General features: G+C 60.8%; 103 protein-coding genes and 1 pseudogene (1 of these 104 running past the window's edge). 58 read left to right on the top strand and 46 right to left on the bottom strand.

Features of this window, described 5'->3' with window-relative positions:
- Positions 1–77: 77 nt before the first annotated feature.
- Complete coding sequence (locus E4631_RS16965; protein WP_133658033.1) at positions 78–2,303, top strand: TonB-dependent receptor; 2,226 nt, start codon at positions 78–80, stop codon at positions 2,301–2,303.
- Positions 2,304–2,323: 20 nt separating this feature from the next.
- On the opposite strand, the gene E4631_RS16960 is transcribed toward E4631_RS16965, so the two are convergent.
- Positions 2,324–3,079 (bottom strand): nucleotidyltransferase domain-containing protein, encoded by a 756-nt coding sequence (locus E4631_RS16960; protein ID WP_133658032.1) that lies wholly within the window; start codon positions 3,077–3,079, stop codon positions 2,324–2,326.
- A gap of 420 nt (positions 3,080–3,499) precedes the next feature.
- On the opposite strand from E4631_RS16960, the gene katG reads away from it, so the two are divergent.
- The 6 genes from katG (at position 3,500) to E4631_RS16930 (ending at position 10,218) form a co-directional block, all read left to right on the top strand.
- Positions 3,500–5,710: a catalase/peroxidase HPI gene (gene katG / locus E4631_RS16955; RefSeq protein ID WP_133658050.1), complete on the top strand. Its 2,211-nt coding sequence runs from the start codon at positions 3,500–3,502 to the stop codon at positions 5,708–5,710.
- Positions 5,711–5,951: 241 nt separating this feature from the next.
- Positions 5,952–6,686, top strand: coding sequence for a hypothetical protein (locus tag E4631_RS16950; RefSeq protein ID WP_133658031.1), 735 nt, complete (start codon positions 5,952–5,954; stop codon positions 6,684–6,686).
- Positions 6,687–6,703: 17 nt separating this feature from the next.
- Complete coding sequence (locus E4631_RS16945) at positions 6,704–7,294, top strand: TMEM175 family protein (protein WP_133658030.1); 591 nt, start codon at positions 6,704–6,706, stop codon at positions 7,292–7,294.
- Between the two features lie 23 nt (positions 7,295–7,317).
- On the top strand, positions 7,318–7,782 hold the full coding sequence (locus E4631_RS16940; RefSeq protein WP_133658029.1) for a hypothetical protein: 465 nt from the start codon (positions 7,318–7,320) through the stop codon (positions 7,780–7,782).
- A gap of 94 nt (positions 7,783–7,876) precedes the next feature.
- Positions 7,877–9,574 (top strand): M28 family metallopeptidase, encoded by a 1,698-nt coding sequence (locus E4631_RS16935; RefSeq protein WP_133658028.1) that lies wholly within the window; start codon positions 7,877–7,879, stop codon positions 9,572–9,574.
- Between the two features lie 188 nt (positions 9,575–9,762).
- Positions 9,763–10,218 carry a VOC family protein gene (locus tag E4631_RS16930; RefSeq protein ID WP_133658027.1) on the top strand — a complete coding sequence of 152 codons (456 nt, stop codon included), beginning with the start codon at positions 9,763–9,765 and terminating at the stop codon, positions 10,216–10,218.
- Positions 10,219–10,258: 40 nt separating this feature from the next.
- Here the strand turns inward: E4631_RS16930 and E4631_RS16925 are convergent, their stop codons facing one another.
- From E4631_RS16925 to E4631_RS16915, 3 genes are all read right to left on the bottom strand, one after another.
- Positions 10,259–11,137 (bottom strand): alpha/beta hydrolase, encoded by an 879-nt coding sequence (locus tag E4631_RS16925; RefSeq protein ID WP_133658026.1) that lies wholly within the window; start codon positions 11,135–11,137, stop codon positions 10,259–10,261.
- A gap of 45 nt (positions 11,138–11,182) precedes the next feature.
- The gene (locus E4631_RS16920; protein ID WP_133658025.1) at positions 11,183–11,971 is read right to left on the bottom strand and encodes an NIPSNAP family protein; all 789 of its coding nucleotides are present in this window, start codon (positions 11,969–11,971) and stop codon (positions 11,183–11,185) included.
- A 218-nt stretch (positions 11,972–12,189) separates the two neighbouring features.
- On the bottom strand, positions 12,190–14,874 hold the full coding sequence (locus E4631_RS16915) for a polynucleotide kinase-phosphatase (RefSeq protein ID WP_133658024.1): 2,685 nt from the start codon (positions 14,872–14,874) through the stop codon (positions 12,190–12,192).
- Positions 14,875–14,901: 27 nt separating this feature from the next.
- Between E4631_RS16915 and E4631_RS16910 the strand changes: the two genes are divergently transcribed.
- Positions 14,902–15,330, top strand: a complete 429-nt coding sequence (locus E4631_RS16910; protein ID WP_133658023.1) for a hypothetical protein — start codon at positions 14,902–14,904, stop codon at positions 15,328–15,330.
- A gap of 472 nt (positions 15,331–15,802) precedes the next feature.
- Here E4631_RS16910 and E4631_RS16905 read toward each other — a convergent pair whose 3' ends face one another.
- On the bottom strand, positions 15,803–17,299 hold the full coding sequence (locus tag E4631_RS16905) for a 3' terminal RNA ribose 2'-O-methyltransferase Hen1 (RefSeq protein ID WP_133658022.1): 1,497 nt from the start codon (positions 17,297–17,299) through the stop codon (positions 15,803–15,805).
- A gap of 119 nt (positions 17,300–17,418) precedes the next feature.
- Between E4631_RS16905 and E4631_RS16900 the strand changes: the two genes are divergently transcribed.
- A complete protein-coding gene (locus tag E4631_RS16900; RefSeq protein WP_133658021.1) occupies positions 17,419–18,045 on the top strand; it encodes a hypothetical protein in 627 nt (208 codons plus the stop codon).
- 14 nt (positions 18,046–18,059) lie between these two features.
- On the opposite strand, the gene E4631_RS16895 is transcribed toward E4631_RS16900, so the two are convergent.
- The 4 genes from E4631_RS16895 to E4631_RS16880 form a co-directional block, all read right to left on the bottom strand.
- Positions 18,060–19,499, bottom strand: a complete 1,440-nt coding sequence (locus E4631_RS16895) for a GH1 family beta-glucosidase (RefSeq protein ID WP_133658020.1) — start codon at positions 19,497–19,499, stop codon at positions 18,060–18,062.
- A gap of 130 nt (positions 19,500–19,629) precedes the next feature.
- Positions 19,630–20,649 (bottom strand): glycosyltransferase family protein, encoded by a 1,020-nt coding sequence (locus E4631_RS16890; protein ID WP_133658019.1) that lies wholly within the window; start codon positions 20,647–20,649, stop codon positions 19,630–19,632.
- A 161-nt stretch (positions 20,650–20,810) separates the two neighbouring features.
- Positions 20,811–21,722, bottom strand: coding sequence for a UDP-2,3-diacylglucosamine diphosphatase (locus E4631_RS16885; RefSeq protein ID WP_240735007.1), 912 nt, complete (start codon positions 21,720–21,722; stop codon positions 20,811–20,813).
- A complete protein-coding gene (locus E4631_RS16880; RefSeq protein ID WP_133658018.1) occupies positions 21,719–21,964 on the bottom strand; it encodes a hypothetical protein in 246 nt (81 codons plus the stop codon). Before E4631_RS16880 ends, E4631_RS16885 begins: the two co-directional genes overlap by 4 nt.
- A 175-nt stretch (positions 21,965–22,139) precedes the next feature.
- Here E4631_RS16880 and E4631_RS16875 point away from each other — a divergent pair, with 175 nt between their 5' ends.
- The gene (locus tag E4631_RS16875) at positions 22,140–22,715 is read left to right on the top strand and encodes a hypothetical protein (protein ID WP_133658017.1); all 576 of its coding nucleotides are present in this window, start codon (positions 22,140–22,142) and stop codon (positions 22,713–22,715) included.
- A 107-nt stretch (positions 22,716–22,822) separates the two neighbouring features.
- Here E4631_RS16875 and E4631_RS16870 read toward each other — a convergent pair whose 3' ends face one another.
- On the bottom strand, positions 22,823–23,338 hold the full coding sequence (locus E4631_RS16870; protein WP_133658016.1) for an NUDIX domain-containing protein: 516 nt from the start codon (positions 23,336–23,338) through the stop codon (positions 22,823–22,825).
- Positions 23,339–23,546: 208 nt separating this feature from the next.
- Between E4631_RS16870 and E4631_RS16865 the strand changes: the two genes are divergently transcribed.
- Both E4631_RS16865 and E4631_RS16860 read left to right on the top strand, forming a co-directional pair.
- On the top strand, positions 23,547–24,995 hold the full coding sequence (locus E4631_RS16865) for a DEAD/DEAH box helicase (protein ID WP_133658015.1): 1,449 nt from the start codon (positions 23,547–23,549) through the stop codon (positions 24,993–24,995).
- 208 nt (positions 24,996–25,203) lie between these two features.
- Positions 25,204–25,683, top strand: coding sequence for a hypothetical protein (locus E4631_RS16860; protein WP_133658014.1), 480 nt, complete (start codon positions 25,204–25,206; stop codon positions 25,681–25,683).
- A 105-nt stretch (positions 25,684–25,788) separates the two neighbouring features.
- Here the strand turns inward: E4631_RS16860 and E4631_RS25970 are convergent, their stop codons facing one another.
- The 3 genes from E4631_RS25970 to E4631_RS16850 all read right to left on the bottom strand — a co-directional run bounded on the left by E4631_RS25970 (position 25,789) and on the right by E4631_RS16850 (position 29,782).
- Positions 25,789–25,965 carry a hypothetical protein gene (locus E4631_RS25970; protein WP_166648117.1) on the bottom strand — a complete coding sequence of 59 codons (177 nt, stop codon included), beginning with the start codon at positions 25,963–25,965 and terminating at the stop codon, positions 25,789–25,791.
- A 964-nt stretch (positions 25,966–26,929) separates the two neighbouring features.
- Positions 26,930–27,712, bottom strand: a complete 783-nt coding sequence (locus tag E4631_RS26820; RefSeq protein WP_133658013.1) for a helix-turn-helix transcriptional regulator — start codon at positions 27,710–27,712, stop codon at positions 26,930–26,932.
- A 315-nt stretch (positions 27,713–28,027) separates the two neighbouring features.
- Entirely contained in the window at positions 28,028–29,782 is a 1,755-nt protein-coding gene (locus E4631_RS16850; RefSeq protein WP_133658012.1) for a murein L,D-transpeptidase, read from the bottom strand.
- Positions 29,783–30,107: 325 nt separating this feature from the next.
- Between E4631_RS16850 and E4631_RS16845 the strand changes: the two genes are divergently transcribed.
- A complete protein-coding gene (locus E4631_RS16845) occupies positions 30,108–31,922 on the top strand; it encodes a M1 family metallopeptidase (protein WP_133658011.1) in 1,815 nt (604 codons plus the stop codon).
- 60 nt (positions 31,923–31,982) lie between these two features.
- Positions 31,983–32,867 (top strand): cyanophycinase, encoded by an 885-nt coding sequence (locus E4631_RS16840; protein ID WP_133658010.1) that lies wholly within the window; start codon positions 31,983–31,985, stop codon positions 32,865–32,867.
- A 115-nt stretch (positions 32,868–32,982) separates the two neighbouring features.
- Here E4631_RS16840 and E4631_RS16835 read toward each other — a convergent pair whose 3' ends face one another.
- Positions 32,983–33,918 carry an isoaspartyl peptidase/L-asparaginase family protein gene (locus E4631_RS16835; protein WP_133658009.1) on the bottom strand — a complete coding sequence of 312 codons (936 nt, stop codon included), beginning with the start codon at positions 33,916–33,918 and terminating at the stop codon, positions 32,983–32,985.
- A gap of 269 nt (positions 33,919–34,187) precedes the next feature.
- Here E4631_RS16835 and E4631_RS16830 point away from each other — a divergent pair, with 269 nt between their 5' ends.
- Positions 34,188–34,616: a DUF3127 domain-containing protein gene (locus E4631_RS16830; RefSeq protein ID WP_133658008.1), complete on the top strand. Its 429-nt coding sequence runs from the start codon at positions 34,188–34,190 to the stop codon at positions 34,614–34,616.
- 166 nt (positions 34,617–34,782) lie between these two features.
- On the top strand, positions 34,783–35,412 hold the full coding sequence (locus tag E4631_RS16825; RefSeq protein WP_133658007.1) for a helix-turn-helix domain-containing protein: 630 nt from the start codon (positions 34,783–34,785) through the stop codon (positions 35,410–35,412).
- A gap of 367 nt (positions 35,413–35,779) precedes the next feature.
- Here the strand turns inward: E4631_RS16825 and E4631_RS26575 are convergent, their stop codons facing one another.
- Entirely contained in the window at positions 35,780–37,303 is a 1,524-nt protein-coding gene (locus E4631_RS26575) for an alpha/beta hydrolase-fold protein (protein ID WP_240735005.1), read from the bottom strand.
- A 114-nt stretch (positions 37,304–37,417) separates the two neighbouring features.
- Here E4631_RS26575 and E4631_RS16810 point away from each other — a divergent pair, with 114 nt between their 5' ends.
- From E4631_RS16810 to E4631_RS16775, 8 genes and pseudogenes are all read left to right on the top strand, one after another.
- The gene (locus tag E4631_RS16810) at positions 37,418–38,125 is read left to right on the top strand and encodes an alpha/beta fold hydrolase (RefSeq protein ID WP_133658006.1); all 708 of its coding nucleotides are present in this window, start codon (positions 37,418–37,420) and stop codon (positions 38,123–38,125) included.
- 84 nt (positions 38,126–38,209) lie between these two features.
- Positions 38,210–39,367, top strand: a complete 1,158-nt coding sequence (locus E4631_RS16805; protein ID WP_240735003.1) for a hypothetical protein — start codon at positions 38,210–38,212, stop codon at positions 39,365–39,367.
- 119 nt (positions 39,368–39,486) lie between these two features.
- The gene (locus E4631_RS16800) at positions 39,487–40,590 is read left to right on the top strand and encodes a carboxylate-amine ligase (RefSeq protein ID WP_133658005.1); all 1,104 of its coding nucleotides are present in this window, start codon (positions 39,487–39,489) and stop codon (positions 40,588–40,590) included.
- Positions 40,591–40,664: 74 nt separating this feature from the next.
- On the top strand, positions 40,665–41,489 hold the full coding sequence (locus E4631_RS16795) for a type 1 glutamine amidotransferase (protein WP_133658004.1): 825 nt from the start codon (positions 40,665–40,667) through the stop codon (positions 41,487–41,489).
- A gap of 80 nt (positions 41,490–41,569) precedes the next feature.
- On the top strand, positions 41,570–42,760 hold the full coding sequence (locus tag E4631_RS16790; RefSeq protein WP_133658003.1) for a hypothetical protein: 1,191 nt from the start codon (positions 41,570–41,572) through the stop codon (positions 42,758–42,760).
- 353 nt (positions 42,761–43,113) lie between these two features.
- Positions 43,114–43,203: pseudogene (locus tag E4631_RS26570) on the top strand (YkvA family protein); the annotation flags it as partial.
- 255 nt (positions 43,204–43,458) lie between these two features.
- Positions 43,459–43,758, top strand: coding sequence for a hypothetical protein (locus E4631_RS16780; protein ID WP_133658001.1), 300 nt, complete (start codon positions 43,459–43,461; stop codon positions 43,756–43,758).
- A gap of 38 nt (positions 43,759–43,796) precedes the next feature.
- Positions 43,797–44,651 (top strand): DUF1571 domain-containing protein, encoded by an 855-nt coding sequence (locus E4631_RS16775; protein WP_133658000.1) that lies wholly within the window; start codon positions 43,797–43,799, stop codon positions 44,649–44,651.
- Positions 44,652–44,819: 168 nt separating this feature from the next.
- On the opposite strand, the gene E4631_RS16770 is transcribed toward E4631_RS16775, so the two are convergent.
- Positions 44,820–45,725: an SDR family oxidoreductase gene (locus E4631_RS16770; RefSeq protein ID WP_240735001.1), complete on the bottom strand. Its 906-nt coding sequence runs from the start codon at positions 45,723–45,725 to the stop codon at positions 44,820–44,822.
- Positions 45,726–45,847: 122 nt separating this feature from the next.
- Here E4631_RS16770 and E4631_RS16765 point away from each other — a divergent pair, with 122 nt between their 5' ends.
- From E4631_RS16765 to E4631_RS16755, 3 genes are all read left to right on the top strand, one after another.
- On the top strand, positions 45,848–46,708 hold the full coding sequence (locus tag E4631_RS16765; protein ID WP_133657999.1) for an NAD(P)-binding domain-containing protein: 861 nt from the start codon (positions 45,848–45,850) through the stop codon (positions 46,706–46,708).
- Between the two features lie 39 nt (positions 46,709–46,747).
- Positions 46,748–48,034, top strand: a complete 1,287-nt coding sequence (locus tag E4631_RS16760; RefSeq protein WP_133657998.1) for an NAD(P)/FAD-dependent oxidoreductase — start codon at positions 46,748–46,750, stop codon at positions 48,032–48,034.
- 306 nt (positions 48,035–48,340) lie between these two features.
- On the top strand, positions 48,341–48,793 hold the full coding sequence (locus E4631_RS16755; protein WP_133657997.1) for a PA2169 family four-helix-bundle protein: 453 nt from the start codon (positions 48,341–48,343) through the stop codon (positions 48,791–48,793).
- A gap of 231 nt (positions 48,794–49,024) precedes the next feature.
- On the opposite strand, the gene E4631_RS16750 is transcribed toward E4631_RS16755, so the two are convergent.
- Together E4631_RS16750 and E4631_RS16745 are read right to left on the bottom strand one after the other, a co-directional pair.
- Positions 49,025–51,013: a DEAD/DEAH box helicase gene (locus E4631_RS16750; RefSeq protein WP_133657996.1), complete on the bottom strand. Its 1,989-nt coding sequence runs from the start codon at positions 51,011–51,013 to the stop codon at positions 49,025–49,027.
- A gap of 522 nt (positions 51,014–51,535) precedes the next feature.
- The gene (locus E4631_RS16745; protein ID WP_068343085.1) at positions 51,536–51,733 is read right to left on the bottom strand and encodes a cold-shock protein; all 198 of its coding nucleotides are present in this window, start codon (positions 51,731–51,733) and stop codon (positions 51,536–51,538) included.
- A 155-nt stretch (positions 51,734–51,888) separates the two neighbouring features.
- Between E4631_RS16745 and E4631_RS16740 the strand changes: the two genes are divergently transcribed.
- Positions 51,889–52,308, top strand: coding sequence for a thioesterase family protein (locus E4631_RS16740; RefSeq protein ID WP_133657995.1), 420 nt, complete (start codon positions 51,889–51,891; stop codon positions 52,306–52,308).
- Here E4631_RS16740 and E4631_RS16735 read toward each other — a convergent pair.
- Positions 52,305–52,952, bottom strand: a complete 648-nt coding sequence (locus E4631_RS16735; RefSeq protein ID WP_133657994.1) for a hypothetical protein — start codon at positions 52,950–52,952, stop codon at positions 52,305–52,307. The genes E4631_RS16740 and E4631_RS16735 overlap by 4 nt on opposite strands.
- Positions 52,953–52,982: 30 nt before the next feature.
- On the opposite strand from E4631_RS16735, the gene E4631_RS16730 reads away from it, so the two are divergent.
- The 5 genes from E4631_RS16730 to E4631_RS16710 all read left to right on the top strand — a co-directional run bounded on the left by E4631_RS16730 (position 52,983) and on the right by E4631_RS16710 (position 61,307).
- Positions 52,983–56,486, top strand: coding sequence for an exodeoxyribonuclease V subunit beta (locus tag E4631_RS16730; RefSeq protein WP_133657993.1), 3,504 nt, complete (start codon positions 52,983–52,985; stop codon positions 56,484–56,486).
- 276 nt (positions 56,487–56,762) lie between these two features.
- Positions 56,763–58,535: a S8 family serine peptidase gene (locus tag E4631_RS16725; protein ID WP_133657992.1), complete on the top strand. Its 1,773-nt coding sequence runs from the start codon at positions 56,763–56,765 to the stop codon at positions 58,533–58,535.
- A 41-nt stretch (positions 58,536–58,576) separates the two neighbouring features.
- The gene (locus tag E4631_RS16720; protein WP_240734997.1) at positions 58,577–59,572 is read left to right on the top strand and encodes a YitT family protein; all 996 of its coding nucleotides are present in this window, start codon (positions 58,577–58,579) and stop codon (positions 59,570–59,572) included.
- A gap of 110 nt (positions 59,573–59,682) precedes the next feature.
- Positions 59,683–60,507, top strand: a complete 825-nt coding sequence (locus E4631_RS16715) for an MOSC domain-containing protein (protein ID WP_133657991.1) — start codon at positions 59,683–59,685, stop codon at positions 60,505–60,507.
- A 128-nt stretch (positions 60,508–60,635) separates the two neighbouring features.
- On the top strand, positions 60,636–61,307 hold the full coding sequence (locus E4631_RS16710; RefSeq protein WP_166648116.1) for a DUF2461 domain-containing protein: 672 nt from the start codon (positions 60,636–60,638) through the stop codon (positions 61,305–61,307).
- A 15-nt stretch (positions 61,308–61,322) separates the two neighbouring features.
- On the opposite strand, the gene E4631_RS16705 is transcribed toward E4631_RS16710, so the two are convergent.
- Positions 61,323–61,946 carry a deoxynucleoside kinase gene (locus E4631_RS16705; RefSeq protein ID WP_133657989.1) on the bottom strand — a complete coding sequence of 208 codons (624 nt, stop codon included), beginning with the start codon at positions 61,944–61,946 and terminating at the stop codon, positions 61,323–61,325.
- A 104-nt stretch (positions 61,947–62,050) separates the two neighbouring features.
- Here E4631_RS16705 and E4631_RS16700 point away from each other — a divergent pair, with 104 nt between their 5' ends.
- Positions 62,051–62,497 carry a hypothetical protein gene (locus tag E4631_RS16700; protein ID WP_133657988.1) on the top strand — a complete coding sequence of 149 codons (447 nt, stop codon included), beginning with the start codon at positions 62,051–62,053 and terminating at the stop codon, positions 62,495–62,497.
- Between the two features lie 60 nt (positions 62,498–62,557).
- Here E4631_RS16700 and E4631_RS16695 read toward each other — a convergent pair whose 3' ends face one another.
- On the bottom strand, positions 62,558–63,052 hold the full coding sequence (locus E4631_RS16695) for a hypothetical protein (RefSeq protein ID WP_133657987.1): 495 nt from the start codon (positions 63,050–63,052) through the stop codon (positions 62,558–62,560).
- Between the two features lie 136 nt (positions 63,053–63,188).
- Between E4631_RS16695 and E4631_RS16690 the strand changes: the two genes are divergently transcribed.
- Positions 63,189–63,713 carry a GNAT family N-acetyltransferase gene (locus tag E4631_RS16690; protein ID WP_133657986.1) on the top strand — a complete coding sequence of 175 codons (525 nt, stop codon included), beginning with the start codon at positions 63,189–63,191 and terminating at the stop codon, positions 63,711–63,713.
- Positions 63,714–63,783: 70 nt separating this feature from the next.
- Positions 63,784–64,014, top strand: coding sequence for a CDGSH iron-sulfur domain-containing protein (locus E4631_RS16685; protein ID WP_133657985.1), 231 nt, complete (start codon positions 63,784–63,786; stop codon positions 64,012–64,014).
- A gap of 64 nt (positions 64,015–64,078) precedes the next feature.
- On the opposite strand, the gene E4631_RS16680 is transcribed toward E4631_RS16685, so the two are convergent.
- The 4 genes from E4631_RS16680 to E4631_RS16665 all read right to left on the bottom strand — a co-directional run bounded on the left by E4631_RS16680 (position 64,079) and on the right by E4631_RS16665 (position 66,872).
- Entirely contained in the window at positions 64,079–64,447 is a 369-nt protein-coding gene (locus E4631_RS16680) for a hypothetical protein (RefSeq protein ID WP_133657984.1), read from the bottom strand.
- 62 nt (positions 64,448–64,509) lie between these two features.
- Positions 64,510–65,556: a hypothetical protein gene (locus E4631_RS16675; protein WP_133657983.1), complete on the bottom strand. Its 1,047-nt coding sequence runs from the start codon at positions 65,554–65,556 to the stop codon at positions 64,510–64,512.
- A 74-nt stretch (positions 65,557–65,630) separates the two neighbouring features.
- Positions 65,631–65,885, bottom strand: coding sequence for an acyl-CoA-binding protein (locus E4631_RS16670; RefSeq protein ID WP_133657982.1), 255 nt, complete (start codon positions 65,883–65,885; stop codon positions 65,631–65,633).
- Between the two features lie 114 nt (positions 65,886–65,999).
- Positions 66,000–66,872 carry a sterol desaturase family protein gene (locus E4631_RS16665; protein ID WP_133657981.1) on the bottom strand — a complete coding sequence of 291 codons (873 nt, stop codon included), beginning with the start codon at positions 66,870–66,872 and terminating at the stop codon, positions 66,000–66,002.
- Between the two features lie 308 nt (positions 66,873–67,180).
- Between E4631_RS16665 and E4631_RS16660 the strand changes: the two genes are divergently transcribed.
- The gene (locus tag E4631_RS16660) at positions 67,181–68,485 is read left to right on the top strand and encodes an amidohydrolase family protein (RefSeq protein WP_133657980.1); all 1,305 of its coding nucleotides are present in this window, start codon (positions 67,181–67,183) and stop codon (positions 68,483–68,485) included.
- Positions 68,486–68,607: 122 nt separating this feature from the next.
- Here the strand turns inward: E4631_RS16660 and E4631_RS16655 are convergent, their stop codons facing one another.
- The 4 genes from E4631_RS16655 to E4631_RS16640 form a co-directional block, all read right to left on the bottom strand.
- On the bottom strand, positions 68,608–69,342 hold the full coding sequence (locus E4631_RS16655) for a peptidylprolyl isomerase (protein ID WP_133657979.1): 735 nt from the start codon (positions 69,340–69,342) through the stop codon (positions 68,608–68,610).
- A 59-nt stretch (positions 69,343–69,401) separates the two neighbouring features.
- Complete coding sequence (locus E4631_RS16650; protein ID WP_166648115.1) at positions 69,402–70,589, bottom strand: zinc dependent phospholipase C family protein; 1,188 nt, start codon at positions 70,587–70,589, stop codon at positions 69,402–69,404.
- A gap of 437 nt (positions 70,590–71,026) precedes the next feature.
- The gene (locus E4631_RS16645; RefSeq protein ID WP_133657977.1) at positions 71,027–73,087 is read right to left on the bottom strand and encodes a M13 family metallopeptidase; all 2,061 of its coding nucleotides are present in this window, start codon (positions 73,085–73,087) and stop codon (positions 71,027–71,029) included.
- A 232-nt stretch (positions 73,088–73,319) separates the two neighbouring features.
- Positions 73,320–75,377, bottom strand: a complete 2,058-nt coding sequence (locus tag E4631_RS16640) for a M13 family metallopeptidase (protein WP_133657976.1) — start codon at positions 75,375–75,377, stop codon at positions 73,320–73,322.
- Positions 75,378–75,645: 268 nt separating this feature from the next.
- Here E4631_RS16640 and xseA point away from each other — a divergent pair, with 268 nt between their 5' ends.
- Positions 75,646–77,019 carry an exodeoxyribonuclease VII large subunit gene (xseA, locus tag E4631_RS16635; protein ID WP_133657975.1) on the top strand — a complete coding sequence of 458 codons (1,374 nt, stop codon included), beginning with the start codon at positions 75,646–75,648 and terminating at the stop codon, positions 77,017–77,019.
- 119 nt (positions 77,020–77,138) lie between these two features.
- On the top strand, positions 77,139–77,441 hold the full coding sequence (gene xseB / locus E4631_RS16630) for an exodeoxyribonuclease VII small subunit (RefSeq protein WP_133657974.1): 303 nt from the start codon (positions 77,139–77,141) through the stop codon (positions 77,439–77,441).
- A gap of 59 nt (positions 77,442–77,500) precedes the next feature.
- Here the strand turns inward: xseB and E4631_RS16625 are convergent, their stop codons facing one another.
- From E4631_RS16625 to E4631_RS16615, 3 genes are all read right to left on the bottom strand, one after another.
- The gene (locus E4631_RS16625; protein WP_133657973.1) at positions 77,501–78,040 is read right to left on the bottom strand and encodes a heme NO-binding domain-containing protein; all 540 of its coding nucleotides are present in this window, start codon (positions 78,038–78,040) and stop codon (positions 77,501–77,503) included.
- A gap of 132 nt (positions 78,041–78,172) precedes the next feature.
- A complete protein-coding gene (locus E4631_RS16620) occupies positions 78,173–79,051 on the bottom strand; it encodes an anti-sigma factor (RefSeq protein WP_166648114.1) in 879 nt (292 codons plus the stop codon).
- 13 nt (positions 79,052–79,064) lie between these two features.
- A complete protein-coding gene (locus E4631_RS16615) occupies positions 79,065–79,625 on the bottom strand; it encodes an RNA polymerase sigma factor (RefSeq protein ID WP_240734995.1) in 561 nt (186 codons plus the stop codon).
- 211 nt (positions 79,626–79,836) lie between these two features.
- Here E4631_RS16615 and E4631_RS16610 point away from each other — a divergent pair, with 211 nt between their 5' ends.
- The gene (locus E4631_RS16610) at positions 79,837–81,234 is read left to right on the top strand and encodes an NAD-dependent succinate-semialdehyde dehydrogenase (RefSeq protein WP_133657971.1); all 1,398 of its coding nucleotides are present in this window, start codon (positions 79,837–79,839) and stop codon (positions 81,232–81,234) included.
- Between the two features lie 13 nt (positions 81,235–81,247).
- On the opposite strand, the gene E4631_RS16605 is transcribed toward E4631_RS16610, so the two are convergent.
- From E4631_RS16605 to E4631_RS16585, 5 genes are all read right to left on the bottom strand, one after another.
- The gene (locus tag E4631_RS16605) at positions 81,248–82,015 is read right to left on the bottom strand and encodes a YdcF family protein (protein ID WP_133657970.1); all 768 of its coding nucleotides are present in this window, start codon (positions 82,013–82,015) and stop codon (positions 81,248–81,250) included.
- Positions 82,016–82,133: 118 nt separating this feature from the next.
- On the bottom strand, positions 82,134–82,490 hold the full coding sequence (locus E4631_RS16600; RefSeq protein ID WP_133657969.1) for a thioredoxin family protein: 357 nt from the start codon (positions 82,488–82,490) through the stop codon (positions 82,134–82,136).
- Between the two features lie 72 nt (positions 82,491–82,562).
- Complete coding sequence (locus E4631_RS16595; protein WP_133657968.1) at positions 82,563–84,332, bottom strand: DUF885 domain-containing protein; 1,770 nt, start codon at positions 84,330–84,332, stop codon at positions 82,563–82,565.
- Between the two features lie 16 nt (positions 84,333–84,348).
- A complete protein-coding gene (locus tag E4631_RS16590; RefSeq protein WP_133657967.1) occupies positions 84,349–84,852 on the bottom strand; it encodes a hypothetical protein in 504 nt (167 codons plus the stop codon).
- Positions 84,853–84,878: 26 nt separating this feature from the next.
- Positions 84,879–86,243, bottom strand: coding sequence for an AAA family ATPase (locus E4631_RS16585; RefSeq protein ID WP_133657966.1), 1,365 nt, complete (start codon positions 86,241–86,243; stop codon positions 84,879–84,881).
- A 180-nt stretch (positions 86,244–86,423) separates the two neighbouring features.
- On the opposite strand from E4631_RS16585, the gene E4631_RS16580 reads away from it, so the two are divergent.
- Together E4631_RS16580 and E4631_RS26565 are read left to right on the top strand one after the other, a co-directional pair.
- The gene (locus tag E4631_RS16580; RefSeq protein WP_133657965.1) at positions 86,424–87,764 is read left to right on the top strand and encodes an NAD(P)/FAD-dependent oxidoreductase; all 1,341 of its coding nucleotides are present in this window, start codon (positions 86,424–86,426) and stop codon (positions 87,762–87,764) included.
- A gap of 60 nt (positions 87,765–87,824) precedes the next feature.
- Positions 87,825–89,264 (top strand): DNA/RNA non-specific endonuclease, encoded by a 1,440-nt coding sequence (locus E4631_RS26565; protein WP_133657964.1) that lies wholly within the window; start codon positions 87,825–87,827, stop codon positions 89,262–89,264.
- On the opposite strand, the gene E4631_RS16570 is transcribed toward E4631_RS26565, so the two are convergent.
- The 8 genes from E4631_RS16570 to E4631_RS16535 form a co-directional block, all read right to left on the bottom strand.
- Positions 89,261–90,103: an alpha/beta hydrolase gene (locus E4631_RS16570; protein WP_133657963.1), complete on the bottom strand. Its 843-nt coding sequence runs from the start codon at positions 90,101–90,103 to the stop codon at positions 89,261–89,263. The two genes, E4631_RS26565 and E4631_RS16570, sit on opposite strands and share 4 nt — an antisense overlap.
- A 96-nt stretch (positions 90,104–90,199) precedes the next feature.
- A complete protein-coding gene (locus tag E4631_RS16565; protein ID WP_133657962.1) occupies positions 90,200–91,837 on the bottom strand; it encodes a M28 family peptidase in 1,638 nt (545 codons plus the stop codon).
- Between the two features lie 163 nt (positions 91,838–92,000).
- Positions 92,001–92,846: a nuclease A inhibitor family protein gene (locus E4631_RS26965; RefSeq protein ID WP_166648113.1), complete on the bottom strand. Its 846-nt coding sequence runs from the start codon at positions 92,844–92,846 to the stop codon at positions 92,001–92,003.
- Positions 92,847–92,977: 131 nt separating this feature from the next.
- A complete protein-coding gene (gene greA, locus E4631_RS16555; RefSeq protein ID WP_133657961.1) occupies positions 92,978–93,451 on the bottom strand; it encodes a transcription elongation factor GreA in 474 nt (157 codons plus the stop codon).
- Positions 93,452–93,698: 247 nt separating this feature from the next.
- The gene (locus E4631_RS16550; RefSeq protein ID WP_133657960.1) at positions 93,699–94,643 is read right to left on the bottom strand and encodes an NAD(P)-dependent oxidoreductase; all 945 of its coding nucleotides are present in this window, start codon (positions 94,641–94,643) and stop codon (positions 93,699–93,701) included.
- 11 nt (positions 94,644–94,654) lie between these two features.
- Complete coding sequence (locus E4631_RS16545) at positions 94,655–95,260, bottom strand: hypothetical protein (protein ID WP_133657959.1); 606 nt, start codon at positions 95,258–95,260, stop codon at positions 94,655–94,657.
- Between the two features lie 20 nt (positions 95,261–95,280).
- The gene (gene rsmA, locus E4631_RS16540) at positions 95,281–96,063 is read right to left on the bottom strand and encodes a 16S rRNA (adenine(1518)-N(6)/adenine(1519)-N(6))-dimethyltransferase RsmA (RefSeq protein WP_133657958.1); all 783 of its coding nucleotides are present in this window, start codon (positions 96,061–96,063) and stop codon (positions 95,281–95,283) included.
- 160 nt (positions 96,064–96,223) lie between these two features.
- Complete coding sequence (locus tag E4631_RS16535; protein ID WP_240734993.1) at positions 96,224–97,885, bottom strand: M1 family metallopeptidase; 1,662 nt, start codon at positions 97,883–97,885, stop codon at positions 96,224–96,226.
- 139 nt (positions 97,886–98,024) lie between these two features.
- Between E4631_RS16535 and E4631_RS16530 the strand changes: the two genes are divergently transcribed.
- From E4631_RS16530 to E4631_RS16475, 12 genes are all read left to right on the top strand, one after another.
- Complete coding sequence (locus E4631_RS16530; RefSeq protein ID WP_133657957.1) at positions 98,025–99,482, top strand: M17 family metallopeptidase; 1,458 nt, start codon at positions 98,025–98,027, stop codon at positions 99,480–99,482.
- A 328-nt stretch (positions 99,483–99,810) separates the two neighbouring features.
- Complete coding sequence (gene pdxA, locus E4631_RS16525) at positions 99,811–100,848, top strand: 4-hydroxythreonine-4-phosphate dehydrogenase PdxA (protein WP_133657956.1); 1,038 nt, start codon at positions 99,811–99,813, stop codon at positions 100,846–100,848.
- Positions 100,849–100,992: 144 nt separating this feature from the next.
- Positions 100,993–102,384: an amidohydrolase family protein gene (locus E4631_RS16520; RefSeq protein WP_133657955.1), complete on the top strand. Its 1,392-nt coding sequence runs from the start codon at positions 100,993–100,995 to the stop codon at positions 102,382–102,384.
- A gap of 158 nt (positions 102,385–102,542) precedes the next feature.
- Entirely contained in the window at positions 102,543–103,532 is a 990-nt protein-coding gene (locus E4631_RS16515; RefSeq protein ID WP_133657954.1) for a Gfo/Idh/MocA family protein, read from the top strand.
- 75 nt (positions 103,533–103,607) lie between these two features.
- Positions 103,608–104,147 (top strand): DUF177 domain-containing protein, encoded by a 540-nt coding sequence (locus E4631_RS16510; protein ID WP_133657953.1) that lies wholly within the window; start codon positions 103,608–103,610, stop codon positions 104,145–104,147.
- A 57-nt stretch (positions 104,148–104,204) separates the two neighbouring features.
- Entirely contained in the window at positions 104,205–104,438 is a 234-nt protein-coding gene (rpmF, locus tag E4631_RS16505) for a 50S ribosomal protein L32 (protein ID WP_133657952.1), read from the top strand.
- Positions 104,439–104,560: 122 nt separating this feature from the next.
- On the top strand, positions 104,561–105,502 hold the full coding sequence (gene plsX, locus E4631_RS16500; RefSeq protein ID WP_133657951.1) for a phosphate acyltransferase PlsX: 942 nt from the start codon (positions 104,561–104,563) through the stop codon (positions 105,500–105,502).
- A gap of 57 nt (positions 105,503–105,559) precedes the next feature.
- Positions 105,560–106,552, top strand: coding sequence for a beta-ketoacyl-ACP synthase III (locus tag E4631_RS16495; RefSeq protein WP_133657950.1), 993 nt, complete (start codon positions 105,560–105,562; stop codon positions 106,550–106,552).
- Between the two features lie 95 nt (positions 106,553–106,647).
- Positions 106,648–107,211, top strand: a complete 564-nt coding sequence (efp, locus tag E4631_RS16490; RefSeq protein WP_133657949.1) for an elongation factor P — start codon at positions 106,648–106,650, stop codon at positions 107,209–107,211.
- A gap of 137 nt (positions 107,212–107,348) precedes the next feature.
- Positions 107,349–107,816, top strand: a complete 468-nt coding sequence (accB, locus tag E4631_RS16485; RefSeq protein ID WP_133658043.1) for an acetyl-CoA carboxylase biotin carboxyl carrier protein — start codon at positions 107,349–107,351, stop codon at positions 107,814–107,816.
- A 184-nt stretch (positions 107,817–108,000) separates the two neighbouring features.
- Entirely contained in the window at positions 108,001–109,344 is a 1,344-nt protein-coding gene (gene accC, locus E4631_RS16480; protein ID WP_133657948.1) for an acetyl-CoA carboxylase biotin carboxylase subunit, read from the top strand.
- 31 nt (positions 109,345–109,375) lie between these two features.
- Positions 109,376–109,720, top strand: a complete 345-nt coding sequence (locus tag E4631_RS16475; RefSeq protein ID WP_133657947.1) for a hypothetical protein — start codon at positions 109,376–109,378, stop codon at positions 109,718–109,720.
- Positions 109,721–109,777: 57 nt separating this feature from the next.
- Here the strand turns inward: E4631_RS16475 and ffh are convergent, their stop codons facing one another.
- Positions 109,778–111,145 carry a signal recognition particle protein gene (ffh, locus tag E4631_RS16470; protein WP_133657946.1) on the bottom strand — a complete coding sequence of 456 codons (1,368 nt, stop codon included), beginning with the start codon at positions 111,143–111,145 and terminating at the stop codon, positions 109,778–109,780.
- Between the two features lie 154 nt (positions 111,146–111,299).
- Here ffh and E4631_RS16465 point away from each other — a divergent pair, with 154 nt between their 5' ends.
- The 4 genes in view from E4631_RS16465 to E4631_RS16450 are tightly spaced (at most 55 nt apart) and all read left to right on the top strand, a layout consistent with a single transcriptional unit that may run on beyond the window.
- The gene (locus tag E4631_RS16465) at positions 111,300–112,631 is read left to right on the top strand and encodes a glycosyltransferase family 4 protein (protein ID WP_240734991.1); all 1,332 of its coding nucleotides are present in this window, start codon (positions 111,300–111,302) and stop codon (positions 112,629–112,631) included.
- A gap of 55 nt (positions 112,632–112,686) precedes the next feature.
- Positions 112,687–113,709: a UDP-N-acetylglucosamine 4,6-dehydratase (inverting) gene (gene pseB / locus E4631_RS16460; RefSeq protein ID WP_133657945.1), complete on the top strand. Its 1,023-nt coding sequence runs from the start codon at positions 112,687–112,689 to the stop codon at positions 113,707–113,709.
- A gap of 40 nt (positions 113,710–113,749) precedes the next feature.
- Positions 113,750–114,931 (top strand): UDP-4-amino-4,6-dideoxy-N-acetyl-beta-L-altrosamine transaminase, encoded by a 1,182-nt coding sequence (pseC, locus tag E4631_RS16455; protein ID WP_133658041.1) that lies wholly within the window; start codon positions 113,750–113,752, stop codon positions 114,929–114,931.
- Positions 114,928–115,048 carry the 5' portion of an aldo/keto reductase gene (locus tag E4631_RS16450; RefSeq protein WP_133657944.1) on the top strand. It continues 785 nt past the right edge of the window, so only the first 121 of its 906 coding nucleotides appear in the window; the start codon lies at positions 114,928–114,930; its stop codon lies off the right edge, out of view. The genes pseC and E4631_RS16450 overlap by 4 nt, the downstream gene beginning before the upstream one ends.

The following is a 115,048-nucleotide window of genomic DNA, read 5'->3' as shown; positions in this document are numbered from 1 at the left end:
GTTCAAAACTACTGAGCCAGCCGCTGCACCTCGCCACTCGCGCGGGCATTACGCGTTGCCGGCCACCAGAACACCCGATGCTACGCCTGCTTTTTCTACTGCTACTAACCTTGCCCGCCGGCCTGCGCGCCCAGAGCCTGACGCTGCTGCTGCGCGACTCGACCAGCCGCCAGCCCCTCATCGGGGCCAGTGTGCACGTGCCCGGCACGGGGGTAGGCGGCACCACCGATGCCAGCGGCCGCCTGATACTCACCCCTACCCCCGCCATCGGCACTCGCCTGCGGGTGGCGGCGCTGGGCTACCGGCCGCGCACGGTGCTGGCCCCGGCGGCGGGCAGCCCAGCGCTGACGCTACTGCTAGTGCCCAGCGCCGCCGCCATGGAAGAAGTAGTGGTGACGGCTACCCGCACCAACTCGCGCATCGAGGACCAGCCCGAGCGCATAGAGGTGCTGGGCGAGGAGGAGATGCGCGAGGAAGGCGGCATCAAGCCCGGCAATATTGCCGGCCTGCTCGGCGACATTGCGGGCACCCAGATTCAGCCTACCTCGCCCACCACCGGCAACGCCGACCTGCGCCTGCAGGGCCTGCCGGGGCAGTACGCGCAGATTTTGCGCGATGGCCTGCCGCTCTACGGCGGCTTTGCGGGCAGCTTCGGGCTGCTGGCCATTCCGCCGCTCGACCTGCGGCAGGTCGAGATTCAAAAGGGCTCCAACTCGACGCTCTACGGCGGCGGGGCCATTGCGGGCCTGGTGAACCTAGTGAGCAAAACGCCCACCCTGGGCACCCCGCAGTACACGGCCACCGTCAACCAGACTACCCTGGCCGAAACCAACCTCACGGGCTTTGCCGCAGCGCGGGGCCGGCGCTGGGGCTACTCGTTTTTTGGTGGCCTCACCCGGCAGCAGGACGTGGACGTGGACGGCGATGGCTTCGCAGATGTGCCGCGCGTGCGCAGCCTCACGGTGCACCCGCGGCTGTTTTACTACCCCTCGGGCCACAGCCAGCTGGCCGCCGGCTACACCGGCACCTTTGAGAACCGGCGCGGCGGTGACCAGCAAGTACTACGCGGCAATCCCGACCCGGCCACCGGCCACGCCTATTTCGTGGACAACACCAGCCGCCGCCACACCCTGGACGCCGTTTATACCAATGACAGCCTGGGCCGGGGCCGCCTCACCCTCAAGGGGGTAGTGGCGAATTTTGGCCGCGATGTGCAGACCAATACGGTAGACTTTACGGCCACCCAAACCACCTACTACACCGAGGCCAGCTACCTGCGCGGCCTCGGCCCGCGGCACACGCTGGTGCTGGGCCTGAACGCCAACGGCGAGCAACTCACCGCCGCCGACCGCCCTACCCCCCTGCTGAGCCCCTACCGCTACGGCACGCTCGGTGCCTTTGCCCAGGATGATTGGCACCCTACCCCCCGCCTCGACGTGCAGGCCGGCCTGCGCCTCGACCACCACAACCAGTACGGCACCTTTCCGCTGCCCCGCCTGGCCGTGCTTTATAAGCTGACCGATGCGCTCACGGCACGCCTCAACGGCGGCCTGGGCTACCGCGTGCCGGTGCCCTACGTGAACAGCCTCGACGAGCGCGACTACCCCCAGATTCAGCCGCTGCGGGGCCTCACGGCCGAAACTTCGCAGGGCCTGACGGGCGACTTGAACTACCAGCGCAGATTTCTGGATTTTGACGATGAAGGCGAACCGCTGGTTATCAGCCTCAACCAGTCGTTTTTCTACACCCAGCTGCAAAACCCGCTGGTGCTGCCCGACGGCACGGGCGGCAGCGGCCCCTACCTGCCCGGCAGTGGCCCGGCGAGCTGGCAAAACGCCGCCGCGCCCATCGTTACCCAAGGCCTGGAAACCTACCTGCGCCTGCGCCTCGACGAAACGGAGCTGTACCTGGGCTACGTTTTCACCGATGCCCGGCGGCAGTACGATGCCGTCAATCCGCACGTGCCGCTGGCGGCCCGCCACAAGTTCGCGGCCGTGGCCATGGCCGAAATCACCGACAACTTCGGCGGCGGCCTGGAAGCTAGCTACACCGGCCAGCAGTATTTATCGGATGGCTCGACCACGCCCGGCTACCCCATCTTCGCGGCGCTGCTACGCTACCGCCTCGGCCCCTGGACGCTGGTACTCAACGCCGAAAACCTGCTCGACTACCGCCAGACGCGCCGCGAGCGGGTCGTCCTACCCCCCTTCGGCAACCCGGTTTTCCGCGAGCTGTGGGCGCCGGTCGAGGGCCGGGTAGTGAACCTGTCGTTGAACTGGCGCTTCGGGGCCACGGGTTTTTAGGGGCAAACTTTACTCCCGCTTTACAGCCACCCGCGCAGCAGCCCATCCAGCTCCCGCGTCAGCCCCTCCCCGACCCGCGCCCCCGGCAGCGCCTCCCGCGCCGCCTGCCCGGCCGCGTATTCCTCAGTCAGCCACACGACCAGCGCCGCCGGGCGGGCCACCGTGGTTTTCTCGTTTGAAACGGCTTTCTGCGCCAGCAACTCACTCACTACCCCCTCTAAACCGGCCGGAAGCAGCGCGCGCAGCGGGGCAAACTCCATGGGCGGCAGCGCGTGGCGCTCGCGTATCCAGCGGGCGGCCAGCGCCGAGCGCAGGGCATAGAACAGGCGCTTGAGGCGCACTTCATCGCCAAGTAAGTCTTCTTCTACACCGCGCCGCAGCTGGCCCAGGTAGTGGTGCAGGCCGGCCTTCAGGTTGAAAGCGAGGGGTAGCAACGGCGCGAGCGACGCCCGAAAACCTGGCACCTCGTGGTACACGATGGGCGATTGCAACCACTCAAACAGGGCCGCGTTGGAGCCGCGCAGTAGGCGCAGGGCCTTGCGCAACTCCCAGCCGGCGAGGTCCAGCTCCTCATCAACGGGGAAGTTGAGCGTGTCGGGGCCGTCGTCGAGGCGCAGGTACCAGGCCGCCGGGTGGCAGTAGAGAAAGCGCACGTCGTAATCGGAGTCGGGCGAGGGAAAGCCCCACGCCCGGCTACCCGACTCGCAGGCGTATAAAATGTGGATGCCGTGCTCGGCTTCGAGCGCGGCCAGAGCGGTGGCAATGCGGGTCGTCATGGAATAAAAAGCGCCGAATTAGTGTTAGTAAAGGCCCTGTGCTAGAGCAGCAAGCTGCCAGGCAGGTTAAACAGAAGTAAGCAAAAAAACGCTCAGCATGCAGTTTGTTGAGAAAATTTACTACTTTTGTTAAACAAAATAGCACCTACCTTTCTTACTTACCACCCCATCGGCAAGCTGAACGGTGGCTGGAAAAAGTGGGCTGGATGGCCTTTCATAAAAATGCCAAAATCTTTTACCAGTAGTCTACAAACCTATGTAGCACTTACCGGTATTTTGCCCACTCTACGCAGTCTTTCCGGCAACCTGCCCCCAGCAGCTTACCATTCCTAAAATCGCATTTACCTTAATCCAACCCTTCAACTAATGGCTACAGAACACAACGAGCACGCGCCCGCCTCCAACACTACGGAGTTTTTCATGAACGACCCCTCGGCGGCCAAGTGTCCGTTTTTGGCGGGGCAGGCACAACAGGCCGCCGGCGGTGGCACCCGCGACCGCGATTGGTGGCCCAACATGCTACGGCTCAACATCCTGCGCCAGCACTCGGCCCTGTCGAACCCGATGGGCGCGGACTTCAACTACGCGGAGGAGTTCAAGAAGCTGGACCTAAATGCTGTAAAGCAGGACCTGTTTGAGCTGATGACCACCTCGCAGGACTGGTGGCCCGCCGACTACGGCCACTACGGCCCGTTCTTTATTCGCATGGCCTGGCACAGCGCCGGCACCTACCGCATTGCCGATGGCCGTGGGGGCGCGGGCGCTGGTATGCAGCGTTTTGCGCCGCTCAACAGCTGGCCCGATAATGCCAACCTCGACAAAGCCCGGCTGCTGCTGTGGCCCATCAAGCAGAAGTACGGCGAGCAGATTTCGTGGGCCGACCTCATGATTCTGGCCGGCAACTGCGCCTTGGAGTCGATGGGCCTGAAGCCGTTTGGCTATTCGGGCGGCCGCGCCGACGTGTGGGAGCCGATGGATGAAGTGTACTGGGGCTCGGAAAAAGAGTGGCTGGGCGACAAGCGCTACACCGGCGACCGCCAGCTGGAAAACCCGCTGGCCGCCGTGCAGATGGGCCTGATTTACGTGAACCCGGAGGGCCCCAACGGCAACCCTAACCCGCTGGGCTCGGCCCGCGACATTCGCGAAACCTTTGGCCGCATGGCCATGAACGATGAGGAGACGGTAGCCCTGATTGCGGGCGGCCACACCTTCGGCAAAACCCACGGCGCGGCCGACCCTGCGCAGTACATCGCGCACGAGCCCGCCGCGGCGGGCATTGCGCAGCAGGGCAAGGGCTGGCTGAACTCATATGGCACCGGCAACGCCGGCGACACCATCACCAGCGGCCTCGAAGGCGCCTGGACCGCTACCCCCGCCAAGTGGGGCAACGGCTACTTCAACAACCTGTTCGGCTTTGAGTGGGAGCTGACCAAGAGCCCCGCCGGTGCCCACCAGTGGAAGCCTAAAGGCGATGCCGGCGCGGGCATGATTCCCGATGCCCACGACCCCAACAAGTCGCACCAGCCGTTTATGCTCACTTCGGACATCGCCCTGCGCGAAGACCCGATTTACGAGAAAATCTCGCGGCGCTTCCACGAAAACCCCGAGGAGTTTGCCGATGCGTTTAGCCGCGCTTGGTTCAAGCTCACGCACCGCGACATGGGTCCCCTTTCGCGCTACTCAGGCCCCGAGGTGCCCAGCGAAGTGCTCATCTGGCAAGACCCGCTGCCCGCTGCTACGTATGAGCAGGTTGCCGAGCAGGATATTAACACCCTGAAAGACCGGCTGCTGGCCTCGGGCCTCACGGGCTCGCAGCTCATTCGCACGGCCTGGGCGTCGGCTTCCACGTTCCGCGGCTCCGACAAGCGCGGTGGTGCCAACGGTGCCCGCCTCCGCCTGGCTCCCCAGAAATACTGGGATGCCAACAACCCGGCCGAGCTAAGCAAAGTACTCGACGTGCTGGAAGGCATTAAGAACGAGTTCAATGCCGCACAAACCGGCGGCAAGCAAGTATCGCTGGCCGACCTGATTGTGCTGGGCGGCGCCGCTGCCATTGAGCAGGCTGCTAAAGAAGCTGGCTACGATGTGCAGGTGCCCTTCCACCCCGGCCGCACCGATGCCTCGCACGAGCAAACCGACGTGCAGTCGTTTGCCGCGCTGGAGCCGCACGCTGATGGCTTCCGCAACTACCTCAACGCCAATCACGAGGCCGCGGCCGAAGCGATGCTTATCGACCGGGCGCAGCTCTTGACCCTCACGGCCCCCGAAATGACGGTGCTGATTGGCGGCCTGCGCGTGCTGGATACCAACTTCGACCACTCGAACTACGGCGTCTTCACCGACCGCCCCGGCGTGCTCACCAACGATTACTTCGTGAACCTGCTCGACCTGGGCACGACCTGGAAAGCCACTTCGGAGGCCGACCAGTTGTTTGAGGGCCGCGACCGCAAAACCAACCTGGTGAAGTGGACCGGCAACCGTGTAGACCTGATTTTCGGCTCAAACTCGGAGTTGCGTGCCATCTCCGAAGTGTACGGCACGAATAACGCCGGGCCGAAGTTCGTGCGCGACTTCGTAGCTGCCTGGGCCAAGGTAATGGACGCCGACCGCTTCGATTTGGCTAAAAAGTAAGGGGTAGGCCGGCGAGGTATTCCTGGCTGGTTATCTTGAGGAAACGCCGCCCTGGCAACAGGGCGGCGTTTTTTGTGGGCCGCTGACTCGCTAGCTGTTACTAGCATATACTTTTATGCCCTGCCTCCAAGTCAGCAAGCACGTCATGTCCTTTTCTGCCACACTGAAAATACTACCCCTAGCCCTGCTCCTGGCTTGCGGAAGCCAACCCGAAACGCACACAGTGCCTGCTGCGGCTACTGTGCGCGCCCTGCCTGCGCCTACGCCGCACCAAACCGTAGCCGCGCGCAAAGACCCGCAGACTTTTACCTGGCAGGATGATGTGTGTGAGAATACCGGTACTTTTCCGGCCGGCGCCTACACGCGGCGGCAGTTGCAGGACACTTATCAGCTGGTAACCGGGTTTATGCTCACCACGACGGTCGTGCCATTTCAACTGCGGCATTATAACGACGCGTTCTTTTTTCAGGCGGCGCGGCACCTCACCCATGAGCACGACTCGCTGGCGGCGCTACTGCACGGTTTAAAAGTGGTGCCTACCCCCTTTTGGCAGAAGATAAAGCGGCTGCGCGAACTGGAATTAGCCGAGAGCTATGCCTTCAGTCATGCTACCTTGGAAGGCTATTTTCATCCTGATTCTTGGCTCAGCAATGCCTATTACGCGCACTGTGCCGAGTATGCCACCGCCCTTGCTTCGACTGATTCGACCATAGTGATGCAAGCCTGGCGAAAATTAGTTGATGCGGAAAAGGCCGATAACGGGATTCCCGAAAGCCTGGAGGCGGCTTTCGCGGCGCAATTAGCTTCGCCCGAGCGCATGCGGTATGCCAAGGTCGCGCTCATGACGTTTGGCTGGAGCAACTGCGCGAATGCCCAACGGAAATACAACGACCTGTCTGGTCAATATCCGCTGCCAGACGAATTTGCGAAGCTTTTTACGCACGTTGAGCAGTCGAATTGCGTCGACGTCGATTAATTCTCTCCCCTACCCCCATGCAGAAAGGCCGCCTCGAAGCATTCAGCGACGGTGTACTCGCGATTATCCTCACCATTATGGTGCTGGAATTGAAGGTGCCGCACGGCGACAACCTGGCGGCGCTGCGGCCGCTGCTGCCCGTGTTTCTGAGCTACGTGCTGAGCTTTATCTACGTAGGCATTTATTGGAATAATCACCACCACTTGCTCAGCGGCACCCGGCAGGTGAGCGGCGGCGTGCTGTGGGCCAATCTGCACCTGCTGTTCTGGCTCTCGCTCACGCCGTTTGCCACGGGCTGGATGGGCGAAAACCACTTTGCGCCGGCCACGCTGGCCGTGTACGGCGGCATTCTGATGGGCGCGGCGATGGCGTATTTTATCCTGCAAAACTGTATCATTGCCGTGAATGGTGGCCCCGACTCGCCGCTGGCCCACGCCGTGGGGCACGACTGGAAGGGCAAGCTGTCGCCGATATTGTACCTAGCGGGCATTATGAGTAGCTTTTGGCTGCCCTGGCTGGCGGGAGCCTGCTATGTTTTCGTAGCTTTCATGTGGCTGGTGCCTGACCGCCGTATCGAGCGCACGCTACACACCCAGCCCGAAGCCTAACCCAACGCTACTTTTCCTGCAGTATGAAGCAACACCATTTGGCTGTTATCGCCGCTAGCCTGAGCCTACTTGCGCTCTCGGCCTGCCACGAGCAACCCACCCAGGCCACCCAGGAGCCGACCGCTCCTACCCCCCCCACCGGCCCGCAGTGCTACGCCTACCGCACCGAAACCGACACGGTGCGCCTGACGCTGCAAACCACGCAGCCCGCCGTGACGGGCCAGCTAACCTACCGCTACTTCGAGAAGGACCGCAACCAGGGCACTATTCGCGGCACGATGCACGGCGATACGCTGCTGGCCGACTACACGTTTCAGTCGGAAGGCACGACGTCGGTGCGGCAGGTGGCCTTTTTGCGCCGCGACACTGGCTTTATCGAAGGCTTTGGACCCGTGGCGGAGCGCCAGGACAAGATGGTGTTTACCCAGCCCCGCACGCTGCACTTTGATGCGAAGTACACGCTGCTGCCCGTGGCCTGCCCGCGCTAAAGGCCGCCGGGACTGCTCGGCAACCTGGGCCATATCGGGCTAGCGTGTACCTTGGGTGTCCTTAGCTTCGGCTTTTCGTTTTCGTACTTCGCTCATGATTTTTGCTTCTCTCCGGACTACCCGGCTGCCGCTGGCGGGCCTGCTGGGCCTGGCGTTGGCCGGCTGCCAATCGCAATCCACCACCGACACTACTACCCAGGCCACTACCGCCACGGCTCCTACCCCCCCGGCGGCGGCCGGTGCCATCACGGCGGCCGAAATCGGCGGTTATCTACGAGCCGTGTCGTCGGATTCGATGCTGGGGCGCAAGCCGTTTACGGTGGGCGAAACGCGCATTACCGACTATCTGGCGGGCCAGTTTAAAAGTTTGGGGCTGAAGCCGGCGGGGCCCAATGACAGCTATTTTCAGCCGGTGCCGATGGTGGAAATCAGCGTAACGCCCGCCCCTACCCTCCAGATTGCGGGCAAAGGCCAGAAGCTGAGTTTGGAGTACAAGACTGATTACGTGGTATTTAGCCAGCGCGAGCAGCCCACGGTGGCGGTCAGCAACTCGCCGCTGGTATTTGCCGGCTACGGCGTGGTGGCCCCCGAATACGGCTGGGACGACTACGCTGGCCTCGACGTGAAAGGCAAAACCGTGGTGGTGCTCGTGAACGACCCCGGCAACGCGGGCCAGGATACCACCCTGTTTAAGGGCCGGGCCATGACCTACTACGGCCGCTGGACCTATAAATACGAGGAGGCCGCCCGCCACGGCGCCGCCGGCCTGCTCATCGTGCACGACACCCAGCCCGCCGCCTACCCCTGGAGCGTGGTGCTGAGCGGCGCCGTCGGCCCCAAGCTACGCCCCCAAACCGCCGACCACGGCGCCAGCAAGTGCGCCCTCGAAGGCTGGCTGACGCTCGACGCGGCCAAGCGCCTCTTCACGGCCGCCGGCCAGAGCTACGATGCCCTCTACGCCGCCGCCAACCAGCGCGGCTTCCGCGCCCGGCCGCTGGGCCTGACTATTAGCACCAGCATCCAGCAGAAGCTGCGGCGCCAGACCTCGAAAAACGTGCTGGCCGTGCTGCCCGGCACCACCAATGCCGGCGAGTACGTCATCTACTCGGCCCACTGGGACCACTTTGGCGTGGGTAAAGTCATTGCCGGCGACTCGATTTATAACGGGGCCGTGGATGATGGCACCGGCCTGGCGGCCCTGCTCAGCATTGCGAAGGAATTTCAGCAGGCGAAAGAAAAGCCGGCCCGCAGCATTGTGTTTCTGGCCGTGACGGGCGAAGAGCAGGGCCTGCTCGGCTCGGCCTACTACGCGCAGCACCCGCCGTTTCCGCTGGCCAAGACGGTGGCCGACCTCAACATGGACATGCTCTGGCCCTACGGCCCGATGAAGGACCTGACCGTTATTGGCTACGGGCAATCGGAGCTGGAGGACTACGCCCGCGCGGCGGCCAAGGAGCAGGACCGCTACCTGCTGCCTGACCAGACGCCTGAAACCGGCATGTTTTACCGCTCCGACCACTTCAGCTTTGCCCACGTGGGCGTGCCCTCGCTCTACGCCAGCGGAGGCTTCGAGAGCCGCGCCCAGGGCAAGGCCTATATTGCCGATAAGCGTAAAGCCTACACTACCAACATGTACCACAAGCCCGCCGACCAGGTTGACCCCGCCTGGGACCTCAGCGGCGTGGCCCAGGATGCGCAGCTCTACTACCGCGTGGGCCAGCGCCTGGCCGGCGAAACCACGTTTCCGCAGTGGCGCGCCGGCTCGGAGTTTCGGGCGGCGCGGGTGAAGTAGGTAGCTGAGTTGTTCGCTAGCTAGTTACATAACCAGAAAGAACGTCATTCCGAGCTTGCCGAGGAATCTCGCCCGCGTCGTTCGGGTGTCGTGCAACGACACGGGCGAGATTCCTCGGCAAGCTCGGAATGACGTTCAAACCAGTTCATAAATAACTTCCAAACCGCCTACCCCCTCCATTCCCACCCATGAAAAAACTACTGGCCTTCTGCCTGCTCGCCTTTACGATAATCGTTACTACCCCCAAAACTGCCGCGGCCCAGGCCCCGGCCGTGCTCAACCACATTGCGTTGTATGTGGTTGACGTGCAGAAAACCGCTGATTTTTACAAGAATGCGCTGCTGCTGCCCCAGTTGTCCGAGCCGTTTAAGGATGGCAAGCACGTGTGGCTGCGCATCGGGCCGCACAGCCAACTACATATTATCCAAGGCAATAAGGCGCAGGAACACGACATCAATACGCACCTGGCCTTCAGCGTGAAAGACCTGGACAAATTCATGGCGCACCTCGACAAGCTCGGCGTGCGCTATGGCAACTGGAAGAGCGAGCCGCACAAGACTACCCCCCGCCCCGACGGCGTAAACCAGATTTACCTGCAAGACCCCGACGGCTTCTGGGTTGAAGTGAACGACGACAAGTTTTGAGGCCCACTTGGCCCACCAGTACCAGCCGTAGCGTACCTGCTTACTCCTGGTGATGGTGGGCCGGGTTGGTATCCAGAAAGTTGTTGTCGGCCAGCCAGTCGGCCATGCGCTGCGGCCACGCCTGCAAGGAAGCCAGCTTGGAGCGGTGGCCCATATTGAACCCGTGGCTGCCTTGCGCATAGAGGTGCACCTCTACGGGCACGTGCGCCAGGCGGTAGGCTTGCAGCAGCTTCACGATGGGTGGCGAGCAGCAAACATCATTATTGGCCGCCAGCAGAAAGGCGGGCGGGGCCGAGGAATCCACCGCGTCGGGGATGCCCAGCGGGCCGGGGTAGATGAGCAGCTGAAAATTAGGCTTGCCGTTGAGGCGGTCGATGGGGTCGGGGGCCTGGGCATCGCCCTTGCCATCGGCGTAGGCCACCGTGGCCACCACTTCGCCGCCGGCCGAAAAGCCCAGCATTCCCAGGCGGTTGGGGTCGATGCCCCACTCCGCGGCGTGGCTGCGCACCAGGCGCATGGCGCGGTAAGCATCCTGCCGGGGGTGCTTATCGAGCGAGTAAGGCGAGTTTTCTTCGCGGCTCAGCCGATACTTGAGCACGATGGCCGCCACGCCGATACTAGTCAAAAACTGGGCGGGCTCCACGCCTTCGGCATTGTACACCAGCTCGCGGTGCCCGCCGCCCGGACAAATAACCACCGCCGCGCCCGTCGCCTTCTCCTTGGGGGGTAGGAATACAGTAATGGACGGGTTGTGAATATTTTTGACCCAGTAATCTTTGGCCTGCTCGGGCTCGTTGCGCCGGCTCTCGAAGCCGGGCGCGCCGCCCGCCCACAAAGGCAGCACCAATGGCTTGGCCTGCGCCCACGCGGCCGGGCACGCGCTTAGGAGCAATAGGCAAACAACCAGAAGCGTACGCATACAATGAAGCGATAAGAAACTACCGAATTAGTATAGCTGACGACCTTATAGCCCCGAATAGGGGGTAGGGTGCAGAAAGGTGATGTCGATGTGGGCCACGTTGTTCTGGTACTCGGGCAGGGACGAGAGTTTTTTCCACTCGGGGTCGGCGCCGAAGGCTTTCCAGTGCGCCTCGCGGGCCTCGCGGTTGGCGAAGGAGGTCATGTACATCAGGTTGGGCATGTGGGCGCCGAAGAGCACCGAGCCGTAGAAGATGGCGTTGAAGCCCAGCCGGTTGAAGAGCTTGATTTCGCCGCCCTGGTTGAACATCTGCACCTTGTTGCGGAAGATTTTCTCGCTAGCGCCTTCGTAGCTGCGCAGCTCGTACACGCGCTCGCTTTTGGGGCCGTCGAGCTTGGGCGCCGTGAGGGCGCTCATCTCATCAAAAGCCTGGATGAAGATGGTTTCCAGGCGGGTGTAGGCGGGATTTTTGTAGGCCGCGTTTTCGTAGGCGCCGCCGGCGGTGAGCAGCTTGGGGGCGGCCGTGTTTTTCACCTGCTCCCACTGCTTGAGCGAGGCGTAGGGCGTGAATACGTACACGCGCCGGTCGGCGGTGGTGTCGTTGCCGACGGGCTTGAATACGCCGATGGTAGCGATACCCGCCGACCGCATCGCGGGCATATACTGGTGCTGCAGGAAGCTGTCAATCAGGGCTTCCTGGCGCGGGGTTTTGATATGGTAGACTTTCAGCTCGAAATACGCGGGGCGCTCGGCCACCGGCCGGGCCACGGCCGTGCTGCCCAGCAGCCACAGGCACAACGCGCTGATGAGGGGTAGGAGAAGGTGTTTTTTCATGGGTGGGAAAAAGGAGGGATTGGGTTAGTCACTAATTGGGGAGCGCTAAACTACAATGAGTTGCGGAGGCAGAGACACAAAATATGGTGTCTCTGCCTCCGCAATCTACTTCGGGACGAGCATAACAGCCATCGCCTTCCAACTATCACGCAAAGGAAAGGCTGCTACGATACCTGGCCCTACCCCCCACTGGCACCCGAACGCGCCGGGAGGAACTCCTACAATCGCGGGTCTACCGGCTCGCTTTCCAGGGCCAATACGCCGAATACGCACTGGTGCACCAGGCGCAGCGGCTGGCCGGCCACGAACCTTTCCAGGCCCTCGACGCCGAGCGCAAACTCGCGCAGGGCCAGGTTGCGCTTGGCTTTCACGTTGCGCTGGCGCAGGCGCTCCAGATTGCCATCCAATAGATAATCAGGCCCGTAGATGATGCGCAGATATTCCCTACCCCGGCACTTGAGGGCGGGCTGGATGAGCGAGCGGCCGGTGGCCGGGATAAAATCATAGGGCTTCACCACCATGCCTTCGCCCCCGCCGGCGGTGAGGGCCAGCCACCAGTCGGTGGCGGCCTCGGTGTCGGCGGGGTTGGTGAGGTCGACCACGCGGTAGGGGGTAGCGCGCAGCAGGCCGGGGTCGGCGAGGCTGAGGGCGCGCAGGGTTTCCATGTGCCAGGCGTGGTCGCGGTCGAAGTACGTTTTGCCCTCGGTGGCGAGCAGGTGGAAGGGCGCCAGCTTGAGGTCGTCGAGCGACTGCACGGGCCAGCAGTAGCGGCGGTAGGCGTCGGCGTAGTCGGTGGCGGCTTCGCGGCGGGCGGTGGTGCGGACCAGCAGCGCGGCGGCCCCATCTAGGCCGCGGGCGGTGGCGGCGGCCAGGGCGGTTTCGGCCTGGGGTAGGGCGGCGCCGGCAGCGGCGGCCACGGCAGCGTACTGGCTTTTGACCAATTCCTGGGCCTTGGCCGACCACGGCAGCAACTCGGCATCGAGGCACACCCAGTCGGTGCCGAATTTCTCCCAGAAGCCGGCCGCCGTGAACGCGTCGCGTAGGCGGGTGAGGAAGGCCGTTTCCAGGTCGCTGTCGGTGAAGAAGTTGCGGCCGGTGCGGGTGTAGCATTTCCCTACCCCCTCGCCCACCACCCCAAGTCGGCGCTGGATGGCGGCTTCGCTCTGGCCCAGCACTACCACCACGCGGCTGCCCATGTGCTTTTCCTCGCACACCACGCGCCCTACCCCCTGCCGCTGGTAGTAGGCGAAGGCTTCGGCGGGGTGTTCGAGCAGGTCGGGCAGCTCCGAGGTTTCGGTGGGCGACATGGTGGGCGGCAAATACAGCAGCCACTTGGGGTTGAGGGCGAAGCGCGACATCACCTCTAGGGCGGCTACGGCGTTCTCTTCGCGCACGGTCACGGTATTGAGCAAGCGTGTGTTAATGAGCTGCTTGCCGGTCACGTCGCGGATATCGAGCAGGTCGTCGTGCTGCTGTTGGCTCGTTGCTGCGGGCTGCTTGTCGGTGGTCGATTCGGCGGGGCGCAGTGGGTTGTAGCTAAGCGGGCGGCTGGGCACGGCATATTCCTGCTGCGCGGGCACGCTCACCAGCTGGCGCTCGGGGTAGCGCAGGGCGGTGAGGCGGCCGCCGAATACGCAGCCTGTGTCGATGTCGATGGTGTTGTTGAGCCATTCGGGGTCGGGCACGGGCGTGTGGCCGTATACCACCATGGCCCGGCCGCGGTAGTCGGCGGCCCAGGCGTAGCGCACGGGTAGGCCAAACTCGTCGGTTTCGCCGGTCGTTTCGCCAAAGAGCGCGAAGCTGCGCACCGCCCCCGAGCCCCTACCCTGCATTTCTTCGGTGAGGCCGGCGTGGGCCACCACCAGCCGGCCGCCATCGAGCACGTAGTGGCTCACCAGCTTGTCCAGAAACAGCCGCACCTGCTCCTTGAACGCGGGCGTTTCGCCTTCGAGCTGGGCCAGGGTTTCGGCCAGGCCGTGGGTCACGGACACGTTTTTGCCGTTGAGGTGGCGCAGTAGCTTGATGTCGTGGTTGCCGGGCACGCACAGGGCCAGGCCGTCGCGCACCATGCTCATTACCAAGCGCAATACCTGCGGCGAAGCAGGGCCGCGGTCCACGAGGTCGCCGAGGAAGATGACTTTGCGTGCAGCTGTAGAACGAAGTGGCACTCCGTTTTCCGTCTGGTCCGGCGCGGGCGGGAACGGAGTATCACTCCGTTCTACAACCACGCGCACGCCCAAATCGCGCGCATCCCGCACTTCCTCATCCTCCACCCGGTACCCCAGCTCGGCCAGTAGCGCGCACAGCTCGGTGTAGCAGCCATGCACGTCGCCAATGATATCAAACGGCCCCGTTTCGGCCTGGCGGTTGTTGTGCAGCGGGTCACGCACGATGTGCTGCACGGCGTCGATTTCGGCCACGCCGCGCAGGTGGTAGATGTGCCGGAAGCCCTCCGGCTTGAGCGTGCGCAGGCTCTGGCGCAGCAGGCGGCGGTGGTTGGCAATGACGTGCGGCTTGAGCCCGGCGCGGTCGGGGCGCTGGCGGTTGCGGGCTTCGGCCACGGCCTCGGGCACATCGAGCACGATGGCCACCGGCAGGCAGTGGTACTGCCGGGCCAGCGCTACGAGGCTCTTGCGGTCTTCGGCGCGCACATTGGTGGCATCCACCACGGTGAGGCGGCCGCGCTTAAGGCGCTTGGCGACCCAGTAGTGCAGCAGGTCGAAGGCGTCGTTGGTGGCATCCAGGCTGTTTTCATCATCCGACACCAGGGCCCGGCAGGTATCCGACGACACTATTTCAGTGGGCCGAAACAAGCGCTGGGCAAAGGTGGACTTGCCCGCCCCCGTGCTGCCAATGAGCAGGACCAGGGAGAGTTCGGGCAGCTTCAGGGTATCTTGGGGCATGGAGGCAAGAACGAATAATTTTGGCGCATGATAAGGCTCTACCTCGATATTGACGGTGTTTTGCTAACTGCGAAACACACCCAGGCAGCCCCCAACGTCGATGAGTTTGTAGCATTTGTGACCGCAAATTTTGAGTGCTACTGGCTTACCACTCATTGCAAAAGCAACAGTGATTCGGCACTCAACTACTTGTCGCATTTCCTGTTACCTGAAACCTTAGAAAAGCTACGGCAGTCAGTCCAGCCAACTTCCTGGGATACGTTGAAAACGGAGGCTATTAATTTGAACTCCGATTTCTATTGGCTCGACGACCAGCCTTTTCAATCAGAAATATCTTATTTGCAGCGCAATGACGTAGGTAATCGGCTATTAATCGTTAATCTCAACCGGCCCAATGAATTGCTCACTGTCCAGGCGACTTTGCAGCAAAAGCTTCATGTTGAATTACAGTCATGAAAAATCAGCCCGCTAACCACCCTATGAGTAGGTTATATCTAATTTATGGATTGTCTTTGCTGGCTGCATTCTCAGTTTACTGGGGATTTGCCGTTATGTCAGCTGTTGCTGCTGGTGTTACTTGGGTGCCTATCATAAGTTTTGCAGCTAGCGTATTTCACTTTGGCATAAGTAGTTGGTTATTTTTTATTTATTCTAAAATAGGAAAAGTTTTTTCAATTATTACGGCTACTCTCATGTGCTTTTGGCCAGTAGCGGCAATTATTTTCTCATTCACTGAAGATTTTTCTTTTGTAAATTTCATTTATCTACTTCCGATTGGTTGCACTACGGCGATAGTATACTCTCATCTAAGAACTTTCAACTGGAGACAACCTCAACCCAAGTTATTTACTAAATCCATACTTATTCTTATACCATTAGGACTGTTTTTATATACTTCAGTTTATTACTCGCGGTTATTCATATAGATTTAACTCAACCCAAACACCGCTAGCTGCGAGGGCGCCCCTACCCCCTCTACTTCCTCGCCCAAGCCCACAAGCCGCACCTGATACCCGTAGCGCGCGGCGACGGCGGTGGCCCAGGCAGCGAACTCGGCGCGGCTCCATTCGAAGCGGTGGTCGGCGTGGCGGAAGGTGCCGGCCGAGAGGCTTTCGTAGAGCTGGTTGTAGTCGGCGTTGGGGGTCGTGACGAAAACGTGGGCCGGGCGCGCGTGGCCAAACACCACGGCTTCGAGGGCGGCGAGGCGGCTGGGGTCGAGGTGCTCGATGACTTCGACCAGCGCCGCCGCGTCGAAGCCGGCCAGGCGGTCGTCCTTATACAGCAGCGAGCCCTGAATGAGGTCGAGGCGGGCGCGCTGGCGCGGAGGCATCTCAGCCAGGTGCAGGCGCTGGGCGGCGCGGGCCAGCGCCTGGTGCGACACATCCATGCCCAGGATATACTCGATTTTGGGCTGGCGCAGCAGCAGGCGCAGGAGCTTGCCCTCGCCGCAGCCCAAGTCGAGCACCCGCTTGGGGGCCAGCTGGTAGATTTCGTGGGCCACTTGCTGGAGGCGCTGGTCGTGGAGGCTCAAGCGTTGGTCGCCCTCCGTGGGCACCTCGCCCCCTAGCGGCACCTCACCCCCTGACCCCCTCTCCAAAAAAGAGGGGGCACCGGTCATGCTGCTGGCGTTAGGCTCCCCCTCTTTTTTGGAGAGGGGGCCGGGGGGTGAGGTGTCGTCCGGCAGCTCATCCGTTTCCAGCAGCCGGGCCAGCGCCGGGTTCACGTACAGCGCCCGGTACCGCAGGTAGCGGCGCGTGATGAAGCCGCGCTCGGGGTGGCGGGGCAGCCAGTCGCCGCCGCGGTGCAGCAGCTTTTCGGCCTCGTTCTGGTCCACGTAGTAGTGCTTGTCGTTGTCGAGCACAGGCAGCAGCACGTAGAGGTGGGTGAGCACGTCTCGTAGGCGCAGGCCGTCGTGGCGCAGGTGCAGAGTGTAGTAGGGACTGTCGCCCCAGGCGGGTTGGGTGGGGTCGAGGGGGTAGGCCGTGGTTTCGACCTCGTAGCCCAGCGGCTCGAAGAGGCGGCGCGGCCAGTCGGGGCCGGGCGCGGAGACTACGGCCACGGTCACGGCGAGGGGTAGGGCCTCGGCGGGCAGGGCGGGGCGGTCCTTACAGGTGCCGTTCATGGCGGTGCCGAAGGCCTTGCTCAGCGCCACGCTCAAAAACGACGAAGCCACGTAGGGCCGGTCGTTCACGTATTGCTCCAGGGCGAAGCCCTCGCCGGGCGCGCCGCCCCGGCCCCGCACCAGCCCGATGGGGTCGAGGTCGAGTAGCAGGGCGGCGGTGCAGCGCTCGGCGGTGGCCTCGGGGTAGAAAACGTGGGCCTGGCCGCCAGTAATTTCCACGCTTTGCAGGCGGGCGGGATTCTTGTGCAGCAGGTAGCCCAGGTCGGTGGCGGGCTGGTGGGTGGTGGTGAGGGTGAGCAGCATAGGGGGCGCTTCGGGCCGGTTTTTGGGGGCTGGCGGGGCGAAAGTAGGGCGGGCGGCGCGTCCATCCGGCGGCGGCGGGTCAACTTTGCGGGCGCTTTGCCCCTTCGCGTTTCGTGCCCATGCCTGCCCCTACCCCCGCCATTCCGCCGCTCACCGAGTTTGCCAGCTTCTACCTCTACGGCCTCAGCCCCAATCCCTATCTGCAATCGACGGACCTCGAAAAGTTCGGGCAGCTGTATAGCCTCGTCGTCGGCAACCACGGCGGGGTGAGCCTCAGCAGCTCGTTGCACCCCTACCAGCTGGTGAGCGAGGCGGGCCTCACGGTGTGGTACACGGCCTACGCCCAGCTGTATGCGCAGCCCGACCGGGCGGCACTCTTCGAGGCCATGACCGATGAGCAGGCCCGCTACGTGGTGGCCCCGCCGGCCTCGTTCGCCGAGTTTCACGTGTGGCCCGACACCCGGCTGACCAGCGTCGAAAACCCGGTTTTCAGCCACTATATCCCGTTTGTGCTGCCCTTTCTGGTGCGCAAAGGCCCAGCCGCCCTGCGCTGGGACGCCGAATTTGCCGCCGCCGAGGGCGACGCCGCGCGCCTCCAGCCCTACCTGAAGGCCGTGACCGAGGCCATCCGCTTCGTGCAGCCCGCGCCCGCCTTCGTGCTGGGCTTCGGGGAGTTTGACGAGCAGCAGCCCGAGCGCCTGATTGAGGAATTTATGAGCTGCCGCGACCTGCTGCTGACGCGGTAGCCAAACCTCACGGGTCACCCCACGCGCACCTCGGCCCCGGCCAGAAACTCGCCGAACCAGAGCCCCGAATCCTTCACGGTGCGTTCCTGGGTTTCGTAATCCACGTGCACCATACCGAAGCGTGGGCGGTAGCCCTCGGCCCACTCAAAGTTGTCGGTGAAGCTCCACGGGAAATACCCGTTGACGCGGATGCCCTCGCGGCGGGCGCGCAGCACCTGCCCGATGGCCGCCTGGAAGTAGGCCCGGCGGGCGGCGTCGGGCACGCGGCCGGCGGCCGGCTCGTCGGCAAAAGCCGCGCCCGACTCCGTAATGAATAGCTCGGGCGCGCCGGGGTAGGCGGCATACTGCTTTACCATTTGGTAAACCGACTCGGGAAAAACTTCCCAGCCCATTTCGGTGGCGGGCACGCCGCGCTTGGCGGCGGGCACCAGGGCCGCACCTAGCAGCGGCAGCCACGGCGCGGCGCGCACCACCTCGCGGGTATAATTCTGCACGCCCCAGAAGTCGAAGTCAAATTTCAAGCGCTCGGCATCGCCGGGCTTGTGGTAGCGGCGCAGCAGCCAGCCCAGCGTGGGCAGCTCGGCGGTGGGGTAGCCCAGGCCGAGCGTGGGCTCCACGAAAAAGCGGTTGAGCAGGGCATCGACGCGGCGCGCGGCGGCTTCGCTGGCCGCGTGGCCCGGCCGGGCGGGCGTCACGTACGAGCACGAAAACGTGGTGCCGATGCGGGCCGTGCCGGGCAGCGCCGCCCGCAACGCCCTACCCCCCTCGGCCTGGGCCAGCGTGGCGTGGTGGGCCGCCGCCAGAAACGCCGGCAAGCTGCGCCGCCCCGGCGCGTGCACGCCCAGCAGGTGCCCGGCGCCCACAAATACCATCGGCTCATTGAGCACCATCCAGTGCTGCACGCGGTCGCCGAGGCGGCGGGCCAGCACCTGGGCGTAGTCGGCCAGCCAGCCCACCGCCGCGCGGTTGGTCCAGCCGCCGCGCTGCTGCAGGGCCAGCGGCAAGTCCCAGTGATACACCGTGAGCCAGGGGCGCAGGTCGCGCTCCAGGCAGGCATCCACGAGGCGGTCGTAGAAGTCGAGGCCGCGCCGGTTCACGGTGCCGGTGCCCTCGGGCAGCACCCGCGCCCAGGCCGCCGAGAAGCGAAAATCAGTCAGCCCCAGGCCCTGGGCCAGGTCCAAATCGGCTTCGTAGCGGGTAAAAAAGTCGGTACCCACCCGCGCGTGCTCGCCCCGCGCAATGGCCTTGGGCCGGCGCGTAAACTCGTCCCAGATGCTCGGGCCCTTGCCCTGCTGCTGCCAGGCGCCCTCCACCTGGTAGGCCGCGCAGGCCGCACCCCAGTGAAAGTCGGGTCCGAAATCGGCCCGCGAATACGTGGCCGGCGTGGTAGCGGGGTAGAAAGCCGGCGGCAGCACCAGCGGGGGCTGGGTAGTGAGGATAAGATTATCGGACATCAAACTACTATATACTATACGTGTGGTGGCGCGACTCCTCGCGCCGCTTGGTTGAACGGCTGACTGGCCGGCTGGCAGCTGGCTCGGGCTAAACAACGACGAGACGCGAAGTGTCGCGCCGCTACCTCGTTCAGGCCATTTTTATGCCCAATTGCTCGGCCAGCAGCTGGTCGAGCACCTGGCCGGTGCGGTCGGGGTAGTGTACGGGCACGGGCTGGCCGCGGTGCAGCCAGTCGTCGAGGCGGTCGAGGTGCTTGTCCTTGAGGCCGCGCACCACGGGCACGCCCATCTTGTCGAGGGCCGCGGCGTTGCACTGCTGCTCATACTGCTGCTTCATGGGTACCACGAGCAGCTTTTTACCCAGGTACAGCGCCTCGGCGGGCGTTTCGAAGCCGGCGCCGCAGAGCACGCCGTGGGCGCGGGCCAGGCTTTGCAGAAAGTCGCCGCCGCTCACGGGCCACACCCGCACGTTGCCGTAGTCGGCCGGCTGCTGGCTGTGCTTCGAAAACACTTCCCACTGCACCGAGCGGCTGAGGTAGCGCAGGCGCTCCACGAGTGTTTTCTCATCAAAAGCCGGCAGGTACACCGTGTAGTGGCCCTCGTCGGTGGGCGTCAGCTCGCGCACTTGCCGCCGGATGACGGGGGTAGCGATACCGGGCGCATACGCCTGAAAATGAAAGCCATACTGCGCCGTACTAGGTGCGTAGTGACGCAGCACAGCCCGGCCGGCGGGGTCTTCCTGCTCGGGGCGCGGCGCGGCCGGGTGCAGCACGGCGCTCTGGTGGCTCAGGGCCACGCAGGGGCGGTGGCGCAGCCGGCAGGCCCAGGCCGATACCGGCTCAAAGTCGTTGATAACCAAATCGTAACTCTCCACCGGCAGGTGGCGAATGTCGTGCACAAACTCGGCCGAGTTGAACTGCCGGAAGGTCTTCACGAAGTTGATGCCGCCCTTCTTGCCGAATAAAAACCCCATGCCCCCTACCCGGTACTTCACCGCGAACGGCAGGGGTAGGTCGGCCGGCGGGCCGCTCACCAGGATGTCGAGCTGCCCGCCCAGCGCTTCTACGCGCGCCTGCAGCAGCGGCACCACGTCGAGGGCGCGCATCAGGTGGCCATTGCCCGTGCCCTGGATGGCGTAGAGAATCTGCATGGTTTGGTTATTGATAAACTACAACTTCGTTTGTCATTGCGAGCGCAGCGCGGCAATCGCACCTGAACGACGCCCACGCCAGTCGTTCGTCTATCGTCCTAGTGCGATTGCCGCGCTGCGCTCACAATGACAAACGGCACTTGTGCTTACGTTGTGACACATTATCTCAGCTTAAACTCCGCCAGCAGCCCTTCCAGCAGCGCGGCGGGGCCAGCGTCGGCGGCTAGTTCCTCGGCATCGGGGGCGTCGGGCGCTTCGCCGGGCTGGGGCTGCATGCGGGGGTCGTCGGCGTAGCGGTAGAGGGCCCAGCCGGCGGCGTCGGTGTATTCGAGGGCCGTGAGGTTTTCGACCCAATCGCCCGAATTTAAGTACGTTACTTCTCCGCGCGGGGTAGCCAGCGTTTTGATTTCGGGCTGGTGAATGTGGCCGCAAGCTACGTAGCGGTAGTCGTTGTCGGCGGCGATGTTGGCGGCCGTCTGCTCGAAGTCGCTGACCAGGCTCACGGCGCTTTTCACCCGGTTTTTCACGGCCTTCGACAACGCCACTTTGGGCCGGCCAATTTTCTGCAATAGAAAGTTTACCAAGCGATTAAGCAAAATAAGCAGGTCGTAACCCTGGCCGCCGAGCTTGGCCAGCCAGCGCGAGTGCCGCATGGTCACGTCGAATACGTCGCCGTGAAACAGCCAGGTGCGGCCGTGGGGCAGGTCGAGCACCAGCTTATTATCGAGCTGAAAATGACCCAATTTGAGGCCCGCGAACTTGCGCAGCAGCTCATCGTGGTTGCCAGTGAGATAGTAGATTTTGGTGCCCTTGGCGGCCAGCCCGGCCAGGTAGCGCACCACCCGCATGTGCGAAGCCGGCCAGTAGTTTTTCGAAAACTGCCAGATATCGACAATATCTCCGTTGAGCACCAGTATTTTAGGCTTGATGCTCTTGAGGTAGCGCAACAGCTCGGGCGCGTGGCAGCCGTAGGTGCCCAGGTGCACATCGCTGACCACGGCCACCGCCAGGCGGCGCTTTTTGCGCGGGCGCGGCGCGGGCAGCGGGTCCAACACCGGCTCGCTCATGCTCATGCGGCGGAGGGGTAGGCCAGGTGCGAAAGGCCGGGGCGCGGGCGGTTCTTGGGGCGCCGGGGCTTGGTGGGTGGGCCGGGGGTAGGGTGGCCCGCCACCGCACTGCCCAGGGCCGAGCGCAGGGTGCGCCGCAACGGCCAGCTCAGCACCAGCCACCAGCCCAGGGCCAGCAGCCAGGCCAGCCCCGCGCCCGAGGGCTGCCAGTCCAATAGGAGGCGCTTGGAATCTGCGAGTTTTAGCATACCTCAAAGCTCGCCGCCGAGTGTTATGCCGGGGTTACCGCAGCCTTATACTTTTGTCAACTTATGCGCTGGCGTGGTCAATTTCGCCACTAATGCCCGGCATGTGGCGCGGCTTGCCGTACTTTGTAGCAGTTCTATACCTATTCTTATCACCTTTATTCAATTTCTCTTAATAATGCAATTTCTTACAACGCTACGCACCGGTTTATTGGTCCTGCTGCTGGGTAGCGCGGCGGCCGCGCATGCCCAAAGCCCCAATGGCCCGGCGCGCAAGCGCTATATGTTTGCCCAGAAAAACCCCGAGTGCCCGGTAGTAGCCAATATTACCAAAAACACTGACGAAGACGCCGATATTACCGGGACTTACACCCATGTTTGCTACCGCTCACCGGCCGAAATGTTGTTTGAAATCAGTGAGTTGCGCAAGATTCACAACTGGGCCGACTCTACTTTTCAGCGCCGCCTGCAGGCCCTACCCCCCAACGGCGCCCTGGTGCTCAACATTCGCCGCCAGGGGCCGAAGAACGCCGACCCGTCGCTGCTCACGCTCGCGGCCCACACCAAGGACGGCAAGGAGGTCTTCACCGCCACGCCCAAGCCTGGCACCGGCCGCTTCTACGGCCGCGATTTATATCAAAATCAGCAGCTTATCCCTTTCATCAAGCTCGACCCGACCGTGGGCCAGCTCACGCTCGTGATTACGGACACCCGGCTACGCCAGCAGTTTGAGTACCAGCTCACGCCGCAGTAATTACCTCTCTTGTCATTGCGAGCAAAGCGAAGCAATCGCACCAGAACGAAACATGCACGTCGTTCTGGTGCGATTGCTTCGCTTTGCTCGCAATGACAAGAGAGTTTCTACTTAGTCAATTGCGTCCACTGCACGGCCAGCAGGGTTTTGGCGTCTTGAAGCTTTTCCTGAATAAGCTCCTCACGGGTCAGGCGCACCATTTCGATTTGCTCGTTTTCAGCGGCCAGGCCGCCACCAGCGCCGGTTTGGCGGCTCACCTCGGCGTAGTACACGGCGATGGTTTCGGCGCTGGTGCCGGGCGAGGGCCACATGGTTACAATAGGAATGAGCTGGTCGATTTCGTAGCCCAGCTCCTCGTGAATTTCGCGGCGCACGGCGGTTTCGGGGCTTTCGTTTTTGTCAATCATACCGGCCGCGATTTCGAGTAATTCGCGCTCGGCCCCGAAGCGAAACTGCCGGGTGAGCACGTATTGCCGGGCCTGGGTATCGAAGACGAGGGCGGCCACGGCGTGGCCAGGGGCAAACTGCTCGCGGAGTAATTCTTGGCCTTCTTGGGTTTTAACAGTGAGCTTGTTGAGCTTAAAATGGCCGTCGTAAGCGCGCTCGCGGTGAACTATCTGCATGGGTTAGGGTTTTAAGCGGTACCTTTGCCGCCGAAGGCAGCCTGGCAATCGGACCAGCTGCTGGCCGTGTATATACGGCTACCGGCCAGCCGCGTCGTCATTCTGGCGCCAGGCAGGGGCTTTATCCCTCTTATTTTCTTGTATTCGCGTGGGCAGCCGATGGCCTCCGCCCCGGCCACTCCCCACCGGGCGGGTGGCTCCTACCCCCATGACTTTCAACGAACTCAACCTGATTGAGCCCATCCTGCGCGCCCTGAGCGAGGAAGGCTACACCACCCCCACGCCCATTCAGCAGCAAGCCATTCCGCAGGTGCTCGAAGGGCACGACTTGCTCGGCGTGGCCCAGACGGGCACCGGCAAAACGGCCGCCTTCTCGGTGCCGATTCTCCAGATTCTGCACCAGACGGCCCAAACCCAGAAGGCTGCTCAAGGCCCGAAAGGCCGCGTGCGCTGCCTCATTCTGACCCCAACGCGCGAACTGGCCATCCAGATTGGTGAGAGCTTTAAGGCCTATGGCCGCCACCTGCCCCAGTTGCGCTCTACCGTCATTTTCGGAGGGGTAGGCCAAAACCCGCAGGTGCAGGCGTTGCAGCGCGGCGTCGAAATACTGGTCGCTACTCCCGGCCGCCTGCTCGACCTTATGAACCAGGGCTACGTGAACTTGCAGCACGTCGAGGTATTTGTACTCGACGAGGCCGACCGCATGCTCGACATGGGCTTCATCCATGACATCAAGCGCATTCTGCCCAAGCTGCCAGCCGGTCGCCAGAGCTTGTTCTTCTCGGCTACCATGCCGAACGTGATTAAGGAGCTTTCGGCCACCATCCTGCGCCCCAACCCGGTGCAGGTGGCCGTGACGCCCGTATCGAGCACCGCCGACACGGTAACGCAGTCGGTATTCCTAGTTGATAAAAACGACAAGCCGGCCCTGCTTCGCCATGTGCTCAAGGACCCCGCCATCAAGCGCGTGCTCGTGTTTACCCGCACCAAGCACGGCGCCAATAAGGTGACCGAAACGCTGGAGAAGGCCCAGATTACGGCCGAGGCCATCCACGGCAACAAGAGCCAGAACCACCGCCAGCGCGCCCTCAGCAACTTCAAGGCTGGCACCACCCGCGTGCTGGTGGCTACCGACATTGCCGCCCGCGGCATCGACGTAGATGAGCTGACCCACGTTATTAACTACGAAGTACCCAACGAGCCCGAAACCTATGTGCACCGCATCGGCCGCACCGGCCGGGCCGGCGCGTTCGGTACCGCGTTTACATTTGTAGAGGAAGAAGAGCGCGCGTATCTACAAGATATTCAGAAGCTTATTCGCAAGCAACTCGATATCGATAAGGAGCATCCTTTCACCACCAACAGCGTGGCCCCGGTTTCACTGACGGGTAATGAGCGCATTGTGCGTCCTAAGGGCCCGGCTGGCCGCCCACCCCGCGACGGGCGTGGCGGCAGCGGTAGTGGCCAGGGCCGCAGCGGCGCGCCGCGCTCCAGCGGTTCTACCTCGGGTGGGGGCCGCAGCGAGCACCGCGGCGGGGGCCGGCCACAGTCGTCGGGCGGCGGTGAGCGGGCCGCTTCCGGTGGTGGCCAGCGCAGCAGCCGGCCCTTCCAGGCCGGGCGCGGGGGTAGCGAGGGCGGCGGCCGTCGCTCCAGCTAATCGCCGGGCATAGCTCGTTGCCGAATTAAGCATCGGCAAGGCGCGGCACGCGCTCGCTTTTCGTAGCTATCATATTTTCGAATGCCCCGCGCTATACGGCACGGGGCATTCGTTTTTTTTAACCCACAAGGAAACAAAAACCTCACGGACTGGCTTTTCAGGGTAGCTCTCTGGTATTACTTTAACGCCATCTTAGTGGCTCACTAGTATGACATCCCGCGTTTCCCTACCCCTCATTCAAGCCCTGCGCAACACCGCCCGCCGCCTGGCCACCGAAGCGCCCTACCAGTGGGGCCACATGGGCAGCTGCAACTGCGGCCACCTGGCCCAAACGGTCACGCGCCTCACCAAGGCCGAGATTCATACCCAGGCCCTGCAGCGCTATGGTGATTGGGAGCGCCAGCTTGTGGACTATTGCCCCACCAGTGGCCTGCCCTTCGACCAAACGATTGATGAAATGCTGGCCCTGGGCTTCTCGCGCGCGGACCTCACGCACCTCGAAAAGCTTAGCGACCCGGCCGTGCGCCACACCATTCCCTTTGAGCGACGCAACGCTATGCGCCACAACCAGCGCGACGACGTAGTGCTCTACCTGCGCTCCTGGGCCGACCTTCTGGAGCAGCAGCTAGTGGCTACTCTACCCCTGCCTGCCGAGTTGGAGCCCGCATTTGCCCTGGCCGAAATCTAGGTCGATTCCTTCTAACCGAAAGCAACAAAAAGCCCCGGTACGCAATGAGCGTAGCCGGGGCTTTTTGGTCTGTATGGTATGGGATTAAGCGAGCGCGAGCGCTGCCTAATAGTTGACGTTGCTACGCTGGGCCTCGCGGTATCCAGCAGCTCGGTGGTCGCGCTTGTATGCGGCATCCGCTTTGGGGTCTTTCTCCGCGTCGGGGGCCGTGGTGCAGGCAGCGGTCAGAAACAGGGCCGCGCTGGCGGCCAGCAGCAGGGAGTAGGTGCGCAAGCTTTTCATACCGCGAAGGTAAGGCCCGGCAGCCAATAGCTGAAAGCTGACGGTCGCATATTTTATTGTATTGGCCCTGGTTTTGCTATTCCCGCCCGTTCACTACGCATCCAGCCCATCTTATCATATTCCTATCCTCTATCACTAACTCATCGACTCCAATAACAGGCTTATTTACATTTGAAGCCAGCCACTGGCAGATGCCTGAAGTGCTTCTGCCCAACTAGGTCATCCCCCTATTTAAAAGAAACTTTATGCTAGGCCGACCAGTTTCGCGTAGCAGTGCTGATTTTTAGTAAACCTGGCTAATCTACCCCTCCAAATGAGCCCAAAGGACTCGTAGCAGTGCGCAGTACGTTAGTGCGGGTATTTTAGCTTTTTGCAAGACGACACGCTGGCAATATACTTAGTAGTCACCAGCCAGCATCGCGGCACACAGCAGATACTACATAAGTAGTACTTAAGCTAGAATTACAGGTGCGAGAATTAAGGCTATTTATCTTTTATATAAACTTAAATAACCCGAGTTTTAGTGCCTGAAAAACAGTCTTGTAAGAGAGACAAAACTTTTTCTATAAAAGCTTTTTTTGCCACTAGCTGTATCTTTAATTAAACTCACTAAGTCAACATAGCAAGGCGTTGTGCATATAATGCCTGATAACTACCGCGAAGTGCACTTACAATCTAAAAGCATAATTGCACTTTATCAGAAAATCAGTGGCAAAAGCTATTAGCTTGCCGCTTGCCGCTATGAAGGTAACTAGTGCCTGCCTTGTTTTTAGCAGCGCTACTTGGTTTAGCTAGCATTCAGGGGCCTGGCCGGCTGGTTTATCCATGGCCGCTTGGCAGAAGCTGGTGCAGTTGCCCGGCCACCAGCAGCAGCCCTGGGCTAAGCTTAGCCCTACCCGCAAAAGCCAAAATCCCGACGCACCGCCTGGCAGCGGAGGTCGGGATTTTACAAGATGCAAAGGGGTTACTCCTCGGGTTGATAATCGGCAAAAGAGCCATCCCGGTAAAAAATAACAATGCGCCGAATTGCTTTGCCAGGCTCCAGCAAAAAGGGAAGTGCCGCGGTTTCAACCGGGCTACTGGCGGGGGGTAGGCTGGCTACCGGCGCCTTTGTAACCGGGAAAGCAGCCAGAGCTGCTACAGCAGCCTCCACGGAAGGCGCCAATGGCAGGGGCTCACGTTGGGGTAGCACTGCTGGCAAAGGGATGGCTGCTGGCGTAGGGGCAGGGACGGCCGTAGCCGCTGGCACGAAGCGAGCGGCCCGAAAAGGCCTGGCCGGGGGCGCTTCGGTCTGCACAGGGGCCGGCACGGCATTGGGGGCAACCTCTACTATCGGCTTGGCGGGCGCTACGGGCCTGGCAGCAGCCACGGGCGGGGCCTCAACTGGGCTGGCGGGTGGGTCAAGGGGCGGGGCAGCCCCGGGTGAGGGGGTAGGAGCGGCTGGGGCAGGTGGCAAAGCCGGTTCGGGCTCCGTAGCGGGGATGGCAGCGGAGTCGTTTTCGCTGGTTGTGCCGGGGGTAGGAGCCGCTACAGCAGCTTCATCCAGCATATTGCCGATGCCGCTGAGCAGCCAAGGTAGCGAAATCTCGGGGAAGGCCCCAATAATGCGCTGCACTACGTCCAAGCTGGGCTTGTTGCGCTCACTCAGAATGTGGCTCACCACTGGCCGCCCAACTCCAATAAGGTCGGCAAACTGGGTAGGCGAAAGCTCTTTGCTGTCCAGCAGCTGCCGAATGCGCGTTATCATAATAATTCTGTTTACTTCACAAATGTGCGAAACAAAATTGAATAGCTGGCGACGCTTAATGAAAATTAGCTTGTTTACAAAAGTATTTACAACGTGTTCTTGAGGTATTTACAATTGATTAAGAATAGATTTTATGCTCTCTCCTTTCCCCATACATTTTACACACATGTAACGTACCAGTACTGCATACATTTGTTTTCCTGCCCAGACGTCAAGCGATGCTAGCCACAAAAAAACTCCCTGCTACTCATAGTAGCAGGGAGTTTTTTTGTGGCTAGCATCGCATTTTCCAGGGCGTGCTACCCTGGCTGGAGGCTACTCAAAGTACTCCTTAGCGAGCGATTTATCGTGGCCGTAGATGTCATCACGAAAGTGGGCATGGCCATTGGCGTCGGCCCAGGCGGTGAGGTACACCAGGTACACCGGCAGTTTTTCCTTGAGCGTAATGTACTTTTCGCGGTGCTCGGCGATAGTGTCCTGAATGCTGGTCAGGTCCCAATTTGGGTTGTTGCGCAGCAGGTAGTTTGCCAGCTTGATGGGCTCTTCTACCCGCACGCAGCCGTGGCTGAAGCTGCGCTTGGTTTGCGAAAATAGCTCGTCGTGGGGGGTGTCGTGGAGATAGATATCGTTCGAATTGGGGAAGATAAACTTCACGTCGCCGAGGTCATTTTTGGGGCCGGGGCGGCGGCGCACCGTGTACTTAAAGTTGTCCTGCGTGACGCCGGCCCAGTCAATGGTCGTGGGGTCGATGACCGTGGCTTTGCGGCCGTAGCCCTTCACCACTTCCATGTCGAGGCGGTCGAGGTAGCTGGGGTTGGCCACAAGCTTTGCGCGCAGCTCCTTGTCGATAATGCTGTAGGGCACGTTCCAGTAAGGCGCCAGCACCACGTACTCCATCTTGTCGGAAAAGACGGGCGTCGCGGTGAGCGTCTTGCCCACAATGACCTTCATGGTAAGGGCTTCCTTGCCCTGCTCGTACACCCTCAAGCGGTACTCGGGGATGTTGACGATAAGGTAATCGGGCTCAAATTTCTTGGGCAGCCAGCGCCAGCGCTCCATGTTCAGGATAACCTGATTGATGCGTGACTGGATGGGCACGTTGAGCTGGCGCAGGGTTTCGCCGACTACCAGGCCGGTGGGCGACAGGCCCAGGTCGCGCTGAAAATTTTTGACGGCCGCCACCAGCGCGGGGTCATACAGGGTGCTGGCGGGGGTAGTAATGTTGTTGACGGGCTTGGCCGTGGCGGCTACCGTGGCGGGGGTTTGGCCGGTAGCTTCGCCCCCCAGCAGGCGCTGGCGCAGCAGGTCTACCACGGGCAGGTTATCGCCGGGTTTGAGGTGGGCAGTGCCCGGTAGCGTGGGCCAGCCACCCGCCGCCTGCCGGGCGCGCAGCAGGGCCAGCGCCTTCTTGAGGTGGTCGTACTCGGGGTGCAGCGGCGCGAAGTCGTAGTAGGGGTAGGTGCTCTCGCGCTCCCGCAGAATGGTCATCAGCGCCCGGTCGAGCTTGATTTTATTGCGCTTGACTTTCCAGGCGTCGTTCTTGGTATCGCGGGGGTTGGCTACCCCCCGGTAGTAGTCCGAAGCCCAGGCAAAGTAGCTGCCCGACAGCGCCACATCGAGCTTGCGCTCTAGCTGATTACGGCGCGCAGTATCCTGGTCCACGCTTTTGAGCGCGGCTAGCATATCGGTTATCTCCTTGGTATCATAGTGCTTAGGGTCCAGGCCGTCATCCTTCGCTTTAGCTACTACGCTCAGGAAGGTATTGGCTTGCGGCACGAGCTTATGCTGCCGGAACCAGCCCAGCCGAAACTGCCGCTCGCGGTAAAACTTGCGGGCCCAGCGCTCCTGCGTCTTGAAGCGGGCGTTGGCTTGCATGGCCCGAATGACAAAAACGCTGTCGAGGCGTGGCTCGGGGCCGCTGGTATTGTTGGTAACGACCGTATCGTTTTTGGGGTTGGTCTGCTCGGTTTGGCTGCCCTTGCTGCCGCACGAGGCCAGCAGCCCAGGCAGGCCAAGCAGCCCCACAAACAGAGCAAAGGAGAGAAAGTGTAGTCGAATCTTGAAAAGCATTTAGGAGAGGGAAATGGCGGGTGCGGGGTGGGCTGACAATAACTGGCCAGTGCCCGGCACCGCGCAAAGCTGATGTTAGGAAATACTCGTTTTACTGAGCAGCTGCCGGGCGGGTTGTTCCCGGCAAAGAACATCAATGCAAATTCCGCTCCTAAAAGTAATATAAAAGCCCGGACTAAAGCGGGGTAAGTCGCGTACTTTCTAGGCGGACTTATCAGCCAGCGCCAAGGCCGCCTATTCGGGCTTGCTGCTTCCAAGCTGAGAAACCCAGTTGATTCTAAAGGAATTTTGTATTTCAGTATTACTGAATTTTCACGTTGTACTTATGTCCCCTATTTCTGCCCCTACCCCCTCTCTCACCCTCGACCCGCACAGCTTCGCGCAAGGGCCGGCGTTGGCTCACCTCATGCTGGCACTGGCGGTAGACTTCGCGAACCAGACCCTGGCGGGCTCGGCTACCTGGCGGCTGGCCACGCCATCGGCCGAGTTCACCGAGCTGGTGCTCGATACCCGCGACCTGGTTATTGAGCAGGTCTGGGCAAATGCCGCGGGCACCGGCCCTGAGGCACCGCACACGCTGGGCACGCCCGACGCGACGCTGGGCCAGGCGCTGCGCATTGCACTGCCCGCGGGCACGGCGGCCGTGCGCATCGCCTACCGCACGAGCCCGCAGGCGGCGGCGCTGCAGTGGCTGGCCCCGGCCCAAACGGCTGGCCGGTACCCGTTCCTGTTCACGCAGTCGCAGGCTATTCTGGCGCGCACCTGGCTGCCCTGCCCCGACTCACCGGGCCGGCGCTTCAGCTACGAGGCCGGGGTAGAAATTCTGGGCGAAGAGCGGGGGCAGCTACTGGCCCTAATGAGCGCCGAGAACCCGCAGGCCACCGCCGCCGATGGGCACTACCACTTCCGGCAGCTGCAGCCGGTGCCGGCATACCTATTGGCGTTGGCCGTGGGCCGCCTCGACTTTGCTCCGCTCAGCACGCGCACCGGAATTTACGCCGAGCCCGCAACCCTACCCCGCGCCACCCACGAGTTTGGGGAGTTGGACCATATGGTACAGGCCGCCGAACAATTGTATGGAAACTACCGGTGGGGGCGCTATGATTTACTTGTGTTACCAAGCAGTTTTCCATTTGGTGGCATGGAAAATCCTTGTTTAACATTTGTAACACCTAATATCCTGGCCGGCGACCGCAGCCTAACTAGCCTGGTGGCGCACGAGCTGGCTCACTCGTGGAGCGGCAACTTGGTTACAAACGCAACCTGGAATGATTTCTGGCTGAATGAAGGCTTCACGGTCTACTTTGAGCGCCGTATTATGGAGCAGCTCTACGGCCGGCCCTACGCCGACATGCTGCAAGTGCTGGGCGAAGCCGACCTGCACCACACCCTGCAGGAACTGGGGCCGGCCAGCGCGGCCACCCGCCTGCACCTGGCGGGCCGCAACCCCGACGATGGCCTCAACGACATTGCCTACGAGAAGGGCTGCCTATTGCTGCTGACCCTGGAGCACCTGGTGGGCCGCCCCCGCCTCGACGCCTTTATTACGGAGTACTTCGCCCGGTTTGCGTTTCAGAGCATGGATACCGACCGCTTCGCTTCCTACCTCACCCAGGCACTACTCACGCCCGCCGAAGCCGCGCACCTCAACCTGCCGGCCTGGCTCGATGGCCCCGGCCTGCCGCCCGGCGCGCCCACCGCTACCTCGGCCCGCCTGGCCGGCGTAGATGCGGTCCTAGCCCGGCTGGCCACCGGCACCCCGCCCGCCGAGCTGCACTATATAACTAAGGAGTGGAGCAGCCAGGAATGGGAGCATTTTCTGCGCGGCCTACCCCCTACCCTGCCGGCCGAGGCCGTAGCCCGGCTCGACGCCGCGTTTCACTTTACTGCCTCCGGCAATGCTGAGCTGTTGGCGGCCTGGTTTCCACTGGCGCTGCGGGCGGGCTACGCGCCGGCCGATGCGGCGCTCGAAAACTTCTTGCGGCACGTGGGGCGGCGCAAGCTTTTGGTGCCGCTTTACCGGGCACTGCTGGGCACACCCGGCGGCCGGGCACGGGCCCAGCGCATCTACCAGCTGGCGCGGCCCAACTACCACTCGGTGGCCACAGGCACGCTCGATGCGCTGCTGGCCGGGGGGTAGGGCGGGCTGCCCTTTCATCCTGCCGTACTTTTGCCTTCTTACAACATCTATCGGTTACCGTTGAAAAATCTTATTCCACGCGGCAAGCTCATTGCCATTGGGGGCAACGAGGACAAAGGCACCTACCCCACCGTCCGCAGCAAGCGCCAGTACTACCTGAATTTTTTCGAGCTGGGCATTCTCAAGCGCGTTGTTTCGGAGTCGGGCAAAACCGACCCGCGCATTGAGGTCGTTACCACGGCCTCCATGATTCCGCAGGAAGTGGGCCCGATTTACATCGGCTCGTTTGCCATGCTCAATTGCCACAACGTGGGCATCCTGGATATTCGCACGCCCGAGGATGCCCGGCAGCCCGAATACCTGGCACGCCTGCTGGCCGCCGACGTGGTTATGTTTTCGGGCGGCAACCAATCGCGCCTGCGCGATATGTTTGGCGAAACCGATTTTCTCGATACGCTCACCCGCCGTTACTATAACGAAGAGCACTTCGTGATTGCCGGCACCAGCGCCGGCGCCATGGCCATGTCGCAGCACATGATTCGGGGCGGCTCGGTGCCCGATGCCTTGTTAAAGGGTGCCGTGAAGATGGGCACCGGCCTCAACCTGTCGCCAGCGGCTATCATCGACTCGCACTTTGTGAAGCGCGGGCGCTTTGGGCGGCTTATCGAGGCGGTAGCGCTCTACCCCAAGCTCATTGGCATCGGCCTGGGCGAAGACACGGGCATCCTCATCACCGACGGCCACCTGGTCGAAACCATCGGCTCAAACCTGGTTATTATTCTCGATGGCTTCGACATTGTGCATAACAATGCGGCCGCCGCCAAAAAAGGCACTACCCTGTCTATCGAGAATATCAAGATGCACGTGCTGGCCAAAGGCAATGTGTACTGCATGACCGAGCGCAAGTTTTACGTGAGCAAGGAAGCGGCCGTGCCGGCCAGCTAGCTGCGCCTCTACGACAATAAAGCGGGAAGTGGGCGCCGAAGTCAGCAATGGTTTCGGCGCCCACTTCCCGCTTTCAATAGTTGCCCCTACCCCCTTTGCTGCGCCCAGCTCTTCCTTAATAAATAGCCACCAGCTCTTCGCCGGCCGCGTTGCGGCTGGCGCGGTACATGCCCTCCGAATTGAAGGGTAGGGCCAGGTTGCCAGCCGCATCTACCGCGATGAGGCCGCCCTCGCCGCCCACCGGGGCCAGTTTGTCGTGCACCACCACGCGGCAGGCCTCGGCCAGGCTCAGGCCTTTGTACGCCATGAGGCAGGCCACGTCGTAGCCCACCACGGCCCGGATAAAATACTCGCCGTGCCCGGTGCAGCTGATGGCGCAGTGGTCATCGGCCCAGGTGCCGGCCCCGATGAGCGGCGTATCGCCGATGCGGGCGTAGCGCTTGTTGGTCATGCCGCCGGTGCTGGTAGCGGCGGCCAGGTGGCCGCGCTGGTCGCGGGCCACGGCGCCCACGGTGCCTTTCTTCCATTTGGGGTCGGCGGGGGGGGTAGGGCTGGCGGCGTGGTCGAGCTGCATGCGGCCGGCCGCGATGGCCTCCTGGAGCTGGTCGTAGCGCTGCTGGGTGAAGAAATACGCGGGCGGCTGCATAGGCAGGCCGTGCTCGCGGGCCAGCTCGTCGGCGCCAGGGTAGGCCAACAATACGTGCTCGGTTTGCTCCATTACGAGGCGGGCGGCCCGAATGGGGTTTTGCACGGCGCGCACGCCGGCCACGGCCCCGGCCCGGCGGGTAGCACCGTCCATGAGGGCGGCGTCCATCTCGTGGTGGCCTTCGTGGGTAAACACGGCCCCACGCCCAGCGTTGAAGAGCGGGCAGTCTTCGAGGCTGCGCACGGTGGCCTCTACCGCGTCGAGGGCCGGCGCGCCCTGGGCCAGTAGGGCTGTGCCCAAGGCCAGGGCAGCGTGCAGCGCAGCCCGATAATCGGCTGCAAGAGCGGGGGTAAGGGTAGCGCGGGCAATGGTGCCGGCACCGCCGTGCAAAGCAAGAGCGAACATATTGTAATTAACTAATCAAGCAAGTTTCTGCCGCAAGAACGGCACTTTCTGCCCTTAGTAGTGGTTTAAAATTGGAGGCCAACTACCAATTTACTAAGGCTCATAAACTTGCCGCGTGGATATTAGCTACTTTTTTTAGCTTAATCTTACCTAACTCGCTATAAATATTGCCGCCCTACCCCCCTGCGCGGCGCCCAAAGCCGGCTTTCTTCAGTTTTTTTTCGTAGGTTTGGCCTCTAGTTTTCTTCATTTCAAATTTCCCCTTTCCGATGGCATACGACGTAACCGGCCGCCTGCACGAAATCTTTGACGAACAGCAGGTAAGCGAAAAATTCCGCAAGCGCGAGTTCGTCCTCGAAGTACAGGATGGCCAATATCCTGAGCAAATCAAGTTTCAGCTGGTGCAGGACAAAACTGCCCTCATCGACCCCTACAAAATGGGCGACGAGGTGAAGGTGACCTTCAACCTGCGCGGCCGTGGCTTCAACAAGAACGGCCAGATGCTGTACTTCACCAACCTCGAAGCCTGGCGCATTGAGCCGGCCACGGGTGGCGCACCCGCCGGTGGCGGTGGCGCATCTTACAGCCAGCAGCAGCCCGCTGCCCGCCCGGCTGCCCAAAACCAGAATCCTACCCTGCGTGCGCAGCCTACGGCTCAGCCCATCGCCGGCGACGACGACAACGACCTGCCTTTTTAAGGTAAGCTTTTAGCTACCGGCTGTTAGCTAGTAGCTTTTTGATGTGCCGCTTTCCTATTGGGAAGCGGCACATTTGCGTTTCGGGCTGCGTTAATGAGCTAGCGGCGGTAATGTGTATCCTTGAAAAAAGCTAACGGCTACTAGCTGATAGCTAACAGCTTAAAAAATGGACTTACGCGCACTTATCAGCCAGGGCGAGGGCGAACGGCTCGAATTCAAGAAAAGGACCACCCACCCTACCCGCATTTCGCGCACGTTGTCGTCGCTGGCCAACACGCACGGTGGCCAGGTGCTGGTGGGCGTCGACGACGACGGCCGCGTGGTGGGCGTGCGCGATGCGGAGGAGGAAATGTTTGTGCTGCGCGAGGCCGCCGCGCACTACATCGACCCGCCCCTTACCCTGCACTTTCGCGAAGTAGAAACGGACGACGACCATATTGTATTGGTTGTCAGTGTTGCCGAGAGCCAGAACAAACCGCACCGGGCCCAGATAGCCCCCGGTGAGTGGCGCGGCTACGTGCGTGTGCGCGACGAAAGCGTGCAAGCCAGCAGCCTCACCGAAAAAATTCTGGAGCGCCAGCAGCCCGAAGCTGGCCTCGAAAAACTACCCCTCAACAAAGACGAGCTGCACGTGCTCGACTACCTCAACACCAAGCAGCCACGCATCACGGTGGCGCAGTATACCAAGCTCATCAACGTGGGCCACCGCCGCGCCTACCGCACCCTCATTAAGCTGGTGCTGCACGGCTACCTCCGCTACCACGACAAGGAAAAGGAGCCGTATTATACTCTCTAGACCACTGATTAGCGCGGATTTCACGGATTTTGTGGACGATTCATTAAGGGGTTATAAAAAAAGAAGAGCTGCCCTTGCAGGCAGCTCTTCTTGCGTGAGCAGGTTCTGGAGTCGTCCACAAAATCCGTGGAATCCGCTAAAATCCGCGCTAATCAGTGGTCTAGTCTTGCTTGCGGGCGCGGGCGGCTTTCTTCTCGTCTTTGTCGGCCTTCTTTTCTTTTGTTGATTTAACAGGCTCTTTTTTCTTCTCTTTACGAGCATCTTGGGCTTTGGCCATGAGTGAAAGTGGTTAGGAATGGAGGGAATAAATGAGAATATGCGTCGGATTAACGCGATTTTCTGAGTTGATGTTGTGCAATTTTCAGGCCTACGCGGGGGGTAGGGCCGGCCAGTAACGCTCGCGCAAAATGCGCAGGTGGTGCTGCTCGTGGCCCGCTACAAGGTAGAGCAGCGACCGCACCGCTACGGCGCCGCCGTTGGCGCGCCCTGCCCGGTCGAGCTGCCCACCGTTGAGGCCCCCAAAAAAGGCCAGAGTAGCCGCCCGCACGGCATGATATTCCGTTAATAAGTCGCTTATTGAGCGGTCATTAGCTTCACTATTAGCAGCAAACTCGTTCTCGTCGAAGCCGGGTAGCTCCTGGGCATCGGCGCGGGCAAAGCGTAGGGCGCGGTAAGTAAAAATACGCTCGGTATCGGTGAGGTGCACCAGCACTTCCTTGGGCGTCCACTTGCCGGGGGCGTAGCGCATCAGGGCCTGGACTTCGCTGAGGCCAACCAGCTCGCGGTGCATCTCGGCAGCCTGCTGGCGTAGCTGCGCCAAGGGCTCGGAACCGTCCGGCACCAGGTCGATATACGCTTGTGTATAAGGCAAATAAGTACCGGGAGCGGGGCGAGCCAACGTAATGGGTGGGGTAGCAGACATAGCGGCAAAGGTAGCCGACCGCCGCAAATACTTAAACTTGAATTTGGCGGCTCCGTGGGGGCGGCGCAGCAGCGGGCGGCTGCCTATGCGCCAGCGCAAGGGCAGCTTTTCGGTGGCAGCCACGGCGGGCGCTGCCAGCTCCTGAGTACCAAAGGCCCAGCGCAAAAAATCGGGGAAGATGGCCGCCCAGGTATCGGGGTGGTGGTGGCCGCCGGGCACCTCCACGTAGCGCGCGGCGGCGGGGGGTAGGCCCTGCGCGGCGAGCGTAGTCAGCAGGTCGAGCGTATCGTCGATGGCATCAATAATACCATTGTTGTTGCGGTCGGTAGTTTCATCGTCGGTGCCGGCTTGCAGCCAGAATTGCTGCCCCAGCTGGGCCGGGCGGGCCAGTACCAGGCTGTGCATCAGGCGGTCGGCGTCGGTGTAGCCATCGTGCAGCCCCCTACCCCGCCACCAGAACGCACCGCTGAACGCACCCACCTGCAAAAAGGCTTCGGGGTGGTGCCAGGCCAGGTCAAAGGCCATGAGCCCCCCCAGCGACATGCCGGCCAGCGCGGCCTCCTCGGGCTCGGCGCTGGCGTGGTAGTGCGCCTGTACGTAGGGCAATAACTCGTTGAGCATGAAATCAGTGTAGCGGCCGGCGCGGCTGCCGCGGCCCAGGTAGTCGGGGCGGGCGGCCACGCCGTATTCCTGCAGGCGGTCGGCGGCGTGGATGGCCACCAGCACAAACGGCCGCACGTCGCCCCGCCGGTACAGCCGGTTGAGCGTAGCCGGCAGGTGCAGGCGCGCCAGGTCCTGGCCATCTTGCAGGTACAGCACGGGGTAGGGCTCGGCCGCCCGGGCCGAAAAGCCCGGCGGCAGCACCACGTCGAGGCGCACTACCCGGCCGAGCGCCACCGAAAATAAATACTCATCGCGCCGCACAACCACGGTGGACCCGCGCGGCGACTGAAACCGGAAAACTGCCATTTCCTCGCAAATAAACACGTGCCGCTTCATTTTAAAGACATTAGGCCGTTCAGTTTTCTTGCTTAGTTTGCGGCCGGTTCCGGCGCGCACGCCTTCCTTGCCGGGCCCTATCTCTTGCACGAAGAATACCGTCGCTTCTATTCCCACAACCTGGGCACCGACCTCGAAATGCTGGTGCTCGGTGATTATGGCTACCCCGTCATTGTTTTTCCAACTTCCAACGGCCGCTACTACGAGGCCAAAGACTTTCACCTGGTAGACTCGGTGCGCTGGTTTATTGACAACCGCCTCCTCAAGCTCATCTGCATTGATAGCGGCGACAAGTGGAGCTGGTATGCCAAGCACCTGCACCCCGGCACCCGCGTGCACAACCACGGCCTCTACGACCGCATGGTGAGCGAGGAGCTGGTGCCGCGCCTGCAGCACGAGTGCCAGGTCGAAAAGGTGGGGGTAGCCGGCTGCTCACTCGGTGGTTACCAGGCCCTTAACTTCGCCTTCCGGCACCCCGAGCAGGTGGCGCACATGTTTTCGATGGGCGCGGCCTTCGACATTCGCATGTTTCTGGATGGGCACTACGACGAGCAGGCCTACTACCAGAACCCGCCCGACTACATGCCTAATGCCCAGAACGATAACTTCTACAAGATGAATATCATCTTGGGCACGGCCGAGCACGACTTCTGCAAAGACGCCAACTACCGCATGTCCGATATATTGGCGCGTAAGGGTATTGCGCACCGGCTCGACGTGCGGCCCAACGGCACCCACGACTGGCCCGTGTGGCGCGATATGTTCCCGGAGTACGTCTCGACCATCTTTTAGGCAGCTACTCCCGTAAAAGCTTCAGCGCCTGCGCTCCTCCTACCCCCTCTCCAATCCCTTAGAATACACGTTTTTCCCAACACCATGAAAAAAATCGGCATCTTGTTCGGCCAGGAAAATTCTTTCCCCCAGGCCTTTGTAGACCGCGTCAACCAAAAGGCCGTAGATGGCATTACGGCTGAGTTTGTTAATATTCAAGAAGTTGAGCAGGCCGTCGCTACCGACTACGCCGTCATCATCGACCGCATCTCGCAGGACGTGCCCTTCTACCGCGCCTACCTCAAGAACGCCGCCCTCACCGGCACGGCCGTGATTAACAACCCCTTCTGGTGGAGTGCCGACGAGAAATTCTTCAACAATGCCCTAGCCGTGCAACTGGGCGTACCGGTGCCCAAAACGCTGCTGCTACCCAGCAAAGCCCGCCCCGACGACACCAACGAAAACTCGTTTCGCAACCTGTCGATGTTCAATTGGCAGCAGGCGTTTGAGAAAATCGGCTTCCCCGCCTTTATGAAGCCCCACTCGGGCGGCGGCTGGAAAAGCGTGTACAAGGTGGACAACCCTGATGAAGCCTGGCGCGCCTACGACGAAACCAGCCAGTTGGTAATGCTCTATCAGGAAGCCATCGACTTCACCGATTACTTCCGCTGCTACTGCCTGGGCGGCAAAGACGTGCTCATCATGCCCTACGAGCCGCGCAACGCCTTCCACGAGCGCTACAAAACGGAGATGAAAACGCAGGGCGAAGCTGGCGAAAAGCTGCTCGCTACCATTAAGGACTACGTGCTGCGCCTGTGCCAGGGCCTAGGCTACGACTTCAACACGGTAGAATTTGCGGTGCGCGATGGTATTCCAATCGCCATCGACTTCGGCAACCCCGCACCCGATGCGGATATTAATTCGGTAGGCCCCGAGAATTTTGAGTGGGTAGTGGAGCACGCCGCCAACCTGGCCATTGCCCGCGCCCAGGCCCAGAAGCCCGGCCACGACAACCTCACCTGGGGCTCGTACGTGCAGAAATCGGCTCGCCACTCGGCCCTCTCGACCAATGTTCCCAGCTCGGTGGAGATGGGCGATGCGGTGCACGAAACCAACGATTTAGGCGCCAATCCGCCTAAGCCTACCAAGAAAGCCCCCGCTAAAAAAGCCGCTGGCCCCAAGCCTGAGCCCATCACCGGGGCCACCCCTACCCCCAAGGCGCCGGCCAAACCCAAGAAATCGGCTCCTAAACCCAAAGAATAAACTGCCCCGTCGCACCAAGCCGGCAGCGGGTTATCCGTACTGGCTTGGTGCCGTTGGCACTCTGGCTCACTGGTTGGGAGCTACCCTTTTCTTCGAATATTACGCGTCATATCCGCCCCATGTCCCAGCCAGTTTTTACCCTCGGCATCGAGGAAGAATTTCAAACTATCGACCCCGTCACGCGAGAGCTGCGCTCGCACATGTCGAAAATTGTGGAGGATGGCAAAATAACCCTGCATGAGCAGGTAAAAGCCGAAATGCACGAGGCAGTGGTGGAGGTTGGCACCAACATCTGTAAGAATATTCAGGAGGCGCGCCAGGAAGTGGTGCACCTGCGCCGCCAGGTAATCGAGTTGGCCGACCGGGTAGGCCTGAAAATAGCCGCCGCCGGCACGCACCCGTTTTCGCGCTGGCAAGACCAGCCCATCACGCCCGATGCCCGCTACGATAAAATCGTGGAGGAATTGCAGGAGGCCGCCCGTTCGAACCTGGTTTTCGGCATGCACGTGCACGTCGGCATCGAAAACCGCGATTTGGGCGTGTATATGATGAACGCGCTGCGGTATTTCCTACCCCACCTGTTTGCGCTAAGTACCAACTCCCCTTTCTGGGAGGGCCGCGAAACTGGCTACAAATCATTCAGAACCAAGGTTTTTGAACGATTTCCTCGCACGGGTATTCCTGATTATTTCACCGGCGCCTCGGAATACGACGAGTTTATCGCGCTGCTGATTAAAACTGGCTGCATCGATAACGGCAAGAAAATATGGTGGGACCTGCGGCTACACCCATTTTTCGACACCATCGAATACCGCATCTGCGATATGATGATGCGCCCCGACGAAACCATTGCGGTAGCGGCGGTTATGCAGGCGTTAGTAGCTAAAATTTATAAGCTCAAGTGCCAGAACCTGAATTTCCGGCTCTATCGCAGCTCGCTCATTAAGGAAAACAAATGGCGAGCCGCCCGCTATGGAATTAGTGGCCAGTTAATTGACTTTGGAACCGAAGAAGAAAAGCCTACCCGGCAGCTAATCCTCGAATTACTGGATTTTGTGGACGACGTGGTGGATGACCTGGGCAGTCGCCACGAAGTCGAATACGTGCTGAAAATGCTTGAAATGGGTACCGGAGCCGACCGCCAGCTCGCCGTATTTCACCAAACCGGTGATTTAACCAAGGTCGTTGACTACATCCTCAAGGAAACTACGCACGGGCTCTAAGGAATTATCCAACTAATTTATTTGTATTTTTACAATCGCTTCACGGGTAACTATTACCCTATCAGTATTTTGCTATGAGTAAAGTAAGAATTGCTATTCTGGACATGTATAATAATTTCCCTAATGAGGGAATGCGATGCATCCGACAGCTTTTGCGCCGGGCCGGCCAGGATAATCAGGTCGATTTTTTAATTGACACCTTCGATGTGCGGGCTAAAAACGAAGTCCCGGACCTCACCTACGATATCTATATTTCCAGTGGCGGCCCAGGCAGCCCCCTACCCACCGGCGAGCCCTGGGAGCCTTTTTATTTTGATTTTCTTGACGCTGTTTTTGATTTTAATGCGCATAACGAGCGCAAGAAATACCTACTGCTAATTTGCCATTCCTTTCAGTTAATTAGTCGCCACTTAGGCCTGGGAGAAGTGGGCAAGCGGAAGTCCACTTCTTTCGGTGTGCTGCCAGTACACCTAACGGCTGCGGGCCAGGCAGACCCAGTATTTGCCCAACTACCGGAGCCCTTTTTCGCCGTCGATTCGCGCGATTATCAGCTAGTTGACTTGCACTCCGAGCGCCTGCAAGAGCTAAACATAGCCGTGCTGTGCCTGGAAAAAGAACGGCCCCACGTGCCACTGTCCAGGGCTATTATGGCACTCCGGTTTTCTCCCGAAATACTCGGCACACAATTCCACCCCGAAGCCGACGGCGAAGGCATGTTGCGCTACATGCTCACCGAAGAGCGTAAGCAACAGGTAATCACCACTTACGGCGAGGATAAATACCACGAAATGGTGCGCCTGCTGGCCGACCCTACCACCATTGAGTTGACGGAATCGATTATTGTCCCGACCTTTCTGCGGCAGGCAGTAGCGGCGTTACGTGAGCCGGCCCTCGCTTAATTCTACCACACCGTTTTTTACAATCAGTAGATTGGCGCGAATCACTGTGATTCGCGCCATTTCTTTATTCCCTCGTCACTATGATTTCCGGGCCCCGCCAGTTATTTAATGCTGCTTTTACGCCAGCGCGCTACCAGGAAATGCTCGCTGCTATCGACCAGGAATTACCCAACCAGCTCGATTTCAGGGTGGCCGAAACGCCTATTTTCGTCCCTGCTGTGTTGCGTGATAAATTAATTAAAGCTGGCCAGGACATAATTGACGTTCTCCAAAAACCTGATTTCAAAGAATTAACTGAGGGCGCTATTCCAGCGGCCCAGCGCGTACCAAATGAAGACGCCCACGCCGAATTTTTAACGTTTGATTTTGCCGTTTGCCGCGATAAGACGGGTGAATTAGAGCCGCAGCTCATTGAGATGCAGGGCTTTCCGTCCTTATATGCCTTTCAGGCTTATTTACCCAGCGTTTTCAAGCAGCGTTTCCCCATTGCGGAATCGGTTTCGCCCTTTCTGGGGGTTGCGGACGAAGCAGCCTATTTAGCCAAGTTCAAGGAGCTTCTTTTGGGTGATGAAAATCCGGAAAATGTTATTCTACTGGAGCTATTTCCAGAGCAGCAAAAAACCCGCATTGATTTTGCGCTAACGAAGAAATTCTGGGGGGTAGCAGCCGTGTCGCTACCCGATGTCATAAAGAAAGGGCGAAAATTATATTACCTGAAAGATGGCCGGGAAATCCAGATAAAAAGGATTTACAACCGCATTATTTTTGATGAATTAGCCCGCTACCCCGACCTGCACCCTGCGTTCAGCTTAACTGATGAGGTGGATGTTACTTGGGTTGGCCACCCCAACTGGTTTTTTAGAATCAGCAAATACACCTTGCCGCTGGTGAGGAGCAAGTTTGCACCAGCCAGCTATTATTTACAGGATTTGCAGGAGTACCCGCAGGACTTGGAAAACTACGTATTAAAGCCTCTTTTTTCCTTTGCCGGGGCGGGTGTGCGCCTGCATATTACGCAGCAGGATTTAGAAGCGATTACCGATAAGCAGAACTATTTATTGCAACGCAAAGTCGCGTATGAGCCTATCGTTCAGGCACCAGACGGCTTGGTTAAGTGCGAAATCCGACTCCTCTATATCTGGCCGCATTCGGCACCGCAGCCCACGCTGCTGGCGGGCCTGGCCCGGCTAAGCCGAGGTGAAATGATTGGCGTCGATTTCAATAAAAATAAAGACTGGGTGGGTGGCACTACTCCGCTATTTGAGCGGTAGGCATTCGGGCTTTCCAGCCTGCAAAGGGGGTAGGGAACCAAGTCCTGAGCGTATTCGTAACAGGATATCTATTGTTTCCCCTGCTTTATATGTCAAGTCTTACGCAACGCGGCCTTAAAATTTCCAAGAACGCTATTTTCAATTTATTTATTAATCGCGCTACCAAATTATTAGGTCGCCCATTCAAGATTATAACTATTCTGAATGAAATGGCCGATAAATTGGCGAGTGAAGAAAGCAAAGACAATAAATTCAAGCAGCTTTTTGACGTTGCGCTCACCTTGGTACGGTTGGTGCGTAACTACGCTACTGGCGAGTATCGCGACATAAATAATAGCACTATTATTTCGGGTCTTGCTGTCCTTCTCTACGTTCTTTCACCCGTAGACCTCATTCCGGACTTTATTCCTGTTGTCGGTTTTTTAGATGACCTCAGCTTAGTAAGTTGGTTTGTGGGAAAGTTTCAGGGGGAAATAGTTCGTTTTAGCGAATGGGAACAGCGTATTAATCAGCTTCCTACCCCCAGCATGGCAGCCGGCGACCCTACCCTCCCCGCCGTAGCCGAGATAGGACATTCCTAGTTTTGTAAGTAGCCCCGCTCTTCTGGCGAAATTTACAGGGTGCTACCGCAACTATGTTGCTAAAGGCATTCCTGTAAACGCTTTACCTCGCTATTACTACCCACGTCAATTTTGTTTATGCCGACATATCTTGTCTCTTTACGCCTACCCGATTCGTTTAGCGAGGATTTTATCACCCTTATTCCGCAGCACCGAATCCTTGTTAATCAATTACTTAGCGAACACGTAGTTGAAACCTATGCTATCAGTGCGGACCGTAGCCGAGGCTGGCTAACTATTAATAGTGATGATGAGCCTGGCGTAGAAATAGTGCTGAGAAAATTACCCCTCTACGAATATTTTAGTGGAATAGAAATTGACGAGCTATTTATTTTTGACAGTGTTGCGACACGTTTTCCGCACATTAGCTTGAATTAATTTTTTAACTTATTATTTTTACTAATTCCGAGCTTTTTGTGAATTCGCGTCATCTAGTAATTACGGGTTTTTTTTGGGCAGGTAGTGTCGTGCAGGCCTCTTCGCGTGAGCCAGTGGAGCCTATTTCTACTCAGCAGCTGATTACGCGGTTGTCTTCGGCTATTCAGTCTTTGAAGACTTTGCGGTGCCTGGTCGATGCAGAGGAGCGCATTGGCCGCAGCTATACGCCTGGGCTCACGCTGATGAAGCTGTCTTTCAGCCCGTTAAAAGTGTATATCAAGAACCAGAAAAACATTGAGATACTGTACGTTACTGGCCAGAATAACAATGACGCCTGGGTTTATCCCGGTTCTTTTCCTTATATCACGCTCAGCCTGAATCCTACGGGGTCGCTTATGCGCAAGGGTCAGCACCACACAGTGCTTCAGGCTGGCTTTGGTACGATAGCTGATTTGCTCGGCAATCCAAATGGGCAGAGCAGCACCGTTTTTACCCGTTCGTTTCGGTATGCCGGCGATACGCTCGCGCAAGGTCAGCCTGCGTATATTTTACGCTCCGACTACCCGCAATTTCGGTACATTACTTACAAAGCTGGGCCTAACGAAACTATTCACTCAATAGCCAACCGTTTTGGCTGCGGAGAATACCGTATTTTAGAGCGCAATAGTTTATCTATTGATAGTAAATTAACGGAGGGACAAGCTTTGCAGGTACCTAACTCATACGGCCGGCGCACAGTTTTGGTAATAAGCGCTAAAACTTCCTTGCCCACATCCGTTACGGTGTATGATGATGGTGGATTGTATGAAAAATACACTTTCCTAAACGTTGTACCTAATCAGCTAATTCCTGCTGCTGAATTTACCAAAGATTACCAGGGATATAAGCTTTAATTACGAAGCCATTCAGGAAGGATAAAGAATAAAAATCACCCATAGCTTTCACACAAAAGAGGCAGAACGTGGAGATTATTTCCGCGTTCTGCCTCTTTTGTGTGAAAGCGATTTATGAGCGAAGCCAGATTAAGCCGCCAAGTAGCAAGCGCCGCCCACAAGCTGCCATCAACGGCGCATTGTTTTCTCAATCTGGTCCCACATGTCTGGCGTCAGGGCCTGGAGCTTGTTGAACTCGCCGGCGCCGTTCAGCCACTCGCCCCCGTCAATAGTCACGACTTCGCCGTTGATATAGGCCGAAAAATCGGACACGAGATAGGCAGCCAGGTTTGCTAACTCCTGGTGTTGGCCAACGCGTTTGAGCGGTACGCTGGCAGCGGGGTCAAGTTGGCTGGCAAGGGGCTCAGGAAATAACCGGCTCCAGGCTCCCTCCGTTGGGAAGGGGCCGGGGGCAATGGCATTGGAGCGAATGCCGTACTTGGCCCACTCTACGGCCAGCGAGCGCGTGAGCGCCAGCACGCCAGCCTTGGCCGCCGCCGAAGGCACCACAAAAGCCGACCCCACGGAGGCATACGTTGTAACAATATTAAGAATAGTGCCGGGCTGCTTATCGGCAATCCAACGCTTTCCTACAGCTAGAGTACAATTGTAGGAACCCTTTAATACAATATCTACTATTACGTCGAATGCTTTATGACTGAGCCGCTCGGTGGGGCTGATAAAGTTGCCGGCGGCATTGTTTAGCAGCACATCTACCCGCCCAAATTCGGCGTAAGTACGTGCCAGCATGGCTTCCACTTCATCGTATTTGCGCACGTCGCAGGCCAGGGCCAGAATCCGTCCACCCGTCTGTTGACGTAGTTCAGCTGCAGTTTGCTCCAGTACGGCCAGTTTGCGACTAGTAATAGTCACATTGGCCCCTAATTGCAGGAAATATGTAGTCATGGCACGACCCAGGCCAGTGCCACCGCCCGTCACAATGATTGTTTTACCAGCCAGGGCATTATCGCGAAGCATGGGTTGCGCAAACGGATTTATCATTTTGTTGAAGGGTAGGCCAGCGCAGACTGGCATGATGAGTGCCCGAAGGTAAGTACCTGCACATAGTGAGCCTTGATTGTACTGCCCAGCTTTACACATTCATGTGCAACTTGCAGCTTTGTAACATAGATAACTAGCATTCGAGAATAATTTTTATGTCCTCTATTCCCAGTACAGGTTCGGCCGCCGGCCCCCCTACGGTAGCCGTATTAGGATGTGGCTGGCTGGGCCTGCCTTTAGCCCGTAAATTATTGTCGCAAGGGTACCGCGTACTAGGTACCACTACCACTGCTGAGCAGGTGCCGTTATTGGCGGCGGCTGGTATTGAATCTCGCCTGCTTCAACTGGGCAGCGACTTTTCGGCGGCCGATGAGGCCAACCTGGTGCAATGGCTGCAACAAGCTGACACATTGGTAATTAATATTCCGCCGCGGGCGGCTGTGGCGGGGGGCTACCCCCAGCTGCTGCGCCCGCTGCACCGGGCGGTGGCGGCGGCACACATTAAGTCAGTCTTGTTTGTGTCTACCAGCGGCGTGTATCCCGATGAGCCTCGGTTGATGCACGAAACCGATGCCGTGAGCACCCGCGATGCGGCCTCGGACGTGCTGCGTACCGAGGGGCATTTTGTGCCGCGCTACGGCCAGTGGCTTAGCACAGTAGTGCGCTTGGGTGGTCTCTTTGGGCCCGACCGGCCGCCAGGACGCTTCCTGGCGGGCCGGCGCAACCTGCCGCAGGGCAATGCCCCCACCAACCTGCTGCACCTCACCGACGCAGTTGGCGTGCTCAGCACCATTATTACCCAGAATATCTGGGGACATACCTTCAATGTGTGCGCCCTGACCCACCCGCTCCGGCGCGACTTTTATCCGGCCGCGGCTACTTACCTGGGTATGGAACCGCCTACTTTTCAGGCTGGAAGCGCCGGTGGCAAGACCATCGATGCTAGCTTGGTGCGCAGCCTGGTACCCTATAGCTTTCAGCACGATGATGTGCTGGCCGCCCTGCCTTACTGCTAGTATGCGGGGGTAGGGCTGGCAGCCTGGCTATCTTTGTGCATGCCTTTGCCAAACTCAGCCGCCGCCCCACCGCCCGCCGTAGCCGTGCTGGGCGGCGGGGCGGCGGGCTTTTTTGGGGCCATTGCGTGCGCCGAGGCCAATCCGCAGCAACTAGTTTATCTGCTCGAAAAAAGCCCCAAGCTGCTGAGCAAAGTGCGGATTTCGGGGGGCGGACGCTGCAACGTGACGCATGCCTGCGAGTCGGCAGCACAGCTGGTGCAGCACTACCCCCGCGGCGGCCGGCAACTAAAAGAAGCCTTCCGACAGTTTGGCGTGGCCGATACCATTGCCTGGTTTGCTGAGCGCGGCGTGGTGCTCAAGACCGAGGCCGATGGCCGCATGTTTCCGACCACCGATAGCAGCGAAACCATTGCGCGCGCCCTCGAAGATGCCGCGCACCGGGCCGGCGTGCGGGTGCTGGCACGTACCGCGGCCGACGAGATTATGGCCCTTCCCGAAGGAGGCTTCAGCCTGCGGCTTAGCGGGGAGGGTAGCGCCGCTATCGGCCCCGAACTGCGCGTGGGCCGCCTGCTGGTAGCTACCGGCGGCAACCCCAAGTCGGCGGCCTATGACTGGCTGCGGGCGCTGGGCCACAGCATTGCGGAGCCCGTGCCCTCGCTTTTCACCTTTAATGTTCCGGCTTCCCCATTGCGCGAGTTGCCCGGCGTGAGCGTGCAGCTCGCTCGCGTGGTGCTGGCCGGCGAAAAGCTTCAGTACGAAGGGCCACTGCTGGTTACGCACTGGGGGGTGAGCGGACCAGCGGTGCTTAAGCTTTCGGCCTGGGGCGCGCGCCGGCTGCACGAGTTGGGCTACCACGGCACCGCCCTTATCAGTTGGGTGCCCACCTACACCGACGATACGCTACGCGCCTGGGCGCACGCCTACCGCCTCGATAATGGCAAGAAGCAGGTGGCAGCGCACCCGCAGTTTGGGCTGCCTACCCGCCTCTGGCGCACGCTGGTGGCTGAAGCCGGTATCGGGCCCGAGGCGCGCTGGAACGAGGTGCCGGCCAAGGCGCAAAACCGCCTGCTGGAACTGCTACTGCGCACTCCGTTGCAAGTGCAGGGCAAAACCACGCACAAAGATGAGTTCGTAACCTGCGGCGGCATACCGCTCAACGAAGTGAACCTGACTACGATGGAAAGCCGCCGGGTCTCGGGCCTGCACTTTGCCGGCGAGGTGCTGGATATTGATGGCATTACGGGCGGCTTCAATTTTCAGGCGGCCTGGACTACGGGCTTTTTGGCCGGCCAGGCCATAGCCAAGGTAGCGCAGCCCGTAAGCTAGCGCAGTTGCTAAGTCTGGGTACCTGTTCCGGTCCGATGGCGGAGCCATTTGACCGGTTGACGCGGGAATGAGGGCTGCACGACTGACCAAGCTGCGCACCCGTCAACCGGTCGGACGGCTCCGCCGTCGGACCGTAGCACGTACCTGGACTTGGGAACCGCAGGAGGCATGCAAGCGGGGTAGGGAGATTAGCTACCTGGCAGTGCGTGGCAACAAAATTGGGGCTTCTGAGGCTGTATTGTAACCCTGCGGGCAGTTGACTAGTAAACTGCCTCACCTTTCCAACTTACATTTCCTTTTCCAATCATGGAAGCCAAAGCAACCCAAACCGCCCTTAACTCCCTCATCACCGTTCTCAAAGATGGCCAGAAAGGCTACGCTGATGCGATGACCGACGTAAAGGACCAGCACCTGAAAGACCTGTTCAAGAAATACTCAGCCCAGCGTGCCAGCTACGTGACGGAAATTGAGGACCAGATGTTCAAGCTTGACCTGCATCCCGACACCAACGAAGGCTCGTCGGTAATCGGCACCATTCACCACGTTTGGATTGACTTGAAAGCTGCCGTAACCGGCCACGACAGCCATGCCATTCTCGCTGAGTGCGAGCGCGGTGAGGATGTGGCCAAGAAGGCCTATGAAGAAGCCTCCAAAATTCAGGACCTGCCCAGCGACTTGAAGTCAATTATCGAGAAGCAGTCGCAAGGTGTACTGGCGGCTCACAACGAAATCCGCGGCCTACGCGACTCGGCTAAATAGACCGTAGATAAGCTCCTACGGGGCTGACTATGATAGGTCAGAAAAACCTGCAACAGAAAAGGCTGCTCATAGGAGCAGCCTTTTCTGTTGCAGGTTTCCGGTTTTTTACTGGTGTTCAACGCCTCCTATAAATGACATTAGAAAGGCTGCCCTCACGAGCAGCCTTTCTAATGTCATCCGCTTAGTCAGCCTGCTTGCGGGCGTATCTGCGAACTTTGTTTAATCCGCAGTCTACTCGCCCGAGTCGCGCTTGCCTTTGTAGCCGCCGCCGTAGCTGCTGCCACCGCCTTGGCCACCTTTGTAGCCACCGCGCTGGTAACCACCACCCTGGCTGCTACCGCCGCGGTCGCCGCCGAAGCTGCTACCACCTTCGCGGCGGTCGCCGCCTTTGTAGCCACCACCGTAAGAGCTACCACCTTCACGACGGTTGCCGTAGCTGCTGCCGCCTTCGCGGTTACCACCGCCGTAGGGCGGGCGGCCACCTTCGCGGCGGTCGCCGCCGCCAAAGCCGCCGCGACGCTCACCGCCGAAGCCACCTTCGCGGCGCTCGGGGCGGTTGGTGCCTTCTTCTTTCGCGGCTGCGTCCTGCACCGGGGTAGCGATGCTGAACGTAACCGGCTGACCCTGGATGCTGGTGCGGCCGAGCTGGCCTACAATCTCCTCGGCAAACTCATTCGGTACTTCCACGAAGCTGAACTTGTCGTAGAGGGCGATGTCACCCACTTTGTTGCCGGGCAGGTTGGTGCTCTCACCAATCAAGTCAACTACATCGCGGGGGTGCAGGCGGTCTTTCTTGCCCATGCTGATGAACAGGCGCGTGTAGCCAGGACGGGTGGCCCCTTTTTCACGGCTGGCGTCGAGGCTTTGCTCGTTACGCTTATCCTCTTTCATGTTCATCTTGAGCAGCGCGGCGGCGATGTCAAGCGAAGTAATTTCCTCGCTTTGGTCGAGCAGGCGCTGCACGCGGCCGATGTACTTATCAAGGCCGCCTTTCTCTACCACTTCTTTGATTTGGTTGAGAAACAGGGTGGTCTTCACCTCCGATACGTCAGCAAACGACGGCACTTGCGCCAGTTTGATGTCGGCTTTGGTGAAGCGCATAATGTCGCGCAGCTTGTAGATGTCACGGCCACTCACGAAGGTGAAGGCGCGGCCATTCTTGCCGGCGCGGCCAGTGCGGCCGATACGGTGCACGTAGTATTCCTCGTCGGCGGGCAGGTCGTAGTTGAATACGGCCTCCACGTTGTCTACGTCGATACCACGGGCGGCTACGTCGGTAGCTACCAGGATTTCGAGCGTGTTCTTACGAAATTTATCGAGCGTGTTCTGGCGCTGGGCCTGGCTCATGTCGCCGTGCAGGCCATCGGCGAAGTAGCCTTTAGCTTGCAGGTCGGCCACAATATCGTCTACCATGCGCTTCGTGTTAGCGAAGATGATGGTCGATTTCAGGTTATACATGTCCATCACGCGGGTCAGGACATCCTTCTTCTGCGGGCCGCGCACTTCGAAGTAGCTCTGCTCGATGTTGGATACCGTCATTTGCTGATGGTTGACCTTCACTACCTGCGGGTCGCGCTGGTACTTCTTGGTCATGTCCATAATCGGCTTGCTCATCGTGGCCGAGAAGAACACCGTCTGGCGATTCTCGGGCATCTTACTGAGTACAAACTCGATATCCTCGCGGAAGCCCATATCGAGCATTTCGTCGGCTTCGTCGAGGATGATTTTAGTGGCCTTGTCGAGCTTCAGCGTGCCGCGCTCGATGTGGTCCATTACGCGGCCGGGGGTGCCGATTACGATTTGTACGCCGCGCTCCAGGGCGCGGAATTGCCGGTCGTAGGACGAGCCGCCGTAAATGGGCACTACAGCCAGGCCTTTCTTATACTTGCCCAGCTTCTGGATTTCGCCCGAAACCTGCACGGCAAGTTCGCGGGTGGGGCAAAGCACAATTACTTGTACGTCACGGCTTTCACCGTCCACACCTTCGATGGCGGGAATAGCAAAGGCAGCCGTCTTACCGGTACCCGTCTGGGCCTGGCCGATAACGTCTTTGCCAGCGAGCAGCACGGGGATGGCGGCCGACTGAATAGGCGAGGCTTCCTCATAGCCCATCTCGGTGATGGCGCGCTGCACTTCTTCGGAGAGGTTCAGTTCGTCAAAGCGAACTTTAGGCTTCTCGGTGTTTTTGGCGGGGGTATTTTCTACTTGTTCGGTATCCATGATGGAACGGAATAGGGTTGTAAGACCACCTGGTTTTCCAAAACCGGGGTGGTCTAATGGGGGAAAAGAGACTACGCTCTGAAAACAGCCGGCTCAACAGCGGCGGCGCTTCTTCCCCCTCAACCTTCCTACTAACGACAAGGCGGAAAAAATACGACCGATAAAACGGGAAACTACTCGGCAGCCACTTACTTAACCTGGGCCACCCCGGCCACTCAATGGGACCGTTCTCAAATGCGGGTGCAAAGGTACGGATTTTTTATTGAAAAAGCTAATGCATCAACTCATAATAGTTGGCATGCTGCCGAAAAAAACTTCTCATCAGGTCAAAACAGCAGCGCAGGAGGGTAGCATAGAAACCAGTTGCATACCTGACAAGATGCTTCTTTCGTCAGTATAACTCAGTATAACAACGATTCGTTAGCGTAATGAAGGAGCGGCGCCCGAACTCGATGAGAAATGAAAAGAGCGCCTTCCCGCGGGGGAAGGCGCTCTTTGGGTAGCACGAAAAGTGGCTATTGCTTAGAGCAACGACACTTTTACAGCGTTCGGGCCTTTACGGCCTTGGGCTTCTTCGTACTGAACCTTGTCTTTCTCTTGTAGAGCCTTAGCGTCTACGAGGTCGGTGACGTGCACAAAGATGTCTTGGCCAGTCTCGTCGTTTTTGATGAAACCAAAGCCTTTGGTCTCATTGAAGAATTTTACCGTTCCGGTCGGCATAATAAAAAAATATATGGGGTGTCGTCAAAGCCCGGCGGCAAGCTGGGGACCTAAGATGCAAATACACCGGAGCGGACCGGAACAGCACCACAGAGCCTTGAGTTGCGCCAAAGATAGACAAAATTCCCGAACTTCGCCACGCTCAAAAAAAAGTTATGGACACGCCCGCCGCCCCTACCCACGCTTATTCTCACGTCTTTACCGTTGAGGCCAGCGACATTGACCAGCTCGGCCACGCCAACAATGTGGCCTACGTGCGCTGGGTACAAGACGTAGCGGCGGCCCACTGGCACCACTTTTTTCCGCCCACCGAGGCCCTACCCCCCCAGGTGTGGGTGGTGCAGGAGCACCGCGTGCGCTACCTACGCTCGGCCTATGCCGGCGACGAACTGCGCGCCAGCACCTGGGTGGCCGACGTAAAGGGCGCTAGCTCCAAGCGCCTCACCCGCATCGAGCGCGTGGCCGATGGCCAGCTGCTGTGCGCCGCCGAAACGCAGTGGGTGCTGCTGGATGCGGGCAGTGGCCGGCCGGTAAGGGTGCCAGGAGAATGGGCGGAGATGCTGATGCCTAGTTAATCATCAATTCTTGTGAATATCAAGCGTTTTCCTATAAAGAAGGAATCATCTAGAATCATTAACTGCAAGTCTGAGCTGTCTTTCCTAGTGTTGTGAGCCGCCAAACCATCTGATTCAAATGTGTAAGCTAGTTTACCAAGTTGATTCAACCACTTCTCATACTGACTTAATACCTTTTTCGGGCCTCTAGCAAATAAACCTTGCAGCATTTGTACTGCTGCGAAAAGCCCTCCACCGTTCACATACGTTTCGAGTGGCAACCAATCCCCAAAATTTGCTATATGCATTTCATAGAATCTTGCGCCAATGTATTCGGAAATATTTTCAGCGGCACCGTTCACGTAAAGTTCGGTATGCTGGTCAGTAAATTCCCAAAGCAAATAATGGTCATTATAGATTTCAATATTATTGGCTCCATTGTCATATACCCAAGACCTCGAAATCTTTTCGGAAATAATATCTTTTACTGTTGCTTGCCAGACCTGATTAGGTAGTTCAGAGCCAGTTTTTATCCGCAGCTTTAGCAAGGCATCGTTTTCTAGGTAATCTAAGCGTTCAATAAAAACCCCACCCATACTTTCAAAATCCGCATCTTGAAATATCTCCAGCATTTCTGGCGGTAAAATCTGACTAGAAATCTCCATTCTTTTAAATCGTTTCTTTAACGTAATTCAGTGCCAGCCCCCTTCCGCATTTATTCCGCCTCGGCCGGCTCCGGCAAGACGTACCAATTAACGAAAGAATACCTGAAGCTGGCGCTGGGCTACCCGCAGCCGGCCGACCCGACGGGCGAGCGGCTGTATAAGGCTGATTATTTTAAGAGTATTCTGGCCATCACCTTCACCAACGACGCGGCGGGCGAGATGAAGGAGCGCATTGTGGGCGCGTTGCGGCGCTTTGCGCAGGAGAAGGGGGGTAGGGCCGATGCCTTATTAGTAGAGGTGGCGGCCGAGCTGGCGCAGGAAGGGCAATTGCCCAAGAGCCTGCGCGCGCCGTCCGAGTGGCAGCAGGAAGTGCGAGTGCGGGCGGCGGCCACGTTTCGGCTGGTGCTGTACCACTACGCCGATTTTGGGGTAAGCACGATTGACTCGTTTGTGCAGCGGATTGTGACGGCTTTTACGCGGGAGCTGGGGCTACCCGCCACGTTTGAAGTGGAACTGGATACGGACAGCGTGCTGCGCTCGGCGGTGGCGGCGCTGATTGACAAGGTGAACCGCGACGTGGATAGCAAGCTGCTGAGCCAGACGCTGGCCGACTACGCGCTGGGCCAGGCCGAGCAGGGCCGCAACTGGAACAAGCTGCCCGATGAGTTGCTGGACTTCGGCCGAGCCTTATTTAACGAGAGCGTGCACGAGGCGGTGGCGCAGCTGGGCCAGAAGACGATGGCCGATTTTCGGGCGCTCGACCAGGAAATCCGCACCCGGCAGCGGGCGGCCGAGGCGGCCGTGCAGGCCCAGACTGAGCAGGCACTGGCCGTGCTGGCGGCAGCGGGCATTGAGGCCGAGCACCTGGCCAGCGGCAGCGGCGGCATCTACGGGCACTTCACGAAGTGGGAGCGCTGGCTGAGTCCGCCCGACAAGGAGGCGCTGTTTCCGACGGCTACGGCGCGCAAGACCATCGAGAGCGGCAAATGGTGGAGCGAGAAGGGCAAAAAGGCCGGCTTGGTGCCTGCCATCGAGGCGGCGCAACCGGCACTGGAAGACGCCTTTGGCGAGCTGCTGGCGCTGCGTGAGCAGCACCTGCCGGGCTACGTGCTGCTGGGCGCGGTGCAGCCGTTTTTATTTCACGCCTCGCTGCTGAGCGAATTAAATAAATTGGTGGAGGAAATCAGCCGCGAGCGCAACGTGGTGCTGATTTCGGAGTTTAACCGGCGCATCGCGGCCATTGTGCTCACCGAGCCGGTGCCGTTTATCTATGAGCGGATGGGCGAAAAATACCGGCACTTGCTGATTGACGAGTTTCAGGATACGTCGGTGTTGCAGTGGAATAACCTCCTACCCCTCGTGGAAAACGCGGTGGGCAATGGCGGCCTCTCGCTGGCCGTGGGCGACGCCAAGCAGGCCATCTACCGCTGGCGCGGCGGCGAGCTGGAGCAGATTCTGCGCCTCTACCAGGGCGACACGGATGCGCTGGCGGCCCGCGCCCGCGACGCCAACATGCGCCGCTTGCTAAACGAGCGCTACCAGACGTTGCAGCAAAATTTAGAGCCGCATGCGCTGGCCGTTAATTATAGGAGCGAGCCGGCCATTGTGGGCTTCAACAACGAGTTTTTCAGCTACGTGCGGGAGCGCAGCGGCGAGCACGACGTGGTGCAGGGCATTTTTGAGCCGGGCTTTCGGCAGCAAGTACCGGGCGCCAGCCCTACCCCCCTACCGAGCGGCGAAGGCGCGGGGCACGTCGAGCTACTCTTTACCAAAGACGATGCGCCAGCCCGGCGTTACGCCCCTACCCCCGGCCAGTACCTCGATGAGCCGCTGCCCGGCTACCTGCCCGACGCGGTGCTCGACTACCCGGAAAGCACCTGCTACCTGACTTTGCAGCTCGTGGAGCAGGCCCTGGCCGATGGCTACCACCTGCGCGATGTGGCGCTGCTGTGCCGCACCCGCCGCCAGAGCCGGCTGCTGGCTAAGTTCCTGAAAGAGCGCGGCTTTTCGATTATTTCGGCCGACTCACTGGCCTTGCAGTTTGCGGAGGTGGTGAATTTGCTGGTGGCCATTATGCGGGTGCTGCACCAGGGCAGCGATACGTTGGCGCGGGCCGAGGCGCTGCTGCTCGTGGACAAAGTGGTGCGCCGCCTACCCCCCACCCCGGCGCGCGCGCGCCACATTGCCGACGTGGCCAACGACACGGAAAGCAGCCAGCCGTTTTTTGACGAGCTGCGCGGCCTGGGCTTCGACGTGGTAGAGCAGCGCACCGGCAACCTCGGGCTGTATGAGCTGACCGAGAAGCTCATTGGGACATTTGGGCTGCTGGGGGCCAATGCGGAGAGCGACTACCTATTTCGGTTTCTGGATTTGACGCTGGAATTCAGCCTGAAACACGGCAATAACCTAGGCAACTTTTTGACGCACTGGGACGAGCGCAAGGGCGTGCTCAGCATTAATGCGCCGGGCGGGGCCGACGCCATTACCATCACAACCGTGCACAAGGCTAAGGGCCTGGCGTATGGCGTAGTCATTGTGCCGTTTGCTGATTGGGCGCTGGTGCCGCACGCCGGCGAGCTGCTTTGGGGCCGCCTCGACGCGGCCGACAAACCCCTACCCGAGCTGCCCGACGTGGCCGTGGTGCGCCTCAACAAAACGCTGACCTACACGCCGCTGGCCGACCAGGATGCGGAGGAACGTGAAAAGACGCTACTCGACGGCCTCAACACGCTGTACGTGGCCTTTACGCGGCCGCGGCACCGGCTCTACATTCTGAGCAAAGCGCCCGCCGAGGCCAAGAAAACCACCGGCGAGCTGCCGCTCAGCCCTACCCCCACCCCGGCCGCCGAGCAGGGCCCGGCCCGCGACGTGGCCGACCTACTGGCCGGCTACCTGCGCCAGCTCGGCCGCTGGCAGCCCGAGGCGACGAGCTTCGTGCTTAACCAAGGTGCGCCTAATGCGCTCACTACTAAAGCCCAGGTATCAAATACCAACTTTCCCCTTACCAACCTCACCTCCACGGCCTGGCCCGAGCGCTTGCAGCTGCGCCGCCACGCTACTACGGTGTTTGACTTTGATGAGCAGGAAAAGCTGGGCGAGCTGAACCGCAAGCTGCACTACGCCTTGCGCCGCCTGCTGTCGGCCAAGGACCTGGGCCGCACGCTGCGCCAGCTGGTAGCCGAAGGCATTATCAATCAGCAAGAAAGGCCTGCGCTGGAAGCCGGCCTGGCCCAGCTGCTGGCCGACCCGCGCCTGGCGCCCTACTTTGCCGACGACCTAGCGGTGGAAACGGAGCGCGAAATTCTGATTGGTGGCCACACGCAACGCGCCTACAAGCCCGACCGCATCGTGTTTGGCCCCGGCGCCACACGTGCCGAGCAAACCGTGACGCTGCTCGATTTTAAGCTGCCGCCCCCGCAGGACATCCACAAAATCAGGCTGCGCGACTACGCCCGCCTATTTCGCGAGCTGGGCTACGCCGACGTGCGCGGCCTTATTTATTATTTTGGGTCGGGCGAGGTGGTGGAGCTGTAGCCCGTTGGCGTGGTACCGCCCAAACAGCTTCCAGAGGGGGGGTAGGGAGCGCTTGTTTGCCAGGGAGTTTGGCGCGGCAACTAGGCGCGCCTTTCTTTCGCGCAGGGTCCGGTTTTAAGGTAGAAACCCCCGCTAAATTGGCGGCAGCCTGAACAAAAATGCGCAGCCCGGCAGTTGGGAGGAGCCGCCGGGCAGCCCACTGCTGCGCAACACCGGGCCGCCCGGCTTCGTCTATAGTTTTTGCGGCCGATTTTTGTGCCGACTTATTCCCCGCTGATGCTCCTTATCCAACCTGCTAGCTGGCCGCGCGTGGCGCTGGCTTCCTCCCTTTTGCTGGCTACCAGCTGCCGCGTAGCCCAAACCACTACCCCTGCCCAGGCTGTCGCCTCCACCGTGACCAGCGCGCCCGCCGCGCCGGTGGCCCCCGTGACGCCCGACGTGCCTGCCCCGGCAAGCACTGCCCCTACCCCCCCCGCCGGCCCCACTGTGGCCGAAGCCGCCCAGGCGCAGTGGTACCTACGCGACCCGCAGCTGGACAAAACGCCCGGCACCGGCACCACCCGCACCTACGCCGAGCTGCTGAAAGGCCGCACGCCCGCGCCCGTTATCGTGGCCGTCATTGACTCGGGCATCGACACCGCCCACGTGGACCTGAAGCCCGTGCTGTGGCGCAACCCCGGCGAAATTCCAGGCAATGGAATTGACGATGACCACAATGGCTACATCGACGACGTGCACGGCTGGAACTTCCTGGGTGGCAAGGACGGCCGCAATATCTCGGTTGAAACCTTGGAATCGACGCGCATTGTGGCCAAGTACGGGCCGCGCTTTGCGGGTAAAACCAGCGCCCAGATTAAACCCACTGAGCGCGCCGACTACTCGCTTTACCTCAAGGCCAAGAAAGCCTACGACGCCAAGCGCAAGGAGCTGACCGGCGAGGTGGGCCAGTTTGACCAGACCAAGAGCTTCATTACGCAGCTCACGGCTGCCATCAAGGAAAAAGCGGGGGTAACGAAAGTGGACACGACCACCCTACGCGTAGCCGCCGCCAACATTCCGAGCGAAGACCTGAAGGGCGCCCTCCTGAGCCTGTATCAGAACATGAAGCAGGGCGGCATCGGCGATACCGACGCCCTATTGGCCGAGCTCGATACCGAGATGAAGGACCAGCGCGAGCAGCTCGACTACAGCATGAACACCAAGTTCAATGCCCGCGCTGAGATTGTGGGCGACAACCCCGACGACGTGGACCAGCGCAACTATGGCAACAACGACGTGATGGGCCCCGACGCCCTGCACGGCACGCATGTAGCGGGCATTATCGCGGCCGTGCGCAGCAATGATATTGGCGTTCAGGGCATTGCTGCGACGCCGGTGCAGGTAATGAGCGTGCGCACCGTGCCCAACGGCGACGAGCGCGACAAGGACGTGGCCAATGCCATCCGCTACGCTGTGGACAATGGCGCGCAGATTATTAACATGAGCTTCGGCAAGGAATTCTCGCCCCAGCGCCCGGCCGTGGAAGCTGCCTACAAGTACGCGGCCAGCAAGAACGTGCTGCTGGTGCACGCCGCTGGCAATGAGGACGATAACCTCGACGTGACGCCGCACTACCCCTCTTCCTACTACCTCAACGGCACCACGCCGCCCAACCTGCTCACCATCGGCGCCTCGGGCCCGCAGGACGATGAGAACCTGCCCGCCAGCTTCAGTAACTACTCTAAGCGCCAGGTCGACGTGTTTGCGCCCGGCGTGGGCATTTTCTCCACGCTGCCCGGCAATAAGTACGGCATGGAAAGCGGCACCAGCATGGCTTCGCCCGTCACGGCGGGGGTAGCGGCGGTGCTCAAGTCGTATTTCCCCAGCCTCACGGCCGTCGACCTCAAGCGCATTATCCGGCAGTCGGCCCAGGTGCACCACACCCAGGTGCTGGTGCCCGGCGAAGACGGTAAAAAGGCCGATTTCAGCACGTTATCCGCCACCGGCGGGGTAGTAGACCTCTACGAAGCCGTGCGCCTGGCCAGCCAGGAAGCGGCTGCGAAGAAATAGTAAGCACGGCGGTAACATCCGTTTCTGCGTAAGCGCGGGGTATGGTTCCTCAATTATTCATCCTGGAGCGCATGCGCCGGCTCCGGGCGGCCCACCCGGCGGCCCCTACCCCCGCTTTGGCCGGCCACCCGGCCATTGCCGACGCGCACCCACCTGCCGCCGCTCACCCGGCTCAGCCCGCGTGGCGGCGGCAGGTGGGGGGCCTTTTGTACCTGGTAGCCGGCATTTTTTCGGCGGGCCTGGGACTGGAGTCCTTCATTTTACCCAATGGCTTATTTGACGGCGGGGTTACCGGCATCTCGCTGCTGGCGGCGCGGCTGCTGCCCAACCTGCCCTTTTCGGTGTTTTTGGTGGTGCTGAATTTGCCCTTTATCTGGCTGGGCTACCGGCAGTTGGGGAAGGAATTCGCCCTGAAAGCGCTGGCGGCCATTCTGGGGCTAGCAGCGGTGCTGGTGGTGGTGCATTTCCCGGTCATCACCCAGGATAAGATGCTGATTGCCGTGTTTGGCGGCTTTTTCTTGGGCGCGGGCATTGGGCTGGCCATGCGCGGCGGCGGCGTGCTCGACGGCACCGAAATTCTGGCCGTGTACCTGAGCCGCAAAGCCAGCCTGAGCGTGGGCGACTTCGTGCTGGTGCTCAATATCTTAATATTCCTGGTCGTGGCCCTGGTCATATCGGTGCAAACGGCGCTTTACTCCATCCTCACCTACTTGGCCGCCTCCAAAACCATTGAGTTTGTGGTCAATGGCATTGAGGAGTACACCGGCGTCACCATCATTTCGGAGCACAGCGATGCCATCCGGCGCGCCCTTACCGAGCGCCTGGGCCGGGGCGTGACGGTGTACGCCGGGCACCGCGGCTACGGCTCGCACGGCGAGCAGCCCAGCCCCATTGACATTGTGTTCACCGTGGTTACCCGCTTGGAAGTGAGCCAGGTTACCACCGAGGTTAACCAGCTCGACCCCAAGGCGTTCATCATCATGCACAGCGTCAACGATGCCAAAGGCGGCATGGTGAAGAAGCGGGCGCTGCATTGAGGAAACAGGCCTTGGCCGCACCGAAGGGGGGTAGGGAGAATTACGCTGGCCGTGATTTTTCCTACCCCCTTCAGTAAGGTCAAATTTCCCGCTGGGCTACCTTTGCAGGTATGTCCGCATCTTCTTCGCCGCTCACGCTCACTGGCCTTTTTATTTACCCGATTAAGTCATTAGGCGGCATCAGCTTACCCGCTGCCGACCTCACGCCGCAGGGCCTGCGCCACGACCGCCGCTGGCTGATAGTGGACGAGCGCAACCGCTTCCTGACGCAGCGCGAACACGCCCAAATGGCCCTGCTGGCCGTTGAGCCGGCCTACAACGGCTTCCTGCTGCGCCACCAGAAGCGGCCCGAGTTGCTACCCCTCTACATTCCATTTGAAGCCACCCCCGAGCGCACGCTCTTCGTCACTATCTGGGATGATATGGTGTTTGCCTGGCGCGGCACCAGGGCCGCCGATGAGTGGCTGAGCGAGGCCCTGGGCCAGCCCTGCAAGCTGGTATACATGTCGGACATGGCCCGCCGCGAGTGCGAGCCCGAGTACAACCTGGCCGGCACGCTCGTCAGCTTCGCCGACGGCTACCCCTACCTGCTGGCCACCGAAGAGTCGCTGGCCAAGCTCAATACCCAGCTCACCGAGCCTGTGCCCATGGACCGCTTCCGCCCCAACCTGGTGGTGCGCGGGGCCGTCGCCGACGCCGAAATGGCCTGGGCCGACCTGCGCATCAACAACCTGCCGTTCCGGGCGGTGCGCGGCTGCGGGCGCTGCGTGGTCACGACCATCGACCAGGCCACGGCCCAAAAAGACCCAACCGGCGAGCCGCTTCGCACGCTGGCCACCTACCGCAAGCCCGATGGCAAGGTCATTTTTGGGCAGAACGTGACCGGGCCTGTCACCGGCCACCTACGGGTGGGCGATAAGGTGGTGCTGGGCTAGCTTCTACATACGGCACCATTATGCTGGGGCAAGGCGCTCTTCACGAGCCCTCGCCCCAGCATAATGGTGCTGCCCTACCCCTTCCATTTCGGCCAACCTCCGGCCCGCCGCGCCGTTTAGGGGCCGGTATGGAAATAGCCTTTGTTCTGGATTTTTTGCGCCGCCTGGCGGCAAACAACAATACGGCCTGGATGCAGGACCACCGCGCCGACTACCTGCGTGCCCGCGATGCCTTTGCCGGCCTCGTGGCGGAAGTGCTGCACCGGGCTACGCCCGCCCTACCCGAGCTGGCGGGCCTCACGCCAACGCAAACGATGTTTCGCTTGCACAAGAACGACCGCAGCCAGCGCGACCCCGAGCCCTACAAGCGCCGCCTGGGCGCGGGGCTGGTGCCAGGCGGGCGCCACGCCCTGCGCGCTGGCTATTTCGTGGCCCTGATGCCGGGCGGCGGCTCGTGGCTGCGGGCCGGGCGCTTTAGCCCTACCCCCGCCGAGCTGGCCGCCATTCGGCAGGAGATTCATTATGATAGCACTGGTTTTCACCGTATTATTGCGGATAAAGACCTGCTCCAACACTTCCCCACTGGCCTGGACAGGAGCGTGGAGCAGCTTAGCCGCCCCCCACGCGGCTACGCGGCCGACGACCCCGACCTACCCTATCTCAAGCTCAAAAGCTTTGGCGTAGTCCGGCTTTTTTCGGATGAGGAAGTAGGAGCGCCTGATTTCCTCGACCGCCTGGTGGCGGGCATAGTGGCCGCCCGGCCGTGGGTGGAGTATCTCAACCAAGCACTCCTAGCCTAGCTCCCACTCAACTCGTTAAAACAGCCCAAACAGCTTCCCTTCTATCCGCTCGATAATGGTGCCCAGGTCCTCGGGGCGCCGCACGTAGTCCAGCTCATTGACATCGACGATGAGCAGCTTGCCATACTTGTAGTCGGCAATCCACTGGTCGTAGTGCTCGTTGAGGTTTTTCAGGTACTCAATACTGATGGAATTTTCGTAGTCGCGGCCCCGTTTTTCAATTTGACCGATGAGCTTAGGCAGGTCGGCGCGTAGGTAGAGCAGCAGGTCGGGTGGGTTCACCAGGCTTATGAGGCTCTCAAAAAGGGCATAGTAATTCGTGTAGTCGCGCTCGGCCAGTAGGCCCGACTGGTGCAGATTGGCCGCGAAGATGTGCGCATCCTCGTAAATGGTGCGGTCCTGAATGACGCTCTTGCCTTGTTGCACTAACGTCTTGATGTGCTGCGTTTGGCGAAAGCGGCCGTTCAAAAAATATACCTGCAAATGGAACGCCCACCGGGGCATATCTGCGTAGAAGTCTTTGAGATACGGATTGTCATCGACCTCTTCTAAAAATACTTCCCACCGAAAGTGCTGGGCCAGCTTGTGGGCCAGCGTCGTTTTGCCGGCTCCGATATTACCGACGATAGCAATGTGCATAAACTAAAAAACAGTTGGCGGACGAAATGCGGACGTCAAAGATAAGCTACTACCCTCTCCTACCCACCTTCCCGCTACTATACTCTCCTACCCCCCTTCCGGCTATGATATCTCTCCCTACCGACACTACCCAACTGTTGAGCCTGCCCGACCAACACGGGGCGCTGCTGGCCGATTACGATTTTTACCCGCACCTCGACCTGCTGCATGTGCGCTGGCACGGCCACCTCACGGCCGATAGCCTGGTGCGCGGCGCCAAAGCCGGCATGCGGCTATTTGAGGGCCGCAGCTTACCCCAGCGGGTGCTCAGCGACCACAGCTTGGTATCGGGCGAGTGGAGCGAGGCCCTGCCCTGGCTGCACTACGAGTGGCTGCCAGCGGCCATCCAAAAAGGGCTGCGCACGGTGGCCCACGTGCTCTCGCGTGACCCTGCCAGCCGCCTCACCAGCTACCCCGGCAACCCCGAGTTTATGGCTGCTCTGCAGCAGCAGCTCCGGGCCCGGCCGTTTCGCCACGTGGGGCCGGCCTGGCAGTGGCTCACGCATCACTAGGCCTTTAGCTGCTGCTGCCTAAGGCATTGGCTATTAAGGCGCAGCGAAAATTTCGCGCTATTAGCGGTTGCTCTTGCTTTCGTCGATACGGTCTTTGACGCGGCGCGCCCCTTGCAGGGTGCGAAACTCGCCCTGGTAGCTGCGCACCGTGAGGCGGTCGTCGAGCGGCAGGTCGAGGCGCACGGCTTCGTAGCGGGCGTTGAGGCGGGTGAGGGTGGCGCTGGCCTCGTCCCACTCCTTGCCATCCCAGCTGCGGCGCTGGTCGCGGGTAGCGTCCAGGAAACGGCTGTACACGTCGAGCAATTGTGGGGCCGACAGGTGGTTTACATCCACGCTTTCGTGCATGATTTTGGTCAGGCCGGGGTCAGCATTGGCCAGGAAAGGGCGGGTAGCAGCGGCGGGGCGCGGGGCCGACGCCTGGGGCCGCCCGCCCGCCAGGTCGCCCCGGCGCAAGAGGCTGTCCTGGCGCGAGTTCTGGGCGGCAGCCAAGAGCGGTAGCGCGGCAGCTAGCAGGGCAAACGCCGTAGGGCGCAGGGAAAAAAGAAGCTTATTCATGGGGTTTAGTACGGAATCTGGCAAAAAATGCTTTGCCAGCTCCGGGCCAACTTAACGCGCCAGGGCGGCGTTGCGTATGCCTACCCGGCGTAGAAGTCGGTTTTTTGGCCGACCTTCGCCCGATTATTCGTTCGTTATGCCCACTCGCGCTACCCCGGCCATTCCGGCCACGCCCCTGCACATTCAGCCCGCCACCGAGCAGGATATCCCTACCATCATTGGGCTAGCCGAAGCTACCTGGGAGCCCACCTACCGCTTCATCATCTCGAAGGAGCAGATTGACTACATGTACCGCGTCATCTACACGCCGGCCTCCTTACTGCGCCAGATGCGCGACCAGCACCACCAGTTTTTGCTTGCCTACGTGGAGGGGCAGCCCAGCGGCTTCGCTTCCTATTCCGAAAAGCCGGAGGGCGTCTATCACCTCAACAAAATCTACGTCCTACCCTCGCACCAGGGCCAGGGCCTGGGCCAGAACCTGGTGCAAGCCGTGGTAGGCGCCGTGCGCGAGGCCGGCGGCAAAGCCCTGGAGCTCAATGTGAACCGCCACAACCCGGCGCTGGCCTTCTACGAGCGCCAGGGCTTCGCGCAGCACCGTGAGGAAGATGTTGCCATCGGCCCGTTCTGGATGAACGATTATGTGCTACGGAAAGAACTGTAAATCACTTATATGTCATTGCGAGCCTAGCGAAGCAATGACAGCTTTTATTCCTCACTCCTAATTTTTCAAAATGGCTACTAAGCTCACAGTTCTTTCCAATGGTTCGCTCCGCGTAGAAGGCGAAGACATTCAGCTCGTTGATGCCCAGGGCAATGCCTACGGCCTGGGCGGCCGCGAGCGCATCAGCATCTGCCGCTGCGGCCTGAGCAAGCAAAAGCCCTTCTGCGATGGTTCGCACAAGGGCCATTTCGACCACGACGCCGTAGCCTTTGACCTGCCCGCGCCGAAGCCGGTGGTGTAGCTCCGGCCACATGTACCCCTAAAAAAAGGCAGTTGCTCCGGCTCGGGGCAACTGCCTTTTGGTTTTAAGTAGTTGGGGTAGCGAGCCGCGTGAGCCGCGCCACGGCCGCATCGGGGTCTTCTACTTCAATAATGAGGCGGGTAAATTGCTCGTCGGCCAGGTCCACTACGATGGTATTCTCATCGTGCCGCACATCTATGAAAGAGGGCTTACTATCAAAGAAGCCATCCAGGTAGAACGTGCCGGCCTTCAGGAAGCCGGGCACGTTGGTGCCAGGCATGCGCAAGCCACTGGCATGCGAAGCTTCCGCGTCGCGTCGGGCTCCCTTAATATTTGCCTGCGGAATGCGCAATTCGCTACGCAGCGCCCAGAGCTTGTGCCAGCCCTGCACGGTGAATACTACTACATCGCCCTGTTGTTCAATAGTTACCATAGCGAAAAGGTGGGGCCGCAGCCCTTAAATGTGCGTGCTGAAGTAGTATATCGCCGGAGGGCTTAGGGCATTACAGTAGCCAACGTTCTGGGGCCCAGCATCACCCACAGGTTCAGGCGCACCACGTCGCCCATCGAGTCGCAGGAGTCGAACTTATGGGTGCGGTGATAGCGGTTGAGGGCCACTTTGAGCTCGTCTACTTTGTCGGCCGGGGCCAGCTGCTGGCGGCGCATCACGTCGAGCAGGGCCTTGAGGCGGTGGCGCTCGGCGCGGGCGCGGCGGGCCATGAGCGTGCGCTCCTCGGTCTGGTACTGGCGCAGCGTGGAAGGCTTGAGCAGGCGGGCACACAGCTCCACCACGGCGTGGTTGTCTTTGAATGACTGAGGCACGTACATAGCCCGGCGGCCCTCGTAGCTCTGCTGGTCGAAGTCGATGGCCCGCACCCGATACTGCTCATCCTCAAAGTCGGGCGTCACGTCGATAACGTAGTTGTAAGCCCGCATATCGCCCAGCAGCCGGGCAAAGCAGCGCTCATTAAACTTGACGAACTCCTTGGCGATGCGCACCTGGTTGAGGTGCGGCTGGTTGAGCCGCAGCCGAATAAAATCATCGCCCGGAATGCCAGCAATGTGTTCCTCAATGAGCGTATTGCCGTTGTCGACGAGGTAGTTCATCGAGTTGGGCGACAGCAGGTGCTCCAGCTCCAGACCGTAGAGGCGCGAGGCATCGGCCTGTTTGACATAAAAATAGTCGTAGTTGTCGTTGAGCTGGTTGAGGATGCGCACCCGAAACGGATGCGAGTTGCCAAAGCGGCAGTAGTCGATGCGGTCGGCCAGCAGGTCGTCGGCAAACGACAGGTCGCCGGCCGTTTTGAGCAGCGCATACACCTGCACCAAGCCATGGCTGAGCTCCACTAAGGCGCTGGGCTCGTAAAAAACTGTTTGCCACAGCGTGTCCTTCCCCGCCCGGTCGAGCAGCGGAAACGAGTTGCTGAAGCGCAGCAAATCGGCGTAGCTCACCGGCAGCGGCGCCTCACGGTCGTAGTCGCGCAAGTACTGGCGCAGCGCCGGCGTGAGCGGGTAGCTCGGCTTTTTGCGGGAAATATCCATTCGGTAGATGAGTAGCTGAGTAAGGGAGTAAATGTGGGGAAAAGCTACTCATTTACTCCCTTACTCATTTACCGCTAGCCCGCCAGCTCGGTTACCAGCTCCACGTATTGCTGGCGGGCGGCGTCTTTGCTGAGGCCGGCGAGCTGGTGCCAGGCATCGTATTTGGCAATGGCCTTGAAGTCGAAGCCGCCGGGACGCGGGCCGGTGGAGTCTCCTTCGGTAGCCTGCTTGTAGAGCGCGTAAAGCTGAAGCAGTACCGTATTGGAAGGCTTGGCGGGTAGCTGCTGGGCCTGCTGGGCAGCAGCCTCAAAATCTTGCTGAGAAGTCATAGGTGAGTGAGTAGTGAGCAATGAACAGTGAGCAATGAGTAGTGAGTAGTGAACAGTGAGCAATGATGAGGTAAAGAACGTAACTGTTCACTGCTCACTCTTCATTGCTCACTGCTACTCGGCCAGCGTGGTGAGGGGGGTAGGCGGCAGCGGGCGGGTGGGCACCGAGCCGTCGGGGCGGGCCCAGGGCAGCAGCGGGGCCAGGGGTAGCGCCAGCAGCTGGGGCACGGACTGGGCGGCCGGGTCGGGGTAGGCGGGCACACCGATGGTTACCTCGGCCTGCGGCACGTTCAGGCGCAGGGTGCGGTGCAGGTAGTCCCAGAGGCTGAGCACGACGCCGAAGTTGCTGTCTGTTTCGCGCTGCACCTGCGAGTGGTGAATGCCGTGGGCGCGGGGCGTGATGAGCAGGCGCGCCAGGGGCTGCTCCACGGCCAGCGGCAGCCGCCAGTTGCTGTGCTGAAACGCCGTGCAGGCCTCAAACACCGCCTCGTAGCTGAGCACTGTGGCCGGGCGCACGCCCAGCAGCGCCGGCAGCGCCGCCCGGTACGGAATGCTGGCCAGCATCTCGCCAAAGTGAAAGCGCCAGGCGGTGGTCAGGTCCATGTCGAGGTCGTTGTGGTGCACGCGGTGCAGGCGCCACAGCAGCGGCGCGTGCAGCAGCCGGTGCCAGGTGTAGGCCAGGTAATCGAGCACTAGCACCTCGGCGGCGGTGCGCAGCGGCTCGGGTAGGCGGGAGAGGGGTAGGCGGCGCGGGGCCAGGGCCTGCGCAAAATTGACCATGGCCGGCAGCAGCGTGAGGCGCATGGCGGGCAGCGAGGGGGCGGCCAGCAGCACATTGCGCGTCCAGCGCTCGGGGCGCGGGCGGGTGCGGCGGCGCAGCGGGCGGCGGGTTTCGAGCAGCAGCAGGCCCAGGCCCAGCACGGCCAGCGCGGGCCCGGCCCAGTGGTCGAAGCGGCGCAGCAGCACCGAGGAAGAAGGGGTAGACATGATTTAAGGTGAGGGAAGTAGGTGGCTAACGGCTTAGCCCACGGCTTAGTTAACATGTTCGCTGCTGAAAAAGCAATAAAAGAGCGTCTGTCATGCTGAGCTTGTCGAAGCATCTTGGCCGCTTCATCCAACGAGGCGGCCAAGATGCTTCGACAAGCTCAGCATGACAGACGCTCTTTTATTGCTTCAGGAATAAGCATAGACAAACCAACTAGGGCAACATTCCTACTCCCTAAGGCCGTGTGCACGTTCACCGCGTAGCTTGCGGGTGATTTCTAGCTCCTTCCCTACCCCCCCTTCTTTTCCTTATGCGCACTGCTACCCGCCCGCTACTACTACTTGCCGCGCTGGGCCTCACCGGCCCGGCCGCCTTCGCCCAAAAAACCCTGATGCACTGCGGCCGCCTGCTCGACGTGCGCAGCGGCCGGCTGCTCAGCCAGCAGACAATTGTGGTGGAGAAGGACCGCATTACGGCCGTGCAGAGTGGCTACACGGCCGCCAGCGGGCCGCAGGACCAGGTTATTAATCTGGAAAATAAGACGGTGCTGCCGGGCCTCATCGACTGCCACGTGCACCTCGAATCGACGCCCAGCCGGGGCTCGTTTGCCGAGCAGTTTACCCTGAACCCGGCCGACGTGGCCTACCGCGCCGAGGCCAACGCGCTTACCACGCTGCGGGCGGGCTTCACCACCGTGCGCGACTGCGGCGGCTCGGGCGTGAACACGGCCCTGCGCAAGGCCGTGGCGCGCGGGCTGGTGCCGGGGCCGCGCATCTACTCGGCGGGCACGGCCATTTCGAGCACCGGCGGGCACATGGACCCCACCGACGGCCTCAGCGATTTTATGATGGAAAAGCTGAACCCCGGCCCCGCCGAGGGGGTAGCCAACGGCCCCGAGCAGTGCCGCCAGGCCGTGCGCGAGCAGTTTCGGCGCGGCGCCGACCTCATCAAAATCGCCAGCACCGGCGGCGTGCTCGACCTGAGCAAGGACGGCAGCGGCGCGCAGTACACCGAAGAGGAAATCCGAGCCATCGTGAGCACCGCCCGCGACCTGGGAATGCCCGTGGCCTGCCACGCCCACGGCGCCGAGGGCATTAAGCGGGCCGTGCGGGCGGGCGTCACCAGCATCGACCACGGCTCTTTGATGGACGCCGAGGCCATCCAGCTGATGGCCAAAAACCGCACCTGGTACGTGCCCACCATCATCGCCGGCAAGTCGGTGGCCGACACCACGCGGCGGCACCCCGACTACTTTCCGCCCGTTATCGCCGCCAAGGCCCTCAATATTGGCTCGCAGATTCAGGCCACCTTCGGGCGGGCCATTAAGCAAAACGTGCGGGTGGCCTTCGGCACCGACGCGGGCGTGTACCGCCACGGCCAGAACGCGCGGGAGTTTGGCTACATGACCGAGGCCGGCATGTCGCCCATCGACGCCATTCGCGCCGCCACCGTCAATGCCGCCGAGCTAGTCGGCGACCCCCAAAACCTCGGCGCCCTCGAAGCCGGCAAATACGCCGACATCGTGGCCGTGGAGGGCGACCCTTTGCAGGATATTTCCGCCCTCACCCGGCCCCGGTTTGTGATGAAAGAGGGCAAGGTGTACGTGGGCCAGTAAGCGCAAAAGGCTTGAAAAAGAACGTCATGCTGAGCTTGCCGAAGCATCTCTACCGCGTAAGTAGCTCTAACATTTAGAGTTAGTCACGCGGTAGAGATGCTTCGGCAAGCACAGCATGACGTTCATTTCACCACCTCCACTTTCATCGGCACATCTTCTATCGGCCAATTATCCTGGGGGTCCACTTTTACCCGCGATATCTTGTCGATTACATCCAGGCCCTCAATCACTTCGCCAAAGACAGTGTACTTGCCATCGAGGGCGGGCACGCCGCCTTGGGTGCCGTAGGCGCGCACCTGGGCGGCGGTGAGGGGCCGGCCCGCCACCCCGCGCGCCTGGTAGGGCGCCAGCTTTTCGCCCACCACGAAGTAAAAATCGGTGTTCGAAGACAGGTGGCCGGGGTTCTGCTCGTCGTCGTAGCGGGCCATGCCCAGCGCGCCTTTTACGTGGAAGTGGTTAGGCCGCATTTCGGGGGGTAGGCGGTAGCGGCGCAGGTGAATGGTGCGCGGGCCGGAGGTTTGGCCGCCCTGCACGGCAAATCCCTTCACCACGCGGTTAAACACCGTTTCGTCGAACACGCCGCGACGGGCCAGCAACAGAAAATTGGCCTTGTGAATGGGCGTATCATCAAACAGCCGCACCCGGATGTTGCCCAGGCGCGTCCGCACCAGCACCTCCGAGCCGGGGTACTGGCGGCCATATTCCAGCAGCGCGGCCGGCGCGGTGCTGTCGGTGAGGGCCGCGATGTCGGGGCCGGGCGGCTTGGGCGGCGGCGGGGTAGTAGCGGCGGGCTTGTCGGCGGGGCCGCAGGCGGCCAGCAGGAGCAAGGCCGGCAGGGTAGGCAGTAGGTAACGCACAGCGTACTGGGAATAATGTAGGTACTAAAAGAACGTCATTCGTCCCTAGTCATTCATCCCTACCAGTGGGGCGTGGTTTTTTGCTTGTCGGTGCCGGTCGGGCCTTTGGTTTTCACCTTCATCTTCACGTTGGGCCCGGCGGGGGGGGTAGGCGCAGCCGGCTCGGGGGTGGCGGCGGGCTCGGGCGGCGGCGGCGGGGTAGCCTCGCCGTCGGCGGCCTTTATCTCGTCGGGAGCGATGACCCGCTGCTGTTTCTGCTGCGCTATGAGGAGCTGCTCGTTGGCCAGGTTGTTTTCTTTCCAGGCCTTGAGCTGGGTGGTGAGCTGGTCTTTTTCGTCCTTGCCGAGCTTGGGCGGGGCCATAAGCTTGTCGAGGTCGGGGCGGCCGCCCTCCTGCCAGGCCGTGAGCCACATGGAGGCCACCATCGGCGAGGCGCCCTTCATCCGGAAGGCCACCTGGCCGCCCACTTCCTTCTCGTAGGCATCGGCGAAGGCGTCGGAGTAACGGCGCTGGGTCTTGCCGAAGCGGTGCGTGAAGCTGTACTTGGTCTGGGGCGTGAAGCCCTTGCTCACCTTGCTTTCGAGGTCGTAGGTGGCCGTGAGGAAGCCGTAGCTGCCCTGAATAACGCCCCAAATGCTGGCCAGCGGGTCTTTCAGTACCTTGGCCTCCTCGCCATTGAGCTTGTAGGCGTTCAGGTAGCGCTCGGGCAGCTGGCTTTCCCAGAGGGCGTGCAGGCCGGTCTGGCCCGTGAGCTGGCCGTCGTAGTTAACGGTGGTGTGCAACGGCACGAAGGCATCGGCGGTGTAGTGGCTCAGCTCGGCCGAGTACTTGATGATGCCCACCGTGTCGCGCGCGCTGAAGGCCGCCGCCAGCTTGTTCTTGGTTTCGATGACTACCCACGGCACGGTACCGTACTTTTTGAGCGTATCGGCCGAGAATTTATCCACCGCCTCGTCGTACCCGCGTGGTATTTTGGCGAAGGGATTGTCCTCCGAGTAGTGGTCCAGGTCGATGAAGTGCTTGGGGCCCTCGGTGGGGTCCTGGTTGCGACGCTCGTCGGGGGCGGTGCTCAGGCGCACCAGCTCGGCCATGTGCCGGAAGTAGAAGGCCTGCATGCTGGCCGGCAACTCGTAGATGGCCACCTGCGTGATTACGCGGTGCCCCAAAAAGCCCCAGGCACGGGCGGCGGGAGCGGCCGGGCCCAGCAGCAGCGCCGCCAACCCCAGGCTCAAGATTATTTTTTTCATATAGCAAAAACGCGGCGGCCTTACCCCCCTCGGGGCCGGCCGGCGGGCCCGAAGTTCGGGCCGGGCGGGCATATTTCCACTGGCCGTGCCGCCCACGCGGCGCTTCTTTCAGCCCGGCAAAAATTAACTTCTCAAAATGCCCCAATTTTATACTATTCCGGCACAACCCCAAGCCCGGCAATCTGCGTACAGTAACTATCCTTCCCACCCACTTTCTAATCACAATATGATTTTTTGCCCACGCAACACGGGCTAGCGCCTGCACTACCTCTGATAGTTCGTTTCGAGGCTTCGTAAAGCTTCTGGCTGTAGCGGTTACAAGGCCCGGCTTCCTACCCAGGAGGCCGGGCTTTTTTTGGCAAGCTGACACTTACAAAAACAAAAAAAGCCTGGCCGTAGGGCCAGGCTTTTCGTCGGTTAAAGTATTGGCAAAGACCTTACCAAATGCGCGAGCGGTCGGCGGTGGCGCGCACCATCTTGTTGCCGTCTTTGCAGCCAAAGGCCTCGTAGAACTCGGGCATGTTCATGAGCGGGCCGTTGGTGCGGTACTGGCCCGGCGAGTGCGGGTCGGTCTGGATTTGCTGGCGCATGGCCTCGGGGCGCTGGTTGGCGCGCCAGATTTGGGCAAAACCCAGGAAGAAGCGCTGGTTGGGCGTGAAGCCGTCGATTTTCTTACCCGCCTTGGCCTCAGCCGTTTTCTGGAAAGCCTGGTAGGCGATGGTGAGGCCGCCGATGTCGGCTAGGTTTTCGCCCATCGTCAGCTTGCCGTTCACATGCACCGAGTCGAGGGGCGAGAAGGCGTCGTACTGCTTGCCCACCATGTCGGCCTTGGCCGTGAATTTCTCGTTGTCCTCCTTGGTCCACCAGTCGCGCAGGTTACCCTTGGCGTCCGAGCGGCGGCCCTGGTCGTCGAAGCCGTGGGTCATTTCGTGGCCAATTACGGCGCCAATGCCGCCGTAGTTCACCGCGTCATCGGCCTTGGGGTCGTAGAACGGCGGCTGCAAGATGCCGGCTGGGAACACGATTTCGTTCATGCTCGAATTGTAGTAGGCGTTCACCGTGGGCGGGGTCATGCCCCACTCGCCGCGGTCAATCGGCTTACCAAACTTCTTGAGGTTGTCCTCGGTGCGCCACTCGGAGGTGGCAAACAGGTTTTGCAGCGCGCTGGTGCGGTTGATTTTCAGCTTCGAGTAGTCCTTCCACTTGTCGGGGTAGCCGATTTTCACCGCGAAGGCATTGAGCTTCTGAATGGCCTCCTTCTTGGTGTCGGCGCTCATCCAGTCGGTAGCCATGATGCGCTCGCCGTAGGCTTTGCGCAGGTTTTCGACCATCTCCTTGGCCTTGGCCTTGGAAGCGGGCGAGAATGCCTGGTCCACGTAGAGCTGGCCGAAGGCCTCGCCCAGCGCGCCGTCGGTGGCACGCAGGGCGCGCTTCCATCGGGGCTGCTGCTGCTTAGCGCCCGTCAGCACCTGCTGAAAGCGGAAGCTGGCGTCGCCGTAGGCTTTGGGCAGGGCCGAGGTCACGCCCTCTACCAAGTGCCAGCGGAAGTACTGGCGCTGGTCGGCAATGGGCGTACTGGCCATCAGGTTGCTAGCGGCGGCCAGGTACTCGGGCTGGCCCACGATGATATCCTGGGCGCCGCTCAGGCCGCTGTCCTTTAGCACCAGCGGAATGTTCAGGCTGGGGTAGTCTTTAGCGGCCTGGGCCACGGTCGTTTTGTTGTAGTTCTTGATGCGGTCGCGCAGGTCCACCCGACCCCGGCTGGCCTGAGCCATCTTGGTTTCGAGGGCCAGCACGGCATCAGCGTTGGTAGCGGCCAGGCTCGGCGCGTCGCCCAGCATCTGGAATACGCTGGTCATATACGTCTTGTAGGCAGCGCGAATACCCTTCGAGCGGCCATCTTCCTTGAGGTAGTAGTCGCGGTCGCCGAGGCCGAGGCCACCCTGGCCCATGCTCACGGCATACTGGGTGCTGTTTTTACTGTCCTGGCGCACGCCAAAGCTGTACCAGCCCGTGCCGTACGACTTGGGGTCGGCCATGTACTGCTGAATCTCGCCCAGGCTTTTGAGGCCGGCAATCTTGTCGAGGCGCGGCTGCAGGTACTTGAGGCCGGCGCTCTCAATGGCCATCGTGTCCATGGCGGCGGCGTAGAAATCGCCCACCTTCTGCTCGTTGGTGCCAGCCTTGGCCGAGCGGTCGGCGGCAGCTTTCACCAAGATGCCTTTTTCCACGGCGATGTTGCGGTCCTGCAGCTCGTTGAAGGCGCCCCAGCGGGTTTCGGCGGCCGGCACGGGGTTGTTCTTTATCCAGTTGCCGTTGGCGTAGTGGTAAAAATCCTCGCACGGCGACACCGACTGGTCGATGTTAGCGAGGTTGATGCCTACGCCCTGCTGCGGGGGGGTAGGCTTGGTGGGCGGCCCAAAGGCAGTGGTAGCGGCCAGGCCGCCGAGGCCCAACGTAGCCAGCGCCAACCGCGAGAAGGTGGTAGTAGAGGACATAAAACTGTTTGGTTTGAAGAAAAAGAAGAAAGGCGAACTTAGTCACCATAGATGTAACTGCCGCTTCACAGTTGCATCACGCCCGCTTAAAGAGAGGGGGTAGGGATTTTTTTGTCATTGCGAGCAACGCGAAGCAATCGCACCCGAACGACACCCGGACAAGTCGTTCGAGTATCGTTCGGGTGCGATTGCTTCGCGTTGCTCGCAATGACAACGACTACTTGCCCCTACCCTACCAGATGCGCGCCTGGTCAGCGGTCGGGCGCTCCATCTTGTCGGTGGGCTTGCAGCCGAAGGCTTTGTAGAACTCGGGCATGTTCATGAGCGGGCCATTGGTGCGGAACTGCGCCGGCGAGTGCGGGTCGGTTTGCACCTGCTGGCGGGCGGCTTCGGGACGAATGTTGGTGCGCCAAATCTGGGCCCAGGCCAGGAAGAAGCGCTGGTCGGGCGTGAAGCCGTCGATGCTCTGGGTGCTCTTGGCCTCGGCCGTTTTCTGGAACGCCTGGTAGGCGATGGTCAGGCCACCGATGTCGGCCAGGTTTTCGCCCATCGTCAGCTTGCCATTCACGTGCACCGAGTCGAGGGGCATGAAGGCATCATATTGCTTGCCCACCATTGCGGCCTTGGTGTTGAATTTCTCGCCGTCCTCCTTGGTCCACCAGTCGCGCAGGTTGCCCTTCGAGTCGTACTGCCGGCCCTGGTCGTCGAAGCCGTGGGTCATTTCGTGGCCAATCACGGCGCCGATGCCGCCGTAGTTCACCGCGTCATCCGCCTTGGGGTCGTAGAACGGCGGCTGCAAAATGCCGGCTGGGAACACAATCTCGTTCATCGGCGGGTTGTAGTAGGCATTCACCGTGGGCGGCGTCATGCCCCACTCGGTGCGGTCGATGGGCTTGCCAAACTTGCTCAGGTTGTCCTCGGCGGCCCAGGTGCGGGCGGCCAGCACGTTTTGCAGCGCACTCTTGCGGCCGATGGTCATTTTGGAATAATCCTTCCACTTATCGGGGTAGCCGATTTTCACCGCGAAAGCATTGAGCTTCACCAGCGCTTCCTTCTTGGTGGCGGCGCTCATCCAGTCGGTAGCCATGATGCGCTCGGCGTAGGCTTTGCGCAGGTTCTCAATCATTTCCTTGGCGCGGGTTTTGGCGGCGGGCGAAAACGCTTTGTCCACGTAAAGCTGGCCGAAGGCCTCGCCCAGCGCACCGTCGGTAGCGCGCAGCATGCGCTTCCAGCGGGGCTGCTGCTGCTTGGCGCCGCTCAGCACCTGCGAGAATTTAAACGCATCGTCGCCATACGCCTGGGGTAGGGCGCTGGCCACGCTGCTCACCAGGTGAAAGCGCAGGTACTGGCGCTGGTCGGCCAGGGGCTCGGCGGCCAGCAGGTTGCTCACTTCCTTCAGGAATTCGGGCTGGCCCACAATCACTTCCTTGGCCGTGCCGAGGTGGTTCTGCTTGAGCAGCAGCGGCATGTTGAGGTTCGGGAATTCCTTGGTGGCCTGGGCCACGGTCATTTTGTGGTAGTTGGCCTGCGGGTCGCGCAGGTCTACGCGGCTCTTGCTGGCCTTGGCCAGCTTGGTTTCGAGGCGCATCACGGCGGCGGCGTGCTCCGTCGCCTGGGCCTGGGTGTCGCCGAGGCGCGTGAAGGTGCTCATCAGGTAGGTCTGGTAGGCCGCCCGGATATTTTTCGAGCGCGCATCCTCCTTCAGGTAGTAGTCGCGGTCGGGCAGCGTGAGGCCACCCTGGTAAAACTGCACCGCGTACCGGGTGCTGATTTTCTCGTCCTGCCCTACCCCCGAGTTAAACCACACGCTGCCGGCGTGGGCCTTGGGGTCGGCCAAAAACGCCTGCATTTCGGGCAGCGTTTTCAGGGCCATAATGCGGTCCAGGTACGGCTTGAGGTAAGTCAGGCCCGCCTTTTCGATGGCCACCGTATCCATGGCCGAGGCGTAGAAATCGCCTACTTTCTGAGCATTCGAGCCAACCTTGGCCGTAGCCGCATTGCGCGACAACTCCTCCAAAATAGACTTCTGCGTGGCGTAGTTGCGGTCGGCCAGCTCATTGAAGCTACCCCAGCGGCTCTCGGCGGCCGGCACGGGGTTGTTCTTGAGCCAGCTGCCGTTGGCGTACTGGAAGAAGTTGTCGCAGGGCTGCACCGAGTTGTCGATGTTGGCCGGGTTGATGCCAACGCCTTTGGCGGGGGTAGTCTGCGCCAGGGCCGGAGTGCCGGCCGCCAGGCCCAGCGCCGCCACGGCCAGGGCCGCACCCCGCTGGTAACGAGAAATTTTAGACATGAAACAGGAAAAGTGGATGGGTTTGGGGGTTGGGGTTAGAGCCGGCAAGTTAGGGGTTGCCGCCAGCTTTAGCACGTCGGCAAGGTACTTTTGCATCCTGCCTGGTTGCTAATTGAAGCCGTCTGTCATTGCGAGCGCAGCGCGGCAATCTTTCCTTGTCGTTCGCATAGTTGGATTAGTAACCCTAACGTGAAGGAAAGATTGCCGCGCTCCACTTCGTTACGCTCACAATGACAACCGATTTTAGCTGATAATTCCCTACCCCCCCATGCCCCTATATCCGCGCCGCGCTGCCCCTACCCCCGCCGAGCCGGCCGCCCCGCTCAGCCTGGGTGCCCTCATGGCGCAGGTGCGGGCCGCCCTAAATCACCGCTTCCCCGACAGCTACTGGGTAGTGGCCGAGGTGGCCGAAATGACGCGCCCGCGCCAGGCCGGCGGCCACTGCTACCTCACGCTCACTGAGCCCGCCGCCGGGGCTGAGGCGCTGGGCTTCACGGCGCAGGCACGGGCCACGCTCTGGGGTAGCCGCTACCAGCAGCTGGCGCCCGCCTTTGCCGAGGCCACCGGCCAGGAGCTGCGGCCCGGCCTGCGCCTGCTACTGCGCGTGAAGGTGACGTTTCACGAGCAGTACGGCTTTTCGCTCGACGTGTTGGCCCTCGACCCCAGCTACACCGTGGGCGAGCTGGCCCGCCAACGCCTGGCCACGCTACGCAAACTACAGGAAAAAGACCTGCTGGAGCGCCAGCAGGAGCTGGCCCTACCCCTCGCCCCGCAGCGCCTGGCGGTCATCTCCTCGCCCACCGCGGCGGGCTTCCAGGACTTTGTGCGCCAGCTCGAAGAAGCGCCGTATGATTTCGCCCTCACGCTCTTCCCGGCGCTCATGCAGGGCGAGGGCGCGCCGGCCAGCATTCGGGCGGCGCTCGATGCCATCCGGCCGCGCCGGGGGCAGTTTGAGGTCGTCATTCTCATTCGCGGCGGCGGGGCCAAAACGGACCTGCTGGCCTTTGATGAATATGGCCTGGCGGCGGCCGTGGCGGCATTTCCGCTGCCCGTGCTCACCGGCATCGGCCACGAGCGCGACGAGGCAGTGGTGGACCTGGTGGCCCACAAGGCACTCAAGACGCCCACGGCGGTGGCGGCGTTTCTGGTCGAGCGCCTGGCCCGGCTCGAAGGCCTGCTGCTCGACCTGGCCGAGCGCGTAGCCGACCGCAGCCGCCAGCACCTGGCCCGCCACCACGCCCAGGTGCAGCGCCTCGCCGACCACTCGCGCGAGGCCGCCCGCCAGCAGCTGCGCCGCGCCACCGACCAGCTGGGCCAGCGCAGCCGCCAGGCCACCCAGGTGCCGCGCCAGCACCTGCGCCAGCTGGGCCAGCAGCTCGAAAGCTTTCGCTACACCCTACCCCGCGCCGCCCGCCAGGCCGTGGCCCAAGAGGCCCAGCGCCTACGCCGCCGCTCGCGCACGGTGCTGCAGCGCTTCACGCGCCACCACCAGCGCCGCCGCGAGCAGTTGCTGCGCCAGCAGCTTACCACGCGGTGGAAATTCGAGCTGACACTCAAGAATCGCGAATTAAAAATCGCGAATTACGAAGTGCATATGCTGCGGCAAGAAAACCAATTATTGAAGCTGCTTGGAAAGCATTGAAATTAATTATTGAACGTCCTGCTTCAACAAGCGGACGCCAGATGAGCATGACGCCCCAGAATATTCCTAAATAGCTTCATCCCCGAATTCTTAATTTCCCTACCCCTACCCCTACCCCCGTGACGTACAACGAAGCCATCCAGGAATTAGAAACCATTTTACGCAGCCTCGAAACCGACCAGGTAGACGTGGACGACCTCACGGCCCGCGCCGAGCGCTCGGCCGAATTAATTCGCCTGTGCCGCCACAAATTGCGCCACGCCGAAGCCTCGCTCGACCGCGTATTCGACTCGCTCGATGAGGAGGAAACGGAAGAGGAAGATACTGAATCAAAAGACGATACCCCGGACGAAGAAGAGGATGATACCGATGATTATCAGCCCGGTGGGCCGGGGCGGCCAGCTTCCCCGCGTTTATTTTAGAATATGGGTAAAACGTCATGCTGACAAAAAAGCATGACGTTTTACCCCTTACTGATTTCTCAGTTCCGGCGCACGTGAATTTGCACGCGCTCACCGTCTTCGCTGGTGGTGGGCATCACGTCGATGCGGTCGGCCTCGTCGTAATGAACAGCCAGGCCACGCACGATGCCCACGGCCAGCCCACCCATGCGGCGCGGCGACACGTAGTCAATCAGTAACTCATTCTCATTCAAGCGCTTGACCTGGAGCACGGGCGGCGAATTTTCGGGGTGTTCGCGGCGCACCTGAACGTGCATGGTATGCTCGGTATTTTCCAGCATTTCGAGGGTACGCCAGTTGGGGTTCACGTATTTCTGATACATGTACATGAGGTCGGGCACGAGGTATTCGCCGAATTTTTCGTGCAGCTCACCGGCCGGAATGCCCGTTGTTTCGGCAGCCTGGCCTATCAGGGCGTAAATGTGCGCGTCGGGATATACTTCGCGGTGGCTGAAATCGCCCGATTCCAGCCCCGCCAATTCTACCAGCTTTAGCCAGGTACTGTGGTCGTACTGCGTTTGAACGTAGCGCTTGAGTAGTGTAAAAATGGTACCGTGCATAGAAGGAGAAAAGTGCTATTCGACTGATTACAACGCATAGTCCGCCGAAAGGTTGGGCAACCTGGTCAGAGCCCAAAAAAGGCGCCCGCTTCGGAAAGCGGGCGCCTTTTTTGGGCTGGTATTTACTGCTGATTAAATATTACCGATAACCGTCATGGTCGTGAGGGTAGGCCCTGCGCTGCCACCGGTGGGCTCCACGGTCATGGCGAAGGTTTGGGCGCTGGCGATATCCTTCATCTGCTGGAGGTCGTCGCCGGCGGCGGTAGTGGCAGCGAGCACGCCGGCATCAATGGGCTTGCCCTTGTCCAAGGCCCAGAGTTGGTACTGCTTGCCGGCGGGCAGCGGCGGCAGTTCCTGCACATCGAGGTACACGCGGTGGTTGACGCGGTTGAACAGCACGCGGGCGCTGGCCTGGGGGTGGGCCGGCGTGCCTGCCAGGGCTACCGTTTTAAACTGCGTCGACCGGAATATCTGAAGCTGGCTCTGGGTGTTTTGGAGGCGGCGCTCCGCTACCTGCGAGGTTTGGGCAAAGCGCGCCTGGTTATTTTGAGCAGCTACCAACTCGGTATTTGCGTTCTGCCAGCGGCTGTATAGCAGCGCGTTAGCAGCCAGGCTCAAGAGCAGCGCCACAGAGGCGGCAATGGCCCAGCCACCGCTGCGCTGCGCCACGGGAGCCGGGGCGTAGGTTTCGGCGGGGCGCGGGTTGGAGGCCGACACCCGCATGATGGGCGGAGCAGCAAATGGCGCGGGGGTAGCGGCAACCGGAGCCTCCGCAGCACTGATTTCGGCTAGTACGCGGCCCAGAATACGCTCGCGCGCTCCGGCCGGCGGGGCTACGGCGTGCGCTTCGGCATACACGCCAAGGCCAGTTAGTAGGTCATCTAATTCTTGGCGCACCTCGGGGGAACGCGCCGCCCACGCTTCTACCTCGGCCTGTTCGGCCGGGGCTAGTTCGCCGAGCGCATATTGCTCTAGGCGGCCTGATTCGATATATGTTTGGAAATCTTCCACTGATGTAACTATTTTAACGAATAAGTTTGGCTAGTACTTTCAGAGCGGTGCGGGCGCGGGTTTTAACCGTGCCCAGCGGCAGGTTTAATTCTTCGGCCGCCTCACTCTGTGTGAAGCCACCGAAATAGAGCAGGTCGATAATCTGGCGCTGTTCGGGTACGAGCTTGCGGGTAATTTCCTGCAAGCCAACGTGCTCTGGACGAAAGGTATCCGGGGCGGCCTGGCGTTGAGCAGCCAGACTATCGTCGAGGCCCTGGGTGCGAGAACCTACGCGGTGCTGTCGCGAGCGGATTTTATCGATTGCTAAATTTCGGCTGATATTCACTACCCAGGTAAAAAGGCGCCCGCGAGTAGTATCGTAGCTGGCCATTGAGTGCCAGATTTTGACCAGTGCTTCCTGCAACACATCCTCGGCCTCTTCCTCATCTTTGACGATGCGGTTGATAACACCGTAGAGCGCCGCCGAATAGCGGTCATAGAACTCGGTCATGGCCGACTGGTCACGGTCGCGTAGGCGCCCGACCAGTACCGCTTCAGCGGCAGTTGGGGTTGATATGAGAGATAAGTCGGACACGAGTAAAAGAGCAGAGGAATACACTAACCGAACGAGCCGAAACGAGCGACTATTCGCGGCGAATGTAACCCGCGTTTAAGGTATGGCGCGTTTTATTCAGCAATACGAATAAAAAGGAACGACGGCTACGCCCCATAACCCACTGGGCCTTGGGTTAGTTTGTACAAAGATGGTGGCCGCGCCGTACTGCAGGCCCCTACCCCCCTCTCTTATGGCTATCGAATCTATAAATCCTTATACCGGCCAGCGGCTGCGGCGCTTTCCGACTTTTTCCTGGGCTAAAACCGAGCGTATTCTGGCCCAGGCCCACGGCGCGGCGGCCTCCTGGCGCACTACCTCGTTTGCCGAGCGGGCCACCGTGCTGCGCCGCGCCGCCGAGCTGCTGCGCGAGCGCGAAGACGAGCTGGCCCACCTGATGGCCACAGAAATGGGCAAACCCCTGCGCGACGGCCGCGCCGAAGCCCAGAAGTGCGCCGCCTGCTGCGACTACTACGCCACCCACGCCGAAGGCTTTCTGGCGGATGAGGTGGTAAAAACCGATGCCGGCCGCAGCTTTATCAGCCACGCACCGCTGGGCGTGGTACTGGCCGTGATGCCCTGGAACTTCCCGCTGTGGCAGGTGGTGCGCTTTGCCGCGCCGGCCCTCATGGCCGGCAACGTGGGCCTGCTCAAGCACGCCGCCAACGTGCCGCAGTGCGCGCTGGCGCTGGAACAGATTTTTCACGATGCCGGCCTACCCCCCGCCGCCTTCCGCACGCTGCTCATTGAAACCGAGCCGGTAGAAAAGCTGATTGCCGACGACCGGGTGCGGGCCGTGACGCTCACCGGCTCGGAGCGGGCAGGCATAGCCGTGGGTACCGCCGCGGGCCGCGCCATCAAGAAAACGGTGCTGGAGCTGGGCGGCTCCGACCCGTTTATTGTGCTGGCCAGCGCCGACCTGCCGCTGGCCGCCAAAACCGCCGCCCAGGCCCGCATGATTAACGCCGGCCAGAGCTGCATCGCGGCCAAGCGCTTTATCGTGGAAAAATCGGTGCAGCCGGAGTTCGTGCGGCTCCTCAAAGGCCACTTAGAAACGTTGCGCTACGGCGACCCGCTCGCCGACACCACCGACTACGGCCCGCTGGCCCGCCCCGACCTGGCCGATGAGCTGAGCCGGCAGGTGGCCGACTCGGTGGCGCAGGGCGCGCGGGTGGCGCTGGCCGGCGGGCAGCCCCGGCCCGGCACCGCGCAGTTTGCCCCGGTTATCCTCACCAATGTCAAAAAGGGCCAGCGCGCCTACGCGGAGGAGTTTTTTGGGCCGGTAGCGCTGGTGCTCACCGCCCGCGACGCGGCCCACGCCGTGCAGCTGGCCAACGACTCGCCCTTTGGCTTGGGCGCAGCTGTGTGGACGCGCGAAGCGGCCCAGGGCGAGGCAATGGCCCGCGAGCTGGACTGCGGCGCTGTGTTTGTGAACGGCATGGTGAAATCGATGCCCGAGCTGCCCTTCGGCGGGGTCAAAAAGTCGGGCTACGGCCGCGAGCTGTCCTATTTAGGCATCCGCGAGTTCGTGAATCAGAAGTCGATTTGGATTGCCAAGGCCGCGCAGCCCGCGCCGACCAAGACGGAGTAGCGACCAAGCTGCCTCAGCAATAGCCGGCTACTTTGTACACCACGTAGCCGGCTAGTTCGTGCAGCAGCAGGCTCCATAGCGTGAGGGCGTCGGAGTCGGGCATCAGCCAGTAGTTGGGCATCCAGCTACGGTCACTCCCGCGGAAGTCGGCCGGAAACGGCCGCGGGTGCAGCCCTACCCTGGCAAAGCAGCCCAGTGCCCGCCGCTCGTGGTAGGCCGAGGTCACGAGCACCAGCGATTTTATATCGGGGTGCTGCTGCAGCAAAGCTTTGGTAAAGAGCGCGTTCTCGTGGGTATTGCGGCTGCGGTCTTCCACGAGAATAGCCGAATCGGGCACGCCAGCCAGGCGCAGCAGGGTGCGCAGCTCGTCGGCCTCGGTGGGCGACGCGCCCAGCACCGCGCTCGACCCACCCGAGATGATGATGCGGCGCACCCGCCCCGACCGGAACAGCCACAGGGCGTTGGTGAAGCGGTCGGCCCCGCGCCCCAAGTACACCCGGTCGGGGGGCGATTTATCGTGCTTGGTAATGCCTGTAAGCAGCACCGCCGCATCGGCGGGGGGTAGGGCAGCCAAAGCCACGGGGGGCGTTTCCCAGGCCAGGAGCACCTCGTTGAGGAGCACATTGTTGGTGCCCAGCACGGCCAGCAGCACCGCCGCGCCCAGGCAGTAGCGTCGCGCCCGGCCGCCGGGCCGCGCCAGCCAGGCCAGCAGCAGCAGGCCCACCAGCCACAGGGTGGGCAGCAGCACAAAATCGAGCAGCTTGGAGAGTAGAAAGAACAAAAGGCGGTGGCTTGCGGGTGGCAGCTATTTAGGTAATAATCAGAACGTCATGCTCATCCAGCGGCCGCTCGCCGAAGTATGACGTTCTACTTTATTTAGGAACAAGCCTGACTGCTCCCTACCCGTTCACGGGTATAAAAGCCCGCAGGCGGTCGAGCTGGGCCACTACGTGCGCCTCTTCGGTGAGGGCGTCGCACTCGATGAGCCGGCCCTGGCAGTAGCTCACGAAAAAAGGGGCTACTTTTTCCAGCATCATTTTCTTAGCCACCGGGTTCTGGTCCGAGTCGAGGCGTACAAACAGGATACCTACGTTCTGAGGGTCTTCCACAAACTTGGCGAAGGGGGGCGCCAACAGTTCGCAGGCCGCGCAGTTGTCAGAGGTAAACTTGGCAAATACCTTCAGGTGCTCGTGGGTGAGGCGGCGCAGTTGCTCGTCGTCGGTATCGACTACTTGCTGGCGGGCTTCTTCAGTCATATAAAAGGGCGTAGGAGATAGTAGGCGCCAAACCGGCGGCTCTGCCCAAAAGTTCGCAGGGTAAAGATACGCCTAGCGCCGCAGCATCAGCTGGCGAATGTACCTGACCGGGGCGCTGCCATAGCTCAGGAATTGCTCGTTGAAGTTCTTGAGGTTGAACTTGCTACCCTCCCGCTTCTTGACTTCCTCGCGCAGGGCCACAATCTCGGTGTAGCCCGTGAAATACGAGCTGAGCTGCACCTGGCTGAGCGTGGCGCGGTGCCACTTGTTGCGGGCTTCGGCCTCTTCCTGAAAGCCCGCGCCGGTGAGCAATTTCACCACGTCGGCCTCGCTGGCGTTTTGGGTCTGGATGAGGTTATCGACCACCGCGTTCAGCGTCGAGCGCATGTTCCACTTGTCCCACAGCAGCCAGATTTCGTCCGAATTGTTGCCGTAGCCACTTTCCAGCATCATGCGCTCGGCGTACACGGCCCAGCCCTCCACCATGGCCCCATTGCCAAAAATGCTCTTCACCAGCGAGGGCGAGCGGTTGGCGTACACGAGCTGCGTGTAGTGCCCCGGAATGGCCTCGTGGATGTTGAGAATCTGCAGGGTATAGTCGTTGTACTCACGCAGGTAGCTCTCGGCCTGGGCGGCCGTCCAGGTGGGGGGTAGGGGCTCTACGTTATAATACGTGTTGGCCTTGGTATCGTAGGGGCCGGGGGCCGATACGCTGGCGCCCGCGCCGCTGCCGCGCATGTAGCCCGGCGTTTCGCGCACCACCAGTGGCTTGCTGGGGTCCTGGGTCAGCAGGTCGTGGTCGTTCACGAACTTGGTGAGGGTCGGAATCTGGCGTTTCACCGCGTCCACGAAGCCGTCGCGCGGGGCGTGCTTCAGCGTCAGCTGGTCAATGACCTGGCGAATGAGCCGCAGTGTATCCTTGGGCATGGGCTGGCCGGTGCAGTACTTCGGGAAGAGCCGCGCCGCCCGCCGGCCCATGTCGTGCAGCAGCTCGGCCTTGTGCGTTTGGGCCAACTTGAACACCTCCTCAGCCGAGTAGCGCGACTGGATATCGAGCGCAAATTTCCGGTCAAACAATGCCTTGCCGATGCGGAATGAGCGGAAGTCGGTGCCCTTGGTCAGCACGTCATTTTTCAGAAAACCAATGTAGCCCTGCACGGCCGCCTGCGCCCCCGCAATGCGCTGACGTAGCAACTGCTTTTCGGCCGCGCTCAGGCCCGAGCGGCGCACCGAGTCGGCCAGGGCGGCGCCCAGCACGGCCAGGCCGCCCTCGTTTTGCTGCACGCCCAGCGCGGCGTGCTCGCGGGTGGGCCGGGTGATATTGGCCTTGGCGGCGGCGTAGTAGGCACCGGCCTGGGCCAGCTTGTCGGAGATGTTGCGCAGGCGGCGGTCAAGGGGGTAGTAGTGGCCATTGAGCAGGTCGCCCACGCTGGCACCGAGGTTGTAGCTGGCAGGGTTCCACTGCCAATTTTTGAGCGTGTCGGCGTACCAGCGCTCCGAGCGCAGCTCGTTGGTGAGCAGGTGGTAGTCGATTTGATTATTAGGCGAGAGGCTGTCGAGCGTGAAGCCGCCGAGCGTACCCAGATTTTGGGTGATGAAGGCGGCATCGCTGCGGCGTTGCGCGTCGCTGGGAATCACAAGCAGCGAGTCGTATTTATGAAAGCCGGCCGACGCGGCCGCCTCCGGATTCTGCCGCCAGAAATCGAGGATAAACTGGCCTTTGAAGCGGTCGAAGCGCGCATCGGCGGGCGTGGCAGCCGGCTGGTCGGCGCTGGTTTTGGACGAGTTGCTAGTGCAGGCGGGCAGGGCGAGCGCGAGCAAAGGCAGGTAGCGGAGTTTCATGGGGCGTTATCGGTAATTATATTCCGGCAGGCACACACCGGACTGATTCAATGGAGGCCCCAGCTTCGAGCCAAGTAATGCAGCGCGCAATATCTTCGGTTGGATTCACCCATGCGACTGGCCGGGGAATTTCCATAGGTTGCGCATGTGTGGTAAACAGTGCTAAGACATTCGTTTCCTGCGACACTACCGCGTGGTCAGTAGCTAATGCATTTTCCAATAAATGCACATCCTTCAGCATCTCCCGTCGGGTTTTAGCAGTGCAGTCAAGCTGATAAATACGGTCAGTTAAGCCACTGTCTGGTTCCGGCACTAATGAATGCCATAGCTTTCTGGAAGCCATTTGTACGAGCCAACCTCGTGTAAAAGCTGATTTATGCTTTTGCCATTCCTCTTTCTGGGTAGCCGTGAGCACTACCCGGTGTTGCTTGTCAATAATTGTTTGCAATACTTGTCGGCAAGCATCCGAAACCGGGTGCTGACTTTCACTGGCCGAGCGCGCCACATTAGTATCAACCACGATACGGCGGGAGGTAGTAGGCAGCCTCATTTAGCAGCCTCCCCGAACTGCCGCAAGCCAACCGCTGTGAGGTAGGCATCCTGCGCTTTTAATTCTATCTCACTAAAATCTTCGGGCCATTCTCCATACGCGCCATCCTCGTCGGGCACTACATATTGAACATTGGTAGCGCCTTTCGCATCGCGGGTAAACCAGTGCAGGCCCACATCTGTATTAGCAATTTTGCCCTGCGCAATAAGTGTTTGAATCGTCAGCAGCAACAGGCTGCTGTGCGTTTCTACAATTACGCGCACACCTCGGTTAGCAGCTTCAGCCAGCAATTCGCCCATTGCTACCTGAGCGCGGGGATGTAAGTGAAGCTCAGGCTGCTCGATATATACAATCTGTCCTTCCTGCGCTGCGATGAGCGCTACTAATATTGGCAACAATTGCGACACACCGATTCCCACGTCGGCTATATTTACCATATCGGCTTTGCGCGGCTTGGCCTTGGAAGCAGAGGGCAGACGGTTTACGCTTAATTCTACTTCGTTAGCGTTTTTTACCTTCGCCATGACGGCATTGGTAAGGCCCAGGCGTTGAAGAGAGTTATTTAATTGGGCTAGGGCTTCGATGTTATTCTGTTGCTGCCATTGATTAATAGTACCCGCAACATATGAGTCAAAAGTTCCTTTGACTTGATAGTCAAATAATGAATTTACATAATTTCTCTTAGGGGCATTACGTAGTCCAGGTATATGCGCAATATTTGCGATTGTTGGCTGCAAAGCAAAAGTTGGATTAAATCCAGCACCTGTCACCCCGTTATTTAACTTTTTTTTATCATTATTATAAAACGTAATTCCTAAAAAAGCATTTTCACGGATAATTTTTCCTGTATCATCGTCAAATCCATCAGGTATGTAAGGGACTTTCCATTCAACAGGAGTTAAAAAAACCTCTCCCTGAACAGGCTGAAATACCCTTTGGTATTTGTATAAAAAATTCACTTCATCTAATTCGTAAGCGAATTCAAGATAAATTGGACGAACAAGATTTTTATCACTAAATATATTTCTTCCACTAACTATCACAGAAAATATATTATGCTCAGGTTTGAGTTTACTCAGTAACTCCTTTGCTGTTTCCGCCTGCACGTGTGCGCCATCCAGCACCAGCGCCCCAACCGGCTGATACGGCGCTTCCATCGTCTGCTTAATCAATAGTATCGGCTGCATAATACTCGATTTACCCGAGCTATTAGTACCAGCCAGCAGCGTCAGTGGCCGCACGTGCAGCGTAGCATCAACCAAGGATTTGTAGCCCTGCACCCGAATTTCTTCGATGAGCATATAGGGCGGCCGGTTGGGCACGGGCGGGGGGGTAAGAGAAGTAGTGCGTTTGGTAGCCATGTGGCAAAGTACGGGATGGATAAGATAAGCGCTACCTGAGAGTAGGTTTTGGGTAAATGTCAGCTTTAAGACTTCTTTCACATACCCCCTACCCCCGGCCAATTCAGCAAATCTTCATGCTGATTGATAGGCACTTGCTCAGAAAATTCCGTATAGCCAGCAGTACCAACCCAACCTGCTATGCTGCCTGCCGGCCAACTCGCGCTCAATATCCCGGATACCACCAAGCCGCGCGTCGTCGTGGTGGGGGGCGGTTTCGCGGCCGTTAATCTTATCAAAAACCTACCCGGCGGCCAATTTCAGGTGGTGCTGCTGAGCAAAATCAACTACCACGGTTTCTGGCCGCTGCTCTACCAGGTGGCCACGGCGGGGTTGGAGTCGGAATCGGTGGGCGAGCCGCTGCGGCAGCTGTTTGACGACCACGCCGACTTTCATTTTCGCTGCGTGTGCGCTACGGGCCTCGACCCGGCCGCGCGAGTGGTGCACACGCCCATCGGCGACCTGCCGTTTGACTACCTGGTGCTGGCCACCGGTACCAAGTCCAATTACTTTGACAACCAGGAGATTGCGCAAAATTCCTTCGGTCTCAAAGACATTGGCGAGGCCGTGCGCCTGCGGCACCAGCTGCTGCACAGCTTCGAGCAGGCCAGCCTGGCGCGCGACCCGGCCGAGCGGCAGCGCCTGCTCAATTTTGTGATTGCCGGGGCCGGCCCCACCGGCGTGGAGCTGGCCGCCTCGCTGGCCGAGATGCGCCGCCACGTGCTACCCCAGGACTACCCCGACCTCGACCTCGGGCAGCTCCACATTTACCTGGTGGAGGGCGAAGACCGGGTGCTGCCGCCCATGTCGGCCTACGCCAGCCGGCACGCGCAGCAGTACCTCGAAAAGCTGGGTGTCATTGTTAAGCTCAAGCAGCTGGTTGAGTCATACGACGGGCAAAAGGTGAAGCTGAAGGATGGCGAGGAGATTCCGGCCCGCACGCTGGTGTGGGCGGCCGGCGTCACGGGCGCTACCTTGCCCGGCCTGCCCGCCGACCGCCTGGAGCACGGCCGCTACCTGGTCAATGCCTTTAATATGGTGCAGGGCTACCAGCACGTGTTTGCCCTCGGCGACGTGGCTTTGATGAAAACCAAGGACTATCCCAAAGGCCACCCGCAGGTGGCCCCGCCCGCCATGCAGCAGGGCACCAACCTGGGCCAGAACCTGGCGCGCCAGGTGCGGGGGGAGGTCTGGCAGCCATTTGCCTACCTCGACAAAGGCACGCTGGCCATCGCGGGCAAGGGCCGCGCCGTGGCCGACCTGCCCGGCGGCCTGCACCTGAGCGGCCTGCCCGCCTGGCTGACCTGGCTGCTGGTGCACATCTACTACCTATCGGGCTTTCGCAACAAGCTGGTGGTGCTGGCCAACTGGAGCTACCGGCTCTTTACAGACCAGCGCGGCACCCGCGTCATCGTGCAGAACCCGACCGGCCCCGATGGCCGGCCCGCCCCGGAGCTGGACTGTGGGCCGGCGGCCAGCTAGCAGGCCGGGGCAATTGGCAGCGGCGCTACCTTGCGGGGGCGTTCCCTTTTTTCGTTGCCCATGCGCTTCCCGTTCCACCTGCTGGCCGTTTTTGGCCTGCTCGCCTGCTCGCCCGCTACCCCCTCCCAAACTGCCACCGTGGGCGTGCCCAACCAGGCGGCGGCTTTTCCCGAAACCTTCGAAAGTGGCTCGAAAGGCAGCTACGAAACGGCCGATGAGCAACTGACCACCGGCCCGTGGCTGTTTACCAACGCCCTCATTGGCAGCACCGAGCAAGACCACAAGGACGGTGAGCGCGCCGCCCGCCTGCGCGCCGGGGGCAAGCTCACGATGCAGTTTGACGCGCCGGCCGGGGTCCGCAAAATCAGCATTTTGGCGGCGGCCTACGGCCAGGATGGCCCCAGCACCTGGGAGCTGTGGGTGAGCCGCGACCACGGCCGCAGCTGGCAGCGCAACGGCCTGCCGCAGACCGCCAGCGGCGCCACGCTGCGCACCGTGGCGTTTGCGGGCCTGGCCAATGAGCCGCTACGCCTGGAAATTCGCAAGACGGACGCGGGCAAAAACCGGCTCAATCTCGATGACATTCGTATCGAAACGGCCGGCGGCGTGGCATCTGCTGCACCCGCCGCCCGGCCGGCGGCCCCTACCCCCGCTTCTTCATCTAACGACTACTTTAAAAACCGCAATAACCCGGCCCCTACCCCCTCGCCCACGCGCCAAGCGCCCGGCATGGCCGGCGACAACGATAACCTGCTGCTTGGTAACCCCAGCGGTGCAACTTCCGACCCCAGCAATACCACCAACTACCTCTACACGCATCCGCAGTACACAACGGGCTACAATGCCCAGCGCGGCATTCCGGTGTGGACGAGTTGGCACGTGGGCCGCACCGACCTCAGCAAGCGGGCGCCGCGCCAGAACGACTTTCGGGCCGACCCCGGCCTACCCCGGCAGTTCTACGCGGTGGCGCCGCAGAGCTACTCGGGCTCGGGCTTCGACAAGGGCCACAACTGCCCCAGCGCCGACCGCACGGCCAGCCTCGACGACAACTCGGCCACTTTCCTGATGAGCAACATGGTGCCCCAGGCACCCCAAAACAACCAGCAAACCTGGGCGCACCTCGAAGAATATACCCGCGCCCAAGTCGAAGCCGGCCAGGAAGCCTACGTGCTCATGGGTAGCTACGGCCGCGGCGGCACCGGCAAAAACGGCCCCGCCAGCACCCTCGACCAGGGCCGCGTGACGGTGCCTGCTCACATCTGGAAGGTAATCGTGTTTCTGCCCGAAGGCAGCAACGACCTCCAGCGCATTATCGCCGGCCAGGGCCGCGTGGTGGCCATCGACACGCCCAACGACAACAGCATCGGCCCGCAGTGGAACCAGTACCTGACCACCGTGGACGCCATTGAAGCCGCCTCGGGCCTCGATATTCTCAGCGCCCTACCCCCCGACACCCAGCTGCTGCTGCAAAAGGTAGTGGACAGCGGCCGGGCCCGCTAGCCGTTACCGGCAACTTTCTGGCCGGCCAGAAATTGACTTACTACCCGCACGTAGGCATCACCGTAGGCTTTTTCGGTTAATTTTTCCATCGCCCCCAAGTGGCCGCACTGCACGGCCAGTAGCTGGCGGTTTTGGGAGGGGCGCGCCGCCCGCACGGCCGCTAGCGAGTCGGCAATGGGCGTTTGCGGGTCTTCGGTACGCCCAATAAACAGCCAGGGGCAGTTCACCTTCGGGTTGAGGGGGTTGTAGGTGGCTGCCTCGGAGGGCAGGTTGGTATGGCGCTGGTGAGCCGCCAGCTGGTAGGCCACTATTCCCTGGAGGTTGCCCACATAGCCATCGGTTATCAAAAAATCGCAACGGGTGGCGGCCGCTACTTTGGCCCCCAGCAGCGTCCCCATGGAGAAGCCGACAATACCTACGCGCTGGTGCGGGCTGCGCCGCCGGGCCTCGGCCAGAGCCGTTCGCAAGTCGGTGGCAAACTCTTCATAATACAGATGGTCGCGGTCGATGGCGAAGGCCGAGCTGTGCCCAAAGCCCCGGTAATCAAACAACAGCACCCGGTAGCCGCCCGACGCCAGCACCTGCGCCTGGTAGAGGCTGTACGACATGTTGCCCCAATCGCCGCTCGCCACCACCATCGTGGTGTGCTGGTCGGGCACGCCGGCCAGCGGTTCCACTAGCCACGAAGCTAGCTGCGCGTAGTCGGGCGTGGTCAGGGTCAGGTTTTGGTAGCTTAAACCCAGTGTATCGGGCTGGGCCCACCAAGCCGCCAGTGGCTTAATGGCCCAGGAGCAGGTGGCTTGCACGAGTAGCCAGCCGAGGAAAATGAGGCGCAACATAGCGGGGAAACATGCAAAAGCCAAGGCCCTTGTGCCCTGGCTTTTACATAGACTTCCCTTCCCCAAGCGCGTTGCATACGCGCTTGGCTTTGGCTCTTACTTCCCAAACCGCACCCCGAAAAAGTCGCCCTTATTCCACGTCGGCCGCGCCGTAGCCTGCGCCACCTGGTAGCCGATGAGGAAGTTGAGCCGCGCGTACTGCGCGCCGGCCGTCCAGTCGAAGGTGCCGCCCTCGAAATTGTCCTGCGGCTTGTGGTAGGTGAGGGCGCGCCACGCTTGCACCGTCTCGCTGAGGTTGTTTTTGCCGTCGGCAGTTTTGTTGCCGTACTTGATGTGCAGCGCCGGCACGCCCTGCACCACGAAGCTGTACTGGTCGCTGCGGATGAAGCGGTTTTGCGTGGGCTCGGGGTCGGGCTCGATAGTCAGCTTCAAGTAATCGGCCGCCGCCCGCACCGGCTGCAGGAGCGACGAGTGGTCGGCCCCGAGCGGCACCACGGCCAGCAGCGGCGCAATGATGGTGGGCATATCGGTATTGATATCGGCCACCAGCGCGCTCTTGGGCACGGTCGGAAACTTAGCGAAATAGGCCGAGCCCAGCAGGCCCATTTCCTCGCCCGTCACCAGCACAAACAGGATGGAGCGCCGGGGCCTCCCCTTCAGGCCGGCGTAGAGCTTGCTGATTTCGAGCACGCTGGACACGCCGGTAGCGTTGTCGTGCGCGCCGTTGAAAATCGAATCGCCGTTGATGGCCGGCCCTACCCCCAGGTGGTCGAGGTGGGCGCTGTGCACCACGTATTCGCTCCGGAGCTTAGAGTCGGAGCCGGTGAGCCGGCCCACCACGTTGTAGCTGTCCACGTCCTGATAGCGGCTGGCGTAGCGGGCGCTCAGGCGGCTGGGCAGGGGTAGGGAGGCTGCTTTACCGTCGCGCAAGGCACTCAGCACCTGCCCCGTATCGCGGGCCGCGCCAGCAAACAGCTGCTGCAGCGTGGCCGGGCTGATGCTGCCCACCAGCTGCGTAGCCCCCGCCGCGTAGCTGCGCGACACCGCCACCTGGCCATCGGAACCCATCGCGCTCACTACCCCCTTCGGAAACTCAGGAAGCCGGGCATCAGCGTGGGCGGCGGCCAGCAGCACACCCACCGCGCCGTGACGGGCGGCGTTTTCGAGCACCGTGCGCAGGTCGGTGAAGTACTGCCGCTCATTATCAGCAAACTGCTTCGGCGCCTGCCGCGTGATGACTACCACCCTACCCCTGGTATCGAGGTTGGCGTAGTCGTCGTACTTCAGCTCGGGCGCCGAAATGCCGTAGCCGGCAAACACCAGTGGCGCCTTGGCCACGGCCACCACCGGCTGGCCGGGATTGGGATAAAAAGAAATGGCCGACCCCACCGCCAGCGGCTGGGCCTCCCCGCCCACCGGCTGGTAGCTGGCCGTGGCGCCCACCTCCACAAAGGCGCGGCGCAGGCGCACTTTTTGGGTATAGGTGCCCTTGTCGCCGGCCGGCTGCACGCCGTTTTGCTTGAGCTGGCTCGTCACGTAGTCCACGGCCAGCTGGTAGCCGGGCGTGCCGGGCAGGCGGCCGCGCAGGCGGTCGTCGGCCAGGTAGCGCACGTGCGCTTCGAGGGCAGCGGGCTGCACGGTGGGTAGGACGGCCAGGGCGGCCGGGTCGATGGTTTGTTGGGCTAGGCTAGTTTGGGCAAGCAGCAGGCCAGCGGCAAAAATAAATTTATTCATCAATCAAATTTTAACTATTTACCACGCCTATTACGCTTCAAGTCGCTTTCACAAAGTAGCGCGAGCTTTCCAGTTCGTGCGCGAGCGCCAGCGAGCATCGTCGTTCGCAACGCGCGGTGCTGGCTGGCGCTCGCGCACGAACTGGAAAGCTCGCGCTACTGTGCTACGTCGCCGTCACTACCGTTTTGAAGCCGGCCAGGCGGCCGGCCACGTCGCGGCCGAGGGCATAGGCGTGGGTTTGCGCGCCGCTGCCCACGCGGTAGACCTGCACACCATCGAGCTCCTGCTTGAGGTACATCTGCAAGGCTTTGAAGCGGTTGGCGGTGGCCACGCTACCGGTCACGCCGTTGTCGGCGGTGTGGTTGCTCAAGAATTGGGTCAGCTCCACCTTCTCCACTTTCGCGTCGGCGGGCTCGCCCACTAGTTGCAGCAGTTGGGCATTGGGCAGGTCGCCGGTGGGGGCGGCGTAGCTCACGGCTTCGAGCGGCGCATCCGATTCGCTGATGAAGTTGAGGCCCTGGGTCAGCTTCTGGAGCTGGGCCAGGGTGGCATCGTTGGGGTCAGCGGGCGCGGCGGCCGGGGCCACAGCGGCGGCAGTGGGTAGGCCGCTACCCCCCGGCACCTGAGCGGCTATGGCGGTGGCCAGCTCGCGCATCCGGTCATCGGCCACCTTGATTTTGGGGTTGGCGAAGTTCATATCGCTCACCTTATTCATCGGAATGAGGTGAATGTGGGCGTGCGGCACCTCCAGCCCAATTACGGCCACGCCGATGCGCTTGCACGGCACGGCCGCCTGCACGCTCTTGGCCACGCGCTGGGCAAACACGTGCAGGGCCGCCAGCGCCTGGGGCGTCATGTCGAAAATATAGTCGATTTCCCGCTTTGGAATCACCAGTGTGTGGCCTTCGACCAGCGGCGTGATGTCGAGAAAAGCCAGGTGGTCGGCATCTTCGGCCACCTTGAAGGCGGGCAGCTCGCCCGAAACGATGCGCGAGAAAATAGAAGGCATAGACGTGTAGGGTAAGCTTTAGCTTGCCAGGAGTGGCACCTTGCAAAGAACGCGAAAAACGCAGAAAGGCGAGCCGAAACCGGCTCGCCTTTCTTACAAACTGCGACAAGCTAACGCTTACCCTACGCTGGCTAGCGGCCTACTTCGAGAATCTCGAACTGAAGCTTACCGGCGGGCACCGTGATTTCGGCCACATCGCCGGCCGACTTGCCCAGCAAGCCCTTGCCGATGGGCGACTTCACCGAGATTTTGCCGGCGGCCAGGTTAGCTTCTTCTTCGGCTACCAGCAGGTAGTCGAGCACCATGTTATTTTTCAGATTTTTCAGCTTCACCTTACTCATAATGAGCACTTTGGTGAAATCCATATTCGTCTCGTCGATGATGCGGCCGTTGCCCAGCACTTCTTCGAGCTTCGAGATTTTCAGCTCTAGCAGGCCTTGGGCATCCTTGGCGGCGTCGTATTCGGCGTTCTCGCTCAGGTCGCCTTTGTCGCGGGCTTCGCGCAGGTCTTCGGCCGCCTTCGCACGCCCCCGGACTTTAAGGTCCTGGAGTTCGTCTTTCAGCTTTTGCAGGCCCTCGGCGGTGTAATAATTGATAGTAGCCATAAGATTCAGGACTGTTTTCGCGTAGCGGGTGGGTCAGGTAAAAAAGAAAGAGAACGGCTGGCACACTGGCCAGCCGTTCTCCCTCGTCGGTGCGACAAAGATACACAGGTTCGCCGTTCTTAGTTTCCGGTTCCTGGTGGAGGTCGTCTGTCATGGCGAGCAACACGAAGCAATCGCACCAAAACGATACCCGAACGAGGTCGTGCTCGTGCAATTGCTTCGCTTTGCTCGCCATGACAAAATCAAGCTAAAGGCCCAGCCCCAGCCGCTCAATTTTTTCGGTCAGCACCTCGTTGATGCGCTGGTAGCTCTGGTGCGTCCAGCCGCCGATGTGGGGCGAGAGCACCACGTTGGGCGCCTGGCGCAGGTAGTCGAAGCTGGCCTGCTGCGAGGGGGTAAGGGTGGCGAGCTTCTCGTTAGCAAGCACGTCGAGGGCAGCGCCGCGCACCAGGCCGCTTTGCAGCCGCGCCACCAGGGCGGCTTGGTCCACCACTTCGCCACGGGCCGTATTCATCAGCCAGATGCGGTGCTGGAATGCGTCCAGAAACGCGTCATTCACAAACTCATGATTGGCGGCCGAGTATGGAATGTGCAGGCTTAGTACCTCGGCGCGGGCTTGCAGCTCGGCCAGCGGCACCAGCTCGGCGTGGCCGTCGGTGGCCATGGCGGGGTCGTTATCATGCGCCAGCACGGTGCAGCCGAAGCCGCGTAGGCGCCGGGCAAAGGCCCTACCCATGTGGCCGTAGCCGAGCAGGCCCACGGTTTTGGTGTCCAACTCCTCGCCGCGGTTGGCCTCGCGGTGCCACTCGGCGCGGCGCACCTCGGCATCGGCCGTTACGGTGTGGCGCAGCAGGGCCAGCAGCTGGCCCACCGCAAATTCGCCCACCGCGTCGCGGTTGCCCTCGGGCGCATTCACGAGCGTGACGCCCGCGGCGGCCAAAGCGTCCACGTCGATATTATCGATGCCGGCGCCGGCACGGGCCACGTAGCGCAGGTGCGGGCCGTGAGCCAGCAGCGGGGCCGTGACGCGCATTTTGCTGCGCACCATAAGGCCGGTGTAGGGCCGGGCGGCGAGCGCGGCGGGCACGTCGGCAGCGAGCAGCTTGGGCTGGTAGTCGCCCTCGACGCCGATGCTGTGCAGCATGGGCAAGAGCGAGGGGTGCATGTCGTCAATTATCAGGCAGAGGTTCATCGCTAAAAAAGCTACCGCGGTGGGGCGGCAAATGTAAAATCTTGGTCCGTCAGCGGCATAGGCTGCACGGCGGTGGCTTCGCTGGTGGCGGTGTAGCCGTGGGCCGAGTATACGCTGATGGTGCGCAGGGGTAGGGCGCCGTTGGTGGCTTTCAGCAGGGCGTACCAGTACCCAAACGGCGATTTGCTGAAGCCCTTAGGATTGACCCGCACCTCGGGCGAGTAGTAGATGATGCTGGCCACCGCGCCGTGCACCAGCTGCACGGCGTGGCACGGATGGCCCAGGATAACGGTCGTGGTGGGCAGGTAAATGGCGCTCACTTGCGGCTGGTGGGTGGCCGTGTCGCTGGTGATGGTAACCTTGCCATCCTGCATCATCTGGTGCGTGTGGGTTTTACCGAGGTAGAGCTCCCGCACCCGCTTCGTGCTGTCGCAGAGCTTATAATTGCTGCCCTGGATATAGAACAAGTCCCGCGCGCCCACGCGGCTTTCTACTACCTCACCCGCCGCATTGCGAAACTCATTGTGGTACACGATGAGTCCGCTGAACCATGGCGCTTTCTGCGCCGGGCCACTTAGCCCCATCAGAAGCACGATAATCAGCCACAACTTCGCCATGAGCTACCAAGGATTAAGCCCTACCCCGCCGCTGTTACCAAATTCGTCAGCAGCACGAAGTCGCCTACCCCCAGCTGCTCGGCGCGCTTGTCGAACAGCTCGCCCGCCATCGCCTCGCTCGACAAGCCCAGGGGTTTCAAGGCGTTGCGCAGGGTTTTGCGGCGGGTTGAGAAGGCCTGCTTCACAACCCGGAAAAACAGCTTCTCGTCGCAGTCCAGCTTCTCGGTAGCGTTGCGGGTGAGGCGCACCACGGCCGACTCGACCTTGGGCGGCGGCACAAACACGTGGGCCGGCACCGTAAATAGGTATTCAATGTCGTAGTAAGCCTGCAAGAGCACGCTCAGGATGCCGTAGGTTTTGGAGCCGGGCGGTTCGGCCAGGCGCTCGGCCACTTCCTTTTGCAGCATACCTACTACTTCGCGCACCTGGTGGCGCTGGGCCAATACCTGGAAAAATATCTGGGTGCTGATGTTGTAGGGAAAATTGCCAATAATGGCCAGTAGCTTATCGGGAAATAGCTGCCCCAAATCCTGCTTCAGAAAATCGGTGGCGTAGATGCGCGGCGCCAGCGCCGGGTAGTGCGCCGTGAGGTAGGCCACCGACTCCGTATCAATCTCGACCACGCTGGTCTGGTAAGCCTTGTTTTCGAGCAAATACTGCGTGAGCACGCCCATACCGGGGCCGATTTCGAGCACCTCCCCGAGTCCGTCGGGCAGGCGCAGGCTCTCCACGATGCGGCGGGCAATGTTGGGGTCGGCGAGGAAGTGCTGGCCGAGGTGTTTTTTGGGGCGAACGGTATTCATAAGGGTCAAGTAATAACGCAAAGAACGTCATGCTCATCTGGCGTCCGCTTGCCGAAGCATCTTGCTCGCACCGCTGGGGTACCAATCCAACGGCGCGAGCGAGATGCTTCGGCAAGCGGACGCCAGATGAGCATGACGTTCTTTTTTGCACTAATAAAGCCTAATCCATCAGCACGCCGATGTAGTAGTTAAAGGTATCGACCTCCACGTTGTCGCGGGTGGCGCCGGGCAGGTCGAGGGGTTTGAACTTGGTGGTGGGGGTAAGGAATTTATACTCGCCGCCCTTCAGGCGCAGGCGCACGGGAAGGTCGAAGGCGGGCACGTTGGCCACCCAGCGGCCCAGCAGCTGGCCTTTTTCAACGCGCATTTCGAGCACCGGCAAGGTTGGGTACTGCAGGTACTGCGCAAACACGGGGCTGAAATCGCGGCCCGCCTCGCGGCTGATATAGTCAATTACCTGCTGGCCGGTCACGGTTTGGTGGTAGAAGGCTTTGCCCAGGCCACGCAGAATCTGCCGCCACTTGGCGTCGTCGTTTATCGCCGTGCGCACCATGTTGAGCAGGTTGCTGCCCTTGTCGTACATGTCGCCCGAGCCTTCCTTGTTCACGCCGTAGGGCCCGATGATGGGGCCGTCGTTCGAGATGTTGCGGCGCTGGCCGTGCAGGTATTCCTGGCCGGCCGGCTTGCCGTACTGGCTTTCCACAAACAGCGCTTCCGAGTAGGTGGTGAAGCTCTCGTGCACCCACATATCGGCAATGTCCCGGCTCGTGATATTGTTGCCAAACCACTCGTGGCCACTCTCGTGGATGATGATAAAATCCCACTTCGCGCCCCAGCCCGTGGCCGAGCGGTCGCGGCCCAGGTAGCCGTTCAGGTAGTGGTTGCCGTAGGCCACGGCGCTCTGGTGCTCCATACCGAGGTGCGGCGTTTCGACCAGCTTATACCCGTCCTGGTAGAAGGGGTAGGGCCCAAACCAGGACTCCATGCTCTTGAGCATGGGCTTGACATTGGCGGCAAACTGCTTTTTGGCCTTCTCCAAATTTTGGGGCAGTACCCAGTAGTCGAGCGTCAGCGGGCCTTTTTCGCCCTGGTACACGTCCGAAAAGTGCGCGTACCTGGCCACGTTCAGGGCCACGTCGTAGTTGTTGATGGGATTGGTCACGGCCCAGTCGAAGCGGGTGTAGCCGCCGGGCAGCTTCTTAGTGCCGCGCAGGCGGCCGTTGCTCACGTCGGTGAGGCCCTTGGGCACGGCCACGCTGATGAGCATACTATCCACTTCATCAGCCTGTTGGTCCTTGGTGGGCCACCAGATACTGGCCCCTACCCCCTGGCAGGCGGTGGCTACCCAAGGCGCGCCGGTGGTATCCTGGGCAAACACGAAGCCGCCGTCCCAGGGCGCTTTTTTGGCCACGGTGGGCTGGCCCGAGTACGTGACCGTGAACTCGTCGCGGCTGCCCGCTTTAATGGGGGTAGGGAATGTCACGAACACCGCATTGGCCTCGCGGGTGAAGGGCACGTCGCGGCCGTGGTAGCTCAACTTATTCACCGCCAGGTTGGCGAACAGGTCGAATTGCAGCCGCGTAAAGTCGCGCGTGGCGGTGAAGCGAAACAGGTTGGAGCCGCTGATAAAGCGGCGGGCCACGTCGAGCTTCACGTCGAGGTGGTAGTAGTTGATGTCGTAGCAGGTGCGCTCGGCCGGCTGCCCGCCGCGCAGCGAGTCGGCGCGGGTAAACGTCGTTTTGGGCTGCATGAGCTGGGCCGAGGCCAGCAGCGACGAGCAGAGCAGCGGCAGCAACAGCCGCAGGGTTTTCCGAAAGGGCATACGTATAAGTAAAACGGAACTGAAGGTCGGCGCAGCCAGCGGCACTCCGTTTCCGCTTGGTCCACGTCCCGATGCCAAAACGGAGTGCCACTCCGTTCTACATACCTTCACGCCAAAGTTACGCCCCTCCTCGCTCCCTATGTCACTCATGCTTGCCCACGCCGCCGCCGTGCCGGCCCACGCTACCCAGGTTTTTGTGCTGCCCCTCGGCACCACCGCCCTACCCCCCGCCGCCGCCGCCGACCTGCCCGAGGCCGCCCGCCGCTACGTGGAAACGGCCTTGGCCGACGACCAAAAGCTCATCACGCTCAACCACTTTTCGCACCAGCACTACTTCGTGGTGCTCGAAAAAAAGCCTACCCCCGACCTCCAGCTCGAAGCCCTGCGCAAGGCCGGCCACCAGCTGCAAGGCTTATTGAAGAAAGAAAAAACGGCCGAAGTTTTCGTGCAGAATCTCAGCGAAAACCCCGACGCCGTGCGCACGCTGGCCGAGGGCTTGTTCCTGGCTGCCTATCAGTTTGAAGGTTATAAAACGGATGAGAAGTCGCGCGCAGCGGCTTTACTCACTACGATTAACCTCGTCGGCGATGCGGCCACCGAGGCGCAAGTAACGGAGTTGCAGCACGTGCTCGAAGGCGTCGCCTTCGCCCGCGACCTCGTCAACGCGCCGCTCAATAAGCTTAATGCCCAGCAGTTTGCCGAGCGCCTGGCCGAGGCCGGCGACGACGCGGGCTACACCACCGACATTCTCGACATGGCCCGCATCGAGAGCCTGCGCATGGGTGGCCTGCTGGCCGTGAACCTGGGCTCGCCCGAGCCGCCCACCTTCAGCATATTAGAGTGGAAGCCCGCAGGCGCTAAAAACGAGAAGCCCTACGTGCTCGTGGGCAAGGGCGTGGTGTACGATACCGGCGGCCTCAGCCTCAAGCCCACGCCCAACAGCATGGATATGATGAAGTGCGACATGGCCGGCGGCGCGGCCGTGGGCGGCGTGCTTTATGCGCTGGCTAAGAACAACGTACTGCTGCACGTTATCGGCCTGGTGCCGGCCACCGACAACCGCCCCGGCGGCCTGGCCTACGTGCCCGGCGACGTGCTCACCATGCACTCGGGCCTCACGGTGGAAGTCAAAAACACCGACGCCGAGGGGCGCCTGCTGCTGGCCGATGCGCTTAGCTTCGCCAAGAAATACCACCCCGAGCTGGTGATTGACCTCGCTACCCTCACCGGCGCGGCAGTGCGCGCCGTGGGCACCGAGGCCGCCGCCGTGATGGGCACCGCCGCTGCCGACACCACCGCCCAGCTGCTGGCCGCCGCCCACCGCGTGCACGAGCGCCTGGTCGAGTTTCCGCTCTGGGACGACTACGCCGACCACATGAAATCGGACATCGCCGACCTTTCCAACCTGGGCAAGGCCGAGGCCGGCCACATCTCGGCCGCCAAGTTTCTGGAGCGCTTCATCGAAGGCACGCCCTGGATTCATTTGGACATCGCCGGCCCCGCGTTCCTGACTGCCGCCGACAGCTACCGCGGTAAGGGCGGCACCGGCATGGGCGTGCGGCTGCTCTATGAATTTTTAACCAAAAAACTCGCGTAAAACCCGCCTGTCATGCTGACGAAGGAAGCATCTTGTACCCGCAGAACGAGTTGTTTGACGCCAATAATGTGAGCGACCAAGCGTCGCCCTTAGCCGGCTGGACCTGGCATTTGCAGGAGCAGTCGAACGGTGTGTACCGCGCAAGCCTGACTTCTGAACAAGGACTTCAAGTAGAAACAGTCGGGACCGACGAAGCCGAATTGCTGGCGTGGTGCGTGGCGGCGGCTACCACTTGTGAGCAAGAGTTGCGTTTAAAACTCAGACAGTAGCCTGGCGGCGCGAACGGAATAAGGTCCTTCGCTTTGCTCAGGATGACAGAAAAAATAACATGCCCAATTCCCTACCCCGCCTCGGCTTTTCCGTGGGCGACCTCGCCGGCATCGGCCCCGAAGTCATTTATAAAACGCTGCGCGACGAGCGCATTTTGCAGCAGTGTACGCCCGTAGTGTACGGCACGGCCACGGCGCTCTTCGACGATTTTCCAGTGGAGAAGGGCGCCGAGCCGCTCACGTTTCGGCAGCTGCGCGATGCGGCCGACATCGCGCCCGGCCGCCTCAACGCCGTGACGTGCTGGGACGAGGACTTTCACCTCACGCCCGGCCAGCCCTCGGCCGCCAGCGGCCAGGCCGCCCGCGAAAGCCTGCTCGCCGCCAGCCGCGACCTCAAGGCCGGCCTGCTCGATGCCCTCGTGACGGCGCCCATCAGCAAGGAAAATACCCAGGCCGATGACTTCCGCTTTCCCGGCCATACCGAGTTCTTAGCCAGCTACTTCGGCGCGGCCGACAGCCTCATGTTTTTGGTGGATGAGGAGCAAGACCTGCGCGTGGCCACTGCCACCGGCCACATTCCGTTGCGCGATGTATCGACCCGCGTGACTAGCGACTTGCTACGCACTAAAATCCGCATGTTACTCAAGTCGTTGCAGCAGGATTTTGGCATTCTAAAACCCAAGATTGCCGTGCTGGGCATGAACCCCCACGCGGGCGAAAACGGCCTGATTGGCCGCGAGGAGGGCGACGTGATAACGCCCGTAGTCCGGCAGTTTGAGCACGACGGGCACCTGGTGTTCGGGCCCTACCCCGCCGATGGCTATTTCGGCACCGGGCAGTTTCGGCAGTTCGACGCTACTCTCTCCATTTACCACGACCAGGGCCTGATTCCGTTCAAGCTCATGGCGTTTGAGCGGGGCGTGAATTTTACGGCCGGCCTGCCGGTGGTGCGCACCTCGCCCGACCACGGCACGGCCTACGGCATCGCGGGCAAGTTTTGCGCTGATGAGTCTTCGTTTCGGGCTGCCGTATTCCTGGCCTGCGACGTGGTGCGCGCCCGCCGCCTCAACGCCGCCGACCCGCGCTCGGTACGGTAAATACTTTCTAATTTCTGTAAGCAGAGTTTTTATTGAGAACGTCATGCTGAGCTTGCCGAAGCATCTTGGCCGCCTCATCCAACGGCGTGGTAAAGATGCTTCGACAAGCTCAGCATGACGTTCTCAATAAAAACCGCCAGTTTTATGCGCCTACCCCTCCTCTTGCTCGTAATCAGCTGGCTGGGTAGCCGGCCAGCCCAGGCGCAGCGGCTAACGCTGACGCACGCCAACGTAGTAGACGTGCAGACCGGTAAGATTCAGCCCGACCAAACGGTGGTTATTGCCGGGTCGCGCATCGTGCGAGTCACTTCATCAGCGCGCCCTACCCCCCCTGGACCAGGCCAAGTGGTTGATGCCCACAGCCAGTACCTCATACCGGGACTCTGGGATATGCACACCCACGTGTATTTCGACGGCACGGCCAGCGCGGGTACCGACCTGATTTTGCCCCTGCTAGTGGCCAATGGCGTGACCGGCATCCGCGACATGGGGAGCGAGCTGGACAGCATACTGCGCGCCCGGCAAGCCGTGGCGGAGCACCGGATTCTGGGGCCGCGCATGCTGGTGTCGGGCCCGATGCTCGACGGCGGCAAGTCGCCTTACAAGGCGGCCATCGCCATTGCGACCCCCGAGGAGGGCCGTCGGGCGGTAGATAGGCTGAAAGCGCGCGGCGTCGATTTCATCAAGGTGCAGTCACTGGTGCCGCGTGAGGCCTATTTCGCCATTATGGAAGAAGCCAAAAAAGTGGGCCTGCCGGTCGATGGCCACGTGCCCGACGGCGTGCGCGCCGCCGAGGCCGTGGCCGCCGGCCAGCGCACCTTTGAGCACCTGATTGGCATTTTTGAAGCCAGCTCACCCGACGAGGCTAAGTACGTGGCGGGCGGCCCGAAGTCGCCGGGCCGCTTTCTGGCCACCTACGACCCGGCCCGCGAGGCGGCTATTATCAAGCTGCTGGCCGCTCGGCAGGTGTGGCAGTGCCCTACCCTCTTCTGGGAGCGCGGCCAGTGGCTGGTCGATGCCCTTGACTGGCGGCAGGATTCGGCCCTGGCTTACGCGGGCCACAGCTGGGTCGAAACGCGCTGGCCCAGAGCGCAGAAGAGCATAGGCCAAACGATGGATACCGAGCCGCTGGCGGTGCGCGAAAAGTTCGTGGCCCACGAGCTGGATATCGTGCGCCGGCTGCACGCGGCGGGGGTAGGCTTTCTGGCGGGCACCGACATGCCGGCGGGCGTCGATTTGATTCCCGGCGTGAGCCTGCACTTGGAGCTGCAGCGCTTCGTGGCGGCCGGCTTCACGCCCCTGCAAGCCCTACAAACGGCCACCCTGAACCCAGCGCGCTTCAACCACCGCCTCCAGGACTTCGGCACCGTGCAAGCCGGCCGGGTCGCCGACCTGGTGCTACTCAGCGCCAATCCATTAGTAGATATTGCCAATACCCGCCGCATCGCGGCAGTAGTGGCCGACGGCCGCTACCTTTCGCGGGCCGAGTTGGACCAGCTGAAAGCGAAGCTGAAACGCGTTGCAGCCGGGAAATAGAAGAAAAAAGAACGTCATGCTGAGCTTGCCGAAGCATCTCTACCACGCCGTTGGAGTTAGTAGTTTAACGACGCGAGCGAGATGCTTCGACAAGCTCAGCATGACGTTCTCTTTTCTTCCACAAAGCATTATCTGAAATCTTAATCAACCAGTACATCATGCGCACCTACCGCTGGGGAATCCTGGGCCTGGGCAACATTGCCCGCAAATTCGCGGCCGACCTGGCGCACGTGCCGGGAGCCTCTCTGCACGCCGTCGCTTCCCGTAGCGAGGATAAGGCCCAGGCCTTTGCCGCGGAGTTTGGGGCTGCCCACGCCGTGGGCAGCTACGAAGCGCTCACCGCCGTGCCCGACCTCGACGTGGTGTACATCGCTACCCCCCATTCCGAGCACCACGCCCACGCGCTGCTGTGCCTGCGGGCCGGCATCGCCGTGCTCTGCGAAAAGCCCTTTACCGTGAATGCCATCCAGGCGCAGGAACTGGTTGCCGTGGCCCAGGCGCGGGGCGTATTTCTGATGGAAGCCTTCTGGACACGCTATTTTCCGGCCGTGGCCCACGCGCTGGAACTGCTACAGGCGGGCGCCATTGGCGAAGTGAAGCACTTGGTGGCGGACTTCGGCGGATTCATGCCCTACGAGCCGCTGGGGCGGCTTTTCAACCCGAACCTGGCCGGGGGCTCGCTGCTCGATATTGGGGTGTATCCGCTCTTTCTCAGCCAGCTTTTTTTAGGCCAGCCAACGGCAGTTGAAGCCATATCCGTGGCGGCGGGCACCGGCGTTGACCTGAGCTGCGCCATGAGCCTGGCCTACGCCAACGGGGCCACGGCCAGCCTGGCCTCCACGCTGGCCGCCCCGCTCGACAACCAGTGCGTGCTCTACGGCACTCGCGGGCAGCTGCGGCTGCTGGGGCCGATGTATGCGCCGCACGGCGTGCGGGTGCAGCTGCCGGGCCAGGCGGCGCAGGAATTTTCCTACCCCCCGCCCGGCGACGGCTACCACTACGAGGCCGCCCACGTGCAGCAGTGCCTGGCCCAGGGTCTGCTCGAAAGCCCGCTCCTACCCCTCTCCTCCAGCCTGACGCTGATGCGCCTGCTCGATGCCGTGCGCCAGCGCATTGGGCTGCGCTATCCAGGCGAGGGAGGGGGGTAGGGAGTAGCACACGGGAATTATGCTTGATAAAGCCAACTAAAACCCGTACCTTTGCCCCCCGTTATTCGGCTTACTGTGAAAAAGGACCCGCAATTTGATTTGCCCATCGCCCGGCTCTCCCTCAAGACGCACCAGTTTGCGTTTGAGCTGGGCCGCGCCTTTTTTGAAGAGTTCGACCCGCAAGGCGAATTTATTGCCGATGGCGACCTGCACGCCGACGTGACGCTCATCAAAACGGAGCGCGTTATCACCATCAACTCGCACATTGTGGGCACCGTGCGCCTCACCTGCGACCGCAGCCTCGATGAGTTTGACCACCCGCTAGACATCGAAAACCGGTTGCTGGTACGCTACGGCGACGAGCCCAAGGAGCTGGACGACGACGTGCTGCAAGTGACGCCCGAAACGCTGGAGCTCAACCTTGCTCAGCACCTCTACGACTACATTGGCTTGGCTTTGCCTATGAAAAAGCTGCATCCGCGCTTCCAAAACGAAGCCGATGACGACCCCGATGCTACCACCAAGCTCATCTTCTCGACCCGCCCCCCAGGCGAAGGCCCGGACGATGACGAGCCAGCCGACCCCCGTTGGGCGGCCCTCAAAAACTTGAATTAGGACCCTGGCTCTAATTCAACATTCCTAATTCAACCCTCTTAATTTCCCCCTAAGACCATGGCACATCCTAAGCGCCGGACCTCTACCGCCACCCGTGACAAGCGCCGTAGCCACCACAAACTCACCCCTAAGGCCGTGACTATCTGCCCGAACACGGGTGAGCTTCACCTGCGCCACAAGGCCTACGTGGTAGACGGTGACCTGTACCACAATGGCCAGCTGGCCGTCAAGAATTATACCTCGGTAGCCGCCCCCGCAGTGGCCGGCGATACGGACGCGGACGAAGAATAGCCGAAAGCGTTGTTATTTCGCGGTACCATCGGGCCGGACTGCTCTTTTGAGATTGGCAGTCCGGCCCGGTTTGGTTTCGTGCGTTTACGCTCTATGGCTAGTTCTATACTTTTTCCGCGTTCATGAAAATTGCCCTCGACGCTATGGGCGGCGACTTTGCTCCCCAAGCCGCTGTGGCCGGTGCCGTTCTGGCAGCCCAGCGCCTGGCCGGCAAAGCGCAAGTCGTACTTATCGGTTCCGAAACCGAAGTGCGCCCGCTCTTGCAACAATACGGCCCCAGTGCTGCTGCCCTCGAAGTAGTGCACGCCTCCCAGGTCATCGAAATGGGAGAGCATCCCACCAAAGCCTACCAGCAAAAGAAAGATAGCAGCATTGCCGTCGGCTACCGCATGCTGCACAGCGGCGAGGTCGATGCGTTTTGCTCGGCCGGCAACACGGGCGCCATGCTCGTGGGCGCCATGTTTACGGTGAAGGCCGTGCCCGGCGTGCTGCGCCCGGCCATCGCCAACTTCGTGCCCAAGCTGGCCGGCGGCTACGGCATCCTGGTCGATGCCGGCGCCAATGCCGACTGCAAACCCGAAATGCTGGAGCAGTTTGGCGAGCTTGGCTCGCTCTACGCGCAGTATGTGCTGGGCATTGCCCGGCCCAAAGTGGGGCTAATGAGCCTGGGCGAGGAAGAAGGCAAGGGCGCCGTGGTAACCCAGGCCGCCCACCAGCTCTTTAAGGTGAACCCGCACGTGCACTTCATCGGCAATATTGAGGGTAGGGACTTGTTTAACGACAAGGCCGACGTCATTGTGTGCGATGGGTACGTGGGCAACGTGATGCTCAAAATGGCCGAGTCGATGTACGACATTATGGTGACCCGCAACCTGAACGATGAATTTTTTGAGAAAGTAAATTACGAAACTATTGGTGGCTCACCCATCCTGGGCATCAACGACAATGCGCTTATTGGCCACGGCGTTAGCACGCCGCTGGCCATCTGCAACATGATAATTCAAGGCTACCAGATGGCCCAGTCGGGCATCGTGGACCAAATCAAAGACTCTTTCAAATCCTAACTCCCAAAAGTCTGGCCTCAGGCCGGACTTTTGCGTTCGGGCCGCACCTTTGCGCTCATGAAGATTACCGCTGCCATTACCGGAGTCGGAGGCTACGTGCCCGACTACGTGCTCACCAACCAGGAGCTCGAGCAACTGGTCGATACTACTGACGAATGGATTACCTCGCGTACCGGCATCAAAGAGCGCCGCATTCTGAAGGGGAAAGACCAGGGCAGCTCGGTGATGGGCATTAAGGCGGTGCAGCAGCTGCTGGAAAAAACCAACACGCGGCCCGAGGATGTCGACCTTGTTATCTGCGCCACGGTGACGCCCGACATGCTGTTTCCGGCCACGGCCAACATCATTTCCAACGCGGTGGGCATCAAAAATGCCTTCAGCTATGATATGAACGCGGCGTGCTCGGGCTTTTTGTACGCGCTGGCTACCGGCGCGCAGTTCATTCAGGGCGGCATGTACAAGAAGGTGGTGATAGTGGGGGCCGATAAAATGTCGGCCATCGTGGACTACACCGACCGCTCCAACTGCATCATCTTTGGCGATGGCGCTGGGGCCGTGCTCCTCGAGCCCAGCACCGATGGCTACGGCATCCTCGACCAGGTGCTGCGCACCGAAGGCAACGGCGAGCAGTTTCTGCACCAAAAAGCGGGGGGTAGCCGTCGCCCGCCCACGGCCGAAACCATCGCCAATAAGGAGCATTACATCTACCAGGAAGGCGCCACGGTCTTTAAGTTTGCCGTGACCAGCATGGCCGACGTAGCCGCCCAGGTAATGGCCCGCCAGGGCCTCAGCCACGACGACGTGGCCTGGCTGGTGCCCCACCAGGCCAATAAGCGCATCATCGACGCCACAGCCCACCGCATGGGGGTAGGGCCCGAAAAAGTGATGCTCAACATCCAGCGCTACGGCAACACCACCAACGGCACCATTCCCCTGTGCCTCTGGGACTACGAAAAGCAGTTGCACAAGGGCGACAACCTCATTTTCGCGGCCTTCGGCGGCGGGTTCACCTGGGGCGCCATGCACATCAAATGGGCATACGATTCTTAATTGTGAATGATGAATGATGAATTGCCTTTCCAGCAACTCGTATATTTATCAGTTTCAATTCACAATTTTTAATTCATAATTTTTAATTCAAAGAGATGGCTACCACCGCCGACTTCCGCAATGGGCTCGTGTTGATGTACAACAACGACCTGCACGTTATTACCGAATTTCAGCACGTGAAACCCGGTAAAGGCCCGGCCTTCGTGCGCACCAAGCTGCGCAATATCAAGACGGGCAGGGTTTTGGACAACACCTTCAACGCCGGCGTAAAGGTCGAAACCGCCCGCGTGGAGCAGCGCCCCCACCAGTACCTGTTTAAGGACGACTACGGCTACACGTTCATGGACAACGACACGTTTGAGCAGATTGTGCTGAACGAGGAGATGGTGCCTTTCGCTGACCTCATGAAGGAAGGCCAGGCCGTGACCATCCTCATGCACGCCGAAACCGAGCAGCCCCTCACCGCCGAGCTGCCCACTACCGTTGACCTCGTGGTGACCTACACCGAGCCCGGCCTGCGCGGCGACACCGCCACCAACACCCTCAAGCCGGCCACCGTTGAAACCGGGGCCCGCATTCAGGTGCCGCTCTTCATCGATACTGACACAAAAATTCGCATCAAAACCAGCGACTACTCCTACGTAGAGCGCGTGAAGTAAGGTTGTAGCGCGTAGGCTCTGCGAGCCTGCGCGTGGTAGCAGCCAAACGTTTCAACGCGCGGACTCGCCGAGTCTACGCTACCTCCCCTCCGATGTCGAAAGAATCTTCCAAAACCCCGCCCAAAAAAGACGCTGCCATGAAAGCCAAAGAACTCCAGGAACTGCTCGACTTTATCGCCAAGTCGGGCCTCAATAAAGTCAATATTGAAACTGAGGAGTTTAAAATCTCGGTGCAGCGCGAGCCCAACACCAAGCAGGTAGTGAGCATGAGCGCGGCGCCCGCTGCCCCGGCCCCGCAGCCAGTGGCGGCGCCCACCATCGCGGCGGCCCCTACCCCCCCGGCCGCGGCCGAGCCCGCCAGCACGGCTAGCTACACGCCCCTCAAGTCGCCCATGATTGGCACCTTCTACCGCAGCAGCGGGCCCGATTCGCCGGTGTTTGCGCAGGTAGGCGATATGGTGGAAAAAGGCCAGGTTATCTGCATCATCGAGGCCATGAAGCTGTTCAATGAGATTGAGGCCGAGCAGGCCGGCCGCATCGTGAAGGTGCTGGTGGAGAACGCTACCCCCGTGGAGTACGACCAGCCGCTGTTTCTGATTGAGTAAACACCGTACCCAATTTATATAGAACGTCATGCTCATCTAGCGTCCGCCTGTCAAAGCATCTCTGCCGCTTCGTTGAGCATTGGCAAACGAAGCGGCAGAGATGCTTCGACAGGCGAACGCTAGATGAGCATGACGTTCTTTCGGTTTTTGCTTCCCTACCCCCTTACATATCGCCATTTCGGCCATGTTCAATAAAATCCTGATTGCCAACCGGGGCGAAATTGCCCTGCGCGTTATCCGTACCTGCCGCGAGATGGGCATCAAAACGGTGGCCGTGTACTCGACCGCGGATAAAGAGAGCCTGCACGTGCGCTTTGCCGACGAGGCCGTGTGCATCGGCCCGCCCGCCAGCAGCCAGAGCTACCTGAACATCCCTACCCTCATTGCGGCGGCCGAGATTACCAACGCCGACGCCATCCACCCCGGCTACGGCTTTTTGAGCGAAAACGCTGAATTTTCGCGCATTTGCCAGGAAAACGGCATCAAGTTTATCGGTGCCTCGCCCGAGATGATAAACCAGATGGGCGACAAGGCCACCGCCAAAGCCACCATGATTAAGGCCGGCGTGCCCGTGGTGCCCGGCTCGGTGGGCCTGCTCGAATCGGTAGAGCAGGGCAAGAAAATTGCCAACGAAATCAAATATCCCGTCATCATCAAGGCTACGGCGGGCGGCGGCGGGCGCGGCATGCGCATCATCAACGGCGACGATGAGTTCCAAAAGGCCTGGGACGATGCGCGCACCGAATCCAAAGCCGCCTTCGGCAACGATGGCATGTACCTGGAGAAATTCGTGGTCGAGCCGCGCCACATCGAGATTCAGATTGTGGGCGACCAGTTCGGGCACGTAGCTCACCTCTCGGAGCGCGACTGCTCCATCCAGCGCCGCCACCAAAAGCTGGTAGAGGAAGCGCCCTCGCCCTTCATGACCGACGACCTGCGCGAGCGCATGGGCGCGGCGGCCATCGCCGGGGCTTCGGCCATCAGCTACGAGGGGGTAGGGACCATCGAATTCCTGGTCGATGCCAACCGCGATTTCTACTTCATGGAAATGAATACCCGCATCCAGGTCGAGCACCCGGTGACCGAGGAAATCATTAACTATGACCTCATTAAGGAGCAGATTAAAGTAGCCGCCGGCATCCCGATTTCGGGCAAAAACTACTTCCCCAAGATGCACGCCATGGAGTGCCGCATCAACGCCGAGGACCCGCGCAACAACTTCCGCCCCGCGCCCGGCCGCATCACTACCCTCCACATCCCCGGCGGCCACGGCGTGCGCGTCGATACCCATGTGTACGCGGGCTACCAGATTCCGCCCAACTACGACTCCATGATTGCTAAGCTCATCACCGTGGCCCAAACCCGCGAGGAGTGCATCGTCAAAATGAAGCGCGCCCTGAGCGAATTCGTGGTAGAAGGCGTAAAAACGACCATTCCCTTCCACCTGGCGCTAATGGACAGCGAGGATTTCCAAGCCGGTAATTTCACGACCAAGTTTTTGGAGTCGTTTGATTTCTCGGTGGTGTAGCCACGCTCATCATCCACAAGCAAGTCTTACCATGAAAAAGCTGCTGGCTGTTTTCTTTATACCATTCGCACTGAGTAATTGCTCCGACCCCTGCAATGGCCACATTGAAACGTCGGTGCTTTATTTCAAGCAGGCACTGCAAGGCCAGTTGGTGTATGCCAACGTGTTGAATAACCCAAGCCTCGGCAGCCAACAAACCTTGACGCGCGATGACAAGGAATATGGCACGTTTCCGCACGTTATTATCATCAACGACCCGGAAATGAAATACAAAGGTCGCGGCACTATTTGCTTCGATGAGTTCACGAAGCAAGCATTACCGGCCGATATTGATTTGCGGGAAAGAGATATTCCGCGCATTTTAATTACCAAGTAAAAAGAAACCCCGGCCGCTGACGCGGCCGGGGTTTCTTTTGGAGAGGGGGGTAGGGAATTAGCGGCGGCCCATGCCGGGGATGCCGCCTTTCATGCCGCCCATCATTTTGGCCATTTGGGCCATACCGCCTTTGGTCTGGCTCATTTTATTCATCTGGCGCATCATTTTGCGCATGTCCTCGAACTGCTTCATCAAGGCGTTTACCTGCTGAATATCAGTGCCGGAGCCGGCGGCGAGGCGGCGGCGGCGCGAACCGTTGATGAGGTCGGGTTGGGCGCGCTCCTGCTTGGTCATGCTCTTGATGATGCTCTCGACCGGCTTGAAGGCGTCGTCGTCGATTTCGACGTCCTTCATCATCTTCGAAGCACCCGGAATCATGCCTACCAGGTCCTTGAGGTTGCCCATCTTCTTGATTTGCTCGAGCTGGCCGAGGAAGTCGTTGAAGTCGAACTGATTTTTGCGAATCTTGGCGTTGATGCGCTTGGCCTCTTCCTCGTCGAACTGCTGCTGGGCGCGCTCCACGAGCGAGATTACGTCGCCCATGCCCAGGATGCGCTGGGCCATGCGGTCGGGGTAGAAGAGGTCGAGCGCCTCCATTTTCTCGCCCGTCGAGATGAATTTGATGGGCTTTTCGACCACCGCGCGAATCGAAAGGGCCGCGCCGCCGCGGCTGTCGCCGTCGAGCTTGGTGAGCACCACGCCGTCGAAGTTGAGGCGGTCGTTGAAGGTTTTGGCGGTGTTTACGGCGTCCTGGCCGGTCATCGAGTCCACCACGAACAGCGTTTCGCTGGGGTTGATGGCCTTTTTGACGGCCTCAATTTCGCGCATCATCTGCTCGTCCACGGCCAGGCGGCCGGCGGTGTCGATGATGACGACCTTCTTGTTATTTTTCTTGGCGTAGGCCAGGGCATTCTGCGAAATCTCGACCGGGTTTTTGTTCTCCGGCTCCGCGTACACTTCCACGCCGATTTGCTCGCCGAGGACCTTGAGCTGGTCGATGGCCGCCGGGCGGTAGATGTCGCAGGCTACCAGCAGCACGGTGCGGTTCTGCTTCTTAATGAAGCTGGCCAGCTTGCCGGCGAAGGTCGTTTTGCCCGAGCCTTGCAGGCCCGAGAGCAGCACCACGGCCGGGTCACCCTTGATGACGATGTCCTGCTTTTCGCCGCCCATGAGCTGGGTGAGCTCATCATAGACGATTTTGACCATGAGCTGGCCCGGCGAGATGGACGTGAGCACGTCGCGGCCCATCGCCTCATCCTTAATCTTATCGGTTACTTCCTTGGCAACCTTGTAGTTAACGTCGGCATCGACCAGCGCCCGGCGAATTTCCTTGACGGTGGCGGCGACGTTGATTTCCGAAATGCTACCCTGCCCTTTGAGGGTCTTGATAGCCTTATCGAGCTTGGTGGAGAGATTATCGAACATATAATCGCGGATTATGCAGATGACGCGGATTTCGCGGATTCAAACGAAAGCCTACTTGAGTGAACACCGGCCTGCCCATTTGAATTTCCAAAGTTACAACTAGCACGGCTGTGCCCTTCACGTAGCTTTGCCGGCGCAACTCTTTTTCTTGCTCGTGCCCCGCCCTACCCCCCTTCGCCTGCTCGTTATCACGTATTACTGGCCGCCGTCGGGCGGGGCCGGCGTGCAGCGCTGCCTGAAATGGGTGAAATACCTGCCCGGCCTGGGCGTAGAGCCCACCGTGCTGACCGTGGACGCCGACCAGGCCACCTACCCCGTGCGCGACGAAAGCCTGCTACGCGAGGTGCCGCTGGGCGTGCGCGTCATCCGCACCGCCACGCTGGAGCCGTTTGGCTCGTACCAGAAATTGACGGGCCGGGCCGTGCCCCACGGCGGCTTTGCCAACGAGGGCACGCCGACTTTCACCCAAAAAGCCATGCGCTTCGTGCGGGGCAATTTGTTTATTCCGGACCCGCGCCGGGGCTGGAATAGCTACGCGCTGGCGGCGGTGGACAAGCTACTGGCGCAGGGCGAAAAATTCGACGCCGTGCTGACGTCGTCGCCGCCGCACTCTACCCAACTTATTGGCTTAGAGTTACAAAGGAAGCACGGCCTGCGCTGGCTGGCCGACCTGCGCGACCCCTGGACGGATATTTACTACACCAAGGACCTGCACCGCACGCCCGCCGCCGCCTGGCTCGATGCGCGCTACGAGAGCCAGGTGCTGCGCGCCGCCGATGCGGTGCTGGTGACCTCGCCCGAAACCGAGCGGCTGTTCCGGCGCAAGCTGCCCGACCTGGCCAAGGGCAAAATCGTGGTGCTGCCCAATGGCTACGATGAGGCTGATTTTCAGGGCACTTCCCTACCCCCCACCAACTGCCTGCGCCTGACGCACACGGGCACCATCACGGCGGGCTACCGCATCGACAACCTGCTGCGGGCGGTGGCCGACTGCGCGGCGGCCTACCCCCTGGTGCCGTGGCGACTGCGCTTTGTGGGGCAGGTCGATGCGGGGGTGCGGGCACAGGTGGCGGCGGCCGGGCTGGCAGCGGCCACCGAGTTTCTTGCCTTTGTGCCGCACCAGGAGTCGGTCGATTTTCTGCTGCAAAGCAGCGCGCTGCTGATGGCCATTCCCGATGTGGCCCTGAATAAGGGCATTTTGCCGGGGAAGGTGTTTGAGTACCTGGCGGCTCATAAGCCCATTTTGTGCGTGGGCCCGGCCGGCTCCGATGCCGACAAGATTTTGCGGGAAGCGGGCGCCGGGCAGGCGCTGCCCTACGACGACTACGCGCTGATGCGCCGCACCCTGGACGCGCTGGCCGAGCGCTGGCTGCAAAACCCCAACCTTGACCTGCCCCCTACCCCCTCGGTGGCGCGCTACTCGCGGCAGGCGCAGGCGGCGCGGCTGGCCGAGCTGGTGCGCGCCGGGCAGGCCAAGCGGGGGTAGGGCCATGCCAACGCGGCGGGGCGTATTTTTGTGGTTTCAATTTGATAGTAGTTTCATGGCCCTCGACCTCAACGGCAAGTCCTTGCTCATTACCGGTGGCACCGGCTCGTTTGGTAAGCAGTTTGTACGCACCATTTTCAAGCTCTACCCAGAGGTGCGGCGGCTGATTGTGTTTTCGCGCGATGAGCTGAAGCAGTACGAGATGAGCCAGGAGTTTCCGCACAGTAAGTACCCGGCCATCCGGTTTTTTATTGGTGATGTACGTGACTCGCAGCGCCTGCAACGGGCCTGCGAGGGCGTGGATATCATCATTCATGCCGCCGCCCTCAAGCAGGTGCCCGCCGCCGAGTACAACCCGATGGAGTGCATCAAAACCAACATTTTTGGGGCTGAAAACGTGATAAATGCCGCCCTCGACTGCGGCGTGAAGGACGTAGTAGCCCTGAGCACCGACAAGGCGGCCGCGCCCATCAACCTCTACGGCGCCACCAAGCTCTGCTCGGACAAGCTCTTCGTGGCGGCTAATAACATGAAGGGCGCTAGGGACTTGCGCCTGTCGGTGGTGCGCTACGGCAACGTAATCGGCTCACGCGGGTCGGTGGTGCCGTTCTTTTTACAGCAGCGCAAAACGGGCGTGCTACCCATTACGCACCCTGATATGACGCGCTTCAACATTTCGCTCGACGAAGGCGTGGACCTGGTGCTATACGCGCTGGAGCATTCGTGGGGCGGCGAGATTTTCGTGCCCAAAATTCCGTCGTATAAAATCACGGAGGTGGCCCGCGCCATTGGCCCTGACTGCGAGCAAAAAATAGTGGGCATTCGGCCCGGCGAGAAGCTGCACGAAGAAATGATAACCCAGACCGACGCCCTGAGCACCGTGGAGCTGGACCGCTACTACGTTATCATGCCCACCACTTCGCCGGGCTGGAAGGAGGCTGATTTCATCCAGCACTTTGGCGGCAAGCGCGTGCCCGAGGACTTCCACTACGACTCGGCCAACAACAGCGAGTGGCTGAGCGCCGAGCAGATTCGGGAGGAAATCCGGCTGCACGTCGACCCCAATTTCGAGGGGTAGCCTCTCGTTTTTTTCTTGTCCTTACCCCCCCTTTTTGAGCTTGAAAACCGCGCCTACCCCCCTGCTGCCCTACGGCCGCCAGCACATCACCGAGGAGGATGTGGCGGCGGTAGTTGAAACGCTCCACTCCGATTTTCTGACTCAGGGGCCGCGCGTGGCGGAGTTTGAAGAGAAGTTCGCGGCCTACGTGGGGGCGAAGTACGCTGTGGCGGTGAGCAACGGCACGGCCGCGCTGCACCTGTGCGCGCTGGCGCTGAATGTGCAGCCGGGCCAGCGCGTGATTACTACCCCCATCACCTTTGCCGCCTCGGCCAACTGCGTGCGCTACTGCGGCGGCGAGGTGCACTTCGCCGACATCGACCCGGCTACGGGGCTTATTGATTTACAAGCTGTTCGCAAACTGCTCGAAGCTCACCCCAAAGAGTATTTCGCGGGGCTGATTCCGGTTGATTTTGCCGGGCTGGCCGTGGATATGGAAGCGGCGCGGGCGCTGGCCGATGAGTTTGGCCTCTGGCTGATTGAGGATGCCTGCCACGCGCCGGGCGGCTTTTTTGTGGATAAATCGGGCCAGGAGCAGCGTTGCGGCAGTGGGCAATTGGCCGAGCTGGCCATTTTCAGCTTTCACCCCGTCAAGCACATTGCTACCGGCGAGGGCGGCATGGTTACTACCAACGACGAGGCGCTGTATCACCGGCTGCGGCGGCTGCGCACCCATGGTATCGAGCGCGAGGCCACTGGGCTGCTGCGCCAGGACGAGGGCGGCTGGTACATGGAAATGCAGGAGTTGGGCTACAACTACCGCATCTCGGACATTCTGTGTGCGCTGGGCATCAGCCAGTTGGCGCGGGCCGAGGCGGGGCTGGCGCGCCGCCGGCAGCTGGCTGCGCAGTACGATGCCGCCTTCGCGGCCACGCCCGGAGTGGAGGTGCTGGCGCCCGGCCGCGCGGGCCACGCTTACCATTTGTACGTGATTCAGGTGGCCAACCGGCGCGGCCTATACGAGTTTTTGCGCACCAAGAATATCCTGGCGCAGGTGCATTACGTGCCCGTGCACCGCATGCCGTATTACGAAAATCTGGGTTGGAAATTCGGCGATTTTCCGCACGCCGAGGCGTATTATGCCCGCTGCCTCAGCCTACCTCTCTACCCCACTCTCACCGACGACGAGCAGGCCTACGTCGTCGACTGCGTGCGTGAGTTTCTGGCCTATAATCCCTCTTGAGCGTAGCCCCTACCCCCGCCGAAACGCAGGCCCTGGCCCAACGCCTGGCGCTGGGCACCGCGCAGTTTGGGCTGGCCTACGGCATCAATAACACGGCCGGCCAGCCTACCCCGGCGG

It is taken from the genome of Hymenobacter sp. UV11 (assembly GCF_004684095.1).
In the GTDB taxonomy this organism is placed as follows: Bacteria; Bacteroidota; Bacteroidia; order Cytophagales; family Hymenobacteraceae; genus Hymenobacter.
The sequence above is the reverse complement of the archived record's forward strand: the minus strand, read 5'-3'. Positions and strand labels throughout refer to the sequence as shown.

Coding starts and splice junctions, on each gene's coding strand:
- E4631_RS16965 (WP_133658033.1), top strand. CDS start 78: ATGCTACGCCTGCTTTTTCTACTGCTACTAACCTTGCCCGCCGGCCTG.
- E4631_RS16960 (WP_133658032.1), bottom strand. CDS start 3,079: ATGACGACCCGCATTGCCACCGCTCTGGCCGCGCTCGAAGCCGAGCAC.
- katG (WP_133658050.1), top strand. CDS start 3,500: ATGAACGACCCCTCGGCGGCCAAGTGTCCGTTTTTGGCGGGGCAGGCA.
- E4631_RS16945 (WP_133658030.1), top strand. CDS start 6,704: ATGCAGAAAGGCCGCCTCGAAGCATTCAGCGACGGTGTACTCGCGATT.
- E4631_RS16940 (WP_133658029.1), top strand. CDS start 7,318: ATGAAGCAACACCATTTGGCTGTTATCGCCGCTAGCCTGAGCCTACTT.
- E4631_RS16935 (WP_133658028.1), top strand. CDS start 7,877: ATGATTTTTGCTTCTCTCCGGACTACCCGGCTGCCGCTGGCGGGCCTG.
- E4631_RS16930 (WP_133658027.1), top strand. CDS start 9,763: ATGAAAAAACTACTGGCCTTCTGCCTGCTCGCCTTTACGATAATCGTT.
- E4631_RS16925 (WP_133658026.1), bottom strand. CDS start 11,137: ATGCGTACGCTTCTGGTTGTTTGCCTATTGCTCCTAAGCGCGTGCCCG.
- E4631_RS16920 (WP_133658025.1), bottom strand. CDS start 11,971: ATGAAAAAACACCTTCTCCTACCCCTCATCAGCGCGTTGTGCCTGTGG.
- E4631_RS16915 (WP_133658024.1), bottom strand. CDS start 14,874: ATGCCCCAAGATACCCTGAAGCTGCCCGAACTCTCCCTGGTCCTGCTC.
- E4631_RS16910 (WP_133658023.1), top strand. CDS start 14,902: ATGATAAGGCTCTACCTCGATATTGACGGTGTTTTGCTAACTGCGAAA.
- E4631_RS16905 (WP_133658022.1), bottom strand. CDS start 17,299: ATGCTGCTCACCCTCACCACCACCCACCAGCCCGCCACCGACCTGGGC.
- E4631_RS16900 (WP_133658021.1), top strand. CDS start 17,419: ATGCCTGCCCCTACCCCCGCCATTCCGCCGCTCACCGAGTTTGCCAGC.
- E4631_RS16895 (WP_133658020.1), bottom strand. CDS start 19,499: ATGTCCGATAATCTTATCCTCACTACCCAGCCCCCGCTGGTGCTGCCG.
- E4631_RS16890 (WP_133658019.1), bottom strand. CDS start 20,649: ATGCAGATTCTCTACGCCATCCAGGGCACGGGCAATGGCCACCTGATG.
- E4631_RS16885 (WP_240735007.1), bottom strand. CDS start 21,722: ATGAGCATGAGCGAGCCGGTGTTGGACCCGCTGCCCGCGCCGCGCCCG.
- E4631_RS16880 (WP_133658018.1), bottom strand. CDS start 21,964: ATGCTAAAACTCGCAGATTCCAAGCGCCTCCTATTGGACTGGCAGCCC.
- E4631_RS16875 (WP_133658017.1), top strand. CDS start 22,140: ATGCAATTTCTTACAACGCTACGCACCGGTTTATTGGTCCTGCTGCTG.
- E4631_RS16870 (WP_133658016.1), bottom strand. CDS start 23,338: ATGCAGATAGTTCACCGCGAGCGCGCTTACGACGGCCATTTTAAGCTC.
- E4631_RS16865 (WP_133658015.1), top strand. CDS start 23,547: ATGACTTTCAACGAACTCAACCTGATTGAGCCCATCCTGCGCGCCCTG.
- E4631_RS16860 (WP_133658014.1), top strand. CDS start 25,204: ATGACATCCCGCGTTTCCCTACCCCTCATTCAAGCCCTGCGCAACACC.
- E4631_RS25970 (WP_166648117.1), bottom strand. CDS start 25,965: ATGAAAAGCTTGCGCACCTACTCCCTGCTGCTGGCCGCCAGCGCGGCC.
- E4631_RS26820 (WP_133658013.1), bottom strand. CDS start 27,712: ATGATAACGCGCATTCGGCAGCTGCTGGACAGCAAAGAGCTTTCGCCT.
- E4631_RS16850 (WP_133658012.1), bottom strand. CDS start 29,782: ATGCTTTTCAAGATTCGACTACACTTTCTCTCCTTTGCTCTGTTTGTG.
- E4631_RS16845 (WP_133658011.1), top strand. CDS start 30,108: ATGTCCCCTATTTCTGCCCCTACCCCCTCTCTCACCCTCGACCCGCAC.
- E4631_RS16835 (WP_133658009.1), bottom strand. CDS start 33,918: ATGTTCGCTCTTGCTTTGCACGGCGGTGCCGGCACCATTGCCCGCGCT.
- E4631_RS16830 (WP_133658008.1), top strand. CDS start 34,188: ATGGCATACGACGTAACCGGCCGCCTGCACGAAATCTTTGACGAACAG.
- E4631_RS16825 (WP_133658007.1), top strand. CDS start 34,783: ATGGACTTACGCGCACTTATCAGCCAGGGCGAGGGCGAACGGCTCGAA.
- E4631_RS26575 (WP_240735005.1), bottom strand. CDS start 37,303: ATGGCAGTTTTCCGGTTTCAGTCGCCGCGCGGGTCCACCGTGGTTGTG.
- E4631_RS16805 (WP_240735003.1), top strand. CDS start 38,210: ATGAAAAAAATCGGCATCTTGTTCGGCCAGGAAAATTCTTTCCCCCAG.
- E4631_RS16800 (WP_133658005.1), top strand. CDS start 39,487: ATGTCCCAGCCAGTTTTTACCCTCGGCATCGAGGAAGAATTTCAAACT.
- E4631_RS16795 (WP_133658004.1), top strand. CDS start 40,665: ATGAGTAAAGTAAGAATTGCTATTCTGGACATGTATAATAATTTCCCT.
- E4631_RS16790 (WP_133658003.1), top strand. CDS start 41,570: ATGATTTCCGGGCCCCGCCAGTTATTTAATGCTGCTTTTACGCCAGCG.
- E4631_RS16780 (WP_133658001.1), top strand. CDS start 43,459: ATGCCGACATATCTTGTCTCTTTACGCCTACCCGATTCGTTTAGCGAG.
- E4631_RS16770 (WP_240735001.1), bottom strand. CDS start 45,725: ATGCCAGTCTGCGCTGGCCTACCCTTCAACAAAATGATAAATCCGTTT.
- E4631_RS16765 (WP_133657999.1), top strand. CDS start 45,848: ATGTCCTCTATTCCCAGTACAGGTTCGGCCGCCGGCCCCCCTACGGTA.
- E4631_RS16760 (WP_133657998.1), top strand. CDS start 46,748: ATGCCTTTGCCAAACTCAGCCGCCGCCCCACCGCCCGCCGTAGCCGTG.
- E4631_RS16755 (WP_133657997.1), top strand. CDS start 48,341: ATGGAAGCCAAAGCAACCCAAACCGCCCTTAACTCCCTCATCACCGTT.
- E4631_RS16750 (WP_133657996.1), bottom strand. CDS start 51,013: ATGGATACCGAACAAGTAGAAAATACCCCCGCCAAAAACACCGAGAAG.
- E4631_RS16745 (WP_068343085.1), bottom strand. CDS start 51,733: ATGCCGACCGGAACGGTAAAATTCTTCAATGAGACCAAAGGCTTTGGT.
- E4631_RS16740 (WP_133657995.1), top strand. CDS start 51,889: ATGGACACGCCCGCCGCCCCTACCCACGCTTATTCTCACGTCTTTACC.
- E4631_RS16735 (WP_133657994.1), bottom strand. CDS start 52,952: ATGGAGATTTCTAGTCAGATTTTACCGCCAGAAATGCTGGAGATATTT.
- E4631_RS16725 (WP_133657992.1), top strand. CDS start 56,763: ATGCTCCTTATCCAACCTGCTAGCTGGCCGCGCGTGGCGCTGGCTTCC.
- E4631_RS16720 (WP_240734997.1), top strand. CDS start 58,577: ATGGTTCCTCAATTATTCATCCTGGAGCGCATGCGCCGGCTCCGGGCG.
- E4631_RS16715 (WP_133657991.1), top strand. CDS start 59,683: ATGTCCGCATCTTCTTCGCCGCTCACGCTCACTGGCCTTTTTATTTAC.
- E4631_RS16710 (WP_166648116.1), top strand. CDS start 60,636: ATGGAAATAGCCTTTGTTCTGGATTTTTTGCGCCGCCTGGCGGCAAAC.
- E4631_RS16705 (WP_133657989.1), bottom strand. CDS start 61,946: ATGCACATTGCTATCGTCGGTAATATCGGAGCCGGCAAAACGACGCTG.
- E4631_RS16700 (WP_133657988.1), top strand. CDS start 62,051: ATGATATCTCTCCCTACCGACACTACCCAACTGTTGAGCCTGCCCGAC.
- E4631_RS16695 (WP_133657987.1), bottom strand. CDS start 63,052: ATGAATAAGCTTCTTTTTTCCCTGCGCCCTACGGCGTTTGCCCTGCTA.
- E4631_RS16690 (WP_133657986.1), top strand. CDS start 63,189: ATGCCCACTCGCGCTACCCCGGCCATTCCGGCCACGCCCCTGCACATT.
- E4631_RS16685 (WP_133657985.1), top strand. CDS start 63,784: ATGGCTACTAAGCTCACAGTTCTTTCCAATGGTTCGCTCCGCGTAGAA.
- E4631_RS16680 (WP_133657984.1), bottom strand. CDS start 64,447: ATGGTAACTATTGAACAACAGGGCGATGTAGTAGTATTCACCGTGCAG.
- E4631_RS16675 (WP_133657983.1), bottom strand. CDS start 65,556: ATGGATATTTCCCGCAAAAAGCCGAGCTACCCGCTCACGCCGGCGCTG.
- E4631_RS16670 (WP_133657982.1), bottom strand. CDS start 65,885: ATGACTTCTCAGCAAGATTTTGAGGCTGCTGCCCAGCAGGCCCAGCAG.
- E4631_RS16665 (WP_133657981.1), bottom strand. CDS start 66,872: ATGTCTACCCCTTCTTCCTCGGTGCTGCTGCGCCGCTTCGACCACTGG.
- E4631_RS16660 (WP_133657980.1), top strand. CDS start 67,181: ATGCGCACTGCTACCCGCCCGCTACTACTACTTGCCGCGCTGGGCCTC.
- E4631_RS16650 (WP_166648115.1), bottom strand. CDS start 70,589: ATGAAAAAAATAATCTTGAGCCTGGGGTTGGCGGCGCTGCTGCTGGGC.
- E4631_RS16645 (WP_133657977.1), bottom strand. CDS start 73,087: ATGTCCTCTACTACCACCTTCTCGCGGTTGGCGCTGGCTACGTTGGGC.
- E4631_RS16640 (WP_133657976.1), bottom strand. CDS start 75,377: ATGTCTAAAATTTCTCGTTACCAGCGGGGTGCGGCCCTGGCCGTGGCG.
- xseA (WP_133657975.1), top strand. CDS start 75,646: ATGCCCCTATATCCGCGCCGCGCTGCCCCTACCCCCGCCGAGCCGGCC.
- E4631_RS16625 (WP_133657973.1), bottom strand. CDS start 78,040: ATGCACGGTACCATTTTTACACTACTCAAGCGCTACGTTCAAACGCAG.
- E4631_RS16610 (WP_133657971.1), top strand. CDS start 79,837: ATGGCTATCGAATCTATAAATCCTTATACCGGCCAGCGGCTGCGGCGC.
- E4631_RS16600 (WP_133657969.1), bottom strand. CDS start 82,490: ATGACTGAAGAAGCCCGCCAGCAAGTAGTCGATACCGACGACGAGCAA.
- E4631_RS16595 (WP_133657968.1), bottom strand. CDS start 84,332: ATGAAACTCCGCTACCTGCCTTTGCTCGCGCTCGCCCTGCCCGCCTGC.
- E4631_RS16585 (WP_133657966.1), bottom strand. CDS start 86,243: ATGGCTACCAAACGCACTACTTCTCTTACCCCCCCGCCCGTGCCCAAC.
- E4631_RS16580 (WP_133657965.1), top strand. CDS start 86,424: ATGCTGCCTGCCGGCCAACTCGCGCTCAATATCCCGGATACCACCAAG.
- E4631_RS26565 (WP_133657964.1), top strand. CDS start 87,825: ATGCGCTTCCCGTTCCACCTGCTGGCCGTTTTTGGCCTGCTCGCCTGC.
- E4631_RS16570 (WP_133657963.1), bottom strand. CDS start 90,103: ATGTTGCGCCTCATTTTCCTCGGCTGGCTACTCGTGCAAGCCACCTGC.
- E4631_RS16565 (WP_133657962.1), bottom strand. CDS start 91,837: ATGAATAAATTTATTTTTGCCGCTGGCCTGCTGCTTGCCCAAACTAGC.
- E4631_RS26965 (WP_166648113.1), bottom strand. CDS start 92,846: ATGCCTTCTATTTTCTCGCGCATCGTTTCGGGCGAGCTGCCCGCCTTC.
- greA (WP_133657961.1), bottom strand. CDS start 93,451: ATGGCTACTATCAATTATTACACCGCCGAGGGCCTGCAAAAGCTGAAA.
- E4631_RS16550 (WP_133657960.1), bottom strand. CDS start 94,643: ATGAACCTCTGCCTGATAATTGACGACATGCACCCCTCGCTCTTGCCC.
- E4631_RS16545 (WP_133657959.1), bottom strand. CDS start 95,260: ATGGCGAAGTTGTGGCTGATTATCGTGCTTCTGATGGGGCTAAGTGGC.
- rsmA (WP_133657958.1), bottom strand. CDS start 96,063: ATGAATACCGTTCGCCCCAAAAAACACCTCGGCCAGCACTTCCTCGCC.
- E4631_RS16535 (WP_240734993.1), bottom strand. CDS start 97,885: ATGCCCTTTCGGAAAACCCTGCGGCTGTTGCTGCCGCTGCTCTGCTCG.
- E4631_RS16530 (WP_133657957.1), top strand. CDS start 98,025: ATGTCACTCATGCTTGCCCACGCCGCCGCCGTGCCGGCCCACGCTACC.
- pdxA (WP_133657956.1), top strand. CDS start 99,811: ATGCCCAATTCCCTACCCCGCCTCGGCTTTTCCGTGGGCGACCTCGCC.
- E4631_RS16520 (WP_133657955.1), top strand. CDS start 100,993: ATGCGCCTACCCCTCCTCTTGCTCGTAATCAGCTGGCTGGGTAGCCGG.
- E4631_RS16515 (WP_133657954.1), top strand. CDS start 102,543: ATGCGCACCTACCGCTGGGGAATCCTGGGCCTGGGCAACATTGCCCGC.
- rpmF (WP_133657952.1), top strand. CDS start 104,205: ATGGCACATCCTAAGCGCCGGACCTCTACCGCCACCCGTGACAAGCGC.
- plsX (WP_133657951.1), top strand. CDS start 104,561: ATGAAAATTGCCCTCGACGCTATGGGCGGCGACTTTGCTCCCCAAGCC.
- E4631_RS16495 (WP_133657950.1), top strand. CDS start 105,560: ATGAAGATTACCGCTGCCATTACCGGAGTCGGAGGCTACGTGCCCGAC.
- efp (WP_133657949.1), top strand. CDS start 106,648: ATGGCTACCACCGCCGACTTCCGCAATGGGCTCGTGTTGATGTACAAC.
- accB (WP_133658043.1), top strand. CDS start 107,349: ATGAAAGCCAAAGAACTCCAGGAACTGCTCGACTTTATCGCCAAGTCG.
- accC (WP_133657948.1), top strand. CDS start 108,001: ATGTTCAATAAAATCCTGATTGCCAACCGGGGCGAAATTGCCCTGCGC.
- E4631_RS16475 (WP_133657947.1), top strand. CDS start 109,376: ATGAAAAAGCTGCTGGCTGTTTTCTTTATACCATTCGCACTGAGTAAT.
- ffh (WP_133657946.1), bottom strand. CDS start 111,145: ATGTTCGATAATCTCTCCACCAAGCTCGATAAGGCTATCAAGACCCTC.
- pseB (WP_133657945.1), top strand. CDS start 112,687: ATGGCCCTCGACCTCAACGGCAAGTCCTTGCTCATTACCGGTGGCACC.